This window comes from Bradyrhizobium sp. WYCCWR 13022 (genome assembly GCF_030435535.1).
In the GTDB taxonomy this organism is placed as follows: domain Bacteria; phylum Pseudomonadota; class Alphaproteobacteria; order Rhizobiales; family Xanthobacteraceae; genus Bradyrhizobium.
The window spans coordinates 393,080-506,710 of sequence record NZ_JAUIZJ010000023.1 but is presented as its reverse complement, the minus strand read 5'-3'; the positions used below and the strand labels follow the sequence as shown (position 1 = coordinate 506,710).

Below are 113,631 nucleotides of genomic sequence, written 5' to 3'. Positions count from 1 at the left end.
GCCGAATTGCATGTGAAATGGCTTACAAGTGCAGCGCGAAAAGGTTGTGGTCAAAGGACGCAACGGGACGACGCCTGCGCGATCGCCGCATTGCGGCTCGGGAACCGGCCAGGCGGCCGTCCGTTAGCTACAGACACGGTCCGGCTCGGGAATGCTGCAATGGCCAAGCGTGTCCTCGCGATCGGCATCGAACCCGGCAATGCGGATTACAGCGCGTTCCCGCAGCTCACGCCGGCGCTCGTGCGCAACTACATCGAAGCGCAGCTCCTGCGTCTGCGCGGCCTCGGCTACGAGGTCACGAGCTGCCTGATCGATCTCGACGCGGCAGCTGAAGCTGCGGTGACGGCGGCGCTGCTTGACGAGCGCTTCGATTGCATCGTCATCGGTGCGGGCCTGCGTGAGCCGAAGGAGCGGCTATTGCTGTTCGAGAAGGTGCTCAACCTCGTCCACCGCCTGGCGCCGCAGGCCGCGATCTGCTTCAACACGACGCCCGCGGACACTGCGGAAGCGGTGCAGCGCTGGGCCGAGCCGTAGCCGCCGGCAAGCTCTTCTTTCCAAGATGTGCCCATCATGTTGCCCCCTTTGGCGCAAGCGGGGAGGGCGCCGGATTCAGGAGAATGTTCTGGCCCGGGATCGTCCCAAACGCTATGACTGACCCGATCAGATGGGAGGAATCGGAATGCTTCGACGCCTTGGAATGGCAGCGTGTTTCTCGGTAGCGATGGCCATCCCGGTCCACGACGCGATGGCGCAGGACGCCGTCGGCGGCGCCATCATCGGCGGCGTGGGCGGAGCGATTTTGGGTGGTGCGCTTGGCGGTGGCCGCGGCGCGGCCATTGGTGCGGTCGTCGGCGCGGGAACGGGTGCCGCAATCGCCGCCGAAGGCGAACGCCGCCGCTCCGGCTATTACGCCTATCAGCGCGGCTGCTACATGCAGCGCCGGGACGGCCGCTACGTGCCGGTCGATCCGCGATACTGCTACTGAGCTGTCTTTCGGCGCGGGCGTGGCCCGCGCGGTCAACTGTGTCCGGTCGGCGCTTCCGGCATGATCTGGCGCAGCGGCTCCGGTGAGATCGAGATCTGGCCGGTGAACGGACGGTCGTGCGCCGCGATCAGGAGCACCGAGGTGGCGACGCCGGTCGCGAACAGGCCCATCGCGATCGCCGATCCCAGGCGGTTGTCGCAATGAACGAAGCCGATCACCAGCAGCTCGCACAGGGCCTGGAGATAGAGGCACCACCATTTCACCGAATTCACCGAGGCGAGGCTGACGATGATGCGCTGCCGCCGTGCGTCCAGCGCCTGCTCCAGCGCGGCCACGATCTCGCGCTGCGAGGTCTCCTGCGCCCGCCCTTGCGGCATCATCGTGACGACGAGCTTCAAGGCGTCCGCCAGCGCCGGCGGCGTCGCCTTCAGCGAGGCTTCCTGATGCGCCATCATCGGCCATTCCTCCGCCACGGCCTGACCGACATAGTCTCGCACCAATCCGCGTAATTTTGTCTCCTGCTCCGCCGGCAGGCCGGCGGCGAGCAGCACGGCGCTTCGCAGCGCGCTGGCCTCGCGACTGACAGCGGCGCCGGCGCGGTCGCTGTCGCCCCAGACCTGCGCCGCGGTGAAGGCGACGAACAGGCCAAAGATGATGCCGAGCACCGGCAGCATGCCTGGCGAGATCGCCTTCAGCGATTTTGCGCGCTCCTCGGTCGCGGCCAGCGCGACGGCGACGAACACCAGCGCTGCCAGAAAATAGGTGAAGCCGAAGATCACCAGCGCCATCATCGGCACCGGCAGATTGTGCAGCCAATCGCTCATGTCATCTCTTGATTTGCCAGGAAGGTCTTCAGATCAGCCGCATGCCGCGCAAGCTCGCATGTCCGCTTTTGCCTACAATGATGTGGTCGTGCACGGCAATCCCCAGCGGCTTGGCGATGTCGATGATCGCCTTGGTCATCTGGATGTCGGCCTGCGAGGGCGAGGGATCGCCGGAGGGGTGATTGTGCACGAGGATGAGGGCGGTGGCCGACAACTCCAGCGCGCGCTTGATCACCTCGCGCGGATAGACCGGCGTATGATCGACGGTGCCGGTCTGCTGCACCTCGTCGGCGATGAGTTGGTTGCGCTTGTCGAGGAAGAGCAGGCGAAACTGCTCCTTGTCGGCGAAGGCCATGCTGGTGCGGCAATAGGCGATCACCTCGTTCCAGGACGACAGCGCGTTGCGGCTGTTGACCTCGCCCTTGGCGACGCGGTGCGCCGCCGCCGCGATCAGCTTGAGCTGGTTGATCGCGGCTTCGCCGACGCCCTCGACATCGCGCAAGCGCGCCACCGGGGCGTGGACGACCTCGGCGAACGAGCCGAACGTCTTGATCAGCGTCTTCGCCAGCGGCTTGGTATCGCGCCGCGGCAGCGCCGGAAACAGCGCCATCTCCAGCAACTCATAGTCGCTGAGCGCGTCCGCGCCGGCGCTGTAGAAGCGCTCGCGCAGCCGCTCGCGATGGCCGAGATAGTGCGGCGCGTCTTCTTTCTTGCTGTCGTCGGGGTCGGGCTTGGCGGGCATCGTCCGCCAGCATTGCCGCGGATCACCGCTTTTGCAACCGTCAATTGCGGCGGGCCTAGTGGTCGCGCTTCAACCCCGGCACCAGCGCGGCGAGCCGATCCTTGATCGGACGGCCGAACGTCGGTCCGCCCATGCCGCCGGGCGGTGGACCCGGGGGCGGACCGCCGCGGAGGCCGGGCGGTAGTAGTGGCGGTGGCCCGACGCGCCCCACCGTCGCCTCCGCGCGGCGATCGACGCCGAGCGTCAGCGTCGCGATATAGCGGTCGCGCTCCTCCTTCACTGCGCAGAAGGCACGATGCTCGGGGTCAGAGCGTTCGATGACGTGGTCGTTGGCGTTGATCACCATGCGCTGCCGTGCGCGACTGCCGTAATCGGGGACGTTGGTGTAGATGAACTCGTTGAGCGCATCCGGCAGGAAGGTTTGCCCGGTCAGCACGGTCCGGTCGCGGAGAAAAACCTTGAAATGGATGTGGGTGGTGCGGCCGTCATACCAGCCGGGATAGATGGTGTTGAACGTCACCCAGCCGGCGCCGTCGGTCGTTTGCGTGCCGCGCAGGAAGGTCTTGCCAGTCGCATCGATGGTGTGGTCGTCGCTCTGGCCGGCGAAGGCCGAATAGAGCCCTTTCGCATCACAGTGCCAGATGTCGACCCGCGCATCATGGATCGCCGTGCAAGATCCAGCATCGATCACGCCCAGCCGCAATGTCAGCGGCACGCCCGGTCTGCCCTCGGCGATATCAGAGCGAATGAGCTTTGGATCGGAATAGAACGGCCCTTCCTCTGCCTGCGGCGTCAGGATGCAGGCGGGCTCGGCGTCCGTCGCGACATTTGCGGCGTGCGCGCGGTCCGGCAACAGGCCCGCTGCGCTGGCCGATACAAATCCGAGAAAGCCACGGCGCGTCGATGAGCTCACTCCGTCTCTCCTGTCCATGTGACGAGAGATCGTCATCGGGAAACAGCATGGCAAGATCAGGCTTTGAAGATGGCGACAATCAGCCCCGCGGTTTCTGATCATGTCGCGCGGGCAGCGTGACCATGATCACGCCGGCGAGAACGAGTGCCATTCCGGCCAGAATGGACCAGGTCAACCGTTCGCCGAGCAGGGTGGTGCCGAGCATCACCGCGAAACCTGCCCGCAGATAACTGCCGCTTGCGGTGTCGAGCGGGCCGAGTGTGCGGATCAGCCGGAAATAGATCACCATCGCGAGCGCGGTGCAGACGATGGCGAGCGTGACGACAGAAGCGATCGCCTCTGGCGGCGGTGGCGCCAGCGTCCACGGCCGCTCGAGCATCGCGGCCCCGGGCAGCATCAGGATCGCAGCGCAGCTCATGGCGCCGGCTGCCGTGACGATCGCAGGAAGGTTCTTGAATCGTTGCCCCCAAAGCGGCGCAAGCGCGTAGCTAAGGCTCGCGCCGAGCACGGCTGTCTGCGCCAGTGACGCGGCCGTGCCGATCCCGGATAGCGCGTCGATCCCCACAGTCAGGGCGACGCCGGTAAGGCCGAGCGCGACGCCAACGATCTTGCGGCCGCTGATCGCCTGTCGTCCACGCCCGGTCATCAAGGCGATTGCGAGCACGAACATCGGCGGCGTCGCATTGAGCACACCGGCAAGGCCGCTTGTGATGTGCGCCTCGCCCCAACTGATCAGCGTGAACGGCAGTGCGCTTTGCAGCATCCCCTGCACGAGGAGGGTAGCCCAGACAGGTCCCTGGCGAGGCAGCGCGTGTCCCTGCGCGGTTGCAATGAGCAGCAGCAGGATGGCCGCGAGCGTCACGCGCACCGCGACCATCGTGAACGGCGGGATTGATGGGATCGCCACCTTGATCAGCGTGAACGAGCTGCCCCAGATCAGCGACAGCAGCAGTAGGAGGCCGATCTCGCCGGCGAGGGTGGTTTGCGCGGAAGGTGCCTGCTCGGCCTGCGTGCTCATGCGGTCTGCTCCGGAATTTGCCGGCAGCATGATCAGGAAGCGGCGGCGCCGGCTGGCTGAATTCGGACCTGATCGTCCGATCGAGTCCGATTTCGGCTACTCCATGCGCTGCATCGAACCTATTGTCAGGGTATGACGACGGGATCAATGCAACGGCAAGCTTTGCCACCGCATCTCGACCGGGAGACCTGCGACCGGGCGCGGCTGGCACGCGCGCGCGCCTTCGACGGCCTGTTTTTCTCCGGTGTTCGCTCGACGAAGATTTATTGCCGGCCGGTCTGTCCGGTGCGTCCGGCGCGCTCGGAGAACGTCACCTTCTACCCGACCGCAGCCGCAGCCGCCGCCGAACGCGCCGGCTTTCGTCCATGCCTGCGCTGCCGGCCTGAAACCGCGCCGGGCTCGCCGGCCTGGCTGGGCACGGCCACCACCGTCGCGCGCGGGATGCGGCTGATCGACGACGGCTTTCTCGATCGGGCCTCCATGGCGGAACTTGCCGAGGCTCTTGGCGTCGGGCCGCGCCATCTGCTGCGTCTGTTCCTGCGCCATGCCGGTGCGAGCCCCAGCGACATCGCGGCGACCCGGCGCGTGCAGGAAGCCAAGCGCCTGATCGACCAGACCGACATGACCCTGGCGGAGATCGCCTTCGCCGCCGGTTTTGGCAGCGTTCGTCGCTTCAACGACGCCTTTGCCGCGACCTACAAGCGGCCGCCATCGTCGTTCCGGCGTCGGCGGTAGGGCGCCCCGCCTTACGGACATAATCGGCAGCACGGTTCCAAATGGGCTGTCCCACCCCGCTCAGATGCGCGGCGTGACCAGGCGAAAAAATTTTTGCATCCACCGTTTCCTTTCTACCTCTTGGTTCGTCTCTGCGCTGAGGGCCTCAACGAGCGGCCAGCAGAGTTCAAAGGAGAACCCCGATGTCAGAAATCAAATCCACGCCATCGCGTCGTGCGGTCCTCGCCACCGGCATTGGTGCCGGCGTCACCGCTCAAATCGTCCCGTGCCACAGCCAGACCAGGAGTTCGAACATGGAAGCCACCATTCGCACCGGCAGCGACATCACCACCCTCGTCAACGTCTTCACGGTCGAGCCTGACAACCAGGAAAAGCTGGTTCGGCTCCTGAAGGAGGGCATCGAGACCTTCTTCAGCAAACAGCCGGGCTTCATCTCGTCGAGCGTTCACGCCGGCAAGGACGGCGGACGCGCGATCAACTATTCGCAATGGAAGAGCGCGGGCGACATCGAGAGCTTCCGCAAGGACCCGAAATTCGCGCCTTACGTCCAGCGCCTTGCCGCCATAGCGAAGGCCGAGACGATCCTGTGCGAGGTCGTCGAGGTCAATCATGCCTGACCTTCGGCTGATGGCGTCGCGATCCCGATTGACGTATCACGCCCATCGGTGACGGGAGACCCTGCTTGGCGGATGATATGACGAGCAACGGCGCGGGGGCGGTCCGACAGACCGCCCTTGAGGCTCTCGAGCGTCTTGCCGTGGAGATGCGCCCGCAGCTGCATCGTTACTGCGCGCGCATGACGGGTTCCGTCGTCGACGGCGAGGACGTGCTTCAGGAAGCGCTGCTCAAGGCCTTCGAGGCCGCGCCGCGGACCGAGCCGCTGGACAATCCGGAGGGCTGGCTGTTTCGCATCGCCCACAATGCCGCGCTGGACTTCTTGCGCCGGCGCGCGCGCCACACCGCCGCTCACGCCGACGAAGATCCGGATATGATGGCCGCCCTGACCAGCCCCGTGACTGAACGAGAGATCGTCACCGCGAGCCTGCAGACCTTCATGCGGCTGCCGGTGGCGCAGCGGGGTGCGGTGATCCTGCGCGACGTGCTCGGCTATTCCGTCGACGAGGTCTGCGCGATCATGGGCGGCAGCGTCCCGGCCACCAAGGGCGCGCTGCAGCGCGGCCGCGTACGTCTTCGCGAGCTCGCGGAGGAACCCGGCGACGTCAGGCCTCCCGAGTTGGAGACGGCCGAGCGCGCCCGCCTGATGCACTATGTCGAGCGCTTCAACGCACGCGATTTCGAGTCCCTGCGCGACATGCTGGCCGACGACGTCCGGCTGGAAATGGTCAACCGGACGCGCCGGGCCGGCCGCCGCGACGTCGGGGAGTATTTCGGGCGTTATGCGCAGACCAGCCCCTGGCATTGCGTCCCTGGCTTCGTCGACCGGCGGCCTGCGATCATCATGTTCGATCCGCAGGACCCGTCGGGCCCGCCGCGCTACTTCGTGCTCCTCGATTGGGAGAACGGCAGCATCGTCAACATCAGGGATTTCCTGTTCGCGCACTACGCGATCGAAGGCGCGGAATTGTTTACGCTGGACTGACCTCGCCGAGGTGCAGCGGATCAGCCGATCTGCTTCTCGCCGTGCCGCTCCGACAGCGTGAAGATCTCGACGCCGGTGGCGGTGACGCCGACGGAGTGCTCGAACTGCGCCGACAGCGAGCGGTCGCGCGTCACGGCGGTCCAGCCGTCGGACAGGATCTTCACATGCGGCTTGCCGAGATTGATCATCGGCTCGATGGTGAAGAACATGCCGGGCTTGAGCTGCACGCCCTCGCCGGGCCGGCCGATATGGATGATGTTCGGCTCGTCGTGGAACATGCGGCCGAGACCATGGCCGCAGAAATCGCGCACCACGCTCATGCCCTGCGGCTCGACGAAGCTCTGGATGGCATGGCCGATGTCGCCGGTGGTGGCGCCGGGCTTCACCGCGGCGATGCCGCGCATCATCGCTTCATAGGTCACCTCGATCAGCCGCTCGGCCTTGCGCGCGATCGGGCCGACCGCATACATCCGGCTGGAATCGCCGTACCAGCCGTCGACGATGAAGGTGACGTCGATGTTGACGATGTCGCCTTCCTTGAGCGGACGGTCGCCGGGCATGCCGTGGCAGACCACGTGGTTGAGCGAGGTGCAGGTCGAGTAGCGATAGCCGCGATACATCAGCGTCGCCGGATAGGCGCCATGGCTGAACGCGAATTCGCGGACGAATTCGTCGATGCGATCGGTCGGCACGCCCGGTGCGACGATGTCGGTGAGCTCGTCGAGGCACTTCGCGACCAAAGCCCCTGCCTTGCGCATGCCGGCAAAGGCGCTCGGCCCATGCAGCTTGATCTGTCCGGTCTTGCGCAGGGAGGTATCGGTGGCTTCGACGTAGCTCATGCGGATATTGTCTTCTGGGCGTGGGCCCGGTCTCGGCGGGGCTGAAAGGCTTGATTTCAGGCCCTAATTTAATGATTGCAGGACTTCATGCAAGTCGAGCTTACCCGGCATGCGCTCGAAAGCGGGCTCAATTCGGGACTTCTACGGTGGTTTCGACCGGCAGCGCGCCGCCGCGGACCCGGATTTCGCGGACCGGGTAGGGAACCCGGATGCCCTCGCGCTTGAAGGCCTCCCACAGCGCCAGCATGACGTCGCTCTTGACGTTGTCCATGCCGTCGGGGTCCGCAAGCCAGAAGGTCAGCGAGAACTTCATGCCGGCTTCGGCGAACTCGGTCAGGATGCAGTTCGGCGGCTTGGCCTTCTGGGCGCGCGGATGGGTGGCGGCGGTCTCGATCGCGAGCTTGCAGACGAGCTTCGGATCGGCGTCGTAATTGGTGCCGAAGGGAATCTTCACCAGCGTGTTCTTGTCGGTATAGGTCCAGTTGACGACCTTCTGCGTCACCAGGTCCTCGTTCGGCACCAGGAATTCGCGGCCATCCCCGGCGGCAACGGAAATATAGCGCGTCTTCATCGCGCTGATGCGGCCGGTATTGTCGCCGATGGTGACGAGGTCGCCCGGCTTCACCGACTTGTCGGCGAGCAGGATGATTCCGGAGATGAAGTTGGCGACGATCTTCTGCAGGCCGATACCGATACCGACGCCGACCGCGCCGGAGAACACCGCAAGCGCGGAGAGGTCGATGCCGACGGTGCCGAGTGCGATCACGATCGCGACCGCGAGCAGCCCGATGCGGATGATCTTGATCAGCAGCACCTGGACCGACGGCGTCAGATCGGTCGTCGAGTTGATCTTGCTCTCGGCGAAATTGCTGGCGATGTTGGTGAGCCAGAGCGCGAAGATCAGCAGCGCGCCGGCCTTGAGTACCAGCAGCGGCGTCAACCTGAGACCGCCGAGCACGATGGCGTAGGAGTCCAGCAGATCGACCGTGGTGTCGAGCTGGCCGAGGATGGACAGCGCAGCGACGAACCAGGCCGTAATCGACACCAGCCTGACGAAGAAGGCGTTGCGCAGCACCGAGGTCAGGAGCCGGATCGCGAGCCAGGCGAGCCCGAGCTTGGCGGCGACCATCAGCAGATAGCTGCGGCTGGGCCAGGTCGAATGATACATCACCACGCGCGAGACGATCACGAGCAGGGTGAACACCGCCGTCGAAGCGCTCGCGACCATCACGCGGGCGAAGTGCCGGAGCGGCAGCGGCCAGCGCAATGCCACCGAGGTCATGTCGACACGGTTGCGAATGGCGGCGTCCGCCGCATAGGCGATCCCGGCCGCCGCCAGAATGAGCCCGAATTGCAGGTAGAACCAGGGCGAGGAGATCTCCGCCCCGACGCTGCGCGCGGTGGTCTGCACGAACTCCATGAAGTCTTTGAGGTCCATCGGGCGGGTCTCGTCAGTCTCGTCGGGAAGCAGGCGGGAGGATTTGATTCGAAAGCGCCGCAGAATCCCACAAAGGCTGCGGCCGGGCCATCGATACACCGCGAAGCGAAGCGCGTTAAGGCCGCAAAATACGGGCAGATTGCCGCGAGTGGCCGAAAATGGGTTGGCGCGCCGGTGTGGCGACGATAAGGATGCAATTCCAACGATTTGTACCCGGAAGGTGGATGGCTTCCCTCGACTCCTTCAGCATCGCCATTCTGCTCGGCGCCGTCCTCGTCATGGCCGGCATCCTCTCGAGCCTGCTCGCGCTGCGCTTCGGCGCGCCCCTGCTGCTCGTCTTCCTTGCGATCGGCATGCTCGCCGGCGATTCCGGTCCCGGTCAGCTCCAGTTCAACGACGTCGGCACGACCTATCTGGTCGGCTCGGTGGCGCTGGCCCTGATCCTGTTCGACGGCGGGCTGAAGACGCGCTTTGCCAGCATCCGCACCGTGCTCGCGCCCTCATTGATGCTCGCGACCGTCGGCGTGCTCCTGACCGCATTGATCACGGCGCCGTTCGCGAAATTCGCGCTCGATCTCAACTGGGCGGAGTCGCTGCTGGTCGGCGCGGTGGTCGCCTCGACCGACGCGGCCGCCGTGTTCCTGCTGGTGCACACCCAGGGCCTGCGCCTGCGCCCGCGCGTCGGTGCGACGCTGGAAGCGGAATCCGGCACCAACGATCCCTTCGCGATCTTCCTCACGCTGATGCTGGTCGAGTACATCTCGCTGGGCTCGAGCACGCCCGGCCATGTGGTGATGGAGTTCGTCCAGGAGGCGGTGCTCGGTGCCGTCGTCGGCGTGATCGGCGGGCGTCTCGTCGTCATCGGGCTCAACAAGGTCGCGCTACCGCAGGGGCTGCACGCGCCGTTCGTGACCACGGCCGCGCTCGTGATCTTCGGCGGCTCGCAGATCATGCACGCCTCCGGCTTCCTCGCGGTCTATCTCGCCGGCATCATCATCGGCAACCGGCCGACGCGCGCGCACAATTCGGTGGTGGCGTTCCTGGATGCCGCGACCTGGCTGGCGCAGATCGTGATGTTCGTGCTGCTCGGCCTCCTGGTCTCGCCGAGCCGGCTCGGCTCCAGCGTGCTGCCCGCGGTTGCCGTCTCGCTGGTGCTGATGCTGGTGGCACGGCCGATCGCGGTGTTCGTGTGCCTTGCGCCGTTCCGCTTCAACTGGCGCGAAAAGATCTTCATCGCCTGGACCGGCCTGCGCGGCGCGGTCGCGATCTTCCTGGCTTCGATCCCGATGCTGGTGGGCCTGTCAAAAGCCTATCTCTATTTCGACGTCGCCTTCGTCGTCGTCATCATCTCGCTGCTGCTGCAGGGCTGGACGCTGGCGCCCGCCGCGCGCAAGCTGCACGTCGCGCTGCCGCGCACGGAGCGCGGGCCGCGCCGCATCGAACTGGATCTGCCCGGCCAGCTCGAGCAGCAGCTCGTCGGCTACGCGGTGCGGCCCAAGAGTCTGTATTTCCGCCGCGGGCTGATCCCGTCCTGGTCCAAGCCGACGCTGGTGATCCGCAACGAGCACATCCTGACGCCGACGGAAGCCGACCCGGTCGCGCCCGGCGACTACATCTATCTGCTGGCGCCGCCCGAAAAGGCCGAGGCGCTCGACCGCTTCTTCGTCGACATGCAGCCGAGCTCGGCGCCCGATCCGCATCTGCTCGGCGACTTCATGGTGTCAGGCGAGCACACGCTCGCCGAGCTCGCCGAGATCTACGGCGTGAAGGTCGGCGAGGACGAGAGCAAGCTGACGCTCGCCGACTATTTCGACGTCCATCTCGACCGCGCGCCGAAGGAAGGCGCCGAGCTCGCGCTTGATTCCATCGTGCTGGTCGCGCGCAGCATCTCCGGCGGCCGCGTCAACGTCGTCGGCCTGCGCCTGCCGGAAGAAGACGAGACGCCCGCGCCACTGACGCGGCGGCAGGCGCTGCGGAAGAAGCTCGCGGAGCTATGGACGTCGGTGGCCGGGGTTTAGGGCACGTCTGTTTCCTCAATGTTGTCCTGGCGAAAGCCAGGATCCGCGGCGTCCTTGCGCATGGGAACGGAACACGGATCAACCGTCATCAAATCGCCGCAACCGCCGAAGATTTGCGCGGCTTCGTGACGCCGGGTTCCGGAACGTCTCTCGGCGTTATCCGTTCTAGCCGCGTAACGGTCAACGCACCTGACAGGAGCAATCCATGCGCAAATTCATCTTGCCCGCCATCGTCGCGATCGGTCTGGGATCCGCGGCACCGGCGATGGCCTATGACACGGGCGATCAGATCTCGATGCAGGGCGCGCTCGATGTCGCCACCGACATCGGCGTCATGACCATTTCACACACAGAGTTCGCCGGCGATGAATGGCAGATCGAGGGCCGCGATCGCAGCGGCCGCTGGATGGAGGTCGACATCGACGCGCGAACGGGAGATGTGCGGAACGTCGATCGCGGCTGGTGAGCGAAGAGCGAAGCGGGTCGCCGAAGTGCGATCCGCTTCGCCTCACGTCAGCACCTTCACCCCGCCGAACGACGTCACGCGGCCCTGCCGGAGCATCACGATCTGGGTCGCGAGCTGGCGCAATTCGGCGACGTCGTGGCTGACATAGACCATGGGGACATTGGCCTCGTCGCGCAGCCGCACCAGATAGGGCAGGATCTCGAGCTTGCGGGCCTCGTCGAGCGCACCGAGCGGTTCGTCGAGCAGCAGCAAACGCGGTTTCGACAACAGCGCGCGGCCGAGCGCGACGCGCTGACGTTCGCCCCCCGAAAGCTTTCCGGGGCGGCGATCGAGCAGCGCGCCGATGTCGAGCAGCTCGACGACGCGCGCGTGCTGCGCCGGATCGGCTGCAAGGCGGTTCATCCGCCGTCCATAGTCGAGATTTTGCGCGACGTTGAGATGCGGAAACAGCCGCGCGTCCTGGAAGACGTAGCCGATCCGGCGGCGCCAGGTCGGCACGTGAATGCCGGCCTTGGTGTCGTCGACGGTCTCGCCGTCGATGACGATGGTGCCGCGGTCGGGCCGCAGGAGCCCTGCGATCATGTTGATCAGCGAGGTCTTGCCGGCGCCTGAGGCGCCGAACAGGCCGGTGACGCGGCCTTCGCTCGAGAACGAGGCGTGAAGCGAGAATTCGCCGAGCTGTTTTTCGACATCGACGCGCAGCATGGTCAATTCCCGTGCAGGCGCTGCGTGGCGCGGCGGGCGAACCATTCGGCTGATATCAACGCGCCGATCGCGAGCCCGATTGAGATCATCACCAGCCGCCCCGCGGCGGCGTCGCCATCGGGCGTCTGGATCAGCGAATAGATCGCCGACGAAATCGTCTGGGTCTCGCCGGGAATGTTGGAGACGAAGGTGATGGTGGCGCCGAACTCGCCGATCGCCTTGGCGAAGCCGAGCACCATGCCGGCGAGCACGCCGGGCAGTGCCAGCGGCAGCGTCACCGTGAAGAACACCTTGAAAGGCGCGGCTCCCAGTGTTTCGGCAGCCTGCTCGAGCCGGCGATCGACCGCCTCGATCGAGAGCCGCATCGGGCGCACCAGCAGCGGAAACGACATCACGCCGCAGGCCAGCGCCGCACCGGTCCAGCGGAAGGCGAAGACGATGCCGAGATGATCGGCGAGGAAGCTGCCGACGAGGCCGCGGCGGCCCAAAGTCAGAAGCAGCAGATAGCCGGTAACGACAGGCGGCAGCACCAGCGGCAGATGCACGACGGCATCGAGCACCGACTTGCCCCAAAACTCCTTGCGCGCGAGCAGCCATGCCAAGGCAATGCCGAATGGCGTTGCCACCAGCGTCGCGACGACGGCGACCCTGAGCGAGAGCAGGATCGCCGTCCATTCGGCGGGAGAGATGTCGAGCATCAAGTCGTAGGTATCAGGTCGTGGGGCTGATCAGGAACTTGAAACCGTACTTTTCCAGAATGGTCTTGGCCGTCGTCGAGCGCAGGAAGGCGAGATAGTCGTTGGTCCCGGGCTTTGCCGTCGAGGTCGCCGCCACCGGATAGATGATCGCGGGATGCGAATCCGCTGGGAAGGTGCCGACGATCTTCACGCCGGGCTCGACCTTGGCGTCGGTGGAATAGACGATGCCGAGCGCAGCTTCACCGCGCGCCACCAGCGTCAGCGCGGCACGCACGCTCTCGGCCATGGCGAATTTGGGCTCGGCGGCCTGCCAGGCGCCCAGCTTCTCCAGCGCGGCCTTGGCGTACTTTCCGACCGGCACAGACTTCACGTCGCCGGTCGCGATCTTGCCGTCGCCCGCGAGCTTGGCGAGGTCGAAACCCTGCACGATGGTGACGTTGTCGATCTTGGAATCCTTCGGCGCGATCAGCACGATGCTGTTGCCGAGCAGGTTCACGCGGGTCGATTCATTTATGGTTTTCTTGGAGAGCGCGTAGTCCATCCAGTCGGTATCGGCCGAGACGAACACGTCGGCCGGTGCGCCCTGCTCGATCTGTTTTGCCAATACCGAGCTCGCGGCGTAGCTCACCGAAAACTTGACGCCTGTCCTGGCGGTGTAGGCGGCGTCGACCTCGTCGAGCGCGTTCTTCATCGACGCGGCGGCGAACACCGTGATGGTCCTGTCCTCGGCGTTCGCAGGCGGAAGGCTCGTGCCCGCGAGCATGACGAAGGCGGTGAAAAGTCCGGCAAGTCGATACATGGATGGCGCTCCGTGCGAGCCTGCGCGCGCAAATGCACGCGCAATTCTGGCTTTGGGTGAGTGAGGCGACGGGCGGAAGCGCTGTTCCACGTGGCCCCCGCAACGGCTTACGGCCGGCGGGGATATCGCAGTTCTCGAAGATAGCAGGCTGGGCCCGCAGGTCAAAGGCGACCGTTTGTCTAACCTATTGGGCCGGCAGGATCGAAATCGACAGCGAATTGTTCCTGGCGCCGCTGATCTGGAGCACGACGGGCTTTTCCGAGAGTTCGTATTTCATGGTCTTGCGGATGCCGTCGCAATCGGTGGCGCCGCTGAAGGCCACGGGCCTGAGAAAATGGCCGCCCTGAACCAGGTCGACCCAGGCGCCCGACGACAGGCTGATCGTGTAGAGGCCCGCCTTCGGCACGGCCTTGATGCTGGTGAAGCCGGCAAAAGTGCCGTCCTTCGGCGTCCGCTCCGGCGGCGAAGGCAGTTTTGCCTCGGCCGGCGTGACCAGCCCCAGCGTGATCGCCGATGATGGCACGACGGCCTGCTCGGCTCCCGAGGCGAGCTTGGTGCGGTCCGGAGCGGTCAGCGCGGCACGGTCGCGCTCGATCGGCCATTTGAACTTGTCACAGCCGCTGGGCTCCTCAGCGAAAGCGGAGGTCGCGCTGATCGAGAGCACGGCAAGGAGAGCCAGGATGCGCATGTCAAATCTCGTCGTTGGCCGCGCATGGGCGCGGCCTGCTGTCGGTTTTTGTCGGTGAACGGGATGCGCATCCCGGGATGCCGCGGGCTTACGGCCGGGCGGCGGCGTAATGCTAGCGCATTTGGGAAGTGCGAACCAACCAGTTCGTCGGCCCGGGCTCGCTTCGCGCCCCGGGACTACGGCTGAGTGCGAGGCGGCCGCTTCGATCCCTTACGAGAACTAAGGCTTCGCATTCGGCGCGTGCAGCACGACCTTGCAGGCCGCAGGCATCTGGGCCAGCGTCATCGGCGGCTTTGGCTTCGGCGGCACCGGCGGCGGCTTGGGATGCAGCACGCCCTCGCTGAACCAGAAGGCGAAATCGGAGGGCTTGCAGCCTTCGCCTTCGGACTGCGACGGCTGGCCCTGGCATTCACTGGCGCCGGCCGGGCAGCGCATGCGGATGTGGAAATGATAGTCGTGGCCCCACCACGGCCGGATCTTCGACAGCCAGGAGCGGTCACCCTTGGCCTCGCGGCACAGCGCCTTCTTGATCGCGGGATTGACGAAGATGCGCTGCACCGCCGGCTCCTGCGCGGCATCGCGCAGCACCAGCAGATGCCCCGGCGTGAACACTTTGGGATCGATGTCGAGGCGATCCTCGCGCACCATCATCACCGCCGACATCTCCTCGCGTTCCTCGCGCGAGAGGCGATGGTCCGGCATCGGTGTCAGCCAGATGTCGGCATCGAGCCCGATCTGATGGCTGGCGTGGCCCGACAAGGCCGGCCCGCCGCGCGGCTGGCCGATGTCGCCGACCAGAATGCCCGGCCAGCCCGCGTCCTTGTGCGCCTTGGCAGCCAGGCGCTTGATCAGCGCGATCATGTCGGGATGGCCCCAATTGCGGTTGCGCGACAGCCGCATCACCTGCCAGTTGTCGCCGTTGAGCGGCATCTGCGCCGCGCCGCCGATGCAGCCCTTCACGTAGGAGCCGATGACGCGCGCGGGCCCGGTCGAGGGCAACAGCTTGCGTGCGAACAGTTCCTTGGCGCCGAGCTTGGGATCGTTCGGATTGGCCAGCGGCGGCAGCGGCTTCGGGTTCACGCTGCCCTTGTCCTGGGCCAGCGCGTCGCCGGCGGCCAGGACTTTTATGACGACGAGCGTCATGACAAGCAGGAGAGGGGCGATGCGGCGGGGACTCATGCTGAGAACCTTATAGCCCATCGCGGCGTCAGGGTTAAGAATTAGGCTTGTCACGCGAGCCTCGGCTCACAACGTCTTTACAGCCGCCGCGTGCCAGCCGCATCATGTCCTCGAGGCAGAGGCTTTTCTATCATGACATTTTTTCCGACGCGGCTCGCGCAACGAGTCGCCTTGGCCGCATTTGCGCTGGCGCCCGTCCTGGTTACGCCGGCACGGGCCGACGTCAGGGTCGATATCGACAAATCCACACAGCGCTTGTCGGTGCGGGTCGACGGCGCGCTGCGCTACTCCTGGCCGGTCTCGACGGGGCGCCGCGGCTACGGCACGCCGAGCGGCACTTTCCATCCGCAGGCGATGATGCGCAGCTACTTCTCGCGCAAGTACTACAACGCGCCGATGCCGTACGCGATCTTCTTCTATTACGGCTTTGCCATTCACGGCACGACCGACATTTCCCGCCTGGGCGGTCCGGCCTCGCATGGCTGCGTCCGTCTGCATCCCGCGCATGCGGCGGCCCTGTTCGCGCTGATCAAGCGCGAGGGCGCGGGCAACACCACGATCCATATTTCGGACTAGCGTCGTCGCGCGCAGCGGAGAGACCGGGAAAAAGTCGCAAATTTCTCGCCTGTGCGGCGCGCTTCTTAACGACGCGATAACTCTGTCCTGCATTGACCAAAATTCGTGCGCGGAACGGGACGTGCTCACCGTCCTGCATGCAACCGGCGTGTGTTCCGGAATTGATTCAGGGAGACTGCGTGTTTTTGCGGCTCGGCTCTCGTCGATTGCGACGAGCGAGCAAGTTTAGCGCGCCCGCCGACGTCCTCCGCGCCTCGCAAACAGGCAAACCAACACCTCGCGCGGCCGCCGCATCCACGCCGGCATCGACCAAGATTACTTTTCTTTCAGACACTTGAGGCAAGACTTGCGGCAGCTAGGCGCGGCTAGGGCGTGTGAAGTTGAGTTTGGGGTTCAAAAAAACAGAAAAGCGAAAGCGCAACGTGCTTGCCAAAGGCGGTCGCCAGCCGCGCAAGCCGCGATTTTCGCGCGCGCATCAGGCACCGCTCGAACGCGACCAACTCGTGCAGAGCCGCGCGGAAGCTGAAGCGGCCATCGCGGACGCGCGCAAATCGCACGAGCGTTTGCGCCAGGCCGTCGACCTCCTGCCTCAGGGCATCGTGATCCTCGATCCCGAAGGTCGCTACGTGCTCTGGAACAAGCAGTATTCCGAGATCTACAGCAAGACCGCCGATCTCTTCCAGGAAGGCGCGCGCCTCGAAGACACGCTGCGCGTCGGCGTTGCCCGCGGCGACTATCCGGAAGCCGCCGGCCACGAGGACGAATGGATCGCCGCGCGGCTGAAGAAACTCTACGAGCCCGGCAAGCGCCACGAGCAGACGCTGTCCGACGGCCGGGTCATCCTGATCGAGGAACGCCGCACCGATGACGGCGGCGTCGTGGGCCTGCGCGTCGACATCACCGAATTGAAGCAGCGCGAGGCCTCGTTCCGCCTGCTGTTCGACGGCAATCCCGTCCCCATGATCGTCTGCGCGCTGGACGACGAGCACATTCTCGGCGTCAACGACGCCGCGATCGCGCATTACGGCTATAGCCGCGCCGAGTTCGAGCGGCTGAAGATCCGCTCCTTGCAGGCCTTCGACAGCGAGCCGCCCTGGACCACCGATCGGTCCAGCGAGGAGCAGGCCGCGCGGACCTGGAAGCACGTCAAGGCCGACGGCACGCTGATCGACCTTGCGATCTATTCCCGTGAATTGACCTATGCCGAGCGGCCCGCGGTGCTGCTCGCGCTGATGGACATCACCGAGCGCAAGCGCGCCGAGGCGCGGCTTGCCTTCATGGCCCAGCATGACGCCCTGACCGGCCTGCCCAACCGCAATCTGCTCCGCCAGACCGTGGACGAGATGCTGCTGCATTCGCGGCGCAGCCCCGAGAAGGTCGCGGTGCTGATGCTCGGACTGGACAATTTCAAGGCGGTCAACGACACGCTGGGTCATGCGGTCGGCGACAAGCTCCTGCGCGGCGTCGCCAAGCGCCTGCGTTCGACCTTGCGCGAGGAAGACGCGCTGGCGCGGCTGAACTCGGACGAATTCGTCATTGCCCAGAGCGGCCTGACGCGGCCCGAAGACGCGGTGGGCCTCGCCAAACGCCTGCTCGAGGCGATCGCCGACCCCTATCTGCTCGACGGCCACTCCGTGGTGATCGCCGCCTCCATCGGCATCGCGATGGCACCCGGCGACGGCGACGAGTCCGAAAAGCTGCTCAAAAGCGCCGACATGGCGCTGTCGCGCGCCAAACTGGATGCGCGCGGCAGCTTCGCCTTCTTCGAGGCCGCGCTCGATGCGAAGGCGCAGAGCCGTCGCAAGATCGAGGTCGAGCTGCGCGATGCGATCCAGCACGACGTGCTGCGGCCCTACTACCAGCCGCTGATCGATCTCCAGAGCGGCCGCATCACCGGGTTCGAGGCGCTGGTGCGCTGGCCACATGCCGAGCGCGGCATGGTCTCGCCGGCCGAGTTCATTCCGGTCGCGGAAGAAACCGGCTTGATCAATCCGCTCGGCGGCCTGATGCTGCGCCGCGCCTGCCTCGATGCTGCGACCTGGCCGGACGACGTCCGCGTCGCCGTCAATTTGTCGCCGCTGCAGTTTCGCGGCGGCAATCTGCTCTCGATGGTGACGGACGCGCTGAAGCATTCCGGCCTGCCGCCGCGGCGGCTCGAGCTCGAGATCACCGAGACGCTGCTCTTGGAGAAGAGCGCGCAGGTGCTGGCGACGCTGCATGCGCTGCGCGCGCTCGGCGTGCGGATCTCGATGGACGATTTCGGCACCGGCTATTCCAGCCTCAGCTACTTACGCAGCTTCCCGTTCGACAAGATCAAGATCGACCAGTCCTTCGTGCGCGATCTCGGGGCCAACCGCGAGGCGCAGGCAATCATCCGCTCCATCGTCAGCCTCGGCAAAGGTCTCGGTGTCATCATCACGGCCGAAGGCGTCGAGACCGAAGCCGAGCTGAGCTGCCTCCGCGCCGAGGGGTGCGACGAGGGCCAGGGCTTTCTGTTCAGCAAGGCGCGGCCGAACGTCGAGATCATCAGCCTGCTGGCAGCGCAACGCGGCATCGATGCCGACGACGACGAGGATGCCGCCCTGGTGGCTTAGCCTTCCGCTGATTCGCGACTAATAGCCGGCGTAGGGACCGGAGGGCGCGCAATAGTCGTAGCCATAGCCGCCGCCGTAACCGTAATAGGACGCGGACGGATAGCCGTAGGCGGGATAGCCGCCGCCATAGTCACCGCCGTAATAGCCGCCATAGCCTCCGTAATAGGCGCTCGCGATCCCGGCGCCGACGACGGCGCCTGCGACGCCGTAACCGAGGCCACGATAGCCATAGCCACGATAGCCGTAACCGCGATAGCCGTAGCCGCGGTAACCCAAGCCGCGATAGGCGAGGCCGCCACGATAACCGTAGCCGCCACGATAGCCCAATCCGACGCCGCGATAGCCGTAGCCGCCGCGGTAGCCGTAGCCCCAGCGCACTTCGGTGGTAACGGGATCGACCATCGATTTGATCGTCGCCACAGATGTCGGCATCGGACCAGCCTGGGCACCCGTGGCGAGCAGGGCACCGGCCGCGGCGAGAACGGCAATACGCAGAGCGTTCGAGAACCTCATGACCATCTCCGTGCTGTGCGGCGGCGCTTTGGCGCGGCCATCGACAGCCTATTCGGAGATGGCGCTGCCGCGGCAGGCTTGATTTAAATCAAGCATATCGAGGCAATCGCAACCGGCCGCTTGGCGTGCGGAGCGACCGGTCGCAGGTCATCGCGATGAAAGAAGCAGCGTGGCCCGATCAGCGGCCTTCCGACAGGATCGCCTTGCCGACATCCTCAAAATGCGTGTCGCGCGCCTGGATCTGCTGGGTGATCGCATGCATGTCGCGAAACCGCCGTTCGAACGGATTGCTGCGGAAGACAGCGGTGGCGCCGGCCATGCGATAGGCGGTGTCGACCACTTTTGCCGATTGCTGAATCGTCCAGGTCGCGGCGAGCCTGATAGCGCTGCGATGCGTCAGGCTGAACGTGCCTGATGCCGAAAGGTCGCGCCACATCGCGTTCGCCGTCGCATAGAGATAGGCGCGGGCGGCACGTAAGTCCCCCTCGGTGCGGCCGATCAGGCCCTGTACCGCCTGATTGTCGCGCATCGCGCTGGCCGCAAGCGACTGGTGCTTGCCGCGCGCCAGTGCGATCGCCGCATCCAGTGTCGCGCGCGCGACGCCGAGCGAGACTGCGGCAAAGCCGAGGCTGTAGGTCGAGCCGGTCGGAAGCCGGTAGAGCGGCCCCGGCTCACGCAAGGCGCTCGGCATGTCGCGGAAGACGGCAAAGCGATCGGGGATGAAGAGGTCCTTCACCTCGTAGGAATCGGTGCCGGTGCCGGCGAGGCCGATCGCCTGCCAGACGTCGTGGATCACAGCGCTCGCAAGCGGGAACAGGATGGTGCGCATCTCCGGCGACCCGTCGGCATTTTTTCGCGGCACGCCGTCGGCGCCGATGATGTGGACATGCGCGCCGAGCCAGCTCGCCTGCCGCGAGCCCGAGGCGAAATCCCAGCGCGCGGTGACGCGGTAGCCGCCCTCGACCGCGCGCGCCTCATGCGCCACCGCGCCCCAGGCGAGGATGCCTGATGCGGTGTTGAAGATCTCGTGCGCGGTGTCGTGGTCGAGCGCGGCCGCGATCATCGCGCAGACACTGTTTTGGCCGAGGCACCAGGCCGTGGACGCGTCGGCCTTGGCGATCTCCTCCAGCATTTGCATGAAAATCTCGGGCGGCGCTTCCGATCCGCCGAGGCTCTGCGGCAGCAGCGCGCGGTAGAGCCCGTTTGCGATCAGCGCGTCCACGACCTCAGGCGTCAGCCGCCGCGTCCGCTCGATCTCGTCTGCCTCGTCGGCAACCAGCGGCGCGATGGCCCGCGCCCGCTCGACCAGGCCAAACCCCGGAGTTGCGTTCATGTCAGCGTTTCCTCGCCCATTCTGCCGTGAGCGGTAAGCGACGCGATGGTGGTCTATTTGGTGGGGCGGATCAAGGTGGCGCGGCGGCGAATCCGGAGCGGGATATTTGTCATGTTGGAGAAGCTATGTGCATGATCCCGGGTCGGAACCGCATCAGCAGAGCCCAAGAGGCACGTCATGAAGAAGCCAACCCGCGGCGTCGCGGCGCCGCCCGAGCCGAGGCTTGAAGACGCGCCGATGAGCGACATCGTCGATGCTCTCGCCGGCGGAGAGATCACAGCGACGGCGCTCGCAAAGGTCTATCTCGCGCGCATCGCAGCCTATGACCGGGGCGGGCCGGCGCTGAATTCCGTCCGGGCGCTCAATCCCGATGCACTGGCAATCGCGGCCGAACTCGACGGCAGCAGGCCGTCAGCCAGGCGGCCGCTGGCCGGCGTGCCGATCCTGGTGAAGGACAACATCGCGACCTCTGACGAGCAGCCGACGACGGCGGGCTCGCTGGCGCTGGAAGGCGCGCGGGCGAGGCGCGACGCCACCGTCGTCAAGCTGCTGCGCAAGGCCGGCGCGGTGATCCTGGGCAAGGCGAACCTGACCGAGTTCGCCAACATCCTCGCGATCGATATGCCGGCGGGCTATTCCTCGCTGGGCGGTCAGGTGAAGAATCCCTATGCGCCGGCGCTGATGGGTGAGCACGACATCCCGGTCGTGGCTCCCGGCGGCTCGAGCTCGGGTTCGGCGGTCGCCGTGGCCGCAGGATTTTGCGCGGCTTCGATCGGCACCGAAACGTCGGGCTCGCTGCTGTACCCGGCCAGCCAGAACGGGCTCGTCACGGTCAAGCCGACCGTCGGACTGATCAGCCGCGCCGGCATCATCCCGATCGCGCACAGCCAGGATACCGCAGGACCCATGACGCGCACGGTGCGTGACGCGGCAATGCTCTTGAACGTGCTCGCGGCAAAGGACCCGCGCGATCCGGCGACGGAGCGGCAGCGGCGGCCGGCCGACTATACCGCGGGCCTTTCGCGCGATGCGATCAAGGGCGCGCGTATCGGCGTGCCGAGCGACCCGTCCGATCCCTTGAACGATCGCTATTACGGCAAGCTGCAACCCGGATGGGTCAAGGTCATGACCGAGGCGATCAAGGTGATGGAGGATCTCGGCGCCGTCGTCGTCCGCGCGAACATGCCCACGTCCGGCTGGATCGGCGGTCCGGGCACCGGCATGGCCGTGCTCAACCGCAATCCGCTCAGCAGCAACAAGGGCAATCCGACCGGTTCGCCGATCGTGTTTCTCTACGAGCTCAAATACGGCCTCAATCTCTATCTGAAGGAGTGGGCGACCGATACCGACATCGAGACGATGGCAGACATCATCGCCTTCAACGCGGCCAATGCCGAGAAAGCGCTGCGCTTCGGTCAGGACCTGTTCCTCGCGTCCGACCTCACCCGAGGCGATCTGAGCGAGCGCGAGTACAAGTCCGCACGCGCCATGGACCTGCTCTCGGCGAAGACGCGGGGCATGGACGCCTATATGAACCAGCACAAGCTCGACGCCGTGCTGTTCCCCGGCAGCAGCGGCTGCGTGATCTCGGCGAAGGCGGGCTATCCCAGCGTCATGGTGCCGGGAGGCTTCATCTCCGGTGCCGGCGACAAGGAGACGCCGGATTATCCGCTCGGCATCACCTTCGCGGGCCGCGCCTGGAGCGAGCACAAGCTGCTGCGTCTGGCCCACGCCTATGAGCAGGCCTCGCAGATGCGCAAGCCCCCGCCCGGCCTGCCGGCCCTCCGGGCTCGCGCGCGAGCCTGAACCTTCCCGGCGTCGGGCACGACCAATTTCCATGCCGATCGTCAGAATCCTCCTGATCCTTCTCGCGCTCGCCTCGCCGGCGTTCGCGCAGGACGGGGTGCAGGATCTCGCGGCCGCGCGCGATGCCGCGAAGGCCTTCAAGGTCTATGTCGACGGCGTCGCGAAGAAGGGCGAACGGCCTGATCTGACCCGGCCCGACATCGCGGCCTTGCTCGGCCATGTCTTCGATCTCGACGCTCTCGCCGCGCTGCCACCCGAGCAGGGCAGCGACATGGGCTGGCTGATGGATTGGACCGACGTCGCAAACCAGACCCACAAGCTCTTCATCTTCTACGGCGCGAAGCCGGGGCCGCAGCCGGATCTGCCGGCGCTCGCGCGCAACATGACCGAGTATGGCGACCAGTACGCGACGGCGATCAGCTTCATGATCCGGGGCATGGCACGCGAGGCGGTTGCGAGCCAGATGTTCTGGAAAGGGCTCCCGCCGGAGCAACGCACCCGTATTCGCGAGGAAGGATTTGCGGGCTTCCGCAAGAACAGCGCCCTCTACATCCTGACCACGGTCTGCGCGGCGATCCAGGGCGCCAGCAAGCCGGCCAACGCCCGCCTGGTCGCGGCCTCGCTGCGCGACACGCGCGCGGTCTGGGCGGACTTTCTGCTGCCGCAGGATCGGGCCCGCGTGATCGCAGAGCTCGCCGATCTTCCCCGATGGGCGCCGGACGAGCTGGCCCGCGCCGATCTCGCCACCTTCACCGCCGCGCTTCGGGCGGTGAACTGACCCCGCGCTAGATCCGCGCCTCTGCTTTCACCTCAGGGCTGCCTTGACCGAGGCGGGCGCAGCTCCCGCGAGATAGCCCGTGGGTGTCGCGCCGAGCAGATAGGCGATCGCCAATCCAGCTGTGCCTGCGATCCAGAATGCCATCGTCCTCTTTCCAACGGATGTGTGTCGCGTCGCCGGTATTTTACCGCTGGCTTCACATGATCGCCATGGGCAAGACCTTGGAGCCAGGCGGTCACCATGCCGCTGCCCCATCCGCTTTGAACCTGTCCGGCCTCCCGGCGCACCAAAATCGCGTAAGCCACCGGCAGGAGCGACGAGGAGCGCGCGATGAAGGCCCTGAAAGCATCGATCCGTGTTGCGGTCACCGCGCTCGCGCTGAGCCTGTCGCTGGGCGCGCCGTCCCATGCGGAAGAGGATGAGGCGGGCACACTCACCCGGCAGATGAAACAGCTCTATCAGGCCGGAAAATACACCGAAGCGCTGCCGCTCGCCCAGAAGGCCCTGGCCCTGCGCGAGAAGGAGTTCGGCACCGATGACGCCATGGTCGCGATGCCGCTGAATGATCTCGGCACCATTCACTACAATCTGGGCCAATACCCGGTTGCCGAGCTGCTGTACAAGCGCTCACTGGCGATCAGGGAGAAGACGCTCGGTCCGAATTCCACGGAAGTTGCAACCGTATTGAACAATCTGGGCGAACTCTATCGGGCGGAAGAGCATTACGCCGACGCCGAACCGCTTCTGAAGCGCTCGATCGCCATCCGCGAGAAGGCGCATCGTGCCAACGATCCCTCCATCGTGATGGCGATGAGCAACCTTGCCGCGGTCTACAGCAATCAGGGCCGCTACGACCAGGCCGAGCCTTTGTTCAAGCGCGGGCTCGCCATTCTCCAGAAGGCGAACGGCCCCGACGATCCCGAGGCCACGGTGCTGATGAGCAATCTCGCCGACGCCTACATCCATCGGCATCGCTACGCCGATGCCGAGCGTCTGCTCAAGCGCGCGATCGCGGTCACCGAGAAGGCGTATGGACCCGACCACCCCGACATCGCGCAGGCGCAGAACAATCTGGCGACGCTCTATGCGCGCCAGGGCCGCAATGCCGATGCGGAGCGGCTGTACAAGCAGTCGGTGGCGACCTTCGAGAAGACCCTCGGCCCCGACCATCCGGATCTCGCCGATATCTTGAACAACCTGGCCGCGTTCTACAAGGATCAGGGTCGCTACGCCGATGCGCAGCAACTGTTCAAGCGGTCGGCGGCCATTCGCGGGAAGACCGGGCCGATCTGACGTCGCGCCGGTCGGTCCGTCCTTCGTGTGAGGATCAGCGCGGATCGCGTTGGGAGGTTGCCATGACGACGCCTGCAAGGCTGCTCGGACTTGTCGTCGCCCTGTCGTGGCTCGGATTGTCTGCCGCAACGGCGGCCGGCGTCCCATCGAGGCAGATGTGGAGCGGCGCATGGACCTTCGAGATGGACCGCCAGGACCGGCCATGGCTCGCCTTTTCCGACACGCGGGGCAAGACGGTATTCCGCATCGGCTGCGGTACGCATTTCGAGCTGGATGCGGTCTATCCCGGGGAGGTGCCGAAACAGGAGCACACCGAAGCTTCGATCACGATCGGCAACGGCAGGATGCAGATGGATTTCGCCGGGTTCACATACGCCGGTCCGGAGTCCTTCCCGCCGAACACCTCGATGTTCAACCAGCCGGACCTCGGCCATCCCGAGCTTGCCGGCGAGAAATGGCGCCTGCTGGAAGACCGCGTCCTTGACCTTTTGGGTTCGGGGCAGCCCCTGACGGTCTCGGCCGAGGGCAAAAGCTACGTGCTGCCGCCGGCCAAGCCGTCGCGCTGGCGCGCGCGTTTTCAGAAGATCTGCTGACGCGCCGATCGCGAGCGGGTGACGGCGCGTCTCCCGCCTGAATCTTTTTATCGCATCGACGGCTCGACCATGTCGGCATCGACGGGTCTCGATCGTCCTTGGGTGGACATTTCCCGAACACGCGGTGCATAGACCCCGCGCAGGTGAAGTGATCTCGTCACCTCGAGCCGTCGAAATCGAACTGGAGCAACAATCATGAGGATCACCGTCGAAACCAGCGTCGCCGCCCCCATCGATCGGGTCTGGCGTGCCTACACGACGCCTGCCGACATCGTGAAGTGGAACGCCGCGTCGGACGACTGGCACACGACCAAGGCGACGGTCGACCTGCGCGAGGGCGGCGTGTTCTCGTCGCGCATGGAGGCCAGGGACGGCAGCATGGGTTTCGACTTCGCCGGCACCTACACGAAAATCGTCGAGCACAAGCGGATCGAATATGCGTTCGGCGATCGCAAGGCCGAAGTCGAGTTCGTGCCCGGGGCGAAGGGCGTCACCGTCCGCGTCGTCTTCGATGCGGAAGCGACCCATTCGGTCGAGCAGCAGCAAGGCGGCTGGCAGGCGATCCTCGACAGCTTTGCGCGATACGTCGAAGCGAAGGCGTCGTAAGGGACGGCGGCCGGACGGGCGCCATCACGCACGGGCCGAGCGACACGGATCGCCCGGCCACATCCAGCGTCGTCGCTCTTATGCGGCTTTCACCAGCACGTCGGTCAACCAATCCGGCTCGGCGATCATGACCGAGTGGCCGGACGTGGTGTTCTCGAGGACCGTCCAGGAATTGTCGGCCTTGCACTCCGCTGCCGCCTTGTCGAGAGCGGCCAGCTGGAATTTGGGCAGCCGGATATAGGTCTTCTTCGCGACCTTCTCGCGCGCGCCCGATAGCTTCACCGGTTGCAGCCATGTGCCAACAGGTTGCGGCGTGACCTTTGAGAGAACCCAGGCAACGTCCTTGGGGTCGCTGAACGCCGTCGGCGGCAGCGCCTTGGGAGCCGGGCGGCTGATCGCGCCTTCCTCGACCGGGAAGGGGACCAGGTCCCGGAACGCCTGCCCGTCGGCGGGCTTGATTGCATCCACCCAGACGATCGATGACACCCGGCTTCCGATGCGCTCGAGAGCACCCGACGCGGGACATCCGGCATAGGAATGGGCGACGAGGCAGATGTCTTTCAGGTCTTCCCATTCGACCAGATTGGCGATGTCCGTGATGTGCGTGTCGAGGTTGATGTCCTTGCTGAGGAGATGCGAGCGTTCTGCCAGTCCCGAGAGCGTGAACGCGTAGACCTTGTGGCCCTGCTTTTCGAGCCGCTCGGTGACGCGATGCCAGCACCATGCTCCGTAGAAGGCCCCGCCCACGAGGACAAAGGTCTTTTGTGCGGATTGGGCACGGGCCCTGCGGATGCCTGATGAAACCACCGAGGCCACGCTTACTCCGGCCGCGAGGCCGCCGATCAATCTGCGGCGAGTGACATTTGACGAAGTCATGAAATCCCTCCAGCGCAAAAAAATGAGTTGAATGCGAGCGCGACGATGTAATCGCCAAACTTGAACAGGTGGAAGAGAGGTTCGGCGGGTTGGGAAGGAATATTTTGGCCGGCCGAATGGGGCAGTTGCGCACGAAGTCGCTCGCCGGGCTGTTCGAGCTTCCGGCATTGGCTCTTTCTTCCGCGTCGTGATGGCGAGCCGAGATCTCTTCGTCTACGATCCGGGCAAACCGGATTTCGAAAGGCGAGACGATGCGAACCATTGGCCTGATCGGGGGCATGAGCTGGGAGAGCACCGCGCTCTACTACAAGCTCATCAACGAGCGGGTTCGGGACCGCATGGGCAAGCTGCATTCGGCGCCGCTGCTGATGTATTCCTATGACTTCCAGGAGATCAAGGAGATGCAATACGACGGCCGCTGGGCGGAGGCGGCCGCGAGCCTGGCGGAGGTGGCGCAGCGCCTCGAAAAGGCCGGTGCGCGCGCGATCGTGCTGTGCACGAACACCATGCACAAGCTCGCGCCCGACATCACCTCGAAGCTGACCATTCCCTTCATTCACATCGGCGACGCGACGGCGCAGCGCATTCGATCCGGGGGATACCGGCGGGTCGGGCTGCTCGGCACGAAGTTCACGATGGAGGAGGATTTCTACATCGATCGGCTGCGCGCGCATGATCTCGATGTCCTCGTGCCTCCCGCGGACGAGCGGGCCGACGTGAACCGCATCATCTACGACGAGCTGTGCCTTGGCGTCGTCGCCGATGCCTCGCGCCGCCGCTATCAAGACGTGATGGCAGCGCTGGTCGGGCGCGGTGCGGAATGCATCATCCTCGGCTGCACCGAGATCACGATGCTGGTCGGCGCTGCCGATACGTCGGTGGAGACGTTCGACACCACGGCGATCCACGCGGAGACCGCGGCGGATTTCGCGATCGGGTGACGGCGGTGTCGGTGGCGCCGGAGGTCCGCCGTTCGAGGCGGCGATCTCGGCCGATGTCTCGCATGCTGACACCGTCGACCCGCAATGATAGCATGCCTCTCGTCGCCAGCCTGCGAAGTCGTTTTTCGCGAGCGCGCACGCAAGACCGTGGGAGGAGGCAAGTCCAGTGAGTTGGAAAGCGCTCTGCAGACCGCGCGGTTGCCGCGGGCTTGGCTTGTCCGTCATTCTCGTTTCGGCGGCCTGGGCGTCCCTGGCGTGCGCACAGAACGTCCGCAGCTCCGCCGGCGAGGCGGGGCCGGTCTTTTCGGATAGCGGCCCCGATGCCGATGTCTACGGCGCGGCCGAGGGCTATCCGATCGGCACGCGGGGGACCACCACCCAACTCGACAAGCTCGTCGGGGTCTACAGCCATTTCGGCGAGATCTTCCCCTCGCGCCCGATCGGACACGCGACGACTCCCTGGCAATTCAAGCGCGCACCGGAGCCGTCCATTTCCTACAGTTTCGGCAAGGAACGGTTCAGCATTGCGGACTACCTCAAGCGCAACCCGGTGACGGGACTCTTGATCGCCCGGGACGACACCATCCTGTACGAGCACTATCAATATGCGCGGACCGATCACGACCGCTTCCTGTCGCAATCGATGGCCAAGACGCTGGTGTCCATGCTGATGGGGATTGCGGTCTCGGAGGGACGGATCAAGTCGATCGACGACCCCGTCTCGACCTACGTCCACGGTCTGGCAGGAACGGAATATGGAAACACATCCATCCGGGCCTTGCTGAATATGTCGTCGGGCGTCGAGTTTTCGGAAGTCTATGACGGGCACGACGATATCGCCCGGCTTGGGCGAGCCCTGTTCGTCGAACCGACGAAGGATCCCGCCGCGGTCGTCGCGCAATTCAATACTCGAATCGCACCGCCGGGCACCAAATGGCACTATGCGAGCGTGGAAACCGAGATACTGGGCCTGGTCCTGCGCTCCGCCACGGGCACGCCGGTTGCCGACTATCTCCACGACCGGATCTGGAATGCCATCGGCACCGAGGCGGATGCCTCGTGGGCGATCGACGGCAGCGGGCAGGAGATTGCGTTTTGCTGTTTCAACGCAACCTTGCGCGACTATGCGCGCCTGGGCCGGCTGCTCGCCAACGACGGCGCCTGGGAAGGTCGTCAGTTGATCCCCCGGCAGTGGCTGTTGGATGCGACGACCGTCAGGCCCGTTGACGGTCATCTCGCGCCGGGAGTGGCGACCCCCTATATGGGCTACGGCTATCAGGTCTGGCTCCTCCCTGGCGCGCAGCGCAGATTTGCCCTGCTCGGCATACGCGGTCAGGTCATCCTGGTCGATCCAGCCTCGAAACTCGTCATGGTGCACACGGCCGTTCGCCAGAAGCCGTCCGAGCCGGGAGCGCTCAGGGAGCCGCTTGCGTTGTGGTCCGCCGTGCTTCAGCAGCTCGGGCAATGAGGTCGAGGCGCGGAGGATGCAATGAAGAGGGATATGCCGCGCGTGCCGGGACTGTGAAATGAAAGGGCCGCCGGCAGAGGCGGCCCGTTTTCAGCGACCGGACAATTGATTGAGGATCTGTTGAAACATCTGGGCTGGGTCGCTTTGACCAGGGGTTACTTCGTCTTTGCGGCACACGCCCTCGACGGCCCCCTTGATGCCGCCGCCGCTCACTTTCGTCAATTCCTCGATGCTCAGTTCGCGATCGTTGCTGTTCATGGTCCTGCTCCGTGCTTGGCGCTGCTCGCCGTTGATCTGGAGCATGCCGGGTGGCTGGCGCCATCACCGTGATGGGCGTCACATTCCAAAGCAGCCGCGCATGGGGACAAACGATGATGCCAAGCAGAAATCGAGAACGACCGGCAAGTCCGCTTCGGATCCAACTGCGTCGATCGTCAAACCGACGCAGGCGAACGCGCGCCAAACCTGATGTCGCCTACTTGCTTGCTACGATTCGGACGCCGCCGAGCTGTCGCTTTTGAATGAGGTCGACAAATCGAACATAGGATTCGTGAAACTCATCGTGTCCTGACGGCGTTCCCGACTGTCTCGCTTCCTCGCGGAGCCGTTGGTACATGGCAAGCCGTTCCCTGAGGATCGGCCTCCATTCTTCGGTCAAGTCGGTGACGGAAAGCACGTTCAACCCGACGCCCTCGACCAATTCCCGGTAGTCCGAGATCGAACGGAGCGGCTGAATTGCCATGCCCTCCCACATCAGCTGCGCGTCCGCAGATGCAAGCGGCTGATTGGCGACCCAGTCCGTGAAAGCCAATCGCCCGCCCGGCTTCAGAATGCGTCTGGCCTCCGCCAGGGTCTTTTTCACGTCGGGGACGTGACAGAAGGATTCCTGGCTGACAACGACATCGAAGCTCGCATCGGGAAGTGGGGCATCCATGACGTTGCCCTCGATAATCCGCGCCGACCTCTGCAGCCCGACCAGCCTGGTCAGTTCTTGCGCTCCCGCGGCACGCACAGGCGTGAACTCAACGCCGGTAACGTCGGCTCCGTACTTGTGAGCGAGATAGCGCACCGTCCCGCCAAGACCGGCGCAAAAATCAGCGACCATCGTTCCCGGGCCGATCCGTGCTTGCCTTGCCAACTCGTCCGTGGCGCCGAGGCCACCATAATGGTCCTGATCGTGCGCAAAAAGGTCTTCCGGGCGCAGGTTGTCGAGATCACCGCGACTCACGCGCAGTTTGGCGAGAATGATCTCGCGCGAGATGGGGTGGCGATCATAAAAATGGAACAATTGCGAAGCTGTGTCTTTCATGAAGTCTGCTCCGAAACTCAAACATGATGCCGCATCGCGTCAGTGTCCGCTATCGGGTCTGACGCCGACATTCTGGCGACCTGGACACGGACAGGCCAGGGCCACAAGAGGAAGGCAATGTTCGATGCCTCTCATGGGCAGCGCCGTGTTCCGCCATGCTCGCCACATCCTCGGCCGCCACGATTGCCAAAGGCCGCCGCGTCGCTGTCAAGTCCGGCTTACGACAGGCAGTGCAATCTCGAATGTCGAGCCCTGAGGCCCCGATTTGCCGAGAACCAAACGGCCTTCATATCTCTCGATGATCGTGCGGCAAATCGCCAGTCCCAGCCCCATGCCCGCCGGCTTGGTCGTAAAGAACGCCTCAAATACGCGGTCCCGATCCTGCGGGGACACTCCGGTGCCTGTATCCTGGATGGACAGGAGGACGATTGAAGTTTGCTCGACGCGAGTGCCAATGATCAATCGGCGGCCGTCGCGGGGGGTAGAAGCCATCGCCTCGATGGAATTTTTGAACAGGTTCAGAATTACCTGCTGCAACTGTACCGGATCGGCGTTCACGAAAGGCGCTTCGACCCCAAACTCCGTCACGACCAGAACTTCATTGAACTGCAGCTCATGCTGCAACAGCCGCAATACCTGCCGCGCGACGTCCTCGATGCTGATCATGACCGGTTGATCGGTTGCATCCCTGAACAGCTTACGAACGCTTGTGATTGTCTCGTCTACCCTGAGACTGGCATCCCCGATGTCCTTGAGAATGGCATGGACCTCCTCGAGCCGGGGAGATTGTGCAACCAGTACCTGCCGAGCGGTGTCCGCGTTCAACGTGATTGACCCCAGGGGTGACTTTATTTCATGCGCAATTGCCGCAGTAGCTGCGTCGATACTCACGAAGCGATTGGCGCGCTCGCGCCGCTGCATCACCAGAGCGTTGGCCAGTCGCGAGTAGAGCACGGTCATTTCCGTGACAAGTACGGACAGCAGCATGAAGCTTGCGATGAGGGCAAACCCGCGAGCGGTGTACCAGCCTACGGAGAATCGAGCCGAGCCTGCGTATGTCGCCACCAGAAAATTGGGAACCGCTGCAAACAACGTGACCATCAGCCACAGATCGAGCACCGTGCGCCTGCGGACAAAAAGCACCAGGAGTACGATGCAACCCAACAACGTGAGGCCAATGTTGAATTGATTGCTGAGGGGGGTCTGGAGCATGAGACCTGTCGTGAAGAACCTCGGCAAATGCTCGACTTCGGCTATCACCAGCCACGACAGCAGAGCTATTGTCCCCAGTACACTCATCAGCGTGATTGCGATGCTTCGCGTCGTCGATCCCCGCGATATCTTTCCTTTGTCCTTGAGCAGCGCATAGGAAAGGATGCTCAGGGGAAATGTGGTGTACCAAAGTACGAAAAACCACGCCGGGGTGTTGTAGACGTCACCTATGAGCCCGTTGGGTGCGTAGCTGCCCGGAAAACTCAGAGTCTGCAGAAAGGCAAAGGAGCCTGCGAAGATGTATCCGCTCGCCACGACCAGCAAGGCGCGGTGCGGCTGCACCGAATACTGTGCGAACAAGAGGGTCGCCGTGAGCAGGTCAGCCGCGCTCATGATTGTCTGAACAACCGGGAGAAAGCTGTCCACTCGGCCAATTTGTCGGTTAACGAATGGAGCCAGGAGCGCTGAAACGGCCAGCATGCCGGCCACGATACCGAAGGCCATGGCCCGGTGTCGCGGGGTGTAAGGCATCAAGGCGACCACCATCGGAGGGTCGTTATCCGGCGCAAACTGGCGTGTAACCGCGTTCAACATCGGGGTCCCGTCCGTAGCCAATGTCGCAGCATAACCAACGCTTTGGCGTTTGGCTAAATGTCTACCATGGATCGAAAGCCGGTCTCAGGCGTGAACGCGTCGACGTTTGCTATCGGCCGGGGAGCCGACATGGAGCGTCTTGCGGGCTCGGAGGGACTCGCCCTGGGGCTCGTTCATGCGCCCCTCGTCATGCCGCGGCGCGGCCAAGGCCGAGCGCTTGCCTGCGTTTGGTCGGAAAGCTCAGCGCCACCGCGACTGCGGCGAGACCGATCGCGAACGAGCCGATGTGCAGCCAGGTGTAGTGCTGGAAATTGTCGTACACGAGTCCGCCGGCCCATGGACCGAGCGCCATGCCGAGGCTGGCAAACGCCGAGACCGCACCGAACACGGTGCCCATGATGCGCCCGCCGAAGTATTCGCGGACCAGCACGGCATAGAGCGGCATCACGCCGCCATAGGCGAGGCCGAACGCGACCGACAACGCGTAGAATTCGCCGAGATGCGCGACCGCGAGATAGGTCGCGATGCACATCGCCTGCACCAACAGGCCGCCGACCAGCACCGGCTTTGCGCCGATGCGATCGGCGAGCGTGCCGAGCAGCAGGCGCCCACCGAGGCCCGAGACGCCGGCGACACTGTAGACCGTCACAGCCGTCAGCGGTGCGATGCCGCAGACCATCGCATAGGAGACCATGTGGAAGATCGGGCCGGAATGCGCGGCGCAACAGGCGAAATGCGCCGCCGCGAGCGCGATGAATTGCGGTGTGCGCAGCGCCTGCGCCGCGGTCAGCTCCACGTTCGTTGCCGTGTCCGCGCTTGCGGGGCCGGACGCGACCGGCGCCGGGCGCACCAGGAAGCAGGCGGGGATCAGCAGCGCCCAGGCAGCACAGCCGATCACCAGCATCGCGGTGCGCCAGTCATAGGCCGTGATCAGCCAGCTTGCGCTCGGCGCGATCGTCACCGGCGACACGCCCATGCCGGCGGAGACCAGCGCCACCGCGAGGCTGCGGTTGTTCTCGATCCACGCGCTCGCGAGTGCCATCATCGGTGCGTAAAAGCTGCCGGCGGCGATGCCGATCAGCACGCCGAAGCAGAGCTGGAACTGCCACAGGCTGGCCGCCTGGCTCGCCGTGACGAGACCGAGCCCCAGCAGCAGGCTTCCCGAGAGCACGACGATGCGCGTGCCGAACCGGTCCGACAGCGTGCCCCACAGAAATGCGGCAAATCCCATGCAGAGGAAATCCAGCGTCGCGGCCGCCGACACCCCGGCGCGCGACCAGCCCATCGCTTCGGAGATCGGTTGCAGAAACACCGCCAGCGACAGCATCGTGCCGAACCCGACGCAGGTCATCAACGCACCCGCGGCGACGACGACCCAGCCATAGTCGAAGCTCGACGGCTTGCTCATGCGTTTCCCTTGGCGCTTCTGGTTTTGTCGACGCTGCGCACGGGGATGGTGGCCCATCGCCCGCCGGAGGGCAAGGTGATCGCTATGCGCGATTTGCCGCTCTGCCGTGAGCGCGATCTAGTCCGTCGCGATGATCGAAGGTCTTCACCGGCAATGTGTCACACACCGCGACGATGGCATTCTGCCCCTGTTTTGCCCGACAGAGCAAGCAAAATTCTGAAAATCAAAAACATCGATCCGGCCAAGCCCGGCCTACTGTGCATGGGGTTGTTTTCGGCATTTCCGTTGGTCCGGGCTCGAATCGTTTCAGGTCCGATCGATCCGGTCATGACATCCGGTCCCGCCTTCGCCGTCATGGCCGGGCTCGACCTGGTTTGACGCGGCCATCCACGACTTCGGCGCGGCACCAAAAACGTGGATGCCCGGGACAAGCCCGGGCATGACGTCGGTGAACGTTTCGATGAAAGGACGAGGCTCGACCTCAGCTATCGACCTTCAGCGCGGCAATGAAGGCTTCCTGCGGGATGTCGACCTTGCCGAACTGCCGCATCTTCTTCTTGCCTTCCTTCTGCTTCTCCAGAAGTTTTCGTTTACGCGTGATGTCGCCGCCATAGCACTTCGCGGTGACGTCCTTGCGCAGCGCGCGCACGGTTTCGCGCGCGATCACCTTGCCGCCGATCGCCGCCTGGATCGGGATCTGGAACATGTGCGGCGGGATCAGCTCCTTCATCTTCTCGACCATGGCGCGGCCGCGCCCTTCGGCGCGGGTGCGGTGGACCAGCATGGAGAGCGCGTCGACCGGCTCGGCGTTGACCAGGATCTGCATCTTGACGAGGTCGGCCGGCTTGTAGTCGGTGAGATGATAGTCGAACGAGGCGTAGCCCTTCGAGACCGACTTGAGGCGGTCGTAGAAGTCGAACACGACCTCGTTCAGCGGCAGATCGTATTTCACCATCGCGCGGGAGCCGACGTAGGTGAGCTCCTTCTGCGAGCCGCGCCGGTCCTGGCAGAGCTTGAGCACGCTGCCGAGATATTCGTCCGGCGTCATGATCGTCGCCTCGATCCAGGGCTCCTGGATCTCCTCGATCTTGACGACGTCGGGCATGTCGACGGGATTGTGGATCTCCAGCTCGGTGCCGTCGGTCAGCTTCATCTTGTAGATGACGCTCGGCGCGGTCGCGATCAGATTGAGGTCGAACTCGCGCGACAGCCGCTCCTGGATGATCTCGAGGTGCAACAGGCCGAGGAAGCCGCAGCGGAAGCCGAAGCCGAGCGCGGCCGAGGTTTCCATCTCGAAGGAGAAGCTGGCATCGTTGAGGCGCAGCTTGCCCATCGCGGCGCGCAGCGTCTCGAAGTCGTCGGCATCGACAGGGAACAGGCCGCAGAACACCACGGGGATCGCCGGCTTGAAGCCCGGCAGCATTTCCGTGACCGGCTTCCTGTCGTCGGTGATGGTGTCGCCGACGCGGGTGTCCGCGACTTCCTTGATCGCGGCGGTGATGAAGCCGATCTCGCCGGGGCCGAGCTCGTCCACCTGCTGCATCTTCGGCGTGAAGAAGCCGACGCGCTCGACATCGTAGGCCGCGCCCGTGCCCATCATGCGGACGCGCTGGCCCTTCTTCATGACGCCGTCGACGACGCGGATCAGCACGACGACGCCGAGATAGACGTCGTACCAGCTGTCGACCAGCAACGCCTTCAAGGTCGCATCGCGATCGCCCTTCGGCGGCGGCAGGCGGGTGACGATGGCTTCCAGCACGTCGGGAATGCCAAGGCCCGTCTTCGCCGAGATCATCACCGCATCGGACGCATCGATGCCGATGACGTCCTCGATCTGCTGCTTGACCTTCTCCGGTTCGGCCGCGGGAAGGTCGACCTTGTTCAGGACCGGGACGATCTCGTGATTGTTGTCGAGCGCCTGATAGACGTTGGCGAGCGTCTGCGCCTCGACGCCCTGGCTGGCGTCGACCACCAGCAGGGAACCCTCGCACGCCGCCAGCGACCGCGAGACCTCGTAGGCGAAGTCGACGTGGCCGGGCGTGTCCATCAGGTTGAAGATGTAATCCTTGCCGTCCTTGGCGCGGTAGGCGAGCCGCACCGTCTGCGCCTTGATGGTGATGCCGCGCTCGCGCTCGATGTCCATGGAATCGAGCACCTGCTCCTTGCCCGCCATTTCGCGGTCGGAGAGGCCGCCGGTCATCTGGATCAGGCGGTCGGCCAGCGTCGATTTGCCATGGTCGATATGGGCGACGATGGAGAAATTGCGGATGTTGGAAATGGGGACGGTCGTCATGGGCGCGGGATACCACTCACATCCCCGTGCGGCAACCATATTGCTGTATTTTCAGGGTGTTTCTTCACGCCAAGCTGATTCCACGACGGTCCAAAACGCGCTACGCAAGCGCCCATGTCCAGGCCCATGTCGACGACCTCGATTCCCTCCGCCCGAACACGCGTAAAACCCCGGGTAAGCTTCAGCCGCTTCCGGGCCTGGCTGGTTGCCTGCGCGGTCCGGCCCGAGGCGCGGCTCTGGCTGGTGATCCAGTTCGCCATCCTGCACGCGGTGATCTGGACCGTCATCCTGATCAACCTCAAGGCAGCGCAGGACGTTCACATGGACGTCGCAGAAGCCTGGGGCTGGGGCCAGAAATTCCTGTGGGGCTACGGCAAGCATCCGCCGCTCTCGGGCTGGATCGCGGGGCTCTGGTTCAGGGTTTTTCCGGCGGCGGACTGGGCGACCTATGCGCTGGCGATGGCGACCGTCAGCGTCGGCATGGTGATCTGCTGGCTGGTAGCTCAGCGCGTGGTGGACCCGCGCCGCGCGTTCCTGGTCGTGTTGATGGTCGCGCTCTACCCGATCTTCAATTTCAAGGGGTTCAAGTACAACCCCGATCTGCTTCAGCTCGTCACCCTGCCGCTGGTCGTGCTTGCTTATCTCAACGCGTTCGAGAAGCGGAGCTCGCTATCAGGAATCTGGCTCGGGCTTGCCGGCGCGCTGGCGCTGATGACCAAATACTGGGTGCTGACGATGATCGGCGCCATCGGCCTCGCCGCGCTGATTCATCCAGAACGGATGCGATTCCTGCTGTCGCCGGCGCCCTGGGTGGCGATCGCGACGATGGTGGTGGCGATGATCCCGCACATCATCTGGCTGGCGGATTCGCATTTCGTGCCGCTGACCTATGCCGGCGATACCTACAGCATCGAGGATGGCGGCCTCGTGCATCACTTGGTGGCCGGCTATGCCTTGCATAGCCTTGCGCTGCTGGCGTTGCCGGTGGCGCTCGCCGGGCTGGCGATGGCGCTGGTGCCGCCGTGGCTCACGCTGCTGCTGCGCGCTCCCTCGCGGATCGTCACGCGGGCCTGGGCGCGCGGCGTCAATTCCGGCGTCAATGTTTCCCAGGCGCTGAACATCTGGATCATCCAGATCATCGTCGCGGCCGGTCCGCCGCTCGGCGCGCTCGCCTTCAGCATCTACATAAAGACCGATTGGGGCATCTCGCTGTTCTTCCTGGTACCGCTCGCGCTGGTCGCGATCCCGGCGCTGCGGGTGCAGAGCGCGGTGCTGTTCAACGTCGTGGCGATCTGGCTCGTGCTCAGCGTCGCGACGCTCATTGCCTCGCCATGGATCGCCGCGCGCGAGATGGCGGCGAACGCGGACAACACCGCGACCTACGGTGCGCGCTCGGAGTTGGCGCGCGAGCTGACCCAGGCCTGGCATTCGCGCTTCGCCTCGCGCTGGGCGGTCGTCGCCGGCACCATGGAATCGATCCAGCCGATGGTGTTCTACAGCCCCGATCATCCGGTTGCGTTCATCCCGAACGAGGCCTGGTCCTCCGGACTGACGTCGCTCGATGACGTCAAGAAATACGGCTTCATCGGCGTGTTCGATCCGACCGACGGCCGCCTGCCGGCATTCGAAAAATGGGTGTCGGAGATCGCGCCGAACGCCGAGCGGATGGTGACGACGACGCGCCGCTTCACCCACGGCAAGGCCGGCCCGTCGATGACGTGGAACGTCTACATCGCTCCGCCGGCGAAGTGAGCGAGGCGCCTAGACCCCTTCCTCGTTGAACTTGCTTTCAACGAGCTCGGTGATCGCCGCAAGCGCAGCTTCGGCGTCAGCCCCGGCGGCCGCGACGGTGATCGTCGTTCCCGGTCCTGCAGCCAGCATCATCAGGCCCATGATCGAGGTGCCGCCGACGGTCTCGCCGCCGCGCGTCACCCACACCTGCGCGTTGAAGCGCTCGACCGCCTGGACGAATTTCGCCGAGGCGCGGGCGTGCAGGCCGCGCTTGTTGATGATCAGAAGCTCTCTGGAAATCGCGCCCGCGGGCACGCCTGTCCCCGCTTGTGGCGCGTCGTCACTCATTTGCCGGCGAGCACGCGGCTGGCGATGGTGACGTATTTGCGGCCGGCCTCCTGCGCCATCGCGATCGCGTCCGGCAGCGGACGCTCCTCGCGCACCTTGGCGAGCTTCACCAGCATGGGCAGGTTGATGCCCGCGAGCACTTCGACCTTGGGCCGGCTCATGCAGGAAATCGCAAGATTCGACGGCGTGCCGCCGAACATGTCGGTGAGGATAGCAACGCCATCGCCGGAATCGACGCGGTTAACCGCTTCGATGATGTCGCTTCGGCAGAGATCGGAATCATCTTCGGCGCCGATCGTAATCGCTTCGATTTGCTTTTGTGGGCCCATGACATGTTCAAGCGCTGCCTTGAATTCGTCGGCAAGGCGCCCGTGGGTCACAAGTACTAGACCAATCATCGGAAAACTCCCGCGGGCGCTTTTGGTGCACCGCACGAACGCGCCACTTTGACCATCCAGAGCCCCTGCGCAAGAGGGGATGTTGCGTATCTCCCTGAATCTAGACGGATGGATAAGGGGAGTTGCGCCGGTCTACTCGGTCGCGAGTGTGGGGTTCATATGGTTACCATTTCCCTTCAAACAATCGCCTCGAGGGTTAGCTGAAGGTTAACTCTTGGTAGTGGTCAAGGCTGCGACAACCAAAGGGAGGGGCGAATGGTCGCGGCCGACGGGGATTCGCGGTATTTCGACACCAAAAATGGTGGTTTTCAGCGATTCCAGCTGCGGCAGGCGCTCGGCGTCGTCGGCGTCCAGATCAACCACGAGGCCGACCGTCGCATGCTCCACGAAGTCGCAGCGGCGGATGCCCAGCCCCCTGATCTCGATCAGGCCGGCCAGGATGGGGGCGGGGCGGACCACAATTTCATCGCCGACTGTCGCCAGATGGACACGGTCGTCGCCCACCAGGACGGCGCCTTCGACCACCCCCGAGCGCCCCGCCATGATCAAATCGAAGGCAAGGCGCGACTTGCCGGCACCCGAAGGCCCGCGGATCAGCACAGCCAGCGACCCGACCTTGACCGCGGAGGCATGAATGCTCGGCTCGCCGTCGTTCAAACCGCCTTGGCTCATAGCGCCGGCAGCCTCACCACGAAGCGCGCGCCGGCAACCGTCGGTGCCCCGTCTTCGTCAGTGGGGCCGGCGCGATTCTCCGCCCAGATGCGTCCGCCATGGGCGTCGACGATCTGCTTGGAGATCGAGAGGCCGAGGCCGGAATTCTGGCCGAATCCCTGATGCGGCCGGTCGGTGTAGAAGCGCTCGAAGATGCGCTCCAGCGCGTCGTCGCGGATGCCGGGGCCGTCGTCGTCGACCACGATCTCGATCTCGCCGCGGACACGGCGGCAGGTCAGGCGCACCTTGCTGCCGGCTTCCGAAAACGACTGCGCGTTCGAGAGCAGATTGGCGACGACCTGCCCGAGCCGCGAATCATGGCCGGTGACGGAGAAGGTGTCGGTCGAGCCACGCCCCTCGAAGCGCGCCTCGACGGCGACGTCATGGCCGAGCTTGGTTTCATTGGCGACCGTGACCAGCGTACCGAGGAGCCGTCTGAGATCGACCGGAATCGCATCCTGCCGCTGCAATTCGGCGTCGAGCCGGCTTGCGTCGGAAATGTCTGAGATCAGCCGGTCGAGCCGCTTGACGTCGTGCTCGATCACTTCGAGCAGGCGGGCGCGGCTGTTCTCGTTGCGGGCGAGCGGCATCGTCTCGACCGCGGAGCGCAGCGAGGTCAGCGGATTCTTCAGCTCGTGCGCGACGTCGGCGGCGAACATCTCGATCGCCTCGATCCGCTTGTAGAGCGCGCTGGTCATGTCGCGCAGCGCGCCGGAGAGATGGCCGATCTCGTCGCGGCGGCGGGTGAAGTCGGGAATTTCGACGCGGCTCTTGGTGCGGCGGCGCACCCGCTCGGCGCTGTCGGCGAGCCGGCGCACGGGCCCTGCGATCGTGCTCGCAAGCAGCAGCGACAGCATGATCATGACGGCCGCGGCGACGCCGCCGACCTTGAGGATCGCGAGACGCTCGGCCGTGACCATCTGGTCGATTTCGTCGCCCTGGGTCGACAGCATCAGCGCGCCGTGGATGGCGCGCGCGCGCTGCACGGGGACCGCGACCGAGACGATCACCTCGCCGCGCGAATTGACCCGCACCATCGAGCGCTTCTGGCCCTGGAGCGCATCGGCCACCTCCACATAGCCCTTGCCGTTCTCGCGACCGAGTTCGCGATAGAGCGGCAGGTCGCCGCGATTCAGATAGGTCCGCACCGGGATCATGATGCGTTCGGCCAGGCCCGGCTTTTCCGACAGCGGCGGCAAGGGAAAGCCCCGGACACTATCGAGGTCGCGGCTGTCGAGCAGTACACTCCCGTTGGGATCGAAAATCCGCGCGCGGGTCTTGGTCGGCGAGATCAGCGTGCTCAACACCGGCGCCACGCGCTCGGGATTGATCGGAAAGTCCAGCGAATCATCCATTCCGCCGTAGCTCTCGCCCAGCTTCAGGTCGAGCAGCCGCTCGGGGTCGACGGTGATCGTATTGGTCTGCACCGTCGCCGAGGCGCCGATGGCGCCGGCGATGATCTCGGCCTGCACCAGGAGGCTCTGCGCTCGCGCGTCGATCAGGCCGGCGCGGAACTGCGACAGATAGAGAATGCTCGCGACCAGCGCGACGAGTCCGGCGAGGTTGAGCGAGACGATGCGGCGGGTCAGGCTGGAGAAGGACAGCGCAAAGAAGAACTGCCCGGCGCGCTTGAGCCAGTTCAGCGGCCCCCAGCCCTTCGCAACGGGCTTGTCGTCATGATCCGAGGCGCCGCGGGACGCAATGTCCTCGGCGTTCGAACTTGGATCAGGCTGCGTTCGGTCAAGCAATGCTCAGGCCCGCGTTAGGACAGCTCTTTGCGACGGTCCCCGCATCCTAGAGCTAACCCGGTCCCGATGGAATCAGAACCGGGCTTGAGCTCTGCTCTTTGTGAAGGCGTGAAGGCGCGAACGCCTCAGGCTTCCTTGAAGCGGTAGCCGACGCCGTAGAGCGTCTCGATCATCTCGAAATCGTTGTCGACCACCTTGAACTTCTTGCGTAGCCGCTTGATGTGGCTGTCGATGGTGCGGTCGTCGACATAGACCTGGTCGTCATAGGCGGCGTCCATCAGCGCGTTGCGGCTCTTGACCACGCCGGGCCGGGTCGCCAGCGCCTGCAGGATCAGGAATTCGGTCACGGTCAGCGTCACCGGCTCGTTCTTCCAGGTGCAGGTATGTCGTTCCGGATCCATGCGCAGGAGGCCGCGGTCGAGCGCCTTGGCGTCGTTCTCCTTCGGCGCGACGGTCGGATCCTTCGGCGCCGAGCGGCGCAGCACGGCCTTGACGCGCTCGACCAAAAGGCGCTGCGAGAACGGTTTGCGGATGAAATCGTCCGCACCCATCTTGAGGCCGAACAACTCGTCGATCTCTTCGTCCTTGGAGGTCAGGAAGATCACCGGGAGATCGGACTTTTGACGCAGGCGGCGCAGCGTCTCCATGCCGTCCATGCGCGGCATCTTGATGTCGAGGATGGCAAGGTCGGGCTGGGTGGTGCGGAAACCGTCCAGCGCGGAGGCGCCGTCGGTGTAGGTCATGATGCGGTAGCCTTCGGCTTCCAGCGCGATCGAGACGGATGTGAGAATGTTGCGGTCGTCGTCGACCAAAGCGATTGTGGGCATGAGCCTCTGCTTTCTGCTTTCCGTTTTGGGTCGTGGCTTAAACGGCGAGCAATCCAGTGATGCGCCGCATACATGGGTGCCGAATTTGGCGTTCGAACTTTGTCACCGAGCAATGCAAGCTGGGCTGAAGTGTGACCAAGTTCCACGAAACACGGCGGATTCGCCGCATATCGACCCATAACCGGGTTCGGGTTTACCCGAAAAAAGGCCTGCCTTGCAACCACCTGAGCCGAGAAAGCCGATGCAACCGACCCCCGATTTCGTTCCCCAAAAGCTCGCCAAATCGCTGCTCAGGCGGTCGCGGCAGGGGGCGCTCGCGACGCTCATGCCCGATCGCGGCGATCCCTATTGTTCCCTGGTCAATCTGGCCAGTCACCCCGACGGCTCGCCGATCCTGCTGATCTCCCGCTTGGCCGTTCACACCAAGAATATCCTCAGCGACGACAGGGTCTCCCTGATGCTGGACGAGCGGGTCACAGGCGATCCGCTGGAAGGCGCCCGGATCATGCTCTCCGGCCGGGCCGAACAGGCCAAGGGTGAGGACGATTTGCTTCGGCGGCGGTATCTCAATGCCCATCCGTCGGCGGAAGCCTTTGTCTCGTTTAAGGATTTTTCGTTCTTTCGGATCCGCCCCACGGGAACCCATCTGGTGGCCGGTTTCGGCCGAATCGTCGATCTCAAGCCGGAGCAGTTCCTCACGGATCTCGCTGGCGCCGACGACCTGCTGGCGGCGGAGGAGGGCGCTGTCGAGCATATGAATGCCGACCATCGCGACGCCCTGGGCCTTTATGCAACGAAGCTTCTGGGTGCGGCCGCAGGTGACTGGCGCTGCACGGGCTGCGATCCCGAAGGCCTCGACATGCAGGATGGCCAAACGGCGCTGCGGCTGGATTTTCCGGAGCGAGTTACCAACGGTACGGCGCTGCGCAAGATGCTGGTCCGTCTGGTCGGCGAAGCGCGCGCCAAGAGCGACTAGCTGCGACAGATTGAACGTCGCCTCCCGTCGCTGCGACCCAAGATCGTGATCGTCTGAGGTTGGCAGCGAGGGTTCATGACACGTCGTCGCTTGGCAGTGGTCGCAGGCCTGGCGCTCGCGATCGCCACATTGCTCGCCACGCCCGGCCTCGCCCAGAAGGGCGATCTCGCCGGGCAGAGCGCGCGGATCAATGCGCTCAGAACGGCCGGCAAATATGCCGAAGCTCTGCCTCTGGCGCAGGCCATGGTGGCTTCGCTCGAGAAGACCAGCAACAACCGCGATCTTGCCGCAGCGCTCAACAATCTCGCGCAGATCCATGCCGACCAGGGGCACGACGATCTGGCCGAGCCGATCTACAAGCGCGCCATCGCGCTGATGGAGAAGGGGACCGGCCTCGACAGCGTCGAGATCGCGCCGGTGCTGAACAATCTCGCCGCACTCGATCAGCGGCAGGGCCGCTTCACGGATGCCGAACCGCTGTTCAAGCGGGCGCTCGCCATCCGCGAAAAGGCGCTGTCGCGCGAGCATCCCGATGTCGGCCAGTCCCTCAACAATCTCGCCACGCTCTATGTGAAGCAGGAGCGCTTTGCGGAGGCCGAGCCGCTGTTCCAGCGCGCGCTCGCGATCTTCCAGAAGGTCGGCGGTCCCGAGCACCCAGCGGTCGCGACGCTCCTGAACAATCTCGGCCAGCTCTACCGTGACCTCAACCGCGACGCCGATGCCGAGGCGCCGATCAAGCGGTCGCTTGCGATCCGCGAAAAAGCGCTGGGACCCGATCATCCGGATGTCGCGCGGTCTATCAACAATCTCGCCGGCCTCTACGAGCATCAGCAACGCTATGCCGATGCCGAGCCGCTCTATCGCCGCGCGCTTGCCATCCGTGAGCGTGCGCTCGGGCCGGATCATCCCGATGTCGCGACATCGACCAGCAATCTCGCTTTCTTCCTCCATGTCTCCGGGCGAACAGCGGAGGCCTTGCCGCTCGCGGAAAAGACGCTTGCGAAGGATCGCGCTCAACTGCGCGTCGTGCTTCCGATTCTATTCGCTGCGCGCCAGCAATCCCTGTTGCCTGATGACAGGGCCCTGGACGAGGCGCTCGCTGCGATCCAGCGCGGTACGCAATCGTCGGCTGCATCGGCCGTGAACAAGCTCGCGGTGCGGCTTGCTGCCGGCAGCGACCGGCTCGCCGAGCTGGTGCGCAAGGACCAGGATCTCTCGGCTGAGTCGGAGGCGCTCGACAAGATGATCATCACTGCCGTCTCGAAGCCGTCGGCCCAGCGCGACGTCGGCTCCGAGCAGCGCAGCCGCGCCAGGATCGCGGCCATCGCAAGCGAGCGTGTTGGATTGCAGAAGACGCTCGCCGCCGAATTTCCGGACTACGCCTCGCTGTCTGACCCGTTGCCGCTGACGGTCAAGGATGTTCAGCTGTTGTTGTCGGCTGATGAAGCGATGGTGCTTTACTCCGTGGTCGACAAGCGCAGCTATGCCATCGCCATCACGCGGGAGAGCTCCGACTGGAAGGAGATTCCACTTGGCGCGGACGCGTTGGCGCAGAAAGTCGCTGCTTTCCGTCGAGGCCTCGATGTCGGCAAGGCGCGCGATGTTGCCGGCAAATCGGGTCTGTTCGACCTTGCTCTCGCCAACGAGCTCTATGTGACGCTGCTTGGTCCGGTCGAGGCGCTCACCAGGGACAAGCGCAGCCTGGTCACGGTGCCGTCGGGCGCGCTGACCGCACTGCCGTTTCATCTGCTCGTCACGGAGCCGCCGCAGGCCGCGATCCCCGATACGCTCGAAGGCTATCGCCGCGCCGCCTGGCTGCTGCGGCGTCAGGCCGTCTCGGTGCTGCCGTCGGTGGTCAGCCTGAAATCGCTGCGGGCGTTTGCGCGCAAGGACGAGGGCGTCAAGCCGATGACCGGCTTTGGCGATCCCGTGTTCAATCCTGCGCAGGAAGGGCCGTCCGACCGTCGCGCAGCAGGCACGGTGGCCGCGCGCAGCATTGCGACCCTTGCCTATACCGATTTCTGGCGCGGCGCAGGGGTTGATCACGCGCGCCTGTCGCAGGCGCTGCCGCAGCTCCCGGATACTGCTGACGAGTTGAACGCCGTGGCGAAAGACGTCGGTGCGACTGCGGGCGACGTCCATCTCGGCCGCGATGCGAGCGAAGCGACGCTGAAGCGTGCACCGCTTGCTCAATACAGCATCATCTACTTTGCGACGCACGGCCTCGTCGCCGGTGACGTCAAGGGCGTGGGCGAGCCGTCGCTCGCGCTGTCGATACCCGATCGGCCTTCCGAGCTCGACGACGGTTTGCTCACCGCGAGCGAGGTGGCGCAGCTCAAGCTCAATGCAGATTGGGTCGTGCTGTCGGCCTGCAACACGATCGCCGGCGACAGGCCCGGCGCCGAGGCCTTGTCGGGACTTGCGCGCGCCTTCTTCTATGCCGGCGCACGAGCGTTGTTGGTTTCGCATTGGGCAGTGGATTCGGAGGCTGCCACCCGCTTGACCACTTCGACTTTCGATCTGCTCAAAAACGAACCAGGAATCGGCAGAGCCGAAGCTCTGCGGCGCGCGATGCTAACGTACGTCGACGACTCATCGTCACCTCGCAATGCCTACCCGGCAATGTGGGGCCCGTTCGCACTCATTGGTGAAGGTGCGGTACGATAGGCCGGCAACGGCATTTGTGCGACGCAAAACATTCGGTAACGCTGAAACAGGCATTTGGTTGCGCGATCATCAGCGATTTTTGGTGCGCCTGATCAGGGCTGACATGCGCGACGTTTGGCGCGGTCCTTGAATAAACCAATTCCTGCGGGATCAGCTTGGCAACGCCAGCGTTCATCAGTATTAGGTCGTCCAGCCGAGGCCGGACGGCCTGTAATTCACGGTGACCGCGATGGCGCCAGAGTTTGGTCGCGCTTGATGTCGCGGGTTCTAGGAGGATTTTTCGTGCAAGAGACGGGCGTGCGCAACGGTGCCTTCGGCGCCGACAAATTCGGCTTAAAGAATCTCAAACAGGTTCACTGGAATCTCGGCGCGCCGCAGCTCTATCAGTACTCGCTCGCTGCGGGCGAGGCGGTGCTGTCTGCCGACGGCGCGCTCTGCGCCGACACCGGCGAGTTCACGGGCCGCAGCCCGAAGGACAAGTTCACGGTGCGCGATGCCACCACCGACAAGAAAATGTGGTGGGCCGGCAACCAGTCGATCACATCAGAGCAGTTCGAGACGCTCTACCAGGACTTCCTCAAGCACGCCGAAGGCAAGAGGCTGTTCGCGCAGGATCTCTATGGCGGCGCCGATCCGGCCTACCGGATCAAGACGCGCGTGTTCACCGAACTCGCCTGGCACTCGCTGTTCATCCGCACGCTGCTGATCCGCCCCGAGGCGATCGAGCTGTCGACCTTCGCGCCCGAGCTCACCATCATCGACATGCCGAGCTTCCGCGCCGATCCGAAGCGCCACGGTTGCAAGTCGGAGAACGTCGTTGCGATCGACTTCGCCCGCAAGATCGTGCTGATCGGCGGCTCCTATTACGCCGGCGAAATGAAGAAGTCGGTGTTCACCACGCTCAACTATTACCTGCCCGAGCGCGGCGTGATGCCGATGCATTGCTCGGCCAATGTCGGCGCCAAGGGCGATGCCGCGATCTTCTTCGGCCTGTCGGGCACCGGCAAGACCACGCTGTCGGCCGATCCCAACCGCACGCTGATCGGTGACGACGAGCACGGCTGGGGCCCGAACGGCGTGTTCAATTTCGAAGGCGGCTGTTACGCCAAGTGCATCAAGCTGTCGCAGGAAGCCGAGCCGGAAATCTACGCGGCATCGACGCGCTTCGGCGCGGTGCTCGAGAATTGCGTGCTCGACGAAGATACCCGCGTGGTCGATTTCGACAACGGCTCCAAGACAGAGAACACGCGCTCGGCATATCCGCTCGACTTCATCCCGAACGCTTCGCGCACCGGCCGCGCGCCGCAGCCGAAGAACGTGGTGATGCTCGCCGCCGACGCTTTCGGCGTGCTGCCGCCGATCGCAAAACTGTCGCCGGCGCAGGCGATGTACCACTTCCTGTCCGGCTACACCGCGAAGGTCGCGGGCACCGAGCGCGGTCTCGGCAACGAGCCACAGCCGGAATTCTCGACCTGTTTCGGTTCGCCCTTCCTGCCGCTCGATCCATCCGTGTACGGCAACATGCTCCGCGACCTGATCGCCCAGCACAATGTCGATTGCTGGCTGGTCAACACCGGCTGGACCGGCGGCAAGTATGGCACGGGCTCGCGCATGCCGATCAAGGTGACGCGCGCGCTGCTCACCGCGGCGCTCGACGGAAGCTTGCGCAACGTCGAGTTCCGCACCGACAAATATTTCGGCTTCGCGGTGCCGACGGCGTTGCCGGGCGTGCCGAGCGAGATCCTCAACCCGGTCAACACCTGGAAGGACAAGGACGAGTTCGACAAGACCGCGCGCGCGCTGGTCGGCATGTTCCAGAAGAACTTCGCCAAGTTCGAGGCCCAGGTCGATGCCGAGGTGCGTGCGGCGGCTCCGGACGTGAAACTCGCGGCGGAGTAATTTCCGTTTCGCTTGGAATGAAAGGGGCGGCCGAGAGGTCGCCCTTTTTTGTTGCCCGATCTCTCCACTCGTGGAGGCGTCTCAGGCCTTGAAATACGCGATCTGCGTGCTGGTCGCGAGCAGCCGTCCGTTCGGGGACCACAGCTCGGCGTTCTGGTCGGCGTAGCTCTTGTGCATGATCTTCGAATCGGCCGTCGCCAGCACGCGCGCGATGTCTTCCGCCGCGAGCTCTTCGCTGTCGGTGTGGAAATAGGTCGTCAGCGACACCGTGCCGAACGGCACCAACTCGCGCCGCGCGTGGAAGATGCGGCCGAAGAAGGCGTCCGACATCGACATCAGCGACGGCATGTCGAGCCTGCGCGGCTCGCGGTCGCTGATCCAGAGCTTCGAATAAGTGCTGGCGAATTCCGCCTGGGGCGGGCCGATCCGCATCTCGCCCTCGACGAAGCGGAATTCATACTGGTTGGCCCAGGATGCCTGGATCTTCGGGAATGGCAGCGTCTGTTCGAACGGCTTTGCGTCAGGATATTGCGCCACCCTGTGCTCCCAGGACGGCCTGCGCTCGGCGAACACGGCGGTGGCGAGCGTCGCGACCTCGCCGCCGCCTTGCGACAGTTCGACGCTCCAGTGCTGGCTGGAGCGGTTCGCCTTCACGAGGCGGATGTCGAGGTCGAACGGACCCTTGGCGATCGGCGCGCAATAATTGACGGTCAACGCCAGCGGATCGCCGGCGCGTTGTGGATGTTCGATCAGCGCGCGCAGGATGGTTGCGGCCGTGGCGCCGCCGAACGGTCCGACGAAGGCCCAGTAGTCGTCGCTGGTGTGCCCTTGCCAATGCGAATCGCCGGCGGTGATGCGGGTGGCGTCGTCGAAGGGGTGTGGCAGCTTGGCGTGCATTGTCGTTTCCGTCTGTCATTCCGGGGCGATGCGAAGCATCGAACCCGGAAATCTCGAGATTCCGGGTTCGGCTCTGCGAGCCGCCCCGGAATGACGGTCGTCATACCACAGCCATTGCCTGGCTGTGCAATAACCTCGCGGGTCGTGCGCGATTTCACGCTGCGGAAAATCAGCCCGCGACGTCGCGCAAGTTCGGCAGCAGGGGCGTGGTCGGGTTCACCGGCACGTTCCAGATCTCCTCGGCGTATTCGCGGATGGTGCGGTCGGAGGAGAACCACGCCATGCGGGCGACATTGAGGATGGAGGCGCGCGTCCAGGCGGGCGAGACCAGCCAGCGTGCGTCGACGGCGCGCTGCGCCTCGTAATAGGAATCGAAATCGGCGCTGACCATGTAGTGATCGAGATAGCGCAGCGCATGCGCGATGGATTCGAAACGGCCGGGATCGCCGGGCGAGAACTCGCCGGCGCCGATCGCATTGATGGCGCGCTGCAGCTTCGGCGAATTGCGGATCACGTCGGAGGCATCCAGCCCCTGTTTGCGGCGGATCATCACGTCGCCGGCTTCCATGCCGAAGATCGCGATGTTCTCCACGCCGACCTGGTCGCGGATCTCGATATTGGCGCCGTCGAGCGTGCCGATGGTGATGGCGCCGTTGAGCGCCAGCTTCATGTTGCCGGTGCCGGAGGCTTCCATGCCGGCGGTCGAGATCTGCTCGGACAGGTCGGCCGCGGGAATGATCACTTCGGCGAGGCTGACATTGTAGTCGGGGAGGAAGACGACCTTCAGCTTGCCGTTGATCGTGGGATCGTTGTTGACGACCTCCGCGACGTCGTTGATCAGCTTGATGATCAGCTTGGCGTAGCGATAGCTCGCCGCCGCCTTGCCCGCGAAGATCTTCACCCGCGGCACCCAATTGCCATCAGGATCGTCCTTGATCGACTGGTAGAGCGCGACCGTCTCGATGATGTTGAGGAGCTGACGCTTGTATTCGTGGATGCGCTTGATCTGCACGTCGAACAGCGCGGTCGGATCGACCTTGATGCCGAGGCGCTCGCCGATCAGCCGTGCCAGCGCGGTCTTGTTGTGCAGCTTGACGCTGCGGAATTTCTTCTGGAACTCGACGTCGCTGGCGCGCGCCTCGATCAGCGAGAGCTGGGTCGGGTCGTCGAGAACGGCTTCGCCGCAGGTCTCGCGCAGGAGATCGGTGAGCTTCGGATTCGCCAGCATCAGCCAGCGGCGGAAGGTGATGCCGTTGGTCTTGTTGGTGATGCGGCCGGGGTAGAGATGGTTGAGATCGTGGAATACGGTCTCGCGCATCAGGTCCGAATGCATCGCCGAGACGCCGTTGATGCGGTGCGAGCCGACGAATGCGAGCTGGCCCATGCGGACGCGGCGCCCGCTCCTCTCGTCGATCAGCGAGACCGAGGCACGAAAATCGATGTCGCCGGGCGCACGCGCTTCGGCGAGCGCGAGATGCTGCACGTTGATGCGGTAGATGATCTCGAGATGCCGCGGCAACAGCCGCTCGAACAGCTCGACCGGCCAGGTCTCCAGCGCTTCCGGCAGCAGCGTGTGGTTGGTGTAGGAGAGCGTCGCGACCGTGATCTTCCAGGCCTCGTCCCAGCGGAAATTGTGGAGGTCGACGAGGATGCGCATCAGCTCGGTGACGGCGAGGCTCGGATGGGTGTCGTTGAGCTGCACCGCGACCTTGGACGACAGGCTGCGCAGCTGGCCGTCGGAGGCGAGATGCCGCTTGATCAGATCCTGGAGCGAGGCCGAGACGAAGAAATATTCCTGGCGCAGCCGCAGCTCGCGGCCCGCCGGGCTCTCGTCGTTCGGGTAGAGGAATTTGCAGATCGCTTCGGCGCGCGACTGCTCGGCGCTGGCGCTGACATAGTCGCCCATGTTGAAGGCGTCGAGCTTGAGCGGATCGGGCGAGCGCGCCGACCACAGGCGGAGCGCATTGACGTGCTGGCCACGCCAGCCGACGATCGGCGTGTCATAGGCGATCGCCTGGACCGTCTCGCTCGCGTGCCAGATCGCGCGGTCGCGGCCCCTGTCGTCGACATGCTCGACGCCGCCGCCGAAATTGACGTCGTAGATCACCTCTGGTCGCTGCAATTCCCAGGGATTGCCGAAGCCGAGCCATTCGTCCGGATATTCCTGCTGCCAGCCCTGATTGATGATCTGGCGGAACAGGCCGTAATCGTAACGGATGCCGTAGCCGATCGCGGGGATGGACAGCGTCGCCATGCTCTCCATGAAGCAGGCGGCGAGACGGCCGAGGCCGCCGTTGCCGAGCGCCGCGTCCGGCTCGCATTTGCGCAACTCGGGCAGCGAGACGCCGAGATCGCCGAGCGCGACCTCGAAGATCTTCAACAGCCCCATGTTGTTGAGCGCATCGGTGAAGAGGCGGCCGATCAGGAATTCGAGCGAGAGATAGTAGACGCGCTTGCGGCCCGCATCGTAGCTGCGCTTCTCGGCCGTCAGCCAGCGATGCACGATGCGGTCGCGCAGTGCGAGTGCGGCGGCCTGGTACCAGTCGTGCTTGGTCGCCATGCCCGCGTCCTTGCCGATGGCAAGGCGCAGCTTCGCCAGGATCGCGCCCTTGATCTCCGACAGCGCGAGTTCGTCGATGGGCTGACCGGGGGCGGGGAAATTTGACTGGAACGATTGATCTTGCAAGGCCGTCACTTCCTGGTCGACAGAAACACCACTGAACCTACGCGCCTTGCCTGTGCACCGGAACCATCGCTGGCGCGGCCATGCACTGCGCTGGCGCAAAATTATGCAAGGAACGGGCCGCTTTGGGAACCCGGACCAGCACGGAGGAACGCCGATTTCGTGCTAGATTGAGCACAGATTCAGCCAGCACTGTGGAGGAGAGCCTCATGAGACTGCTGATCGAAATCGCCACCGCAGCTCTGCTCGTCATCTGCATCGCCAGTTCAAGCGCCGCCTTTGCCGCCGGCAAGCGCAGCGCCGATGGTCTCAGCTGCGGTTTCTCGCTTCCGCAGAACGCGACGCCAGCGCAGCGCTGCGCCGCCATCAAGCGCCAATGCGGCGGCAAGTTTTACGCGAGCGCGTGCGGGGACAGGTTGATGTCGGCGGCGAATTGAGGCGAGCTGGCGCAACGAAGATGGTGTGGTCCCGGCGAAGGCCGGGACCCACAACCACCGCTGTCAGAGAAGATGCGAGAGATCGCGCCAATCCGGATTTTCCTGCTCGATCAGACGAATCTTCCAGTCACGGGTGCCATTCCTTCAGCGCCTTCTCGCGAGCAATCGCTTCGGACGGCGAGGTATAGGTCTCGATATAGACCAGCCGAGGCACGCCACATTTCTTGACGAACTTCGAGCCACGTCCCGAACGATGCAATGTAAGTCGGCTGCTGATGTCATTGCAGACGCCGATGTACAGCGTCCATAGCGCCGGCTCGCGAGAATGTAGACGTAGAATGCGGTCGGTGCATTCATTGCTGGCACCCATTTCCGAAAACGTTTGACAGCTGTGGCTATGGGTCCCTGCCTTCGCTGGGACGACGTTTCTCGGTAGTGCATTATTGGCCATCAGAACAAATTAAGAACACTTTAGCAAGTCTTTGATATATCATTGTGATTCGGCGCATCGCCGACACAATATCTAGGGTCTGACAGACGTCGCGAGGACTACATGTCCACCATTGCCTTCGATCAATTTGCGCTCACCCGGATCGCCGATTTCGCGCGGTCGCTGTCGCGGCTGCATCAGGCGGCGCGGCGCCATGCGGTCGACGACGACCAGTTCGACCGCGAGTTCAACGCGGTGTGCCAGTCGATCTGGGGCTACACCATCGATGACATCAGCGACGATCTGTTCGCGGCCGAGGATCACCACTTCCTCGACACGCTGGACGAGGCGCATGCGCGCATCTTCGCAGCCGACCAGGGCTATGACCTCGTCAGCGAGACCGGCATGCTGACCGACTGGTGGGGCTTCTGCTGGATGATTTTGGCCGAGAAGCGCGGCCTGCTGACGGCCGAAAACCGCGCCGCCGCGCGCGCGGCGATCGAGGAGAAATATCTGGCCGCGCCGAATGTGATCGGGGTGATTATCGGGCGGTGAGAGTCTCGTGCCCCGCGGCATGAGATTGAGCTAATCCAATCCCGCCCGTTTCGCCGACTTCGCCGTCGCCCTCGGAACGGCCGTCACGTCAGGCAGCGTCTCGCGCACGATCTCGGCGGACGGTGCATCGGCCGCCACCGTTTCCGCGCGCACCGGGGCCACCTTCATCTCGCCGAGCCGGGCGCGGACCTGCGCGGTGAGGCCGGGATAGGAGGCGACCGGCGTGAACTCCGCGCTCTGCTCCTGGCCGAGGCGGACGCCGGTATAGGCAACGAGGCCATCGGTGGTCGCGATAACGTCGCCGGCCTTCAGCGAGCCGTCGAGGGTCAGATCGACCGGGGCGAGCCCGGCCGGCTCGCGGCCGTTGCAGGTGCAGTCCGCGCGCAGCGCCTTGCGATAGGCGAAGGCGTTCTCGCTGTCGGCGTAACGCTCGCCGGTCTGGCTATAGGCGCCGTCGATCGAGGAGCCGAAGTACACTTTTGTCGCGCTGGCAGGGCAGAAGGCCTGACACATCTGCGCCGGCGAAGCGAGGCCCCGCATCAGCGGAAAATACTTGCCGTCACAACTGCGCACGCAGAACGCGGGCCCGGAGCCGCCGGCCGCAGCCGAGCGGGTCGGCGGCACATATTGTGGCGGGCCGGCCGGGTTCTGCTGACTGGCGAAAGGATCGACGAAGGGGCTCGCCTGCTGCGGCACGTCGCGCTGAGGCCGCTGCTGCATGCCGCCGAAGAAGAAGTCGAAGAGGCCTTCGGCTGAAACCGGGGCCGGGGCTGCAAGCAGCGGGCTTGCGAGAGTGGCGGCCACAAGCATCGCGCGACGCCGCCGGCGCGCATGGGACACGATCGTACGCAACGCTTACTCCACCCGACGCTACTGAACCGGCCGGGACCATGGAGGTCTCAGCACATGATTCACCATAAAGCGGGATGGTAAATGAGGGGTTGAGGGGGCACGAAAGCTGCTAGGCCTTCAGGAATTCCGACGCCTTGTACAGCGAGCGGAACGGCAGGCCGGCCGCGCCAAAGGTGTCGGTGGCGCCTTCCTCGCGGTCGACCATGGTCAGCACCAGCACGACTTCGGCGCCGGTCTCGCGCACGGATTCCACGGCCTTCATTGCCGAGCCGCCAGTCGTGGTGACGTCCTCGACGATCACGACGCGCTTGCCGGCGAGCGTCTCACCCTTCGGCAGACCTTCGATCGCGAGCCTGGCGCCATGCTCCTTCGGCTTCTTGCGCACGAAGAACGCCGCGATCGGATGGCCCTTGATCCAGGAGATCTGTGCCAGCGCGCCGGCGAGCGGAACCGCGCCCATCTCGAGCCCACCGATGAAATCGAGATTGTCGTCCTTCAGCGTCTCATAGGTGAGCTCGGCGAGCAGCGTCGCGCCCTCGGGGTCGAGCATGGTCGGCTTGAGGTTGAAGTAGAAATCGCTCTTGCGGCCCGACGCGAGCGTCACCTCGCCCCGGCCGAAGGAGCGGCGGCGGATGATTTCGAACAGGCGGGCGCGGGAGGCGGATTTCGACACGGCGGTCCCTCGGGAGCGTTTCTAAGAGGTGGCGGAATTTATCCGCGACGGCCACGACATTCCAGAGGGGGCGGGCCCCGCAAAACCACCGTCAACAGGGCATCTTCCGCGCCCGCTGGACAGCCACCATGCCGGAGCGCCGGTTGTAAGGTCGCAACGTCCTGGAGTAGTGGGATGCCGGACCAAGCGGGAAGGAAGCAGGCCAATGACCATCGAGCTCCATACCTGGAACACGCCGAACGGCCGCAAGATTTCGGTCGCGCTGGAGGAAATGGGCCTGCCCTACAAGGTGGTCCCGGTGAACATCGCCAAGGGCGAGCAGATGGCGCCGGAGTTCCTAAAGCTGTCCCCGAACAACAAGATCCCCGCGATCCTCGACCCCGAGGGGCCGGAGGGCAAGCCCGTCGGCATCTTCGAGTCCGGCGCGATCCTGCTCTATCTCGGCGAAAAGACCGGCAAATTCCTGCCGAAATCGCTCGCCGGCCGTATCCCCGTCTATGAATGGCTGATGTGGCAGATGGGCGGCTTCGGTCCGATGCCCGGCCAGGTCCACCATTTCATCGCGCTCGAGAACGAGCAGGACCGCGCCTACGGCCTCAAGCGCTACATGGCCGAGACGCGCCGGCTCTACGGCGTGCTCGACCGCCGCCTGGACGGCCGCGACTTCGTTGCCGGCGATCTCTCGGTCGCCGATTTCGCCATTCTCGGCTGGGCCTGGCGCCATCCTCGCCACAAGGTGGATCTGGCCGACTTCCCCAACGTCAAGCGCTGGTACGATGCCCTGATGGCGCGCCCGGCCGTGAAGCGGGGCATGGACGCAAAGCTGGATTGAGTTCGCTCTCACCTCCCCTGGAGGGTAAGAAAGCTCACACCTTCCGCGCTTCCACGGCCATCCGCACGGCAAGCCCGGCCAGCACGGTGCCCATCAGCCAGCGCTGCACCAGCATCCAGCTCGGCCGGCTCGCCAGGAACAGTGCGATCGACCCGGCGGCGAGTGCGATGATCGCGTTGACGCTGACGCTGATCGCGATCTGGATGGCGCCCAGCGCCACCGACTGCGTCAACACGCTGCCGGCGGTGGGGTCGATGAATTGCGGCAGCAGCGCCAGATACAGCATCGCGATCTTCGGATTGAGCAGGTTGGTGACGAGCCCCATCGCGAACAATTTGGGCGGGCTGTCGATCGCGAGCTGCTTGACCTGAAACGGCGAACGTCCGCCGGGCTTGACCGCCTGCCAGGCGAGCCAGAGCATGTAGCCGGCACCGGCAAAGCGCAGCGCGTCATAGGCAAAGGGGATAGCAAGCAGCAGCGCCGTGATGCCGAACGCCGCGCACAGCATGTAGAACACGAAGCCCAGCGCGACGCCGCCGAGCGAGACGATGCCGGCCGCCGGCCCCTGCGTGATCGAGCGCGAGATCAGATAGATCATGTTCGGACCGGGCGTGAGCACGAGACCAAGACAGACGAGGGCGAAGCCGAGCAAGGCGGAGGTGTGGGGCATGACTGAACCGGCGCGGGAGATGCACCGGTTCTAATAGACGCGGCGCCGTGGGGCCATCGCACAATTGCTCGGAGGACAATTGAGTGGGCGCTGCTTGTTCGGTGCGCTCCCTCGCCCCGCTCTCGCGGGGAGAGATGAAGCTCAGTGCGCCTCGTCCCAATTCTTCGCCGCCCGTGCGTCGACATGCAGCGGCACCGAGAGCAGCACGGCCGGGAACGGCGCGTCCTGCATCACGTGCTGCACGACCGGAAGCGTCCTCTCGACTTCGGCGTCCGGCACCTCGAAGATCAGTTCGTCATGCACCTGGAGCAGCATCTGCGCCGAGAGCTTTTTCTCGGCCAGCGCGTCCTCCACCCGCGTCATGGCGCGGCGGATGATGTCTGCGGCGGTGCCCTGCAGTCGCGCGTTGATCGCGGCGCGCTCGTTGAAGGCACGTACCGAGGCGTTCGAGGCCTTGATGTCCGGGTAGTGGCACTTGCGGCCGAACAGCGTGGTGACGTAACCGTGGCTCCGGCAGAAGTCGCGCGTTTCGTCCATGTAGGCGCGAATGCCGGGGAAGCGCTCGAAGTATTTCTTGATGTAGGCCGATGCCTCTTCGCGGGCGATGCCGAGTTGGTTGGCGAGGCCAAACGCCGAGATGCCGTAGATGATGCCGAAATTGATTGCCTTGGCGCGGCGGCGGATCTCGCTCGGCATGCCCTTGATCGGCACGCCGAACATTTCCGACGCCGTCATCGCGTGAATGTCGAGGCCGTCGCGGAAGGCTTGCTTCAGCACGGGAATGTCGGCGATCTCCGCGAGCAGCCGCAGCTCGATCTGCGAATAGTCGGCGGAGACGAGCTTGTGCCCGGGCGTCGCGATGAAGGCGCGGCGAATTTTTCTGCCGTCCTCGGTGCGCACCGGAATGTTCTGCAGATTCGGTTCGTTCGACGACAGCCGGCCCGTCGTGGTCGCCGCCAGCGCGTAGGTCGTGTGCACGCGGTGCGTCTGCGGATTGACATAGGTCGGCAGTGCGTCGGTGTAGGTCGATTTCAGTTTTGAAACCTGCCGCCACTCCAGGATCTTGCGTGGAAAATCATGACCCTGCTCGGCGAGCTCGTCGAGCACCTGAGCGGTGGTCGACCACGCGCCGGTCTTGGTCTTGGTGCCGCCAGGCAGTCCCATCTTGCCGAACAGGATGTCGCCGATCTGCTTGGGGCTGCCGACATTGATCGGCTCGCCCGCGATCTCCTGGATCTCGGCCTCGACGCGCGCCGCGGTCTGGGCGAAATCGCCCGATAGTCGCGACAGCACCTGCCGATCGATCGAGATGCCGCGCCGCTCCATGCGCGCGAGCACGGAGACCAGCGGCCGCTCCAGCGTCTCGTAGACGGTGGTCATATGCTCGGCGACGAGACGCGGCTTCAGCACGCGCCAGGCGCGCAAGGCGATGTCGGCGCTCTCAGCGGACAGCGGTGCCGCCTTGTCGATCGGCACCTGGTCGAAGGTGATCCTGCCCTTGCCGCTGCCGAGCAGCTCGCTCTCCTTCAGCATGGCGTGTCCGAACCAGCGCTCGGACAGCGAGTCCAGCTCATGCGAGCCGCGGCCGGCGTCGAGCACGTAGGAGATCAGCTTTGCGTCATCGGCGTTGCGCAAGGTGATACCCTGCTGCGCCAGCATCACAGCGGCGAATTTGACGTCGAATCCGATCTTGAGGATGCCCGCCGATTCCAGCACCGGCCGCAGTGCGTCGATGGCCTCGGCATGCTTGACCTGATCGGGCGCGAGGCCGGCGTCGAACAGGCCGGCACCGCCGCCGGACTGCTTGTGCGCCAGCGGCACGTAGCAGGCCTCGTTCGGCGCCAGCGCCAGCGCGACTCCGCAGAGATCGGCCTGCATGGGATCGATGGAGTTGGCCTTGATCTCGATCGCGACATGGCCGGCATCATGAATGCGCGCGACGAAGCCGTTGAGCTCTTTCAGCGTCTTGATGGTCTGGTACTTGGCCCGGTCGACCGGAAGCTTGCGCAGCGCCTCTTCGCGCGCGGCAGCGAGCGAGATCGGCGCACCCTTGAGGCTCGCCGATTTGTCACTCTTGTCGGCGCCCTTTGCAGCTGTCGCGGGAGCGGCGAAGAGATCACCGGAGGTTTCCGACGATTTTGCCTTCGCGCCGTCGCCAGCCCTGGCGGCGCTGCTGTTGTTGGCGTCGGCATCGACATTGGCCGGATCGATCTGCGAATAGTCGGCGACGCGGCGCGTGAGTGTGGTGAATTCCATTGCCTTGAGAAAAGCGATCAGCTTGCGTGCATCGGGCTCGTGGACGGCGAGGTCGTCGAGCGGCACTTCCAGATCGACCTTGTCGTCGAGCAGCACGAGCTGGCGCGAGATTCGCGCCTTCTCGGCGTTCTCGATCAGCGCCTCGCGCCGCTTCGGCTGCTTGATCTCGGTGGCGCGGAACAGGAGTTGCTCGAGGTCGCCATATTCGACGATCAATTGCGCCGCGGTCTTGATGCCGATGCCGGGCACGCCGGGAACGTTGTCGGTGGAATCGCCGGCGAGCGCCTGCACCTCGACCACCTTCTCGGGCGGCACGCCGAACTTCTCGATCACTTCAGGGATGCCGATGCGGCGATCCTTCATGGTGTCGTACATCGTGATCTTGTCGTTCACGAGCTGCATCAGGTCCTTGTCGGAGGACACGATGGTCGTGGTGGCACCGCGCTCGCTCGCCTGCCGCGCATAGGTGGCGATGAGATCGTCGGCCTCGAAGCCGCCTTGCTCCAGACAGGGAAGGTCGAAGGCGCGCACCGCCTCACGGATCAGCGCGAATTGCGGGATCAGATCGTCGGGTGCCGGCGGCCGGTGTGCCTTGTATTCGGGATAGATCTTGTTGCGGAAGGTGACTTCGGACTTGTCGAACACGATGGCAAGATGCGTCGGCCGGTTGTCGGCGGGCATGTCACGCAAGAGCTTCCAAAGCATGTTGCAGAAGCCGAGCACGGCGTTGACCTGCAAGCCGTCGGACTTGCGATTCAGCGGCGGCAGCGCGTGATAGGCACGGAAGATGTAGCCGGAACCGTCGACCAGGAAGATGTGGTCGCCCTTGCCGGCGGCCTTCGCCGCGACCGGTTTGGCAGCAGCTGTCGCAGTGGCCTTGGTGTCGGCGGCTTTGGCGGAGGTCTTCGGGGATGTCTTGGGCATGGGCCGCAATGTATGAATTTTTGCGGGTTTTGACAGCCTTCGGAGGGTGATTTTTGGCTTGCCGATGCCGCTATCCCCATTGTCATTCCCTGCGAAAGCGGGGATTCCGGTACGCCGCGGCTTCTCGGCTCGATCACTGGCGCCTCGGCGTACTGGGTCGCCCGGTCAAGCCGGGCGACGACACCGCGAGTGGGGCTACTCCGCTGCCTGCAACACCGGCCCTGCCTTCTTCGGCGCGATCCAGAATGCGTCGGGCCGCTCGAACAGGAAGTCGGCGTGGAATCGCAACGCGGTCTGCCAGATCGCGAGCGATCCGAGCACGCCGAGAACCGTGACGATCAGCGAGACCGTGCCGATGTCGGCGATAATCCCGGTGCGCAGCAGCAGCGTTCGCGTCGCCGCCATCGGCAGGAAGAAGGCGAGATAGATCACGATCGAATGCTCGCCGCAGAAACGCAGGAAATTGCACCAATGCATGCGCGCGAGCAGCGTGCCTGACGTGATGATCGCACACGCACCGGCGAAGCCGAGCACGAGCGAGACGACCTTCCATTCGCTCGCGCCGAATGCCACGAGGCCGGCATCGACCAGTGCCCAGGTCGCGAGCGCCGCGAGCGCAAGCGCGGGATGGGTGCGCGCGCGGTCTGACAATGCGAACACATAGGGCGCGAACAGGTAGCCCGAGTAGAAATAGACGAAGCGGGCGCAGAACTCGTCGATCGCCGTCCAGCCGGTTGCGATGCGCGCGGTTTCCAGTGCGGCCGCCACGAGCCAGATCGCCGGCGGAGGGATTCGTCGTGTCAGTTTTGTGACGACGAAGAAGATCGGCAGCAGGTAGATGAACCAGAGTGTGCCGAACGGCTCGATGAAGGATTCGAGATACAGAAGGCCGACCTCGCGCCAGCTGGTTTCGGCCGCGAAGGCCGGCGCCTTGAAGCCGAACTGGATCGTCACCCAGACGACATAAAAATAAGCGAAATGCACCACCTTGCGGTCGAGATAGGTTCGCCAGTCCCGATCGATCACCAACGGCAGGAACAAGCCCGAAATCAGGAAGAAGTCCGGCATCCGGAACGGCTTCGCAAAGGCCACCAGGACATGCATGAAACCGGTCTCGCCGGCGGCGAGTTCGACCCCCAGCACCGAATGCATCATCACCACCATGACGATGCAGATGCCCTTGGCGTAATCGACCCAGTCGACACGCGCGGCAGTGGAGGCCTTGGGAAGCCCTGCACGTGCAGCTGATGTGCCTGATGGTGTCATGTGTCTCTTTTCGGGGCGTGTTCCGCCCGGTCCTGTGCGGGCATGGGGCAGTGTGGCGCCCAGTGGTTTCCGACTTCTTTACCGGTACAAATCGCGTGCCGGTTTCTGACCGCAAGCTCTTCCTTCCCGACGGGAAAATGCTAAACCGCCCCGGAGTTGGGGGTTCGTTAACCAAGCCAAACAGGGATTTTCATGCGCATCGCGATGATCGGCACGGGTTATGTGGGACTGGTGTCCGGAGCCTGTTTTGCGGATTTCGGTCACGACGTCACCTGCGTCGACAAGGACGAGAAGAAGATTGCAGCGCTTCATCGCGGTGAGATTCCGATCTACGAACCCGGCCTCGACGAACTGGTCGCCACCAATGTGAAGGCCAAGCGGCTCGACTTCACAACCGATCTGTCCAGGCCGGTCGCAGAGGCCGATGCCGTGTTCATCGCGGTCGGCACGCCGTCCCGTCGCGGCGACGGTCACGCCGATCTCTCCTATGTCTACGCCGCCGCGAAGGAGATCGCGCAGTCGCTGTCCGGCTTCACCGTCGTGGTGACCAAGTCGACCGTGCCGGTCGGCACCGGCGACGAGGTCGAGCGCATCATCCGCGAGACCAATCCGAAGGCCGACGTCGTCGTCGCCTCCAATCCCGAGTTCCTGCGCGAGGGCGCCGCGATCCGCGACTTCAAGTTCCCCGATCGCGTCGTGGTCGGCACCTCCGACGAGCGCGGCCGCAAGGTGATGGGTGATATCTATCGTCCGCTGTCGCTGAACCAGGCGCCGCTGATGTTCACCGCGCGCCGTACCGCCGAGATGATCAAATATGCGGCGAACGCGTTCCTCGCGACCAAGATCACCTTCATCAACGAGATCGCGGACCTCTCCGAGAAGGTCGGCGCCAACGTGCAGGAAGTCGCGCGCGGCATTGGCCTGGACAACCGGATCGGCACCAAATTCCTGCATGCCGGTCCCGGCTTCGGCGGCTCCTGCTTCCCGAAGGACACCAAGGCGCTGATCAAGATCGCGCAGGACTACGACGTGTCCTTGCGCATCGTCGAATCCGTGCTTGCCGTGAACGAGAACCGCAAGCGCGCGATGGCGCGAAAAGTGAGCCAGGCGCTCGGTGGTAGCTTGCGCGGCAAGACCATCGGCGTGCTCGGTCTCACCTTCAAGCCCGACACCGACGACATGCGCGATGCGCCGTCGATCCCGCTCGTCACGGGCCTCATCGACATGGGCGCGAAGGTCAAGGCGTTCGATCCCGTCGGCATGGAGCAGGCCAAGGGTGAACTTCCCAACATCACCTATTGCGAGGACGCCTATTCCTGCGCGCAAGGTGCCGATGCGCTTGTCATCGTCACCGAATGGGTGCAGTTCCGCGCGCTCGATCTCGACCGGTTGAAGGCGACCATGGCCCAGCCCATTGTCGTCGATCTCCGCAACATCTACCGGCCCGAAGAGATGGCTGCCGCCGGCTTCATTTATGAGAGCGTGGGGCGCCCGCCGGCGCAGGGCTGATCGTTGGACACGATTGTCATACCCCGCGCAGGCGGGGTATCCAGTAATCCTGATCTTCGTGATGACTGAGATCTGAGTTTACTGGATCACCCGCCTTCGCGGGTGATGACGGATGCGAGATTTTGCCCCGCACTTTCGACACGCCCCTCCCGATCGATGCCGTGCTCGACGACCTCTCGCGCACGCTGGATCAGCACAATGCCGCCGTGCTGGTGGCCCCGCCGGGCGCCGGCAAGACCACGCGCGTGCCGCTGGCATTGCTCGATGCGCCTTGGGCAAAGGATAAGAAGATCATCGTGCTGGAGCCGCGCCGCATCGCCGCGCGCGCCAGCGCCGACCGCATGGCGAAGTCGCTCGGCGAGCGCACAGGGGAGACCGTCGGCTACCGCGTCCGCTTCGGCTCGAAAATCTCGCGGGCGACACGCATCGAGGTCGTGACCGAAGGCATTTTCACCCGCCAGATCCTCGACGATCCCGAACTCTCGGGCGTCGCGGCCATCCTGTTCGACGAATTCCACGAGCGTTCGCTCGATGCCGACATGGGCCTGGCGCTGGCGCGCGACGCACAACTCGGCTTGCGCGAGGACATCCGCATCCTGGTGATGTCGGCCACGCTCGACGGCGCGCGCGTCGCAAAACTGCTGGGCGAAGCGCCTGTGGTCGAAAGCGAGGGCCGGGCGTTTCCGGTCGAGACGCGCTATCTCGGCCGCAAGGCGGATGCGCCGATCGAGCGGCAGATGGCGGATGCGATCGTATCGGCGCTGCGCGCCGACAGCGGCTCGGTGCTGGCGTTTTTGCCGGGCGCCGCCGAAATCCGCCGCACTCAGAATTTTCTCGGTGAACGCGTGCAGGACGCCAGCATCGAGATCGTGCCGCTGTTCGGCGCGCTCGACGCCGCCGTGCAGGACCGCGCCATTTCTCCCGCGTCCAAGGGCATGCGCAAGGTCGTGCTCGCGACCTCGATCGCGGAGACCTCGCTCACCATCGAAGGCGTCCGCATCGTGGTCGATTCCGGCCTTGCGCGCGTGCCGCGCTACGAGCCCGACATCGGCCTGACGCGGCTCGAGACCGTGCGCGCGGCACGCGCGGCGGTCGACCAGCGCCGTGGCCGTGCCGGCCGCACCGAGCCCGGCGTCTGCTATCGGCTCTGGGACGAGCCGCAGACGGCCTCGCTCGCTCCCTACACCCAGCCGGAAATTCTGAGCGCCGACCTCTCCTCGCTGGTGCTCGACCTCGCGCAATGGGGCGTCGCCGATCCCGCCGCGCTGTCGTTCCTCGATCCGCCGCCGCAGCCCGCCTGGAAGGAGGCAAAAAGCCTGCTCCTGGAGCTCAACGCACTCGACGGCGACGGACGCATCACCGCGGAAGGCAAGAGTCTGCGCGCACTGGCGCTGCCGCCGCGCTTGGCCCGCATGATCGTGGATTCGCACCGCGCAGGTCACGGCGAAGAGGCGGCCGAGATCGCGGCCATCCTGACCGAGCGCGGGCTCGGCGGCGACAGCGCCGATCTCGAGCACCGGCGCGATCAATTCCGCCGCGATCGTTCGCCGCGAGCAGCGAGCGCGCGGGATCTCGCGCGCCGTTGGGCTTCGCAAGTCGCGGCGTCCGAGAGGCCGGGGCCGCGGGAGGATCTCTCGACCGGCCTGATGTTGGCCTATGCCTTCCCGGACCGCGTCGCGCGCAACCGCGGCAATGGCAGTTTCGTGCTCGCCAACGGCCGTGGCGCGGCCGTCGAGCAGACCTCCTCGCTCGCGCGCGCGCCCTATATCGCGATCGGCGAGATGACTGGAACGGCTGCGAGTGGCCGTATCCTGCTCGCCGCGCCGATCACTGAAGATGATATCGAGCGGCACTTCGCCGAGCATATCGAGAGTATCGACGAGATCTCCTTCGACCGTGGTGCGATGGCGCTGCGCGCACGGCGCAAGCGCGTGCTGCACGCGATCACGCTGTCCGAGGCCACGCTCGCGGTGTCGCCCTCGGAGGACACAGCGCGCATTCTTGCCGACGGGCTGATTGCCGCCGGCCTCGACCGGTTGCCCTGGTCGAAAGCCGCAAAACAATGGCGCGACCGCGTGATGTTCTTGCGCAAGGAGGAGGGCGATAGCTGGCCTGATCTGTCCGACGACGGATTGATCGCGCGGCGCGACGATTGGCTGGTGCCCGCGCTCTACGACAAGATTGCGCTGAAGGACATTTCCGCTGGCGATCTCTCCGATGCGCTGATGGCGCTGCTGCCGTGGGAGATGCGCGCGCGGCTCGACCGCGAGGCGCCGACGCATTTCGAGGCGCCGACGGGAAGCGTGCTCGCGATCGACTACGAGGCCGAGCAGGGACCGACGATTGCGGTGCGGCTCCAGGAATTGTTCGGCCTCAACGCCCATCCGTCGATCGCCGCCGGCAAGGTGCCCTTGGTGCTGGAATTGCTGTCGCCGGCGCAGCGCCCGGTGCAGGTGACGCGCGATCTTCCCGGCTTCTGGCGCGGCAGTTACGCCGCGGTCCGCTCCGACCTGCGCGGCCGCTACCCGCGTCATCCCTGGCCGGACGATCCGGCAAGCGCGCTGCCGACCCGCCGGGCGAAGCCGCGCGGGACCTGACAAAGCGGGATGCCGCATTAACCGTCCGCTCATCCTTTTCGTCAAAATAGCACCGGCTCCGCCGCGGCCTCGGTCGCCGACGGGCCTGCCGCGTGGTGAAATCGGGCTTTCCGGCTCGGAAGTGGTGTGATGCGTAACATAGTGATCTTCGCGGCCGTGATGATCGGTCTCGGTACATTCATGGCGGAGATGGCGGACAAGATGAGCTCCGCCTCCGCCACCTCGGTGCCGCGCACGAATGTCGCGGTTGCAACGACGGCGCCGGCCGGCGGTCGCAGCCTCAATATTCCCCGCGACGGCCGTGGCCATTTCCAGACCGAAGGCCGCATCGACGGCCAGCGCATCGGCTTCATGGTCGATACCGGCGCCTCCGTGGTGGCGCTGAACGAGACCTCGGCCGCGCGTTTCGGCCTGCGTCCCTCGCGCAGTGAATACAACGCCACCGTCACCACCGCGAACGGCACCATCAAGGCCGCGCGTGCCCGGATCGCGATGCTGGACGTCGGCGGTCTCGTCGTGCGCGATGTCGATGCCATGGTGCTGCCGGACGCGGCGCTGTCCGAGAACCTGCTCGGCCTCTCCTTCCTGTCCCGCCTGAAGCGTTTCGAGTATGCCAACGGCCAGATGGTGCTGGAGCAGTGAGTTCGGGCGCATAACGCCCCGATGAACGCAGATCGGCCTGATCAGGCCGCCGGCTGGTAACCTTTCATCGTTGCCAAACTGCCGCAATTGGCGGCCATAAGCCTGCATTCCCGCCTTCCGCTGCGGCCCGGCATTCGCTAAGGCTGCGCCAATTCCTGCCCATTTCACGAGACCGTCTCAATGTTTCCCAAGCCGAAATCCGTGTTGCTGCCCAATACCTACGCCTTCGAATCCGAGCCGATGGTGAAGCCGACTGGTTTTCGCGAATACGACGCGCGCTGGCTGTTCCAGAAGGAAATCAACCTCATGGGCGTGCAGGCGCTCGGCATGGGGCTCGGCGCGCTGATCGCGGAACTCGGCGTCCGCCAGGAGATCGTCACCGGCCATGACTTCCGCGGCTATTCGGCCTCGATCAAATATGCGCTGATCTCCGGCCTGATGGCCGCTGGCTGCAAGGTCCACGACATCGGCCTCGCGGTGACGCCGATGGCCTATTTCGCGCAGTTCGATCTCGACGTGCCCGCCGTTGCGATGGTGACGGCGTCGCATAACGACAACGGCTGGACCGGCGTGAAGATGGGTGCCAACCGCCCGCTGACCTTCGGTCCCGACGAGATGACGCGGCTGAAGGAGATCGTGCTCAACGCCGATTTCAAGAACAAGGCTGGCGGCTCCTACCAGTTCCACGAGAGCTACCCGGCGCGCTACATCGCCGATCTCACCAACCGCCCGAAGCTCAAGCGCAAGCTCAAGGTCGTCGCCGCCTGCGGCAACGGCACGGCCGGCGCCTTCGCGCCGCAGGTGCTGGAGGCGATCGGCTGCGAGGTGATCCCGCTCGACACCGAGCTCGACCACACCTTCCCGAAATACAATCCGAACCCTGAGGACATGGAGATGCTGCACGCGATCCGCGACGCGGTGCTGCATCACAAGGCCGATGTCGGCCTCGGCTTCGACGGTGACGGCGACCGCTGCGGCGTCGTCGACGACACCGGCGAGGAGATCTTTGCCGACAAGGTCGGCGTGATGCTGGCGCGCGACATGTCGGCGATCCACAAGGACGCCCAGTTCATCGTCGACGTGAAATCGACCGGCCTGTTCATCACCGACCCGGTGCTTCAGAAACAAGGCGCCAGGACGGCCTATTGGAAGACCGGCCATTCCTACATGAAGCGCCGCACCAACGAGACCGGCGCGCTGGCCGGTTTCGAGAAGTCCGGCCACTTCTTCTTCAACAAGCCCTATGGACGTGGCTATGACGACGGCCTGGTCTCGGCGCTCGCGATCTGCGACATGCTCGATCGCGCTCCCGGCAAGTCGATGGCCGACCTGAAGAACGCGCTGCCCAAGACCTGGTCGTCGCCGACCATGTCGCCGCATTGCGCCGACGAGACCAAGTATGGCGTCATCGACCAGGTGGTGAAGCACTTCGAAGACTTGCAGGCCAAGGGCGCCAGGATCGGCGGCCAGGCGATCCGCGATCTCGTCACTGTCAACGGTGTGCGCGTCACGGTCGAGGACGGCAGCTGGGGCCTGGTGCGGGCGTCCTCGAACAAGCCCGAGCTCGTGGTCGTGGTCGAGAGCCCGGTCTCCGAGCAGCGCATGCACGACATGTTCGAGATGGTGAACAGCGTGCTGCGCACGCATCCGGAAGTCGGCGAGTACAATCAGAAGATCTGAGATGAGCCGAGCGATCGCTCCGGCGTCGGTCTACTCCCTCGCCCCGTTCTTACGGGAGAGGTGAAAAGCTACGCCGCGACCACGGCCGGAATCGGCAGCGCCGTGACCGACTTGATCTTCTCCATCGCGAAGCGCGACGTGACGTTCTTCAACGGCACGGCGGCGATCAGCTTCTTGTAGAAGACATCATAGGCCTGCATGTCCGCGACCACGACGCGCAGCATGTAATCGACATCGCCGGCCATGCGGTAGAACTCCATCACCTCGGGCATGGCGCTGACCGCTTCGGCGAATTTCTTGAGCCAGGCGTCGGAATGGTCCGAGCTCTCCACCGACACGAACACGGAGATGCCGAGCCCGATCTTGTTCTGGTCGACCAGCGCGACCCGCTTCAGGATCACGCCGTCGGCCTCCAGGCGCTGGATGCGCTTCCAGCAGGGGGTCGAGGACAGCCCGACGCGGTCGCCGATTTCGGCGACGGACAGGGAGGCGTCCTCCTGGAGGACCATCAGGATCTTGCGGTCGATGGCGTCGAGGCGGCGGCTGGTCTCGGGGATCTGGACAGCGGCGTCGGTCATTTGAAGAACTTTGTTCCAATATGATGGTTGATTTCCCTATTATAGAGGAAAATCTTCTATCGCAAGCCCGGAATCTCGACCTGCTCTCGGAATGGTTCTAACGCCTGTCGCGTAAAAAACCTTCCACTTCAATGCGTTGAGGCGCCGCCGGACCGCCGCCATGGCGGGTGCATTTCAGGGCTGCGGCGGCCGCGCCGAATCGCAGCGCCTCCCGCACCCCGCCGCCCTCGGCGAGCCGAAGCGTGAAGGCGCCGTGGAAGACGTCGCCGGCTCCGAGCGTATCGACGGCCTCCACCGGAAAGGCCGGCGTTTCTTCCAGCGCGCCCACCTCGCTCAGCCAGATCGTGCCACGCGGGCCGCGCGTGGCGGCGAGGAAGGCGGGCGTCAGCCCGGCCAGTCGTTTCAACGCCTCGCCCTCGTCGGCAATGCCGGTCGTCTCCTGCACCTGCTCGCTGGAAAACAGCAGATGCGAGGCGGCCGTGAGCAGGCCGTCGGTCAGCGCCATCGCACGGTCGACGCCGACGATCACGGGAATGCCGCGCCGGCGCGCCTCAGCGCAGAGATCGATACAGAAGGCGCCGCAGCGGCTCTCGACGAGAACAGCCTGACAATCGGCGAGCAGTTCGTCGGCGTCTGACAGCTTCACGGTCCACAGCGCGGGATCGCGGTAGATCGTCAGCGTGCGTTCGCCTGTTGCGTCGATGATGATCGCGGAGACGGGCGTGGCCGCGCCCGGAAGGCGCACGATATGCGCCGTCTCAATCCCCTCGGCAGCCATCTGGTCGAGAATGAAGCCGCTCGACGTCTCCCGCGCGTCGCCCATCGGCCCAGCAAACGCAATGCGTCCGCCGAGCCGCGCCATCGCGATCGCGGCATTGAGCGCATTGCCGCCGCAGATCTCCGCGAGATGCGTGGCGTTCGCCTTGCTGCCGCGCTCCGGCACGGAATCGACGCGAAAGGTGAGGTCGCGGACGGGAATGCCGATGCAGACGATGCGCGGCGCGATCTCGGATGGCGCCATCACTCTCAGCTCTTGTCGTGCACCCAGCGGCCGAGCAGGTGATGCGCGATGGCGAAGGGATGCGGCCCGGCAAGCCCGTCAGGATGAGTCCGCTTCAGCATCAGCGCCGCCTCCTCGCGCGTGAACCAGCGGGCGTCCTCGAGCTCGGAGTGATCGACGACGACGTCCTCGTTCAGCGCCCGCGCGCTGCAACCGATCATCAGCGACGAAGGGTAGGGCCAGGGCTGCGTCATGTAGTACTGCACGTCGGTGCAGCGAATGCCCGACTCTTCGAGGATCTCGCGGCGCACCGCGTCCTCGATGGTCTCGGCGGCCTCGACGAAGCCGGCGAGGCAGGAATACATGCCCGGCGGAAACTGCTTCTGGCGGCCGAGCAGGCACTTGTCGCCTGATGCCACCAGCATGATCACGACGGGGTCGGTGCGCGGAAAATGTTCTGCCTTGCAGGCCGGGCAGTCGCGCTTCCAGCCACCTTCCTTCATCGCGCTGCGTGTGCCGCAATTGGCGCAATAGCCGTGGCGCTGGTGCCAGCCGACCATCGACTTTGCCATCGCGATGGCCGACAGCTCCTCGGGCGGGATCGCGCCCTGCATTGCCATGCCGCGCAGCTCGGTGACGGTGTAGTCCTCGCGGCCAACAAGCTTTTCGGCCGCCGCCTGGGCGAGGCCCATGCCGAAGATTGCCGCGCCGTCGCGCAGGCCCAGAAAGATCGTGCCGGGATTGGCGCCGCATTTCAGCGCTTCGTCGATCGAGAGCAGGGCACGCGTCTTGTCGCCCTCGCGCTTCACCAGCAGCGAGTCGCGGTAGACGACATAGGCGCGCGAGGAGGACTTCTGCTCCAGCGCGAACAGTTTTTCGTCGTCGCGGCGCAGATGCGCGGCGCGATCGAGGACGTTGGTAACGAAGGCCGGCTGCCCCAGCGGAAACGAGTCGAATGCTGACATTTCTTGTTCTTTCAACCCAACCAGATTTTTCGGCGAAGCGCGCTGAGGAAATTCTGCACCTCGGCGGCGTCGTGCGGCAAGGGCGGCATCACGCCCCAAACCGGCCGCGGCCAGGCGGCGTCACTGGTGCGGCGCGCGATGATGTGAACGTGAAGCTGCGGCACGAGGTTGCCGAGCGCCGCGACATTGAGCTTGTCGCATCTGGTGATCTCCTTCAGCGCGCGCGAGACGCGGGAGATCTCCGTCATCAATTGTGCCTGCTGGACCTCGTCGAGGTCGATGATCTCGACCGCATCGGCGCGCCGCGGCACCAGCAGCAGCCAGGGATAATGCGCGTCCTTGATGACCAGCACCTTCGACAGCGGCAGATCGCCGATGTCGATGGTGTCTTCTTTCAGGCGGGAGTGCAGCGACCAGGCGGGCTCGGGCATATGCGTTTCCGGATTGCCCGGTGGTGGCGGGCTCGTTTGGTCGGACCATACGATACGGAGTTGGCCAGGGGAAGGTTAGGGCTCCGCTCCAGCTGCATACACGGTCGTCGTTCTGGACAAACGCAGCGAAGCGGAGCGCAGTGGATTCCGGACTCGCGCTGCGCGCGCCCCGGAATGACAGGAATTACCCCTCCGCCAGCACCCGCGCATTGGTGCGGACCGAGGCCTCGCTGACGCGAATGCCGAGGCCGGGGCCGTCGGGCACGACAACGTGACCATCGTGGTTGCGAACGCGCTCCTCGAGCACGTCCTCGGTCAGCACGTGATGCGGCATATAGAACTCGCAGCCGAGCGAGATGCCTGGCGTTGCCGCAATCAGCTGTGTGCCGGCGGCCAGCCCAATGCCGCCCTCCCACAGCGTGCCGCCGTAGCCGGGCAGGCCGGCGGTGTCGGCGATCGACATGATCGCCTGCGCCTCGAACAGGCCGCCGGCCTTCATCAGCTTGATCGAGACGGCGTCGGCCGCCTCGCGCCGCACCACCTCCATCATGTCGCGACGGTCGAAACAGCTTTCGTCGGCGAGCACGGGCGTTTCCAGCGCAGTGGCAAGCTGCGCCATCACGTCGAGAAATTTCCGCGGCACGGGCTGCTCGATGAAGGTCGGCGCAAACGCCTCGACATCACGCAGGATCCTGATGGCGCCGAACGGCGCCAGCGCCTGGTTGTAGTCGACCCGCAGATCGACCTTGTCGCCGAATTCCTTGCGGATCGCTGCGAGATGGTCGAGATCCTCGCGATGTGGCTTCACGCCGGTCTTGACCTTGTAGATGAGATTGCCTTCGGGAACCATTTTTCGCATGCGCTCGAGATCGGCTGCGAAATCGGGATCGGCGATCGAGAACGACAGCGGGATCGTGTCCCGCACGCGGCCGCCCAGCAGGTCGGCGACCGACAAGCCGGACGCCTTGCCGACGATGTCGAGCAGCGCCATTTCGATTGCAACCTTCGCTTCCGCGTGGCCGACCAGCGCGCGGTCGAGCTCGGCCATCAGCGCGCGGATGCGGCGCACGGATTTGCCGAGCAGGATCGGCCGCAGATAAATATCGAGCGCGGAGAACGCGGCTTCAGCCGTTCCCGTGAACACCTCCCACGGCGCCGCTTCGCCCCAACCGATCACGCCGTCGCTCGACGTCAGCTCGATCAGCACGCGCTTGACCGTGCCCTTGACGTTGCCGACGCCCTGCAGGCGCGCCATCTTGATCGGGCTCTCGATCAGGAACAGGCGAAGACGTTCGATGGTCGCTTCGGTCATGTCAGGCCTCCATTGACGTGCCAGACCTGGCCGGTGACGTAGGATGTTTTCGGGGACGCCAGGAAGGCGATGATCTCGGCGACTTCCTCCGGCCGACCGCGGCGGCGCATCGGGATCAGCGCTTCGGTCGCGGCGATCTGCTCGGGCGACAGCCGGCTCTCGCTGGGCTTGTCCTTGATGATCAGGCCGGGCGCAACCGCGTTGACGGTGATGCCGTCCCTGGCGAGTTCGACGGCGGTCAACCGTACCAGCGCTTCGAGCGCGGCACGGCTGGCGGCGGTGGCGGCGAAGGGCGCGAATTCCGGCCGGATCGCATGCGCGACAAAGGACGATACCGCGACGATCCGCGCGTCCTGCCCAGCGCGCAGCAGCGGCAGTGCGGCCTCGACCATCCGCGTGAAGGCCAGCGCCGATTCATCCATCGCCCGGCGGAATTGATCCGCCGGCGTACCGATCGCGCTGCCGCGTCGGGCGTGGCCGCCGACCAAAATCAATCCGTCGAGCCGACCGAAGGCGCGTTGGGTCGCGGCGATGGCCTCGGAGACAGCGACTTCCTCGGCGAGATCGCCGAGGCATTTGACGACGACGGCGCCTTTGGCTTCGGCCTCGGTCGCGGTGGCATCGAGACCTTCTGCGTTCGAGCGCGTGTGGAGCAGAAGCGCGACGCCAGGCGACGCGAGCAGTTTTGCGGTGGCGCGGCCGATGCCGCTGGCGGCACCGGTGACGAGATAGACGCGGTTGATCTCGGGCATCACGGTGTTGCGTTCGCCGGGGGCAGTGCGCCGGTGCGGTGGAAATGGCTGAGGAAGGCGCGCGTCGCGGCTTCCTGCGGGTTGTCGATCACCTGCCGCGCCGGGCCCTCCTCGACGACGACACCGTCGCGCATGAAGATGAGGCGGTCGGCGACCTCGCGGGCAAAGGCGATCTCGTGGGTCACGATCACCATGGTCATGCCCTCGGAGGCCAGTTGCTGGATCACGTTCAGCACCTCGCCGACGAGCTCGGGATCGAGTGCCGAGGTCGCCTCGTCAAACAGCATGACATCCGGCTCCATCGCCAGCGCGCGTGCGATCGCGACGCGCTGCTTCTGGCCGCCGGAGAGCGTCGCCGGATATTGGTCGGCCTTCTCGGCGAGCCCGACCTTGGCGAGCTGAGCCCGTGCGAGCTTTTCAGCGTCGGCCTTGGCCATGCGTCGCACCGTGACCGGCCCCTCCATCACGTTCTGCAGCGTCGTCATGTGCGGGAACAGATTGAAGTGCTGGAACACCATGCCGGTGGTGGCGCGGAATTTTGCCAGTGTCTTCACGTCCGGGAGCTTTGAGCCTTCGCCGAATGCAAAGCGTGTGTCGCCGACGCGGACGCTGCCGCCGTCCGGGACGACCAGCAGATTGATGCAGCGAAGCAAGGTCGATTTGCCGGAGCCGGATGGCCCGATCAGCGCGACAACGCCGCCCTTGGCGACGTCGAGATTGATGTTCTTCAAAACCTCGTTGCTGCCAAAGCTCTTGCGCAGGCCACGGATCTCGATTTTTGAAATGGTCTTGGATAGGTCGCTCATTCGCCAACCGCCAGTCGCTTCTCGCCGCGGCGGACGATGATGGTGAGCGGGATCAGGATCGCCGCATAGGCGACCGCAACCGCAGTGTAGGTTTCCAGCGGCCGGTAGCTGTCGTGGGCTGCGACCTGGCTCTGATAGACCAGATCAGGCACTGCCAGAACCGAGACCAGCGAGGTGTTCTTGAACTGGATGATCGACTGGTTCATCAGCGCCGGGATCATGCGCTTGATCGCCTGTGGCAGGACGATCCGTCGCATGCTCTGGCCCGGCGTCATGCCGAGCGCCGCGCCGGCTTCCGACTGGCCCTTGTCGATCGAGATGATGCCGCCACGGATGATCTCGGAATAGAACGAGCCGCCATAGAGCGAGAGCGCCAGCGCGGACGCCGTAATCGGCGTCATCTCGACGCCGGCCAGGATCGGCAGCGCGTAGTAGAACCAGATCAGCTGCACCAGGATCGGCGTGCAGCGGAACGCCTCGATGAAGGTGAGTGCGAGGAGCCGCACCGGCTTGAAGCGCGACAGGCTGCCGAAGGCGCCGAACAGGCCGAACACGAGCCCGAGCGCGACGATGACCACGGTGAAGCCGACGGTGACGCCGAGGCCGTCGAGAAAGAGCCAGCGATAGCCCCAGAGAATGCCGAAGTCCCACTGATACATGCGTTTTTTCTTCCTTCACCTCTCCCACTTGCGGGAGAGGTCGCATCGCATCGAAGATGCGATGCGGGTGAGGGCTCTTTCCTCTGGGGGAGTCTCTCTGCAGGAGACACCCGCTCCACTCCCTCTCCCGCAAGCGGGAGAGGGAGTGGAGCGGCGTACGCAGATTTAGACTGCCCCAAGTTCGATGCCTTACAACGAAACGCCCGGCGGAATGTCCGCTTCGGTCACGCCCACCAGCTCCATGTTGGTGATGATGGCGTTGCGGATGAAGCCGAGGCCCTTGTTGAAGTCGATCCAGGTGTTGACGTAGTCGCGCCAGGTCTTGTCGTTCTCGCGGCGGAAGCCGGCATTCGACGTCGTCGCGAAGATCGGCGTCGGCAGCACGAACTGGCCGAGCGAGGGGTTCTTCTTCAGCACGGTCAGCGACAGCATGGTGATCAGGCACTGCGCGTCGACGCGGCCGGTCTGCAGCGCGGCGGTGGCATCGTCCGCGGTCTTCAGCCGCGAGATCTGCGCCTTCGGCGTCAGGCGGCTGACGACCTGGTCGTGCGAGGAGCCCTGGTCGACCGCGATCTTGATGTCGGGCGAGTTCAGCTCGGCCCAGCTCTTCGGCTTGAAGTCCTTCTTGCAGAGGATGCCGAAGGCGTTGTTGAAGACAGGCACGGAGAAGTCGATCACTAGCGCGCGCTTCGGGGTCGGGTTCAGGCCGAAGAAGATATCGATCTTGTTGGACTGGAGATCGAGCACCGAATTGCCCCAGGTGGTCTCGGTGATCTCGAGTTCGGCTTCCATGTCGTCGGCAAGGGCCTTGGCGATGTCGATGTAGAAGCCCTTCCACTGGCCGCTGGAGAGATCCTTCATGTAGTAGGGCGCGCCTCCGCCGACTGCGCCGATCCGCATCTTCTTGGTGCGGCGGATGCGGGCGAAGGTCGATTCGTTGGGATCGGCGGCCTGGGCCACGGCCGGCGAGGCCAGCGCGCCTGCGGTCACGGCGCCGATGGCGCCAAGTCCGACAATCGATGCAACATCACGACGTGTAACCATTGGGATCAATCGCTCTTCTGGTTGGACGGAGTTCCGGCAGCGTTCTTAGCAAGGTGGTCCCAGCAGCGAAAGCACAGCCTATCGGCTGGGCAGACCCGAAATTGCCTGGATGCTGGGCAAGATCGAGCAGTTCGCGCCGATACCCGCTTGCTTTCCCGTTTCTTTGGCCCCAAATAGGGACCGGGAGATTGGCGGTGGACGAGCCACTCGCCAACCGGGTCAGGTCCGGAAGGAAGCAGCCCTAACGAGGTCCGGATCGGGTCGCTCGTCAGTCTCCTACCTGTTTTTTCGAGCGAATTGCGCCGGCGGGGCTCCCGCCAGCGCGCTCCTTTCCGCAAAAGCCGGCCGAGAGACATTTCATTGCGGATCGACCGATGACCGACGCTGGCGCCCCTCCGAACCCCGATAGCGCCGGCCAGGCTGGCAACGCGCCCTACCGGGTGCTGGCACGCAAATACCGCCCTTCAAGCTTTGACGACCTGATCGGCCAGGAGGCCGTGGTCCGCACCGTTTCCAATGCGTTCGAGACCGGGCGGATTCCGCAGGCCTGGATCCTCACCGGCGTCCGCGGCGTCGGCAAGACCACCACCGCGCGCATCCTGGCCCGTGCGCTCAACTACGAGATGCCGGACGGCTCGGTGAAGGGCCCGACCATCCACATGCCGACGCTGGGCGTGCATTGCCAGGCGATCATGGAAAGCCGGCACATGGACGTGCTGGAGATGGACGCGGCCTCGCACACCGGCGTCGACGACGTCCGCCAGATCAACGACAGCGTGCGCTACGCGCCTGCCAGCGCCCGCTACAAGGTCTACATCATCGACGAAGTCCACATGCTGTCGACGGCGGCGTTCAACGCCTTCCTGAAGACGCTGGAGGAACCGCCGGAGCATGCCAAATTCGTGTTCGCGACGACCGAGATCCGCAAGGTTCCGGTGACGGTGCTGTCGCGCTGCCAGCGCTTCGACCTGCGCCGTGTCGAGGCCGACGTGCTGATGCAGCACCTCGCCAACATCGCCGCGAAGGAAAGCGTCGAGATCGAGCCCGAGGCGCTCGGCATCATCGCGCGCGCCGCGGAAGGCTCGGTACGCGACTCGCTGTCGCTGCTCGACCAGGCCATCGCGCATGCGGCAGGTCAGGTGAAGGCCGACGCCGTCAGGCAAATGCTGGGCCTTGCCGACCGTACTCGCGTCATCGACCTGTTCGACTCGCTCGCGCGCGGCGACATCGCGAGCGCCTTCAAGGAATTCCGCGACCAGTACGATGTCGGCGCCGATCCGATCGTCGTGCTCTCCGATCTCGCCGAGTTCGTCAATTTCGTTACCCGCGTGAAGATCGTGCCGGCCACCGCCGACAACGTCGCCTATGGCGAGACCGAGCGCGTCCGCGCCAAGGATTTCGCCTCGAAGATCTCGATGCGCGTGCTGTCGCGGATGTGGCAGATGCTGCTCAAGGGCATCACCGAGGTGCAGGCCGCGACGCGTCCTGCCGCTGCCGCCGAGATGGTGCTGGTGCGCATCGCCTATGTCGCCGACCTGCCGACGCCGGACGAAGCGATCCGGATGCTGGAGCAGAACGGCGGCGGCTCGACGGTCGTGGGTAGCGGCGGGAGTGCTGCGCGCAGTGGCGCGCCGGCAGCGCCGACGGCCTCCGCGGCGCCGGTCGTGTCTGCTGCGCCGGTTCGCATGCCGACCCCATCGCCATCGGCGTTCGGCGGCGGAGTCCGGCCGCAGATGGCTGCGCCCGCGCCGGATCCGCAAGGCGCCGCACCCCAGCTGCGCATCACCAGCTTCACCCAGCTCGTTGCGCTTGCCAGCCAGAAGCGCGACGTCATGACCAAGGCCGCGCTGGAAGGGGACATGCGCCTCGTCCGTTTCGAGGAGGGCCGTCTCGAAATCGCGCTCGAGCCGAACGCCTCGAAGACGATGATCACCGAGCTCGCGCGAAAATTCGAGATGTGGACCGGCCGGCGCTGGACCGTGATCGTCTCGAACGAGACGGGCCAGCCGACGCTGCGCTCGATGAACCAGGCGGCGAAGCAGGAACATGCACGTTCGGCGGAAGCCGATCCGCGCGTGCAGGAAGTGCTGTCGCGCTTCCCCGGTGCGAAGGTCGTCGAGGTCCGCAGGCTTGCCCCCGAGACGCCGGAATCCAATATTAACGCCGACTATGGCTCTGACGATCCGCCCGATGGTTCCGACGCCGACGACGATCTCTGAGCCACTTTCCAAGGACGAGCACCCATGGCTGATTTTCTCGGCATGATGAAGCAGGCGGCGCAGCTGCAATCCAAGATGCAGGAGATGCAGGAGCAGCTCGGCAACGTGGAGGTCGAGGGCATTTCCGGCGGCGGTCTCGTCGCCGTGCGCATGACCGCGAAGATGGACGTCAAGGGCATCAAGATCGACCCCTCGCTGATGAAGGCTGAAGAGCGCGAGGTGCTGGAAGATCTGCTCGTCACCGCGCTCAGCGATGCCCGCCGCAAGGCGGAGACCGCGATGCAGGAGAAGATGCAGTCGCTCACCGGCGGGCTCGGCCTGCCGCCGGGGCTGTTCGGCCAGTAAGATGGGTGCGGTTGCAGGTCCCGAAATCGAGCGGCTTGTCCAGCTTCTCGCGCGGCTGCCGGGCCTCGGCCCGCGCTCTGCGCGGCGCGCGGCGCTACACCTGATCAAGAAGCGCGAAGCGCTGATGATGCCGCTGTCATCAGCCTTGCAGGTCGCGCTGGACAAGGTCCAGGTCTGCAAGACCTGCGGCAACATCGACACGCAAAATCCCTGCACCGTCTGCACCGACCCGAAGCGCGATCCCGCGATCATCGTCGTCGTCGCCGACGTCGCCGATCTCTGGGCGCTGGAGCGGGCCAATGCGACGCAAGGCCGCTACCATGTGCTGGGCGCGACCCTGTCGCCGCTCGACGGCGTCGGCCCGCAGGACCTCACCATCGACGCACTGGTGGCGCGGGCGCATGCGGCCGAGGTGCACGAGATCATTCTTGCGCTGAATGCGACGGTCGACGGCCAGACTACGGCGCATTACATCACCGACCTGCTTCAGGACGCCAACGTGAAAGTAACCCGGCTGGCCCATGGTGTGCCCGTCGGCGGCGAGCTTGATTATCTCGACGAGGGCACGTTATCGGCCGCCATGCGGCAGCGGACCCTGTTCTAGCCATCCAGAGTTACGGAACGGACGACATGACGAAACTTTTCGCCACACGCTTCGCCTTGGTCGCGACGATGCTGCTGTTGGCGGCACCGGCCATTGCCGCACAGCAGGAAGACGACGGGGCTCCGCCGCCGTCGAAGCCCGGCAAGCCGATCAGCGCCGGCGAGGTGCTCTCGGGCGAGCTGAACGCCATGAAGGTTCGCGACGTCAAGAACGCGGGCAAGCGGATCGCGATGTACCAGATCACCTCCGAGCCGCGCCGCCTGCCGGCACCGAACGGGCTGTGCGATCTCGAGACCGGGCCTGAGACCTTCCAGCTCGTCACCTCCAGCAACGCGCAGGCTTCGCAGCTGAAATCCTTCGTCGGCAAGGAAATCTCGGTCAAGGTGGACGAGGTCGCCTGCGCCAGCGACCCCGGCCAGATGAGCGAGGCCGTGGTCACGAAGTGGAGTTTGGTGAAGAAGCAGTAGGGGCGGCCCTAAACCCTCACCGGCCCCAACGCCTCGAAATGCCCGCGCTTCTGCAGCCAGGTCAGCAGCACCAGGCTCGGAATCGCCACCAGCACGCAGATCACGAAGAACAGCGGCCAGCCGGTGCTGTCAGCGACGAAGCCGGCGCCCGACGACAGATACGTCCGCCCCACCGCCGCGAGCGCGGTGAGCAGCGCGTATTGCGTCGCCGTGTGCAGCGGGTTCTGGCACAGAGCCGAGAGATAGGCGACGAAGATCACGGTGCCGATGGCGCTGGTGAAATTCTCCGCGGAGATGGCGAGCGCCAGCGCCCATTGATTGGTGCCGAGCACGGCAAGCCAGGAGAAGGTGAGGTTGGCCAGCGCCTGCACCACGCCGCCGATCCAGAGCGAATTTGCCAGCGAATAACGCCGCGCAACGAAGCCGCCGGCAAAGCCGCCGATCAGCGTCGCAGCGAGGCCGACGCCCTTGACGATCGCCGCATAATCGTTGCGGGTGAAGCCGAGGTCGATCACGAACGGCGCGGTCATGGTGCCGGAGAACGCGTCGGTGAACTTGAACAGCACGACGAAGGCGAGGGCTGCGATCGCGTCCTTGCGCGACAGGAATTCGGAGAACGCGCCGATCGCCGCGTGCAGCACGCGCGTGAACGCGGTCTCTTCATGCGTTGCCGCTTCGGCCCGTACCGATTGCTCGGGCTCGGTCGCAAGCAGCGCCGTGATCGTTCCGATCAGCACCATCGCCGCCATCACCACATAGCCCCACATCCAGGCCGATGAGCGCGTGATGCCGGTGCTCTCGAAGCCGGAGACGATGAACAACGCACCCGCGGTCGAGACCAGCATGCCGATGCGATAGGCCGCGACGTAAGCTGCCATGCCGGCGGCCTGCTCGCTCTCGGGCAGGCTCTCGACGCGGAAGGCGTCGACCACGATGTCCTGGGTCGAGGATGTCGTCGCCACCAGCAGTGCGCCGAGCGCGACGTAGAACGGCGAACTCGCGGGATCTGTCATCGCCAGCAGCAGGATCGAAACGATCAGCAGCAGCTGCGAGAACAGCAGCCAGCCCCGCCGGCGGCCGAAGGCATGGGTGAACAGCGGCACATGCAGCGCATCCACCAGCGGCGCCCACAGGAACTTCAGCGTGTAGGGCGTGCCGACCAGCGCAAACAGCCCGATGGTCTTGAGATCGACGCCTGCCTCGCGCATCCACACCAGCAGCGTCGAGCCCGACAGCGCCAGCGGCAGTCCCGAGGAGAAGCCGAGGAACAGCACGATCAGCACCCGCGGCTGCAGGTACACGGCCAGGCTGTCGCGCCATGAGGTCGCAGGAGTGTCGGAGCCGGCGGGGGAGGTGGCGTCGGGTGCGGTCATGGGGAGGTGTTAGCAGATTCTGGGGGAAAAGACTCTGGTGACGCCAGTGAGACGGAAAGTCGTTGACGCATCCTCAATGTCATCGTCCGCGAAGGCGGACGATCCAGTAATCACCAGCGTCTCGATTCAATCACAATTGCCGCAGCGTACTGGATACCCCGCCTTCGCGGGGTATGACAGCGTCATGGTGGCCCGGCTATCGCGGGATAAAGGTCGTCCCAATTCGGGTTGTCTTTCTCGATCAATCGGACCTTCCAGGCCCTATTCCACTTCTTCAGCCGCTTCTCGCGTTTGATCGCATTCTCGGGATCGTCGAACTGTTCGAAATAGACAAGCATTGCCACGTCATATTTCTCTGTGAAGCTCTCAATTAGTTTGGATTTGTGTTGCGCCACTCGGCGGATCAGATCGTTCGTCACGCCAATATAGAGCGTGCCGCCGATCTTACTGGCGAGAATGTAAACGTAATAATGGCGTCCGCCCATCTGCTTTCTCTGGGATACTGGGTCGCCCGGTCAAGCCGGGCGACGACACCGAGAGTGAGGCGGTAGCGTACCGGATCGGTAAAAAGAATCACTCCCCCGCCTGCAGCTTCCTTGGAAACAGCTCCGGCGCTCCCGACACCAGCCGCGGGCCCTCAGCCGGCGCGTCCGTCTTGCTGAAATCCAGCTCCTCGATTCGGCCCGCCCGCTTCTCGATCTTGTCGGCGGAGATCAGGATCTGGCGGACATCCTCGTTCGCGTCGGCGAAATGTTTCTGCAGCTTCAGCACGCGGTCGCGCAGGCGGCCGAGGTCGTCGCCGAGCTTGATAACCTCGGTCTGGATCTGGTCGGCGGCATCGCGCATGCGCGCGTCCTTCATGATCTGCTGCATCACCTGGATCGCGAGCATCAGCAGCGAGGGCGACACCAGCACGACGCGGGCGCGGTAGGCCTTCTGGATCACGTCGTCGAAACCGTCATGGATCTCGGCGTAGACCGATTCCGACGGCACGAACATCAGCGCCATCTCCTGGGTCTCGCCGGTGACGAGGTATTTTTCGGCGATGTCGCTGACATGCTTCATCACGTCGCCGCGCAGCCGCTGCGTGGCGAGGCGCTTCTCCTCGTCGGTGCGGGCATCGTGCAGCGCGGTCATCGCCTCCAGCGGAAATTTCGCGTCGATGCAGAGCGGGCGCTGGTCGGGCAGGAACACGACGCAATCGGGGCGCTTGCCGGTCGAGAGTGTGAACTGGAATTCGTAAGAGCCCTTCGGCAGGCCGTCCTGGACGATCGCCTCCATCCGCGCCTGGCCGAAGGCGCCGCGCGACTGCTTGTTGGCAAGCACGTCGCGCAAGGTCGTGACCTGCGTGGTGAGGTCGGTGAGGTTCTTGTGCGCGCTGTCGATGATGCCGAGCCGCTCGTGCAGGGCGCGCAGGCTCTCCATGGTGTTGCGGGTCGAGTGCTCCATGGACTGGCCGACCCGATGGGTCACCGAATCCAGCCGCTCGTTGACAGCACGGGCCATCTCGGCCTGGCGGCCGGCCAGAGTCTGGGTCATGGCGTCAACCCGGCCGGAGGCCTCAGCTTGAGCGTGCAGCACCTGGGCGAGTCGCTCTTCGAGCTCGTCGGCCCGGATGGCGTGCGCCATCGCCAGTTCCGCGCCGCGTCGCCCGGACCTGGCGATCACGACCGCAATCACCACCAGCAGGATGAGGACGAGGGCGCCGAAGCCGATCAGCCCATCGATGGTGCGCACCGGCCAGTCGCTGAGCATGAAAATGATCTCGTTCATGCCAGCCCTTCTAGCCGATTCGCGCCCCCAAGCGAACGAAGAGGGAACGATGGGGCTAACGGCCCCCTCATTTTTATGGTTAACCAAGGGTGAAGTTTTATGGTTAGCGGAGGGTTAACGCGTTCCCCGCCGCATTGACCGCCTGTCGCGCGCGGCTTAAATCGCCCGCCATGGCCCTCAGAGAAATCATCATCCTGCCCGACAAGCAGCTGCGTCTGGTCTCCAAGCCGATCGAGAAGGTCACGCCGGAGATCCGCAAGCTTGCCGACGACATGTTCGAGACCATGTACGACGCGCCCGGCATTGGCCTTGCTGCGATCCAGATCGCGCAGCCGCTGCGGCTGATCACCATGGATCTCGCCAAGCCCAACCCGGACGGCGAGACCAAGCCGGAGCCGCGCGTCTTCATCAATCCGGAGATCGTCGCGTCTTCCGAGGAGCTGTCGGTCTACGAGGAAGGCTGCCTGTCGATCCCCGAATATTACGAGGAGGTCGAGCGGCCTGCGAAGGTGCGCGTGCGCTTCACCGATCTCGACGGCAAGCTGCACGAAGAGGACGCCGAAGGCCTCTACGCCACCTGCATCCAACACGAGATCGACCATCTCAACGGCGTGCTGTTCGTCGACTATCTGTCGAAGCTGAAGCGCGACCGCGTGATCAAGAAGTTCGAGAAAGCCGCCAAGCGCGCGGAGTGAGTCTTTGTAAGCACCGGCGTTGCCGCACGCTCCCCCTGCGCTCCCTCCCCCCTTGTGGGGGAGGGCCGGGGAGAGAGGGGTAGCCCCGGCGGTAGTCCCAACGGTGCGAAGAACTAATCGGCGCTTGAATCGAAAGACCGCGCCGTGTGGCACCCCCCTCCCTAACCCTCCCCCACAAGGGGGGAGGGAACGCATCGAGTTCTTGTCATGCCCCTCCGTCTGATCTTCATGGGCACGCCCGATTTCTCCGTGCCGACGCTGCTCGAACTCGTCGCGCATGGGCACGAGATCGTGGCTGTCTATACGCGTGCGCCGAAGCCCGGGGGACGGCGTGGGCTGCAGATGCAGCCGACCCCGGTCGAGGAAGCCGCGCGAAAGCTCGGCGTGCCCGTGCTGACGCCGAAGACGTTGAAGACACCGGAAGCGCTCGACGAGTTCAGCGCCTTTGAGGCCGATGCCGCCGTCGTCGTTGCCTACGGAATGATCCTGCCGCAGGCGATCCTCGATGCGCCAAAGCTCGGCTGCTACAATTTGCACGCCTCGCTGCTGCCGCGCTGGCGCGGTGCGGCGCCCATCAACCGCGCGATCATGGCCGGCGATGCCGAGAGCGGCGTCATGGTGATGAAGATGGACGTCGGCCTGGACACTGGCGACGTGGCCATGGCCGAGCGTCTGGCCATCACCGACAACATGACCGCGGTCGATCTGCACGATCGTCTCTCCCGCCTCGGCGCCGATCTGATGGTGCGTGCGATGGCGGCACTCGATCGCGGCGGGCTGCAGCTGAAGAAGCAGAGCGAGGACGGCGTCACCTATGCTGCCAAGATCGACAAGGCCGAGGCGCGGATCGACTGGAGCAAGCCCGCGCACGCGGTGCTGCGCCACATCCACGGCCTGTCGCCGTTTCCCGGCGCCTGGACCGAGCTCTCGGGCGTCAGCGAAAACGCGCGCATAAAAATCTTGCGCTGCGAGCTCGCCAAGGGCTCCGGTGCACCGGGCGCGGTGCTCGACGCCAAGCTCACCATCGCTTGTGGCGAGGGCGCGATCCGTATTCTCGAGCTGCAGCGCGAGGGCAAGGCGCGAATGCTGGCCAAGGATTTCTTGCGCGGCGTGAAGCTCGAGCCGCCGATGCGGCTCGCCTGATGCCCCGCTACAAGCTCACCATCGAATATGACGGTGCGCCGTTCTTCGGCTGGCAGGTGCAGGACACGCTGCCGTCGGTGCAGGGCGCGCTGCAAGCAGCCGTGAAGTCGATGACCGGCGTCGATCTGCGGGTGCATGGTGCTGGCCGCACCGATGCCGGCGTGCATGCGCGCGGCCAGGTCGCGCATGTCGATGTCGAGAAGCAGTTTCCGCCGGGGCGCTTTCGCGACGGCCTCAACGCGCATCTGCGCCCGCATCCGGTGGCGGTGCTCGAAGCGGAGATCGTCCCTGATACGTTCGAGGCGCGCTTCTCGGCCGTGAAGCGCCACTATCGCTACCGCGTCGTCAACACCCGCGCCAATCTCGCGCTCGACGTCGGCCACGCCTGGCGCGTGCCGCGTCGGCTCGATGCCGATGCAATGCATGCGGCAGCCCAACGCCTGCTCGGCAAGCACGATTTCACCACCTTCCGCGACACCGAGTGCCAGGCGAAATCGCCGGAGAAGACGCTCGACCAGCTCGACGTGCTGCGCGACGGCCGCGAGATCATGATCGTAACCTCAGCGCGCTCGTTCCTGCACAGCCAGGTGCGCTCGATGGTGGGCTCGCTGGTCTGGGTCGGCGAAGGCCGCTGGACCGCCGACGATCTCTCCGCGGCGCTGGAGGCGCGCAATCGCGCAGCCTGCGGAATCGTCGCGCCGCCGGAGGGGCTGTATCTGATGAGGGTGGATTATTGAAGCGGGCGTGAGGCGCGCCGTTGCCTCATCATCGGTGTCATGCCCCGGCTTGTCCGGGGCATCCAGTACGCCGCGGCCCATCCGTGAATCACGACTGCCTCGGAGTACTGGATCGCCCGGTCAAGCCGGGCGATGACAGCGGAGCACGGAGCGAGAGCAGCACCTACCCGAAATACCGCGTCAGTATCCCGCGATAGACCTTCGTCAGCTTCTCCAGGTCCACCACCGGCACGCGCTCGTCGACCTGGTGCATGGTCTGGCCGACCAGGCCGAACTCGATCACCGGGCAGTAGCTCGAGATGAAGCGCGCGTCCGACGTGCCGCCCGAGGTCGACAGCTCCGGCTTGCGGCCCGTTACCTCTTCGATCGCGGACACCGCGAGGTCGGTGAACGGACCGGGCTTGGTCACGAACACGTTGGAGTTCGAGGGTTCCCAGACGATGCGGGCCTTGATGCGGTTGCCGCAGGCTTTTGCGAGGCGCGTCTCGACCAACTCGCGCAGAGATGCCTGCGTATGGTTGTCGTTGTAGCGGATGTTGAACCTGGCGCGGGCCTCGCCGGGGATGACGTTGAAGGCCTTGTTGCCGACGTCGACGGAGACGAATTCGAGATTCGAGGCCTGGAACTGCGCGCTGCCATGGTCGAGCGGCTCGTCGGAGATGGCAACGATCAACCGCGAGATATCCGGCACCGGGTTGGCGGCGCGATGCGGATAGGCGACGTGGCCCTGCACGCCGTCGACATGGAGCGTGCCCGATTGCGACCCGCGCCGGCCGACCTTGATGGTGTCGCCGAGCGTCTCGACATTGGAGGGCTCGCCCAGCACGCAATGATCGAACTTTTCGCCGCGCTCGGCGGCCCATTTCAGCAGCTTGATGGTGCCGTTGATCGACACGTCTTCCTCATCGCCGGTGATCAGGAACGAGATCGAACCTTTGCCGTCGGCGCGCGGCTTACCGTCATTGGTGGCGAGATGCTCGAGCACTGCGGCGACCGAGCAGGCGATGCCGCCCTTCATGTCGACTGCGCCGCGGCCATGCAGGAAGCCGTCCTTCACCTCGCCGGAGAACGCGCCGACGCTCCAGGCGCTCTCGTCGCCGGGCGGCACCACGTCGGTATGACCGGCAAAGGTGATGTGCGGGCCTTCGGTGCCGATCCGCGCATAGAGATTGTCGACGTCGGCGGTGCCGTCCTCGCTGAAGGTCACGCGGTGGCAGGTGAAGCCGGCTGCGTTCAGGGCTTTTTCAAGAACGCCCAGCGCACCGGCGTCTTCAGGAGTTACCGAGGGGCAGCGGATGAGGTCGCGGGCAATGGAGAGAGCATCGGTCATGCTTCCGGCTTAACACGCCATTGCGGCGGCGGGCCAGCCTTCTGCGCGGACATTTCGAGCTCACGCTGCTGATCCCAACCCGGCTTACCTGCGGGCGAGACGTAGAGCGGGTCGGCGCCGAAGCGGTTGGTCTTTCTCGAGCCGCGGAAGAACAGCAGCTCAATCCCGCCCCAGGTCGCAAGCACGAATGAGATCAGGGCCAGCATGAAGCCGGCGTAGTCGTTGCCGATCCGGTCCACGAACTGGTTGATGAGCCCGGGGAGGACGAAAAAGGGCAGCGCCCACCAGGCGCTCTTGTCGCGGTCATGCAACCGCTTGATGGACGTTGCGGCGAACACCCACGCGAACAGAGGTGTGCCGATCAGCTTGGCCAGGGCCAGCGGAAGGTCGGCGCGCGACAGCCTGCGATAGGTGTCCGGATCGACGGCCTTGAAGATGTCGTTGACCGAAAAACCGAACGAGCGGGCGCCGAATGCCAGCACGATCGCGGCCATGAAGATCATCCAGCAGACGATGATGAGCCCGGCCAGCCAATATTTGGCGCGGTTGATGCGGCCGTCGAAGCGGAAGAGATACCAGGTCCAGTCCATGCGAAAGGCTCCGGGCGGTGATGCCGTCCAGAGATTGGTCGCGATGGAGGGGGAGGGGGTTCGATGAGGCTATCCGTCCCGTCACTCCCGCGCAAAGACTTCGCCGTTGCGCGGGAATTGACGGTGAGGGATCGAGCTCAATCCCGCAGCAGCTCGTTGATGCTGGTCTTCGAGCGCGTGCGCTCGTCGACGCGCTTGACGATCACGGCGCAGGCGGTGCTCGGGCCGATCTGGCCGTTCTTCATCGGCTTGCCGGGCAGCGCGCCGGGCACCACCACCGAATACTCGGGCACCTCGCCCATGAAGACTTCGCCGGTCTCGCGGTCGACGATCTTGGTCGAGGCGCCCAGGAACACGCCCATCGCCAGCACCGCGCCCTTGCGCACGATGACGCCCTCGGCGACCTCGCTGCGCGCCCCGATGAAGCAATCGTCCTCGATGATCACGGGCTCGGCCTGCAGCGGCTCGAGCACGCCGCCGATGCCGGCGCCACCGGAGATGTGCACGCGCTTGCCGATCTGGGCGCAGGAGCCGACGGTGGCCCAGGTGTCGACCATGGTGCTCTCATCGACGTAAGCACCGAGATTGACGAAGGACGGCATCAGCACGACGTTCCTGGCGATGAAGGCCGAGCGGCGCACAACCGCGCCCGGCACGGCGCGGAAACCGGCGTCGCGAAAACGGTTTGGGCCCCAGCCCTCGAACTTCGAGGGCACCTTGTCCCACCAGTTCGCCTGGCCCGGGCCGCCGGGAATGACGTCCATGTCGTTGAGGCGGAAGGACAGCAGCACGGCCTTCTTCAGCCACTGGTTGACCTTCCACTTGCCGTCGGCCCCGCGCTCGGCAACGCGCGCCTCGCCCTTGTCCAGGATCTCCAGCGACCGGTTCACGGCGTCGCGGACCTCGCCCTTGGTCGAGGTCGAGATGCCGTCGCGCGCGTCGAAGGCGCTGTTGATGGTGGATTCAAGGGCGGACAGGGACATCGGGTTTTCCTCTTTAAATCGGGGTATTTTGATGGATTCGGGCGCTTTTTCGGGATTTGGGCCTGGAGAGTCAAGCTTGGTTCGCCGTCATCACCCGCCTTGCGCGCTATTACGCGCTGGAGCGGGTGATCCGCTACGCCGCCGCGGTCGTGATGAAATCGAGATGACGATGATTACTCGATAGCCGCCTTCGCGGCGTACGACGGCTATTTGGGGTGGGACAGCCCGGCCAAGAACCCCGCCAGATCATCCGTGACGTGGTCGACATGGGCCGCATCGCGGCCCTCGAGTTCCCAATCCTCGCGCACCACTTCCTTGGTGCCGTCAGGCACCACCAGCACGGTGGTCATGCCGAGTTCATGCGGGACTGTGAGGTTGCGGGCGAGGTCTTCGAACATGGCTGATCTGGTCGGGTCCACCGCATGCAGTCCGAGAAATTTCTGATAGGTCTGCGCCGCCGGCTTGGGCTCGAACTCGGCGGCGATGATGTCGAACACGCCGTCGAAATGCGAGCCGAGGCCGAGCCGCGCCAGCACCGCATCAACATGGTCGACCGAGCCGTTGGTCAGGATCAGCTTGCGCCCCGGGAGTTTTGCAATGGCCGCACCGAGCGCCGGATTCGGCTCCAGCGGCGAATGGTCGATCTTGTGCACGTAAGCGAGATAGTCGTCGGCACGCACGCCATGCAAGGTCATCATCCCGCGCATGGTGGTGCCGAAGCGCTGGTAATAGTCCTTCTGGATCCTGCGCGCTTCTTCCGGGCCAACCTGCAGCCAGTTGCACACGAACTCGCCGATCCGGGCATCGACTTGCTGCCACAGATTGACGTGATGCGGATAGAGCGTGTTGTCGAGGTCGAATACCCAGGTGTCGATATGGCCGAAGGCGCGGGGGGATTTCATCACAACTCTCTCAATCACGGCATCGCAAACCGCAGCGTCTTGCCGCCGCTCGACATATCCACCGCGCCAAAACCCGTCGCCGAGAATCCGCGCGCGCCGCAATCGGCTTGCTCGTTCGTCTCGAACTTGGTTTCGCGGGTGCAGAGCTGCCTGTCGCCGCCCCAATTGAGCGGCTTGTCCTTCAGCTTGATGGCGCGGTTGTCGCTATCTACGGCTTCCGCGAAGCTGAAGATCTGCTTCGGCTGGCCGGCGACGTCGGGATGCAGGCACGTCTTGGGATCGATGCGGTACCAGCCGCGGCTGGTGACGGACTTGCCGTCGTCGGTCGCGACCGCCGCCATCACCTTGTGCGGCGTATCGTTGCACCAGGTCAGTCCGCTGGGGGACGGCGTCTGCGCCGCTTCGACCATGGTCTTGAAGAAGTTTGGCGAGCCGACCACGTCGGACGACAGCCCGCGGCTCTTCAGGAAGGCGGCGAGCGCACCTTGCGTCTTCGGTCCGTCGACGCCGTCGATCGCACCGATGTCGTAGCCTGCGATCACCAGCAGCCGCTGGATTCCGGCGAGCCGCGCCTGCTCGTCGTCATATTCGGAGTCCTCGGCGAGATAGGCGACGAGATTGCCGTCGTCGCCCTGCGTCGGCGTGATCTGGGTGAAGGGGGCCTGGGTCTGGCCGCTGCGGCATTGGCGTGCGGCGGCGATGACGAAATTGTCCTGCGCCACGCACAGCATGTCGCTGCCGTTCTGAGGGATCGGGGAAGCGCCATAGACGCCGAGCGCGCGCGCGTTGAGCAGGATGCGGTCGGCGCTCAGCGTGCCCTGAACCACCACGCGGCAGGTGGCGGGATCGATCCTGAACCAGCCGCGCGTCGCGGTCGCCGCCTTGTCGTCGATGCCGATCGCGGCCTCGACCACGTAGGACATGCGGTTGCAGATCTTCAGGTCGGCGAAGGCCGGCGCGGAGGAAAAGAACAACGAGACGGCGGCGGCCGGCAGCGTCATCAGGAAGCGGGTGAGTGTGGAGCGGTGCGGTCGCTGAACTCTCTGCTCGTCATGGCCGGGCTTGACCCGGGCATCCACGCCTGTGCCGCGCGAAAGATCGTGGATGGCCGGGTCAAGCCCGGCCATGACGGCGTCTCTCGTCTTCTCGTCTCTCACTTGTGGATCAGCGTTCCCGTGCCCTGGTTGGTGAAGAGCTCGAGCAGCACCGCGTGCTGCATCTTGCCGTCGATGATGACGACGCCCTCGACGCCCTGTTCGAGTGCGTAGATGCAGGTCTCGACCTTCGGGATCATGCCGCCGGAAATGGTGCCGTCGGCAATCAGCTTGCGCGCGTCCTTCACCGAGATCTGCGGGATCAGCTTCTTCGACTTGTCGAGCACGCCGGGCACGTCGGTGAGCAGCAACAGGCGCTTGGCCTTCAGCGCGCCGGCAACCGCACCTGCAAATGTGTCGGCGTTGACGTTCAGCGTCTGGCCGTCCTTCGAGGTCGCCAGCGGCGCCAGCACCGGAATGAGCTCGTAGCCGATCAGCTGGTTGAGTAGCGTGAGGTCGACCTTTTCGGGGTCGCCGACGAAGCCGAGATCGATTGCCTTCTCGATGTTCGAATCCGGATCGATGATGGTGCGCGTCGTCTTCGACGCCTTCACCATGTTGCCGTCCTTGCCGGAGAGGCCGACGGCCTTGCCGCCGGCTTCGTTGATGTAACCGACGATCTGCTTGTTGACCGAGCCGGCCAGCACCATCTCGACGATCTCGATGGTCGCGGCATCCGTGATGCGCAGGCCGGCTGCGAATTCCGAGACGATGCCGAGGCGCTTGAGCATGGTCGCGATCTGCGGCCCGCCGCCGTGCACGACCACCGGGTTGATCGCGGTCTGCTCGAGCAGCACGATGTCGCGGGCAAAATTCTTCGCGGTCTCCTCGTCGCCCATGGCATGGCCGCCATATTTGATGACGATGGTTTCTTCGTCGTACTGCTGCATGTGCGGCAGCGCTTCGGACAGGATGCGGGCCTGGTCGAGCGGGGAGATTTCGGTCATGAGGCGGATCTCGCTGGCGGGACTAACGCGGCCAGCGTTCTATCTGATTGGCGGGCGAGGCGCAAAGTGTGGCTGGCATGCCGCCGCTACGGATCAGCGCGCAGGCACCACGGCCGCCAGCGTCACCGCGAGCCAGCTCAGGATCATCGTCGTCCCGCCTGACGGCGCGGCAAACGGAAACAGCGAATGGCCGGCATATTGCCGCAAGGTGAGGTCGCCCGCGAACAGCGCGGCGCCGATCACGAAGCCGAATGCCGCAATGAGGCCAATTCCGCCGTGCAGAAGGCCGCGCGCGAGCAACGCGACCACCGCCAATATGGCGGTTGCGTGAAACAGCAGCATGGAGCTGGCGGAGGCAAGCCGGCTGGCATCGGTGCCGTGGGCTGCAGCTGCGGCCAGCGCGACGCCGGTGGCGCCCATCAAGCCGGCCAGCGCAATCAGCAGGCGCGCCATCACGTGCTCCGCTCTTCCAGCAGCCTGGCCATGGCCGCGCGCAGCTCGGCCATGCCGGTCGACGAGCGCGAGGAGGTCGCGATCACGTTCGGGAACGCGGCCGGATGCTTGGCGAGCGCGGCTTCCGTGTCGGTGATGCAGGACTGCAGCTCGGAGGCCTTCACCTGGTCGGCCTTGGTCAGCACGATCTGGTAGCTGACGGCGGAGCGGTCGAGCGTCTTGAGCACTTCGAGATCGACGTCCTTGAGGCCATGCCGCGCGTCGATCAGCACATAGACGCGCGCGAGCGAGGCGCGGCCCAGCAGGAATGTGTGAATCAGCTCGGTCCACGACGCGACCTGGCTCTTCGGCGCCTTGGCGTAGCCGTAGCCGGGCATGTCGACGAGGCGGAGGTCGGTCTTGCCCGGCACCTCGAAGAAGATCAGTTCCTGCGTGCGTCCCGGCGTGTGCGAGGTGCGCGCCAGCGCGTTGCGGCCGGTCAGGGCGTTGATCAGGCTCGACTTGCCGACATTGGAGCGTCCGGCAAAGGCGATCTCCAGCCCCGCCATCGGCGGCAGCGTCTGGATCGAGGGCGAAGCCCAGATGAACTGCCAGTCGCGCGCGAACAGCTTTCGCCCGGCTTCGATCAGCTTGTCGTCTGACTTATCGGTCATCTGAGAAGTCTATCCTCACGTCATGGCCGGGCCTGGTCCCGGCCATCCACGTCTTCACGGAAGTGGCCTCCAAAACGTGGATGCCCGGGACAAGCCCGGGCATGACGATGTGGAGGCAGTTTTGCCTGGCAGTACCGGACGGCGACTACGTCGCCTTCCTCGCGAACGTCGCCTTGAGATTGTCGAACAACTCCACCTTCACGCCGTTGCGGCGCATGATGAAGCTCTGCTGGAGCACGGAGAGCGTGTTGTTCCAGGCCCAGTAGATCACGAGACCCGCCGGGAAGCCCGCCAGCATGAAGGTGAAGATCAGCGGCATCCAGTTGAAGATGATCTGCTGGGTCGGATCCGGCGGCGTCGGGTTCAGCTTCATCTGGAACCACATCGTGATGCCCATGATGATCGGCCAGATGCCGAGATGCAGATAATGCCCGAACACCGGCAGCGCGGTCGGATCGTAGTTCAACAGCCCGAACAGCGTGAACAGATTGGTCGGATCCGGCGCCGAGAGGTCCTTGATCCAGCCGAAGAACGGCGCGTGCCGCATCTCGATGGTGACGAACAGCACCTTGTACAGCGAGAAGAACACCGGGATCTGGATCACCACGGGAAGACAGCCGGCGACCGGATTGATCTTCTCCTTGCGGTAGATCTCCATCATCTCCTGCTGCTGCTTCACCTTGTCGTCGGGATGGCGCTCCTTCAGCGCCTGAAGCTGCGGCTGGACCGACTTCATCTTCGCCATCGAGGCGTAGGACTTGTTCGCCAGCGGGAAGAACAGCAGCTTCACGATCACGGTCACGAGCAGGATCGAGATGCCGAAATTGCCGAAGAAGCGGTAGAAGAAGTCGAGGCCGAGGAACATCGGCTTGGTGATGAAGTAGAACCAGCCCCAGTCGATCAAGAGATCGAAATGGTTGAGGCCGAGCGCCTTGTTGTAGCCGCCGAGGCCTGCGAACGGGAACACGCCGACGACGCCGGCTTCCTTGGCGCCCGCGAACAGCCGCGCATTTGCGGTCGCGCTGCCGCCGATCGCGACGGTGACGGGGTCGAGCAGATAGTCGGTCTGGTAGGTGTGGACGTTGCCGGTGAGGTTCGAGGAGAACCGCGCCTGAAGCGGCGCATTGGTGTCGGGCAGCAGCGCCGAGGCCCAGTATTTGTCGGTCATGCCGAGCCAGCCATTGGTGGCCTTGAAGCTGACCGACTTGGCTTCGTCGATTTTCTTGTAGGCGTATTCCTGCAAGCCATCGAGATAGCCGATCAGGCCTTCATGCAGGATGTAGTAGCCGGAGACCTGCGGCGTGCCGTGGCGCGAGATCAGCGCGAACGGATAGAGCGTCACCGGCGCGTTGCCGACATTGCTCACGTCGTCCTTGATGCTGAAGAGATAGTGGTCGTCGACCGAGATGGTGCGGCGGAAGGTCAGGCCTTCGCCATTGTCCCACTTCAGCACGACGGGCGTGGTCGGAGTGAGGCTGCCGCTGCCGTCCTGCTGCCAGACGGTCTGGGCATCGGGCATCTTCGACGACACGCCCGTCGCAGCCACCCAGCCGAACTCGGCGTAATAGGGCTCTGCCGTGCCCGACGGCGAATAGAGGATGATCGGCGGCGATTTCGGGTCGACGGTCTCGCGGAATTGCAGCAAAGCTAGGTCGTCGATGCGGCCGCCCTTCAGCGAGATGCTGCCGGCGAGGCGCGGCGTATCGATCTTCACGCGGGGGCCGGCCGCGATCGCGGTGTCGCGGGCAACGACCGGCTGGGCCTGCTGGTTCGCGCCCGGCGCAGTGGTGGGCGTCGTCGTGCCGGCCTGCGGCGTCGTGCCCGGTGTCGCGGTCGCCGTCGGCTGCGGATTGGCCTTCTGGAGCTCGGCCTGCGCCTGCTGCTGGGCCCGCTGCTTCTCCATCGCCGGCACGTTGTAGAAGTACTGCCAGGCGATCAGCACCAGGCCGGACAGAATGACGGCGAGGATGGTATTGCGATTGTCGGTCATCACTGGGGTCTCGTCATCAATCCGGTTTGCGGCTGGCGGTTGGGGCGGGCTTTGGCCCGCGTCCTCCGGCCTGTCCTTGCCGCACGGGCTTCGTGAACGCTATGCGCAGATCGTCGAGCATGGCGGCGAAGTCGCGCGAAAGCGCGTCCCTGCGTCCGACCAGCACGTAATCATGATGGGGTTGCATCGACACCGGATCGAGCCGCTTCACCAATTCGCGAAGCCGGCGCCGGATGCGATTGCGTTCGGGGGCGTTGCCGTTCTTTTTGGTAACGGTGAAGCCGATTCTGACAGGGCCAAAGTCGTCGCGGCGACGGCTTTGCAGGACGAACGCGGGACTGTTGGCCCGCGCGCCATTGGCAACGGCGAGGAAATCCGCTCGCTGCCTCAGCCGATCCATGATGAAATCCCGGGAAAGGGGGTCCGGCTCAGGCGCTCAGACGCTTGCGGCCGCGGGCGCGGCGGGCGGCGAGGACCTTGCGGCCGCCGGCAGTGGCGAGACGAGCACGGAAACCGTGACGGCGCTTGCGCACCAGTTTGCTGGGTTGATAAGTCCGCTTCACGGGTTTTTCTCCGCTGACCGGGCAATTTGCCTGTAGAATTGATGGTAAAGTCCGGAAGATGCGGCCCAAACGAGCCGTTTCCGGCCCCAGAAGAGCCGCTCCCGGTATCGCACCGGGTCATCGCGGACAATTTGCGCGGCTTATAAGCGAGCGTCTTGTTTTCGTCAACGGCGCAGGACCGCACAGTTTCGGTGAATATCGCTGTTTCTTTGGGGTTTTTAACCCTTGAGGTGGCGGATGGCGATATCAGCGCCTACATCCCACCTCGGCAGATTAGCGATCCGTAATTTGACCACCCCCGGGCCGGGTCGCATCCTCCATCCGTCGAGCTCCATCAGAAGGCCAGCAGGGGCGAATTTCGTGGCAGCGACAGACCTCCAGCAGCCGACCCAGGATCCGGATCGAGATCTGGATCAGGATCCTGATCGGCCAGCGGACCAGCCGGCGACGCGATCCCGCGGGCCGGGTGGGCTCGGCCTGTCCGGCAAGCTGTTGCTGCTGACCCTCCCCCTGGTGATGATCGCGGCCGTCCTGCTCTACGTGCCCGCGATCGCCAACTTCTGGGTCAACCGGCTCAACGACCGCGTCGCCGCAGCCAATACGGCGGCGCTGGTGCTCGATGCGGCGCCGCTCGGCATGGTGCCGGATTCGCTGTCGCGCCAGATCCTGAAAAGCATCAATGCGCGCGCGGTCGCGATCAAGATGGGCCAGCAGCGCCGGCTGCTTGCCAGCGACAATCTGCCCTCCGCGATCGAGCACGACGTCGACCTGCGCGACATGACCGTGTGGGAGGCGATCACCGGCTCGTTCCAGATGATGCTGGAGACCGGCAACCAGCCGATCCGTATCGTCGGTCCCGGCGTCGGCAACGCCCAGTTCGTCGAGATCGTCACCGACGAATTGCCGCTGCGGCAGGCGATGTACCGCTTTTCCCGCAACGTCGTGGTGGTGGCGCTGATCATCGGCATTTTGACCGCCGGCCTCGTCTACCTCGCGCTTCATTATCTGTTCGTGCGGCCGATGCGGCGGCTGACCGCGAGCCTCGTCGGCTTCCACGAGAACCCCGAAAGCTCGGCGCGGATCATCGTGCCGAGCCAGCGCAGCGACGAAATCGGCGTTGCCGAGCGCGAATTGTCGGACATGCAGCGCGACCTGATGTCGATGCTGAATCAGAAGAGCCGGCTCGCGGCGCTCGGTCTTGCCGTTTCCAAGATCAACCACGATTTGCGCAATCTGCTGGCCTCGGCGCAGTTGCTGTCGGACCAGCTTGCCAGCGTGCCCGATCCGCGGGTGCAGCGCTTTGCGCCGAAGCTCGTGCGCTCGCTCGAGCGCGCCATCGCCTTCTGCCAGTCGACGCTGTCCTACGGCCGCGCCCAGGAGGCCGCGCCCGACCGTCGCATGATGCTGATCGAGCCTGTCGTGCTCGAGGTGCGCGAGACGGCGGGTCTTGCCAATGATGCGACGATTGCCTGGGTCGCCGCGATCGAGCGCGGGCTCGCGGTCGATGCCGATCCCGACCAGCTGTTCCGCGTGCTGCTCAACCTCGTGCGCAATGCCGCCCAGGCGCTGGAGAGCCATGCCTCCGGCGACGGCGGCCCGCAGCAGATCCGGATCACGGGAAAGCGCGAGGGCGCGGTCGCCATCCTGGAGGTCTCCGACACCGGCCCCGGCGTACCCCAGAAGACCCGGGAGCACCTGTTCGAGGCGTTCCAGACCTCCGGCCGCCCCGGCGGCAGCGGGCTGGGCCTTGCCATCGCCGCCGAGCTGATCCGCGCCCATGGCGGCGACATCCATCTGGTCGAAGGCACCATCGGCGCCACCTTCCGGATCGTCATCCCCGACCGCCCCGTGGAACTCCTCTCCATCCGCAACGAACGGCAGCGGGCGTAAGTCGGCCGGCGGCCGACGTCTGGCGGCCGTGCCTACCTGCTATCCGTCATTCCGGGCCTGGCCCCGCGGGCCATCCCGGAAGGACGACAGCGTGTGAAAATACGCGAAAATCTCCCCATTCCGGACCTTGCCAACCGGGGCAAGAGCGGTTAGTCAAAGCGCTCTTTCGCACCCCTCCGGCGCTGCCCGGAGGCTGCGTGTGGGCCTCGCCCGCACCATCAGCGAAAAACGCGCCCGTAGCTCAGCTGGATAGAGCATCAGACTACGAATCTGAGGGTCGGACGTTCGAATCGTTCCGGGCGCGCCATTTATCTTGCTGAAACAGCTTGAGATTTTGCGCCGCAAGGCAGCTGGTCAATTTTCTAGTTTGCAGGCAGTTTGCAGAAGTAACGCTTCTGCGGTCGGCAGGCCGCTGTGAACTGGCGGTTCTCTTTCGCGCATGAGAATGGTTGAGAGTCCCACTCTCTCCGCCACCGTCAACCGGCGTCGGAAAAGCCCTTCAAATTCAAGCGGTTCGAGAACGGCCGCTTTTCGATAGGGTAGCACCTCGGTGTAGCACCCGCCACTGGTTAAGAAGTGGTTAATGCTGATTACGCGCGGTCACTACCGAAGCCACGTTACAGGAGCTTTGACGGTGCCGTCAAAGCGAAGGCATGACATCTCACGTGGTGCGGATGTCGAGCTTCTCGCCGTCGATGACACGACGGTAAATCTCGGCGTTTGCTGCCGCTTCCTTCGCGAAGCGTCGCGTCGGCAGGGAGCAGGCCGGGAGGGCGGGATCGTTCCCCGATTGCGCGTTGAAAGGGATTTCCCGCAACTCGATCTGGTGGAAGCCCAGAAGCAGGGGTTCGATCAGCTTTCCAACGTCGACTCGTCCGATGCGGGCGGTGGATTCCGCGTCCCGTACTTTCGCCGATAGGAATCGAGAAAATCCCGATCGCAACAGATGCAGCGACCGCTCGAATCCTTCGCCCGCGGATCGCCCAAGACCGGCGCGAGGGGACGCAGCAGATTAATCCGCGTCGTCGTGGTGGACGCGGCCGGCATGCCAGCCGCGTGCTTCACGAGATCGGCCGCGAGCATGATCCCGGCGAGCGCCGACTGAAAGGCCATGGGCACGACGGCCGTGCCTGCGTTGGTGCCGCCGGTCAGGCCGACCATCAGGCCACCGCAGATGGCGTTCCGATAGAACGTCCGCACCGGCTGACCGACGAATTTCTCCAAGGCCTCGAACGGGACGTCGAAGGCGGCGGCGACGCGCCGGACGAACGGCTCGGACACCGGTTGATGCGTCTGCAGCAGCACCCGGATTTCCTGGCGCGCGTTGGGGATCCTCAATTCTTCCGCCACCCGTTCGTCTTCGTTCTTGACCGCGCCGGTCGGCAGGTACAGGCAAGCGAGGCATGCTCCGGCGGCCGCGAAGTCGTGCCGGGAGACGCCGAGGTCGACGTCCTGGGTCCAGGCGTTCACGATCCATTTGGGCAGCGACGCCTGCAGCGCGATGCGATCCTCGGCGGTGTCCAGCGCCACCGCGACCCGTTCGAAGGCGCGCTTGCGACGACCGTCGACGTAGTCGCTCCATCGTCGGGGATGCGTTCTGACCTTCAGCGTGTCCTGGGTGAAGAACGCGCGGGCCAGCCGGACCTTCCGGCGACCGACGTCGTCCTGCGTGGCCATGACGTAGCGCTGCAGGTTCGAAAGGTCGGCGTTCTCGTGATCGACCAGGTTGAGAACGCCGGCGAGGCTTGGAACGCGTGACAATGCCCAGACGGCGCCGTTGCCGATCGCGCCGAGTCCCACGAGATAGGCGTCTCCCAGGTCGCAGCGCTCCGGCAGCGGCGATCCGGCCGCCGGACCCCGAAGATAGGTTGACAGCGACAGGTCGATCCGGTCGTCGAGATCGCCACGGGGGAGCTGATCGGCGAAGATCCTTCTGAAGACGTTGGCGGCTCCGAAGCATGCGGCAGCACCGGCGCCGAAAGGATTCGTGGTCGGGCCGAATCCCACGGGCCCATCCCGCGACAGCAGCGCGCGCCACCCGTTCGAGCCGATGTTGATGACGTCGAGCCCGGCCGCCGCCGTCTTGCCGACGTTGACGACGGTGCAGGCGCCAGCGACCTCGTCCGGCAGTTCGATCTGGTCGTTGATGCTGCGCGCGAGCTGTCGCAGACCGGCTGCGTATTCGCCGGCCGCGGACCCGACCGGATGGATGGCCAGCATCGGATAGAGTCGGGCGAGGAGGCGCACCGACAGGTCGAGAGTGGCGCGACCTTCCGGCGAGTTGACGGCGGCATCGTCGAAGGACAATGCGACGGCGTGCGCCGACAGGCGATCCTTGAAATCCTCTAGTCGGAAGTTCGCTAGAACCTGCGAGGCGGCTGTGGCGCTTCTGTCAAAGAAATTGGCGAAGGCCATCGCTACTCCACGATCGTGATTATGCGGGCGGCCTGCGACGCGGGGATACCGCGCCACGCGCCGGAAGCATCCAGCCGGTACGAGGCGAGCCGGTCGATCGCGAAAGGGCCGGTCGCGAAGTCGGGCATCACCAGCGAGAAGCAGCCTACCGTGGTCGCGACGGCGTATCGGTCGTCGGTGCCGGAATGGTAAGCCCGGCCCGGATGACTGTGGATCTGGGCGATCAGCGAGAGCTTCTTGCGGTAGAGCCAGACGTTCAACCGATGCAGTTCCTCGGGCCCGGTGATTACGCAGACGCCGTCCTCGGTGCGCATGTGTTTCTGGGCGGGAATGACCGCTTCCTCGACCGTGAACGTGTCGCCGGTCTGCCGGCCGGCCCATAGACCGAGACCTTCAAAGCCGTCGCGTCCGACTTTACGCATGTGGGCGTGGACCGCGTCGGCGCAGCTCCGCGGCACCCGGACCGAGCGGACGTCGGCGAGCCGCATCATTCCCGAAACGCCTCCGGATTGGCTCCCAGCGCGAGCGTGGTGGCCTGTACCTGGATCTGGAACGTCGACAGCGGCTCGACGCCGTAGGTCCAGATCTTGTCCAGGATGAAGGCCAAGGAGCCTTCGCCAGAAGCGCGATGCAGAAGCCATGAATCACCGGTATGGGCGGGGTTCTCGTGATATTCGCGGATCCCAGGCAGGCAGATGAAGGGATGGTCGTCGGGGCCGTTGAACTGCACGATGTTGGTGACGGGGACGGTGCCTTGCTGGAGCATCGCCGCGAACATTTCGGGCGGCATGCTCTGACGCCGCAGCATGGAGAAGTTGAGGTTGCGCGCGACCAACGGCTCGCGCGTGAACGGGTCCACGAAGCGGACCGACGGCGGCCGCAAGTCGTAGTCGGTGAAGTCGATCACGACCGCCGCGACGATGGGGAAGGGGCGCAGCTTCGGCACCGCGAAGGCGATACAGACCTCGGGGAACTCGGCGTCGAGAAGCAGCCACCCCCGCTTGCGGTAGGCGGCCTCCATCTTCCGGTACGCTGCGATCTCGCGGTCGAACTTGGCTCGCGAGACCGCGGGATCAACGACCTGCGGCGTCCGCACCTGCAACTCCCGCCTTAAGGCTGAGGAAGAGCGTGACCTCCTTGCCGAAGTGATACTCGCCGACGCGCTTGTCGGGATCGAGCACCGCACCGGCCTCGTCCTTGATCTCCCAGTTCTCCGGCGGCTGAGCCAGGTTCTGGGTTTCGGTCAAGGCACGCTGGCGGACCTCGGAGAGCTTCTCTTGCTGGGTTGCCTCGATCGTGACGGGCTGGCCGTTGACCACCATGGTGATCTTGACGACGTCGCCGTGGTGATGACCGTGATCGTCGCCACCATGGTCATGGCCGCCGTCGTGGTCGCGCTCGCGGCGGGCTTCTTCCTCGAGCTCGTGCGCCCGGCGCTCGAGGTCATGGGCGCGCTCCTCGGTCGAGTGGGCGGTCTCTTCCAGTCGCTCGGCCTCCTGTTCGAGTTCTTTCGCCTCGAGGTCCAGCCGGTCGGCATCCTTCTTTTCGTGATCGTGCATGATCGATTCCTCGTTCGGGCACCGGAATCGGCCACCCACTAGGCCATTAGCCTAGCTGGATTTTCGTGAGAGAGTCGTTACATGGAACATTAATTTTTAGTAATGTTTCTATTAAGCACAAATATGTTTGTGTGATTGACGCGCGAATCAAAAAGCGATTCTCTCCTACAATGACTGATTTGGAGATCTACAGAATTGTTGGTGCCGGACTTGCGGCGCGGAGGAAAAAGCTGCGCCTGAAGCAGTCAGAGGTCGCCGACCGGATCGGTCTCAAGAGGGCCTCGTTGGCGAACATCGAGCGGGGGCGCCAGAAGCTCATGCTCCATCAAATCTACAAACTAGCCGCGGCACTTGAGGTCGAGTCGATCACCGACCTCGTGCCGAGCAATTTCTCGTTTGAGCAGGCGAGCGGCCCGCTGATGATCGAGGGCAGCGACGTGAGCGAGGCACAGCGGGCGCAGATTGAGCAATACATTAGACGGACGGGCGGGAGCCGGACATGAACGAGCTGGAAGAGGCGAGAGCGAGTGCGCGCGCCCTAGTAAACAAACTCGGACTGAAGGCGCCTCCGGTCCCGGTGGAGAAGCTCGCGAAGGCGGTGGGAGCTCGTGTGGAGTACGCGCCTTTCGACGAAGAACTGTCGGGAATGGCGTTCGTCCGCGACGGCAAACCCGTCATAGGAGTCAATTCAAACCATCATCCGAATCGACAGCGCTTTACCATCGCGCACGAACTGGCCCACGTGGTGTTGCATCGATCAAAGTTGGACGCAACGGTGCTGATCGACAAGGGCCAGAATTTCCTCCCGCGCGACTCCGTCTCCGCCGAGGGTATCGATCCGTTCGAAAAGCAGGCCAACGCGTTCGCTTCCGAACTATTGATGCCGGAGCGGCTCGTACGACAAGTTCTGTCGGAGTCGTCTCGCGACATACAGGATGATGAGTACCTTATCAGCATTGCAAAGCGCTTCCGCGTCAGCCTTGCCGCGCTGCAGTTCAGGCTTGGAAGACTCTAAGGCGACATCGTCGTGGCCTTCATCCTATACGACCTCGAAACTTCGGGTCTTAACAAGCGATTCGACCAGATCCTCCAGTTCGCCGCTGTCAGGACCGACCCCGATCTCGTCGAGACCCACAGGTTCGAGACGAAGTCGCGCCTTATGCCGCACGTCGTCCCCTCGCCACAGGCCTTGCTCGTCACCGGTCATACCCTCGACGACGCGAACAGCCTTTCGAGGCAGTCGCACTATTCAATGGTGTGCGAGGTCGCGAATACCCTTGCTTCCTGGTGCACCGCGACGTTCCTCGGATACAACTCCATCCGCTTCGACGAGGAATTCCTGCGTCAAGCGTTCTATCAATGCCTGCACCCAATCTTCCTCACCAACACGAACGGGAATGCCCGCGCAGATGTCCTCAACCTAATGCGAGCCGCAACCACGCTGCACCCTTCTGTGGTGCGTGCCGGCCTTGAGCCGGATGGGCGTCCTACTCATCGTCTCGGTGCCATCGCTGCGGCGAACGGCATCTTGTCGTACAAGGTCCATGACGCTGCGGCCGACGTCGATACGACGCTCGGGCTGTGCAGGCTGGTGCGAGCCGGCGCGCCCGATCTATGGTCGACGTTCCTGCGCTTCTCGTCGAAAGCGGCAGTAGTAGATTTCGTCCGGGACGAGGACGCATTCGCTTATTTCGATTATTTCGGGCGCCCGCAGGTGATGCATTTCCTGACAAGGTTCGGCATCAGCCCCCGCGACGCCAATGCGCATTATTGCCTCGACCTGACAAGCGATATCGACGCTTTGCGCAAACTCGACGACGGCGAGCTCGCGGCCCGCATGACAGTGGAACCCCGTCCCATCCGGCGGCTGAAGGTTAATGCCTCGCCACTACTATACCCGTTGTGGGACATCGATGCTGAACGTTTTCACGATCTGACGGAAGACGAGTGTGCGCGGCGAGCATCTTCAGTTCGTAGCGACCCCGAATTCATGGCCGCGCTCACCCGTGCAGCCGCGACCCTCGATCTCGCTTATCCGCCTTCCGATCATGTCGAAGAGCAGATTTACGGCGGTACCTTCATTTCCGACGCGGATGCCGAGTTGTGCCGTCAATTTCATGGCGTTCCATGGGAGGCGAGGCCTGACATAGTCCATCGTTTCCAAGATGTGCGCCTGAAGCGACTGGGGCGCCGGCTTATCTATTTCGAGAGCCCGCATCTGCTCGACGAAGCGCAGCGACTCGTGATTGCGGACGATATCGCTGCAAGGCGGCGTGGAGACGGGAAGTATGCCTCCCCACCCTGGATGACCATTGCGGCCGCCCTGTCAGAGCTCGAGTCGATCCAAGGCGGGGTGACCGATGCTTTCAAGAGACCATTTTATTTGCTTCGATAGGCCGTCGCCGTGTGCCCTTCCCCGCCAAATAGTTGGTTGACCATAGGGCGCTCGAATCTATTGCCGGCTAAGGTGTCGTGTCCGAGCAAGGTCAGCATCCGCCGGATGGGCAAGGTCCGCAACCACCTTGATAGGATATTGCCCAACCGGACGGGCGCTTTCGATGGAAACGTTTCCTCCTGCTCGCGCGACTAGTGACTGCAAGCGTTCGAATTCGCCGCACCAGATCGTTTCCATGTCCTTATCTCTGCCGGCGTCACGCGGATCGGCAGGATTTCCAAGACCGACCGCTCTCACCTGCATAAGGTCAGTTTGCGATCCGCCTGATAGCTCAACCCCATATCCGGGATTAGCCGGCTTTCTGAGAACGACCCGACCGCCCGAGACCCAAGCTGTCATCATCCCCTCAGAGACCTCATAACCGAGGCTTGCGAGCCCCTCCAAGACGGCGCGTCGCCGCTCCTCCGCAGCCATGGAGCGGACTTCGGCCTCGATCAGGAAATCGGCGCGTTTGACCAGTTCCTCGTCATTGCTGCCAGCCTTCGCAATGGCCCGCTCGATCTCGACGCGCAGAGCGGCCGCTTCAGCCGATTTCATCTCCGACAGTTCGGCATGCCGCTCAGCAAGATCCCGTTCGAGGCGCGCGCTCGCGCGTCTGGTCTTGATCGCGGAGGTAAGATCGAGGAGCAGGCTGTCGGCAACAAGAGCCTGCCGGGCGCGCGGCTCGGCCTCGAGAGCCGCGATCCGAGCGGAAAAAGGACTGGGATCGATCCCAAGGCCAGCAAGTTCGCCGAGGAGCTTGTCCACCTTCAAAAGCGCTTGGTCGTCGCTTGCGCCGGTTTGCTGAGAAGTCCACTCGTCGAGCGTGATACGACGGTCGCCGGCACCGAGCCGGTCGGCGAGCGCCCGCTGACGCTCGGTGACGCCTCCGGAGCGGTCGGTTGGCTGAAGCAGCATCAGCCCCTTGCTTACAGCCTTGTTGAGCATCTCAACGGACGCCGCGGCGGTCGTAAGCTCTCGTCGAAGATCGATCGGGATCTCGATGTGGGAAGCTTCGAACTTCGCGAGCAGTGCCTGGGCGGCGGACTTGGCACGCCTCTGATCGCCCTTGCGCTTCGCCTCAGATTCTGCGGCCTTTTCCGCGCGTCGCTCGGCATCGGCGCTCAAATATGAGATTTCGGCTATGACGTGCTTTTGAAGGTCCGTGAACCTGTCCGCGTCGAGCATCCGGCGAATCTCGTCGCGTCGAGCGACAACCCGGTCGATATCAGACTGATCGACCGTCCCGTTGCGCTTACAGGTCGAAGTCCAAAATTCGACGGCAGCGTCCAGGCGCGCCAAGCTACGCCGGCAAATCGAGATGATTTCCGCGCGGGTGACTATCCGGAAGGCTTTCGGACCACTCATTGGTATCCTCCTCCGTTGTGTAGGGCGTTTTCGACGGCTTCCTTGAGGCGTTGACGCTCTTCATCCCCGGAATGGGTCCACGCGTAGGACGAGACCCGGTGAATGAACGGGACCGCTCCATTCAGAACTTTCGGTCGCCAGACCTCGCGTGCTCGGGCTCTTTTGAGCAATTGGTGCCGGGGAGCGTCGCACTCTATGCCTAGCGCATATAGACCCGTGTGAGGATCGGTGATCGCGAAATCAAGACTGAATGCGCCACCGTCGCGCGCCTTGGCCGGCTTCCATCCGCTGGTCTCCAGGAATTTCTCGACGGATTTCGTGAAGCCATCGTCTACGTGGCTTTCATATTCGTGATCCGCGCTCTTTTCCGTCACAAGGCGTTCGAGCAAGGTTCTGCCGGATTCCGCCGATCCATCCGAAACGGTACGGGCGTATTCGAGGTAACCCTGCAGATAGTCCCGCGGTACACGCGGTCCGCTGCGCCGGGTCAGGAGGTCGGAAATCTCCGATACTGGCATGGACGTGACGATGACGATCTTTTCCCTCGCCCTAGTCACGGCCACGTTCAAGCGCCGCTCGCCGCCGGCATGACCGAGTGCACCAAAACTCTTGCGGAAGACGCCATGCTCGTTACGTCCGAAAGTGGTCGAGAACACGATAATGTCGCGCTCGTCGCCCTGAACGTTTTCCACGTTCTTCACGAAGAAACCCATATCCTCGCCGCCTTCGACCCGCTCACGCTCCCGCATCAAGGCATCACGAAACGCTTCGTCGTTTTCGGCGCGGTCTTCCAGCGCGTCCTCGATTGCGTCCGCCTGTTTGCGATTGAACGTCACGACACCGACTGATGGCGGAGAAGCGTCTTCCCAGAGGCCGTTGAGATACTCCACTACATCGGAGGCTTCCTTGGAATTGGTCTGGCTCTTGTAGATGCCGTCGGAACGGAGAACCTCGATAGGCTTGATCCTCCGGATTGTTTCGTCGGGATGACGAACCGGCACGCTGAGACCGTTCGCGTAGAACGAAGCGTTCGAAAACGAGATGAGCTCGCGGTATTTCGAACGATAGTGGACCTGCAGGGTTCGGCATTGGAGAGCTGAGCGGGCAAGCTGGAGCAGGTCGGGACAATCCTTAATTTCCCGCCTATTCCACGTTTCCGCGAAGGCTTCACGCTCCTCTTCGGTCGCTTCCTCTTCTGGCTCCTCGCCATCGAAGATCGCCGCTTCGTCGTTCTCGACCTTGCTCGCGAAGAATGTCGTGGGCGGCATCTGCTTCTCGTCCCCGCTCACGATCACGATCTTGCTCCGGAATAGCGATGGCAATGCGTATTCCACCGGCATCTGGGAGGCTTCGTCGAAAATGACGGTATCGAACGTGCCCGGACGCGCCTGCAGCACCCGGCTCGCGATGTCGGGAGTCATCAGCCAAACCGGTCGTAGCGCGAAAAGGCCAAGCGGAGCGGCCTTCTCGATGAACTCTCGAAGCCGCAACGCCCTCGGTCCTCGAAGTCGAGTGATCGGTTCCCACTCTCGTGTCGGGTGGACGCGGCTGACATCGATGCCGTGGATCAGGAGCTCCCTGTTGCAATCCCTGATCTGCGCGTCGGCTTGGGCAAGCGACGTCACCTTTGCTTCGACCGATCCGCTATCCAGAAGTACCTCCGGATTGGCGGCTTCCATCGCGCTCTTCCAGGCCAGCCGCGCCTCCCGCCCTATGGTTGCCCGGATGCAAGAATCAAGATCGTCCGTACCGATCAGCGAGAGTTCGGCTTCCTTGGAGCGAAGAGTGCGGAAGATAGCGCGTTCCTTGTCGCCGAGACGAACTGAGCGGAGCCGAAATTCCTGGTATGGCGCAAGCGTGGGTAACGCTTGGAGTATTTCGGCTAGGGCGGCCTCGTTGGACCGGCCGCCGTCGATCGTCGCGCGTCGCGATTCGATCCAAGCCGCGTCAACATATCGGGCGAGATCATCCAGCGCCGCATGGCTTTGCTGCCGGACATCCTGCCTTCGGAGGGCGCGATCCGCTCGCCCGAAGAAACCGTCGATCTCTTCGACCTTGCCGGTCATGGCTGCCCGGTCGAGCTCAGCCAGGTTGGGGCAATCGTCGATGACGGTCACGAGGTTGTGGACGACCGCAAGTATCGAATGCAGGTTCCTGGAAAATTCGGCGAGTTTGCCCGGAGCAACGTCGTGATCGGGAGCCTTGCCGAAAAGTGCGGTCAGATATCCCGCCAACTGCATTCTCAGCGGCCTGAGCACCAACTCCAGTTCGGCCCCGCGATGGAAAGATGAGATGGCTCGGTCGTCGTTGGCAAAACTCATGGTCGTCAGCAGAGCGCGAAGACGACGTTTTCGAAGCCAACGCATGGGATTGATTGTTGCCAATCCCTTCGCCGGCTGGAGTACCGCTGCCGCCAACTCCGAAGCGGATCTCAGCTCGTCGTCGTGGACTCCCACCAGCTTCCGGACCTGATCTGGCTGGTGAGCCGATGGGTCCAGCGAAGCGAGGCGTTCCTCAAGCCAAACGAGGCCGGCGAGCATGTTCGTGCCCTTGGACCCGCTTCCCTCGGGACTTCTAAACATGGGAAGCCAGCGTCCGAGGTTTGCGCAAAGGCCCTCGCTGATCGAGCGAAGCTGCTCGGCCGTTCGAAGCCATTGTCGGAAGGAGTCGAAATCTGAAATCCTCAACGAGTCTGCGGTCTCCACTTCCGCCTTCCCGCGTCCTGCTTCCAAGTCCGAGAAGGCACGAAGGGATGTACCGAACTCCTCCGCCGCTCCGCGGTCCGGATTGAAGACCTTGAGAGAGGATAGGGGATTGCCCTCGAACTTGGCCGGAAGCCAATATCTCGCAAGCGGTCCACAATTCTCCTCGACCGTCGCGATGTCTGACGGATGCAAATCCGATAGTAGCGTGCGAAGCGAAGGCGCATCGATCGGCTTCGGCTCGTTTTCCTCGATGGCCAGGAGTTCGCCGAGCAATGACCGATAGGTCAATCCCGTCCGATTTTCGACTTCGTGCAAGGCGGCCTGTTGACGATCGAGTTCCGCTTCGAGCACGTCGATGCGAGCCGCCAATCGTTCGCGATCGCGTTTCCAGGCGGGCGAGCCGCCCACGGGACGACTATGCAGGGCTTCGACCTGGGAACGGATCGAGCCGACGATGGCCTCGCGGTCTCGCGTCGCATCCGTGATCATGACGAACCGGTCAGCAAGTCGCTCTCTTTCGAGGCGCTTCCTGACGACGTCAATTGCCGGTTGCTTCTGGCAAATCACAAGCAGCGATTTGCCTCTGCCGATCGCGTCCGCCACCATGTTGACGATGGTCTGGCTTTTGCCCGTCCCCGGTGGCCCCTCAATGACAAGGCCTGGTGCCTGTCGAGCTTCGATCACCGCCGCCTCCTGGGAGGGATCGCTGTCGGCCGTGAAGTAGCGATCGATCTCCCGCACCGGGGCCGGCGTCGGCGGCGCCGACCTCTGATCCGTGAGACGGAGTGCTGCCTCGAGCGCAGTCGCCGTGGGCGGCATTCCTCTCAAGAGCTGGAGATCCTTCATGACCGCCTGCCCCATAAAAGCGAGATGGAACAGCACGGCTGCCGGCACGATTTGTCGTTCGTGCGAGCCGACTTTCACGTCCTTACCGGGTAGCGGTGCCAACTCGCTTCCCGTAGGCGTGGCGAGCTGGCTGAACGCGTCCATCACATCCAGAGTCGTAAGACTGCCGCGGGTGAGCAGCTCGTCCGCCGCTTCTTGCCATCGTCTTGTTTCGGGAATTCCCACCATGCCTTCGAGGGCTGGGTTGACGACGACGGGTTCCGCTTCCGTCTCGGCGTTCTTTTCGCGCCCGTACCCGATCGTGACGTGACCGCGGTTTCCGACCTCGGGCGACACGCTGACCGGCCAGAGCAGGACGGGCGCGATCCTCGGCTTCGTGTTCGGCTTCCCGTCCCGCATGAGGAGGAACGGAAATCCCATATATAGACCGTCGATCCCGGTATCTCGCTTGTAGAGCAGTGCATGGGAATGGAGAGATCGCAGTCTGCGTTCCAGGCCTTCGTTCTCGGAAAACGCGGCAGGATCGATGTTCACTGCTCGGCCGGCCCTTGCCAAAAGAAGGCTGAGGATCTCCGATCCCGGCAGTCGCGCCGTATTCAACTCGGTCAGATCTATCCGCGCGGTCTTGCCAATGAGCATCCGCGTAAGCGGTCCGCGCAGTACGCCGCCTGATATTCTTTTCGCGAAGAAATCAAGAATGGTCGAAACGTAGCCTTGCTTGGGAAGCGGCTTCCACGTGTCCTTCGGAACCGAGAGAAGTGCGAGAGCCCGACCGATCGGCATGCGTCGGTCAAGACGAAATTCGTCGGCCCATTCATCGACCGTCGAAATCCCGCACCTGGCGAAATTCTGTATACGCTCGTCGACGACCTGGTAGATTTCACGACGACGGCGCGCGAGTCTCGCCGCAGCCTCCTCCTTCGAAAAGGCGCTCAAGCCTGCTGATGAAGCCTGCTTGGCCGCTTCCTCGATCACCTCCTCCACCGAGCGGAATTGGCTCGGCGATGCGCTGAGAAGAATTATCAGGTCCTCTTCGGCCGACTGTCGCCGCTCCACCAGCGAAAGGACGCCTGCATGGTCGGTGTCGGGAAGCAGCCTCCGCTTTTCCTCCCAAAGAGCCGACAAACGGGCCATCGACGTCGAGAGGAGGTGCACGCGAAGCAGGTCTTCGTCGACTTCGATATCGAGTTGTTCGAGGCGCTTTCGCACGGTCTCGGCGCGCAGTTTCAGCCGCCAAAGCATATCGTCCGCATCGACCTTTCGAAGAAGATCTGGAGCCGGGCCCGTGATAAGGCGGAAGCCGTCGTCGGGATGGTCGAGTAGCCAGCCGGGGGTAACGATGTTTCCCCGGACGATCAAAGGCATCGACGGGTTCAGCGTCTTCAACGAGATCGATAGCTTCAGATCTTCGTTCAGTTCCTCGACCCTTGCGAACTGTCGCAGCGCCGCGGGCACTTTGGCGTCGAAGCCCGCCTCCGTAGCCCAGGTCGCCACCGCTCCTCGCAGAAGAAGGCCTCTTGCCTCATCCCAGTTGGATGCTTCGGCAGCGGCAAGTGCGAACGAGCCGGCCGACCTGTACTGCTTGCCGCCGAGCGTGATGGACGCCCGCCCCTCTGCCTCGCCTGCCTTCTGGCCTGCAGGCGCCGACACTGCTTCGCCCGCCAACCAGGCCTGAACTTCCTTCCATTGCCACCGGTGACGGCGATCACTTGCGAGAAGCCCCCGAAGAAGCAGGTCCACGGAAGGATCCAGATTCTCAGGCAGCGGCACGCCGGTGGTCAGCACGTGGATCAGGAAGGCCTGCTCGTTGATGCCTTCGAAGCAGGCTCCTGCGGTGACCCGCTCGAGCAGGATCATTCCCAGGCTCCACCAGTCCGAAGCCGCCGCTACGCCGCCCGCAATCGCTTCAGGCGCCATGTAGCGGGTCGTTTCAAGCGGAGAGGCGATGTCGAGATCGAATTCCGAAAGACGTGCAGAGCCGAAGCTGCCGATAGCGAGGTCGAGCGGATCCCGGGAGCGGACGAAAATGGTGGAGGGACGGAGGTCCCTGTGGCGTAGGCCTGCCTCGGTCAACGAATGTACGGCTCGGGCAAGTTCGCTGATGAACCTCTCCAGCGCCGTCCGATGGCCGATGTCCAGGGATAGATCCGCGATGGTGCCGCCCGGGAATTCCTCTACGACCTCATAAGCGCGCTCGCACCATCGACCGGTCGCGATTATCTCGGCGACGTGATCGCGCGGAAGTTTTCGCAGCAGATCGTAGATCGCTCCGTCGGGTTCGGACGCGGTCGCATATAGCGTAAGTACACCGCGACGTCCGCTGGTATCCTGCAGGGCAGTGTAATGTTCGCGAACGGTACTCGACGACTTGATCCTGTCGAGAAGACGCCAGCCGTCGATGATAGTCTCGGCTGGCGATGGCTCGGGATCCCGTTGGGGTCCTGGTTCGGGCAGCGGTACGGGTGGCGCAGATTCGTCGAGAATTTCTCCACAGGTGCTGCAGATGAGGTCGCCCGGCGAGTTGGCGTGCCCGTTGCGGCAAGTCGGATTGGATGGCGTCGGTGCCGGAGGGACAGGTTGCGGCTGGCCAGGGGGCGTGGGATCGATCGATGACAGGTCCCATCCGCAATTGTGACCATCGACCGTGCCTTCGCAAAAAAACTCGGTGACGGGACGCTCAGTATCGCAATTCGGGCAAAATCTAATCATGCCGGGCGAGCCAGCTTGGAGGAAATTCGCTTGTCTTCGGAGGTGTCGAGTGTCGATCCATTGCTTTCGAGTAATTCCTGCAGTCTGCGAAAATCATTGCGCGCGGGTATACCGGCAAACCAGACGTTGCCGTTTTCATCGAACATGACATCGACGGACCGATCCCGCTCATCGGCCAGGCGCTCGAAGCTGGCGAATCGGGCGCGGCCTTTTTCCGTGATGAAGTGAAGTTCCTGATTGTCGCTTCCTCGCAGGGCAAGTGTCTGCTTTTCCTCGAAGTCGAAAGGCCCCGTAACGAGGGCATCGATCGTACCAGGGGACGTGCCAGCCATGTCGCGGATATGCGCCCACGGATATCCCGTGAAGACGAGTATGTCGGCCTCGGTCTTAGACCTAATTCGTGCCGCTAGTTCCAACAGAGCGTCGGGTTGGTCGAAAGGCTCGCCTCCTGAGATGGTGATGCCGTCGGCCTTAGATATCCACGGAATGATGGAATTGACGACTTCTTCGACCGTCGTGTTTCCCTGTCCTTCCACCCAGGTGTCCATGGAAATGCAGCCCGGACAACGGATGGAGCAACCCTGAAACCAAATGCCGAGCCTTCGTCCGGGTCCTAAAGTCGTCACCGGAAAATGGATACGCGATACGGAGATGCGAACCGTCATCTCTAGGGCTCGCTTTCGAGCCGAAGCGTCGACGATGCCCCGGTTTCAACTTCCAAGACCCGAAATCGGCTTCCTGCTGCTGCGCCACTATCGAACAGACCGCGCGAAAGCGGGTTGATGAGATGGGCTTCGACCTGATTGCGTATGCCGCGTCCGCCGTTCGAAAGATCCGCCAAGCATAGACCTCGCAGCGTCGCGCGGGCCTGCTGCGACAGTGTCACCTCGTAGCCTAGCGATTTGATGTCGTTCAGCAGGTTGTCCACCATCTGGTCGAAGATCTCGTTGGCGACATCGCCGCGAATGAAATCGAAGACGATCACGTTCTCGCCGATGCGATTCAGGATTTCCGGACGGTTGAGCACTTGCTTGAAGTGCTTTTCGATCTCGGCGCGCACCTTCCGCTTGACCGCATCGAACGTCTCCTCGGGCGTCACGTTCGCGATCCGCTCGCCCGCGGGGCCGGGGGTGTAGATACCGAGATTGGAGGTGAAGACGATGAAAGCTTCGGAGAAGTAGACGCGATCCCCTCGTCCTGAGGTGAGAACGCCGTCGTCCAGGATCTGAAGGAATTTATCGAGGATTCTCGGGTGTGCCTTCTCGATCTCGTCGAAAAGGACGACACTGAATGGCTTTTCCCGGATCGCGTTGGTGAGTTCGCCGCCGACGTCGTAGCCGACGTAGCCGGGTGGGGCACCGATCAAGCGCTGATCGGAATGCTCGGCGCTGAACTCGGACATGTCGAAGCGGATGTATGCGCTGTCGTCGCCGAAGAGCAGGCTAGTAATGGTCTTCGCGAGTTCCGTCTTCCCGACCCCGGTGGGGCCGGCGAGGAAAGCGACGCCCCTCGGTCGGCCTCCCCTCGGCGATTGCCCTATGCCGGTGACGGCGCGCTTCACGATGTCGAGCATGTGAGTGACGGCGTGCGCCTGCCCCTTCACGCGGCGCCTTACGAACTCGTCCGCCGAGCTGATCTTGTTGTGGCTTATTTTGCGCCACGGGTCTTCGGTGACGCCGACCTTGAACCGCCGAACCGCATCGGAAATGCGATCGAACGAGACGTTTTCGCTTCGGGAGAGCTGTGCGATCGCGCTGAGGTCGAGAAGCAGGAGTCCTTCGGTCTCGTCGACGAATCCATTGGTCGATTTCTCCAGGTCGGCCGGCTCGGCATTTTGAGCGCCAGGAAGTCCCCGCATCAACGAACTGATCATGGTCCGCCTAGCCAGGTGGTCGGGCCGACCGATCGGTATGTGCCGAATACGTGGATTGCCGATCAGGAACCAGTCGGGAAGGTCTCCCTCCTTGTCCACGATCCAGATCACCGTGTTGAAAAATGGCTGGCGACGATCGCCGGCCGGGCGCGCGCGCGCAGAGTGGGAAAGGATCAATGCGCGCGAAAATAGCTGATGTTCGGCGGGAGAGAGGGCCTCGCTGCGAGTGATTAAGCGCGACGCGTAGTCGATAATGAGGGCAGAGGGCGGGCCGTCGGATGGAATATGCCGTTCAAGGGTCGAGGCCAACAGATCGATACCGCCGGCAGCGGTTCCGTTAGCGGGCGACAGCCCAAGATGCGTCAGAAAGCTATCGTCGGACGGTTCGAGAGCTCTAAAGCCGTTCAAAAGATCGAAGCTCGCGATCCGGCCATAGCCGGTGTCCCTCAGTGCGTCCGGCAGCGCTCTGGTCAGGGATACAGATGTGATCTGGCCGGGCGCGGCCTCATGGATCTGGAGATCCTTGGTATTGCCCGACAGAACGAACTGGCTTCGCAAGGGCAGAAACCGGAGCAAATCGCGCAGCCATCTCGCCTTCTCGACCGTACCAGCCCCCACCAGCTCAACCCCCGTCCACACTCTTTGCGCGACTATAGTAGATTATTCGCCTCTTTCGAGCCCGATCGCCTAGGAAAATGGCATAATGGGCGCACGCTAGACGGCCGAGTAGGGTCGCCGGCGAACGGCATTGTGGTGGGGAATGCAGAACGTCGGTGGGAATTTGTACCTTAGTTCGACCGATCTGGTCGGGCACCTGAACTGCACGTATTTGACTGAACTCGACCTCAAGGTGGTCAAGGGCGAGCTTCAGAAGCCCAAGGTCTGGGACCCGGTTCTCGAAACCCTTGCCGAGCGCGGTGCCGCGCACGAACAAGCCTTCATCGATCACCTGAAGACGCTCGGCATCACCGTGACGGTGATCGATGGAGTAGGGCTGGATCCCAAGTCCATTTCGGCGACTTTGGAGGCCATGACCCGCGGCGATGCGGTCATCGTTCAAGGAGCATTGCAATCGGGGACGTGGAACGGCCGGGCCGACGTGCTCCGCCGCGTGGAAACGCCAAGTCGGTTCGGCGCCTGGTCGTACGAAGTTACCGATACGAAGCTCTCGCGCGAAACGAAGGGGAATACGGTTCTGCAGATATCGCTCTATTCGGACATGCTTTCCGCGATGCAGGGTGTCGAGCCGACTGCGGCCCACGTCGTAACCCCGGGTACGAATTTTGAGCCGGAAACCTACCGAATCGCCGACTACTCAGCCTACTACCGGCACGTAAGATCTAGCCTCGAAACGGCGATCACCAAGGGCGCCGGCGCCGCCTATCCCGAACCGATCGAACATTGCGACATTTGCCGCTGGCGCCGCGATTGCGACGATCGAAGGCGGCGGGACGACCACCTGTCGCTGGTCGCCGGTATCAGCAAGTCGCAGATCGGAGAATTGACCAGACGCGGAGTCGACAGCACGGCCGCGCTCGCCGCCATGCCCGTCCCCTTGGAATGGAGGCCGGAACGCGGAGCTGCCAAAAGCTACGAAAAGGTACGCGAGCAGGCGAGAATTCAGGTCGAAGGCAGAACGAGCGGCTCGATGAAGTACGAGGCGCTACCGCCGATCGCTGGCTTCGGCCTGTCACGGCTTCCCGCGCCGTCTCAAGGCGACATCTTCTTCGATTTCGAGGGTGATCCTTTTGTTGGGGAAGGTGGCTTGGAATTCCTGTTCGGCTACTCCTTCCTCGATCATGAAGAGAAGCCGAAGTACGTAGGTGACTGGGCCTCGGACCGGCGGGACGAGAGGGCCGCGTTCGAGCGCTTCGTTGACTTCGTGACCGAGCGCCTCAAGTCCTACCCTGATCTGCATATCTACCATTTCGCGCCGTACGAGCCGGCTGCCATGAAGCGCCTTATGGGCCGTTATGCCTCGCGCGAGAATGAGGTCGACAACCTTCTGCGGGCCGAGATCTTCGTCGATCTGTTCGCCGTCGTGCGTCACGGGATTCGCGCCAGCGTGGAGAGCTATTCGATCAAGAAGCTGGAGCCCCTGTACTCCTTTACCCGCAGCGTTCCGCTGGAGGACGTCGGGGCGGTCATGGCCAGGATTCAGGCGCGCCTTGAAATGGCGGATGCCGCCGGCGTTCCCGATGCGGATAAGGACACGATCCGCGGCTACAATAAGGATGACTGCGACTCGACGGCCGCTTTGCGGGAATGGCTCGAAGCGCTGCGCGCCAGTCTCATTGCCAGCGGCGAAGTGATCGAACGGCCCGTTCCAAAGCCCGCGGAGATCAGCGAAAAACTGGGTGATTGGCAGAGGAGGGTGGCAGTACTCGTCGGAAGGCTTACGGATGGTATCCCCGACGACGTCGCCGAGCGGACGACAGAGCAGCAGGCCCGCTGGCTATTGGCATTTATGCTGGACTTCCACGGCCGGGAGAAAAAGGCCGTTTGGTGGGAATATTTCCGACTACGCGATCTTTCCGCCGAGGACCTCCTCCACGAACGCGCCGGTCTCTCCGGGCTTACGTTCAAGGAAGCAGTAGGCGGCACCCCAAAGGCGCCTGTTCATAGGTACAGCTTTGTCCTTCAAGATACCGATCTTCGGCCCGACAGCGAGCTCAGGAGCATCGGCGGTCAGAAGTTCGGTAGCGTCGTCGCCATCTCGCATGACGATCGGACCATCGACATCAAGAAGCGAGGAGACACCGCGGAATTCCATCCGGAAGCCGTCTTCGGCCACAAATCGGTGGATCGCGACGAACGTCCCGAGGCTCTCTTCCGGCTGGGACAGTACGTGGCGGAAAACGGAATTGAAGGAGCCGGCGAGCACCGCGCCGCGCGCGATCTTCTCCTATCGACGGCGCCGCGGCTGCAGGGAGCGAGCCTGCAGGGCGTTGGCGAGGATAGTTTGAAGACCGCAACCCGGGTTGCGCTTGCGTTGGACCAGAGCGTCTATCCGGTTCAAGGGCCGCCGGGCGCCGGGAAGACATTCACGGGCGCCCGCATGATCTGCGCTCTTGTGCGCGCAGGAAAACGAGTTGGGATAACCGCCAATAGCCACAAGGTCATTCGGAATCTTCTCGACGAGGTCGTCGAAGCTGCCGGTGAAGAAGGTCTTCCGATCCGCTGCGTTCAGAAGGTCGATGAGAAGCATCAAGAAGACGATCTCGACAGCTTAAGGTTCGTCAAGAAGAACGAGCATGCCCTCGACGCGTTGCGGACAAACTGTTCGGTCGGCGGGGGGACATCGTATTTCTGGGCCCGGCCGGACGCACGCCTAAGCGTCGATGTGCTGTTCATCGATGAAGCCGCGCAGATGGCT

General features: G+C 64.3%; 102 protein-coding genes, 1 tRNA gene, 1 other RNA gene and 3 pseudogenes (1 of these 107 running past the window's edge). 42 read left to right on the top strand and 65 right to left on the bottom strand.

Annotated elements, in window-relative coordinates; translation table 11 throughout:
• The first annotated feature begins 159 nt into the window (after positions 1-159).
• Together QY049_RS29430 and QY049_RS29425 are read left to right on the top strand one after the other, a co-directional pair.
• Positions 160-534: a hypothetical protein gene (locus QY049_RS29430; RefSeq protein ID WP_194479205.1), complete on the top strand. Its 375-nt coding sequence runs from the start codon at positions 160-162 to the stop codon at positions 532-534.
• 145 nt (positions 535-679) lie between these two features.
• Positions 680-985, top strand: coding sequence for a hypothetical protein (locus QY049_RS29425; protein WP_194479206.1), 306 nt, complete (start codon positions 680-682; stop codon positions 983-985).
• Positions 986-1,017: 32 nt separating this feature from the next.
• Here the strand turns inward: QY049_RS29425 and QY049_RS29420 are convergent, their stop codons facing one another.
• From QY049_RS29420 to QY049_RS29405, 4 genes are all read right to left on the bottom strand, one after another.
• On the bottom strand, positions 1,018-1,809 hold the full coding sequence (locus QY049_RS29420; protein WP_194479207.1) for a DUF4239 domain-containing protein: 792 nt from the start codon (positions 1,807-1,809) through the stop codon (positions 1,018-1,020).
• Between the two features lie 28 nt (positions 1,810-1,837).
• Complete coding sequence (gene radC, locus QY049_RS29415) at positions 1,838-2,551, bottom strand: DNA repair protein RadC (protein WP_258764785.1); 714 nt, start codon at positions 2,549-2,551, stop codon at positions 1,838-1,840.
• 55 nt (positions 2,552-2,606) lie between these two features.
• Complete coding sequence (locus tag QY049_RS29410; RefSeq protein WP_258764786.1) at positions 2,607-3,464, bottom strand: intradiol ring-cleavage dioxygenase; 858 nt, start codon at positions 3,462-3,464, stop codon at positions 2,607-2,609.
• A 79-nt stretch (positions 3,465-3,543) separates the two neighbouring features.
• Positions 3,544-4,482: a DMT family transporter gene (locus QY049_RS29405; RefSeq protein WP_258764787.1), complete on the bottom strand. Its 939-nt coding sequence runs from the start codon at positions 4,480-4,482 to the stop codon at positions 3,544-3,546.
• Between the two features lie 132 nt (positions 4,483-4,614).
• On the opposite strand from QY049_RS29405, the gene QY049_RS29400 reads away from it, so the two are divergent.
• From QY049_RS29400 to QY049_RS29390, 3 genes are all read left to right on the top strand, one after another.
• Positions 4,615-5,217: a bifunctional transcriptional activator/DNA repair enzyme AdaA gene (locus QY049_RS29400; protein ID WP_258764788.1), complete on the top strand. Its 603-nt coding sequence runs from the start codon at positions 4,615-4,617 to the stop codon at positions 5,215-5,217.
• Between the two features lie 182 nt (positions 5,218-5,399).
• A complete protein-coding gene (locus QY049_RS29395; protein WP_258764789.1) occupies positions 5,400-5,834 on the top strand; it encodes an antibiotic biosynthesis monooxygenase in 435 nt (144 codons plus the stop codon).
• A 77-nt stretch (positions 5,835-5,911) separates the two neighbouring features.
• Positions 5,912-6,817, top strand: coding sequence for a sigma-70 family RNA polymerase sigma factor (locus QY049_RS29390; RefSeq protein WP_301270358.1), 906 nt, complete (start codon positions 5,912-5,914; stop codon positions 6,815-6,817).
• A gap of 20 nt (positions 6,818-6,837) precedes the next feature.
• On the opposite strand, the gene map is transcribed toward QY049_RS29390, so the two are convergent.
• Both map and QY049_RS29380 read right to left on the bottom strand, forming a co-directional pair.
• Entirely contained in the window at positions 6,838-7,656 is an 819-nt protein-coding gene (gene map / locus QY049_RS29385; protein WP_194479236.1) for a type I methionyl aminopeptidase, read from the bottom strand.
• Between the two features lie 127 nt (positions 7,657-7,783).
• Positions 7,784-9,094: a mechanosensitive ion channel family protein gene (locus QY049_RS29380; protein ID WP_194479237.1), complete on the bottom strand. Its 1,311-nt coding sequence runs from the start codon at positions 9,092-9,094 to the stop codon at positions 7,784-7,786.
• A 224-nt stretch (positions 9,095-9,318) separates the two neighbouring features.
• Between QY049_RS29380 and QY049_RS29375 the strand changes: the two genes are divergently transcribed.
• Positions 9,319-11,112 (top strand): potassium/proton antiporter, encoded by a 1,794-nt coding sequence (locus QY049_RS29375; RefSeq protein WP_194479238.1) that lies wholly within the window; start codon positions 9,319-9,321, stop codon positions 11,110-11,112.
• A gap of 205 nt (positions 11,113-11,317) precedes the next feature.
• Positions 11,318-11,578 (top strand): PepSY domain-containing protein, encoded by a 261-nt coding sequence (locus QY049_RS29370; protein ID WP_258764794.1) that lies wholly within the window; start codon positions 11,318-11,320, stop codon positions 11,576-11,578.
• A 42-nt stretch (positions 11,579-11,620) separates the two neighbouring features.
• On the opposite strand, the gene modC is transcribed toward QY049_RS29370, so the two are convergent.
• The 5 genes from modC to mepA form a co-directional block, all read right to left on the bottom strand.
• The gene (gene modC, locus QY049_RS29365; protein ID WP_194479240.1) at positions 11,621-12,283 is read right to left on the bottom strand and encodes a molybdenum ABC transporter ATP-binding protein; all 663 of its coding nucleotides are present in this window, start codon (positions 12,281-12,283) and stop codon (positions 11,621-11,623) included.
• Between the two features lie 2 nt (positions 12,284-12,285).
• Positions 12,286-12,981 carry a molybdate ABC transporter permease subunit gene (gene modB, locus QY049_RS29360; protein ID WP_258764795.1) on the bottom strand — a complete coding sequence of 232 codons (696 nt, stop codon included), beginning with the start codon at positions 12,979-12,981 and terminating at the stop codon, positions 12,286-12,288.
• Between the two features lie 13 nt (positions 12,982-12,994).
• Positions 12,995-13,780, bottom strand: coding sequence for a molybdate ABC transporter substrate-binding protein (gene modA / locus QY049_RS29355; RefSeq protein WP_258764796.1), 786 nt, complete (start codon positions 13,778-13,780; stop codon positions 12,995-12,997).
• Positions 13,781-13,964: 184 nt separating this feature from the next.
• Complete coding sequence (locus QY049_RS29350) at positions 13,965-14,468, bottom strand: hypothetical protein (protein ID WP_258764798.1); 504 nt, start codon at positions 14,466-14,468, stop codon at positions 13,965-13,967.
• A gap of 219 nt (positions 14,469-14,687) precedes the next feature.
• Positions 14,688-15,647, bottom strand: coding sequence for a penicillin-insensitive murein endopeptidase (gene mepA / locus QY049_RS29345; protein ID WP_258764802.1), 960 nt, complete (start codon positions 15,645-15,647; stop codon positions 14,688-14,690).
• Between the two features lie 132 nt (positions 15,648-15,779).
• On the opposite strand from mepA, the gene QY049_RS29340 reads away from it, so the two are divergent.
• Together QY049_RS29340 and QY049_RS29335 are read left to right on the top strand one after the other, a co-directional pair.
• On the top strand, positions 15,780-16,223 hold the full coding sequence (locus tag QY049_RS29340; RefSeq protein WP_258764803.1) for a L,D-transpeptidase: 444 nt from the start codon (positions 15,780-15,782) through the stop codon (positions 16,221-16,223).
• Positions 16,224-16,645: 422 nt separating this feature from the next.
• Positions 16,646-18,817: a bifunctional diguanylate cyclase/phosphodiesterase gene (locus QY049_RS29335; RefSeq protein WP_258764804.1), complete on the top strand. Its 2,172-nt coding sequence runs from the start codon at positions 16,646-16,648 to the stop codon at positions 18,815-18,817.
• 18 nt (positions 18,818-18,835) lie between these two features.
• On the opposite strand, the gene QY049_RS29330 is transcribed toward QY049_RS29335, so the two are convergent.
• The gene (locus QY049_RS29330; protein ID WP_258764805.1) at positions 18,836-19,330 is read right to left on the bottom strand and encodes a hypothetical protein; all 495 of its coding nucleotides are present in this window, start codon (positions 19,328-19,330) and stop codon (positions 18,836-18,838) included.
• A gap of 178 nt (positions 19,331-19,508) precedes the next feature.
• Positions 19,509-20,663, bottom strand: coding sequence for an acyl-CoA dehydrogenase family protein (locus tag QY049_RS29325; protein WP_258764806.1), 1,155 nt, complete (start codon positions 20,661-20,663; stop codon positions 19,509-19,511).
• Between the two features lie 177 nt (positions 20,664-20,840).
• On the opposite strand from QY049_RS29325, the gene QY049_RS29320 reads away from it, so the two are divergent.
• Entirely contained in the window at positions 20,841-22,469 is a 1,629-nt protein-coding gene (locus QY049_RS29320) for an amidase family protein (protein ID WP_258764807.1), read from the top strand.
• A gap of 31 nt (positions 22,470-22,500) precedes the next feature.
• Complete coding sequence (locus tag QY049_RS29315; RefSeq protein ID WP_258764808.1) at positions 22,501-23,247, top strand: hypothetical protein; 747 nt, start codon at positions 22,501-22,503, stop codon at positions 23,245-23,247.
• Between the two features lie 63 nt (positions 23,248-23,310).
• Here the strand turns inward: QY049_RS29315 and QY049_RS29310 are convergent.
• Positions 23,311-23,391 (bottom strand): annotated as a pseudogene (locus tag QY049_RS29310) (acyl-phosphate--glycerol-3-phosphate O-acyltransferase); the annotation flags it as partial.
• A gap of 186 nt (positions 23,392-23,577) precedes the next feature.
• On the opposite strand from QY049_RS29310, the gene QY049_RS29305 reads away from it, so the two are divergent.
• From QY049_RS29305 to QY049_RS29295, 3 genes are all read left to right on the top strand, one after another.
• Positions 23,578-24,540 (top strand): tetratricopeptide repeat protein, encoded by a 963-nt coding sequence (locus QY049_RS29305; protein WP_258764809.1) that lies wholly within the window; start codon positions 23,578-23,580, stop codon positions 24,538-24,540.
• Positions 24,541-24,602: 62 nt separating this feature from the next.
• The gene (locus tag QY049_RS29300) at positions 24,603-25,133 is read left to right on the top strand and encodes a hypothetical protein (protein WP_258764811.1); all 531 of its coding nucleotides are present in this window, start codon (positions 24,603-24,605) and stop codon (positions 25,131-25,133) included.
• 195 nt (positions 25,134-25,328) lie between these two features.
• Positions 25,329-25,739, top strand: a complete 411-nt coding sequence (locus tag QY049_RS29295; protein WP_258764812.1) for an SRPBCC family protein — start codon at positions 25,329-25,331, stop codon at positions 25,737-25,739.
• 78 nt (positions 25,740-25,817) lie between these two features.
• Here the strand turns inward: QY049_RS29295 and QY049_RS29290 are convergent, their stop codons facing one another.
• Complete coding sequence (locus QY049_RS29290) at positions 25,818-26,585, bottom strand: alpha/beta fold hydrolase (protein ID WP_258764813.1); 768 nt, start codon at positions 26,583-26,585, stop codon at positions 25,818-25,820.
• Between the two features lie 281 nt (positions 26,586-26,866).
• Between QY049_RS29290 and QY049_RS29285 the strand changes: the two genes are divergently transcribed.
• Together QY049_RS29285 and QY049_RS29280 are read left to right on the top strand one after the other, a co-directional pair.
• The gene (locus tag QY049_RS29285; protein ID WP_258764814.1) at positions 26,867-27,556 is read left to right on the top strand and encodes an aspartate/glutamate racemase family protein; all 690 of its coding nucleotides are present in this window, start codon (positions 26,867-26,869) and stop codon (positions 27,554-27,556) included.
• Between the two features lie 214 nt (positions 27,557-27,770).
• Positions 27,771-29,024 (top strand): serine hydrolase, encoded by a 1,254-nt coding sequence (locus QY049_RS29280; RefSeq protein WP_258764815.1) that lies wholly within the window; start codon positions 27,771-27,773, stop codon positions 29,022-29,024.
• 90 nt (positions 29,025-29,114) lie between these two features.
• Here QY049_RS29280 and QY049_RS29275 read toward each other — a convergent pair whose 3' ends face one another.
• From QY049_RS29275 to QY049_RS29260, 4 genes are all read right to left on the bottom strand, one after another.
• Positions 29,115-29,282: a hypothetical protein gene (locus QY049_RS29275; RefSeq protein WP_258764816.1), complete on the bottom strand. Its 168-nt coding sequence runs from the start codon at positions 29,280-29,282 to the stop codon at positions 29,115-29,117.
• Between the two features lie 217 nt (positions 29,283-29,499).
• Positions 29,500-30,333 (bottom strand): class I SAM-dependent methyltransferase, encoded by an 834-nt coding sequence (locus QY049_RS29270; RefSeq protein ID WP_258764817.1) that lies wholly within the window; start codon positions 30,331-30,333, stop codon positions 29,500-29,502.
• A 207-nt stretch (positions 30,334-30,540) separates the two neighbouring features.
• The gene (locus QY049_RS29265; protein ID WP_301270357.1) at positions 30,541-32,049 is read right to left on the bottom strand and encodes an MASE4 domain-containing protein; all 1,509 of its coding nucleotides are present in this window, start codon (positions 32,047-32,049) and stop codon (positions 30,541-30,543) included.
• Between the two features lie 277 nt (positions 32,050-32,326).
• Positions 32,327-33,547, bottom strand: a complete 1,221-nt coding sequence (locus QY049_RS29260) for an MFS transporter (protein WP_258764819.1) — start codon at positions 33,545-33,547, stop codon at positions 32,327-32,329.
• 9 nt (positions 33,548-33,556) lie between these two features.
• Between QY049_RS29260 and QY049_RS29255 the strand changes: the two genes are divergently transcribed.
• Positions 33,557-33,925, top strand: coding sequence for a hypothetical protein (locus QY049_RS29255; RefSeq protein WP_258764820.1), 369 nt, complete (start codon positions 33,557-33,559; stop codon positions 33,923-33,925).
• Between the two features lie 103 nt (positions 33,926-34,028).
• On the opposite strand, the gene lepA is transcribed toward QY049_RS29255, so the two are convergent.
• Positions 34,029-35,840: a translation elongation factor 4 gene (gene lepA, locus QY049_RS29250; protein WP_194479261.1), complete on the bottom strand. Its 1,812-nt coding sequence runs from the start codon at positions 35,838-35,840 to the stop codon at positions 34,029-34,031.
• Between the two features lie 126 nt (positions 35,841-35,966).
• Between lepA and QY049_RS29245 the strand changes: the two genes are divergently transcribed.
• The gene (locus tag QY049_RS29245; protein ID WP_301270370.1) at positions 35,967-37,592 is read left to right on the top strand and encodes a glycosyltransferase family 39 protein; all 1,626 of its coding nucleotides are present in this window, start codon (positions 35,967-35,969) and stop codon (positions 37,590-37,592) included.
• A gap of 9 nt (positions 37,593-37,601) precedes the next feature.
• On the opposite strand, the gene QY049_RS29240 is transcribed toward QY049_RS29245, so the two are convergent.
• From QY049_RS29240 to QY049_RS29220, 5 genes and pseudogenes are all read right to left on the bottom strand, one after another.
• Complete coding sequence (locus tag QY049_RS29240) at positions 37,602-37,919, bottom strand: HPr family phosphocarrier protein (RefSeq protein WP_194479262.1); 318 nt, start codon at positions 37,917-37,919, stop codon at positions 37,602-37,604.
• Positions 37,916-38,317, bottom strand: coding sequence for a PTS sugar transporter subunit IIA (locus tag QY049_RS29235; protein WP_007597752.1), 402 nt, complete (start codon positions 38,315-38,317; stop codon positions 37,916-37,918). The genes QY049_RS29240 and QY049_RS29235 overlap by 4 nt, the downstream gene beginning before the upstream one ends.
• Before the next feature lie 132 nt (positions 38,318-38,449).
• A pseudogene (locus QY049_RS29230) lies at positions 38,450-38,974 on the bottom strand (HPr kinase/phosphorylase).
• Positions 38,975-38,985: 11 nt separating this feature from the next.
• A complete protein-coding gene (locus QY049_RS29225) occupies positions 38,986-40,776 on the bottom strand; it encodes a sensor histidine kinase (protein WP_194479263.1) in 1,791 nt (596 codons plus the stop codon).
• Between the two features lie 125 nt (positions 40,777-40,901).
• Positions 40,902-41,603, bottom strand: a complete 702-nt coding sequence (locus QY049_RS29220) for a response regulator transcription factor (RefSeq protein ID WP_027535781.1) — start codon at positions 41,601-41,603, stop codon at positions 40,902-40,904.
• Positions 41,604-41,844: 241 nt separating this feature from the next.
• On the opposite strand from QY049_RS29220, the gene QY049_RS29215 reads away from it, so the two are divergent.
• The 3 genes from QY049_RS29215 to QY049_RS29205 all read left to right on the top strand — a co-directional run bounded on the left by QY049_RS29215 (position 41,845) and on the right by QY049_RS29205 (position 47,145).
• Positions 41,845-42,579: a HugZ family protein gene (locus tag QY049_RS29215; RefSeq protein WP_258764826.1), complete on the top strand. Its 735-nt coding sequence runs from the start codon at positions 41,845-41,847 to the stop codon at positions 42,577-42,579.
• A 75-nt stretch (positions 42,580-42,654) separates the two neighbouring features.
• Positions 42,655-45,246 (top strand): CHAT domain-containing protein, encoded by a 2,592-nt coding sequence (locus QY049_RS29210; RefSeq protein ID WP_258764827.1) that lies wholly within the window; start codon positions 42,655-42,657, stop codon positions 45,244-45,246.
• Between the two features lie 282 nt (positions 45,247-45,528).
• Complete coding sequence (locus QY049_RS29205; RefSeq protein ID WP_194479266.1) at positions 45,529-47,145, top strand: phosphoenolpyruvate carboxykinase; 1,617 nt, start codon at positions 45,529-45,531, stop codon at positions 47,143-47,145.
• A gap of 81 nt (positions 47,146-47,226) precedes the next feature.
• Here QY049_RS29205 and QY049_RS29200 read toward each other — a convergent pair whose 3' ends face one another.
• Together QY049_RS29200 and QY049_RS29195 are read right to left on the bottom strand one after the other, a co-directional pair.
• Positions 47,227-48,042, bottom strand: a complete 816-nt coding sequence (locus QY049_RS29200) for an acyl-CoA thioesterase II (protein ID WP_258764828.1) — start codon at positions 48,040-48,042, stop codon at positions 47,227-47,229.
• A 169-nt stretch (positions 48,043-48,211) separates the two neighbouring features.
• Positions 48,212-50,728 (bottom strand): glycogen/starch/alpha-glucan phosphorylase, encoded by a 2,517-nt coding sequence (locus QY049_RS29195; RefSeq protein ID WP_194479268.1) that lies wholly within the window; start codon positions 50,726-50,728, stop codon positions 48,212-48,214.
• A 206-nt stretch (positions 50,729-50,934) separates the two neighbouring features.
• On the opposite strand from QY049_RS29195, the gene QY049_RS29190 reads away from it, so the two are divergent.
• Positions 50,935-51,162: a hypothetical protein gene (locus QY049_RS29190; protein ID WP_194479269.1), complete on the top strand. Its 228-nt coding sequence runs from the start codon at positions 50,935-50,937 to the stop codon at positions 51,160-51,162.
• Positions 51,163-51,225: 63 nt separating this feature from the next.
• Here the strand turns inward: QY049_RS29190 and QY049_RS29185 are convergent.
• A pseudogene (locus QY049_RS29185) lies at positions 51,226-51,519 on the bottom strand (GIY-YIG nuclease family protein).
• A 196-nt stretch (positions 51,520-51,715) separates the two neighbouring features.
• Between QY049_RS29185 and QY049_RS29180 the strand changes: the two are divergent.
• A complete protein-coding gene (locus tag QY049_RS29180; protein WP_194479270.1) occupies positions 51,716-52,147 on the top strand; it encodes a hypothetical protein in 432 nt (143 codons plus the stop codon).
• A 30-nt stretch (positions 52,148-52,177) separates the two neighbouring features.
• Here QY049_RS29180 and QY049_RS29175 read toward each other — a convergent pair whose 3' ends face one another.
• Positions 52,178-52,957 carry a DUF2865 domain-containing protein gene (locus QY049_RS29175; protein WP_194482582.1) on the bottom strand — a complete coding sequence of 260 codons (780 nt, stop codon included), beginning with the start codon at positions 52,955-52,957 and terminating at the stop codon, positions 52,178-52,180.
• A gap of 151 nt (positions 52,958-53,108) precedes the next feature.
• Positions 53,109-53,672: an orotate phosphoribosyltransferase gene (pyrE, locus tag QY049_RS29170; protein WP_057744523.1), complete on the bottom strand. Its 564-nt coding sequence runs from the start codon at positions 53,670-53,672 to the stop codon at positions 53,109-53,111.
• A 205-nt stretch (positions 53,673-53,877) separates the two neighbouring features.
• On the opposite strand from pyrE, the gene QY049_RS29165 reads away from it, so the two are divergent.
• A complete protein-coding gene (locus QY049_RS29165; protein WP_194479271.1) occupies positions 53,878-54,504 on the top strand; it encodes a glutathione S-transferase family protein in 627 nt (208 codons plus the stop codon).
• 34 nt (positions 54,505-54,538) lie between these two features.
• Here the strand turns inward: QY049_RS29165 and QY049_RS29160 are convergent, their stop codons facing one another.
• From QY049_RS29160 to QY049_RS29150, 3 genes are all read right to left on the bottom strand, one after another.
• The gene (locus QY049_RS29160; RefSeq protein ID WP_258764829.1) at positions 54,539-55,174 is read right to left on the bottom strand and encodes a LysE family translocator; all 636 of its coding nucleotides are present in this window, start codon (positions 55,172-55,174) and stop codon (positions 54,539-54,541) included.
• 141 nt (positions 55,175-55,315) lie between these two features.
• Positions 55,316-58,354, bottom strand: coding sequence for a DNA polymerase I (gene polA, locus QY049_RS29155; RefSeq protein ID WP_258764830.1), 3,039 nt, complete (start codon positions 58,352-58,354; stop codon positions 55,316-55,318).
• Between the two features lie 195 nt (positions 58,355-58,549).
• The gene (locus tag QY049_RS29150; protein ID WP_258764831.1) at positions 58,550-59,620 is read right to left on the bottom strand and encodes an acyltransferase family protein; all 1,071 of its coding nucleotides are present in this window, start codon (positions 59,618-59,620) and stop codon (positions 58,550-58,552) included.
• Between the two features lie 192 nt (positions 59,621-59,812).
• On the opposite strand from QY049_RS29150, the gene QY049_RS29145 reads away from it, so the two are divergent.
• The 4 genes from QY049_RS29145 to QY049_RS29130 all read left to right on the top strand — a co-directional run bounded on the left by QY049_RS29145 (position 59,813) and on the right by QY049_RS29130 (position 66,048).
• On the top strand, positions 59,813-61,129 hold the full coding sequence (locus QY049_RS29145) for a UDP-glucose/GDP-mannose dehydrogenase family protein (protein WP_194479275.1): 1,317 nt from the start codon (positions 59,813-59,815) through the stop codon (positions 61,127-61,129).
• 122 nt (positions 61,130-61,251) lie between these two features.
• Positions 61,252-63,726, top strand: a complete 2,475-nt coding sequence (gene hrpB / locus QY049_RS29140; protein WP_258764834.1) for an ATP-dependent helicase HrpB — start codon at positions 61,252-61,254, stop codon at positions 63,724-63,726.
• 129 nt (positions 63,727-63,855) lie between these two features.
• The gene (locus tag QY049_RS29135; protein ID WP_194479277.1) at positions 63,856-64,368 is read left to right on the top strand and encodes a TIGR02281 family clan AA aspartic protease; all 513 of its coding nucleotides are present in this window, start codon (positions 63,856-63,858) and stop codon (positions 64,366-64,368) included.
• Positions 64,369-64,548: 180 nt separating this feature from the next.
• Positions 64,549-66,048, top strand: coding sequence for a phosphomannomutase/phosphoglucomutase (locus QY049_RS29130; RefSeq protein WP_194479278.1), 1,500 nt, complete (start codon positions 64,549-64,551; stop codon positions 66,046-66,048).
• A 68-nt stretch (positions 66,049-66,116) separates the two neighbouring features.
• Here the strand turns inward: QY049_RS29130 and QY049_RS29125 are convergent, their stop codons facing one another.
• The 9 genes from QY049_RS29125 to QY049_RS29085 all read right to left on the bottom strand — a co-directional run bounded on the left by QY049_RS29125 (position 66,117) and on the right by QY049_RS29085 (position 73,595).
• A complete protein-coding gene (locus QY049_RS29125; RefSeq protein ID WP_194465827.1) occupies positions 66,117-66,626 on the bottom strand; it encodes an Lrp/AsnC family transcriptional regulator in 510 nt (169 codons plus the stop codon).
• A gap of 97 nt (positions 66,627-66,723) precedes the next feature.
• Complete coding sequence (locus QY049_RS29120) at positions 66,724-67,647, bottom strand: sugar kinase (RefSeq protein WP_258767115.1); 924 nt, start codon at positions 67,645-67,647, stop codon at positions 66,724-66,726.
• A 5-nt stretch (positions 67,648-67,652) separates the two neighbouring features.
• On the bottom strand, positions 67,653-68,591 hold the full coding sequence (nudC, locus tag QY049_RS29115) for an NAD(+) diphosphatase (protein WP_194479280.1): 939 nt from the start codon (positions 68,589-68,591) through the stop codon (positions 67,653-67,655).
• Positions 68,592-68,602: 11 nt separating this feature from the next.
• The gene (locus QY049_RS29110) at positions 68,603-69,022 is read right to left on the bottom strand and encodes an HIT domain-containing protein (RefSeq protein WP_301270356.1); all 420 of its coding nucleotides are present in this window, start codon (positions 69,020-69,022) and stop codon (positions 68,603-68,605) included.
• A 184-nt stretch (positions 69,023-69,206) separates the two neighbouring features.
• Positions 69,207-70,334 carry a muconate cycloisomerase family protein gene (locus tag QY049_RS29105; protein ID WP_258764836.1) on the bottom strand — a complete coding sequence of 376 codons (1,128 nt, stop codon included), beginning with the start codon at positions 70,332-70,334 and terminating at the stop codon, positions 69,207-69,209.
• Entirely contained in the window at positions 70,331-71,086 is a 756-nt protein-coding gene (locus QY049_RS29100; protein WP_258764837.1) for an SDR family NAD(P)-dependent oxidoreductase, read from the bottom strand. The genes QY049_RS29105 and QY049_RS29100 overlap by 4 nt, the downstream gene beginning before the upstream one ends.
• A complete protein-coding gene (locus tag QY049_RS29095; protein WP_258764838.1) occupies positions 71,086-71,892 on the bottom strand; it encodes an amino acid ABC transporter ATP-binding protein in 807 nt (268 codons plus the stop codon). The genes QY049_RS29100 and QY049_RS29095 overlap by 1 nt, the downstream gene beginning before the upstream one ends.
• Complete coding sequence (locus QY049_RS29090) at positions 71,889-72,551, bottom strand: amino acid ABC transporter permease (RefSeq protein ID WP_194479285.1); 663 nt, start codon at positions 72,549-72,551, stop codon at positions 71,889-71,891. Before QY049_RS29090 ends, QY049_RS29095 begins: the two co-directional genes overlap by 4 nt.
• 189 nt (positions 72,552-72,740) lie before the next feature.
• Positions 72,741-73,595 carry a transporter substrate-binding domain-containing protein gene (locus tag QY049_RS29085; RefSeq protein ID WP_194479286.1) on the bottom strand — a complete coding sequence of 285 codons (855 nt, stop codon included), beginning with the start codon at positions 73,593-73,595 and terminating at the stop codon, positions 72,741-72,743.
• Positions 73,596-73,778: 183 nt separating this feature from the next.
• Between QY049_RS29085 and ffs the strand changes: the two genes are divergently transcribed.
• The 5 genes from ffs to QY049_RS29060 all read left to right on the top strand — a co-directional run bounded on the left by ffs (position 73,779) and on the right by QY049_RS29060 (position 77,230).
• Positions 73,779-73,875, top strand: an RNA gene (gene ffs, locus QY049_RS29080) — signal recognition particle sRNA small type.
• A 94-nt stretch (positions 73,876-73,969) separates the two neighbouring features.
• The gene (locus QY049_RS29075; protein WP_258764839.1) at positions 73,970-75,814 is read left to right on the top strand and encodes a DNA polymerase III subunit gamma/tau; all 1,845 of its coding nucleotides are present in this window, start codon (positions 73,970-73,972) and stop codon (positions 75,812-75,814) included.
• Between the two features lie 24 nt (positions 75,815-75,838).
• Positions 75,839-76,159 (top strand): YbaB/EbfC family nucleoid-associated protein, encoded by a 321-nt coding sequence (locus tag QY049_RS29070; RefSeq protein WP_194479288.1) that lies wholly within the window; start codon positions 75,839-75,841, stop codon positions 76,157-76,159.
• Between the two features lies 1 nt (position 76,160).
• On the top strand, positions 76,161-76,763 hold the full coding sequence (gene recR, locus QY049_RS29065) for a recombination mediator RecR (protein WP_027561562.1): 603 nt from the start codon (positions 76,161-76,163) through the stop codon (positions 76,761-76,763).
• 26 nt (positions 76,764-76,789) lie between these two features.
• Positions 76,790-77,230, top strand: a complete 441-nt coding sequence (locus QY049_RS29060) for a hypothetical protein (RefSeq protein WP_258764844.1) — start codon at positions 76,790-76,792, stop codon at positions 77,228-77,230.
• Between the two features lie 8 nt (positions 77,231-77,238).
• On the opposite strand, the gene QY049_RS29055 is transcribed toward QY049_RS29060, so the two are convergent.
• From QY049_RS29055 to QY049_RS29045, 3 genes are all read right to left on the bottom strand, one after another.
• Positions 77,239-78,603 (bottom strand): MFS transporter, encoded by a 1,365-nt coding sequence (locus tag QY049_RS29055; protein WP_258764845.1) that lies wholly within the window; start codon positions 78,601-78,603, stop codon positions 77,239-77,241.
• Positions 78,604-78,785: 182 nt separating this feature from the next.
• A complete protein-coding gene (locus tag QY049_RS29050; protein WP_258764846.1) occupies positions 78,786-79,088 on the bottom strand; it encodes a GIY-YIG nuclease family protein in 303 nt (100 codons plus the stop codon).
• Positions 79,089-79,176: 88 nt separating this feature from the next.
• Positions 79,177-80,376, bottom strand: coding sequence for a DNA recombination protein RmuC (locus tag QY049_RS29045; protein WP_258764847.1), 1,200 nt, complete (start codon positions 80,374-80,376; stop codon positions 79,177-79,179).
• 170 nt (positions 80,377-80,546) lie between these two features.
• On the opposite strand from QY049_RS29045, the gene def reads away from it, so the two are divergent.
• From def to truA, 3 genes are all read left to right on the top strand, one after another.
• A complete protein-coding gene (def, locus tag QY049_RS29040) occupies positions 80,547-81,071 on the top strand; it encodes a peptide deformylase (RefSeq protein WP_258764849.1) in 525 nt (174 codons plus the stop codon).
• Between the two features lie 207 nt (positions 81,072-81,278).
• Complete coding sequence (fmt, locus tag QY049_RS29035) at positions 81,279-82,214, top strand: methionyl-tRNA formyltransferase (RefSeq protein WP_258764850.1); 936 nt, start codon at positions 81,279-81,281, stop codon at positions 82,212-82,214.
• Positions 82,214-82,951: a tRNA pseudouridine(38-40) synthase TruA gene (truA, locus tag QY049_RS29030; protein ID WP_258764852.1), complete on the top strand. Its 738-nt coding sequence runs from the start codon at positions 82,214-82,216 to the stop codon at positions 82,949-82,951. Before fmt ends, truA begins: the two co-directional genes overlap by 1 nt.
• Positions 82,952-83,114: 163 nt before the next feature.
• Here the strand turns inward: truA and dapE are convergent, their stop codons facing one another.
• The 11 genes from dapE to rpmH all read right to left on the bottom strand — a co-directional run bounded on the left by dapE (position 83,115) and on the right by rpmH (position 92,456).
• Entirely contained in the window at positions 83,115-84,281 is a 1,167-nt protein-coding gene (dapE, locus tag QY049_RS29025) for a succinyl-diaminopimelate desuccinylase (RefSeq protein WP_258764853.1), read from the bottom strand.
• Positions 84,278-84,871 carry a DUF805 domain-containing protein gene (locus QY049_RS29020; RefSeq protein WP_258764854.1) on the bottom strand — a complete coding sequence of 198 codons (594 nt, stop codon included), beginning with the start codon at positions 84,869-84,871 and terminating at the stop codon, positions 84,278-84,280. Before QY049_RS29020 ends, dapE begins: the two co-directional genes overlap by 4 nt.
• Positions 84,872-85,008: 137 nt before the next feature.
• Positions 85,009-85,854, bottom strand: coding sequence for a 2,3,4,5-tetrahydropyridine-2,6-dicarboxylate N-succinyltransferase (gene dapD, locus QY049_RS29015; protein ID WP_258764855.1), 846 nt, complete (start codon positions 85,852-85,854; stop codon positions 85,009-85,011).
• Positions 85,855-86,060: 206 nt separating this feature from the next.
• Positions 86,061-86,756 (bottom strand): pyrimidine 5'-nucleotidase, encoded by a 696-nt coding sequence (locus QY049_RS29010; protein ID WP_194479299.1) that lies wholly within the window; start codon positions 86,754-86,756, stop codon positions 86,061-86,063.
• A 14-nt stretch (positions 86,757-86,770) separates the two neighbouring features.
• Positions 86,771-87,757, bottom strand: coding sequence for a DUF1036 domain-containing protein (locus tag QY049_RS29005; RefSeq protein WP_194482583.1), 987 nt, complete (start codon positions 87,755-87,757; stop codon positions 86,771-86,773).
• A gap of 152 nt (positions 87,758-87,909) precedes the next feature.
• Positions 87,910-88,797, bottom strand: coding sequence for an acetylglutamate kinase (argB, locus tag QY049_RS29000; RefSeq protein ID WP_258764856.1), 888 nt, complete (start codon positions 88,795-88,797; stop codon positions 87,910-87,912).
• Between the two features lie 93 nt (positions 88,798-88,890).
• Positions 88,891-89,250 carry a DUF423 domain-containing protein gene (locus QY049_RS28995; RefSeq protein WP_258764857.1) on the bottom strand — a complete coding sequence of 120 codons (360 nt, stop codon included), beginning with the start codon at positions 89,248-89,250 and terminating at the stop codon, positions 88,891-88,893.
• Entirely contained in the window at positions 89,250-89,903 is a 654-nt protein-coding gene (yihA, locus tag QY049_RS28990; protein WP_258764858.1) for a ribosome biogenesis GTP-binding protein YihA/YsxC, read from the bottom strand. Before yihA ends, QY049_RS28995 begins: the two co-directional genes overlap by 1 nt.
• 145 nt (positions 89,904-90,048) lie before the next feature.
• Positions 90,049-91,893, bottom strand: coding sequence for a membrane protein insertase YidC (gene yidC, locus QY049_RS28985; protein WP_194479303.1), 1,845 nt, complete (start codon positions 91,891-91,893; stop codon positions 90,049-90,051).
• A 16-nt stretch (positions 91,894-91,909) separates the two neighbouring features.
• Positions 91,910-92,293, bottom strand: a complete 384-nt coding sequence (rnpA, locus tag QY049_RS28980; protein WP_194479304.1) for a ribonuclease P protein component — start codon at positions 92,291-92,293, stop codon at positions 91,910-91,912.
• A 28-nt stretch (positions 92,294-92,321) separates the two neighbouring features.
• On the bottom strand, positions 92,322-92,456 hold the full coding sequence (gene rpmH, locus QY049_RS28975) for a 50S ribosomal protein L34 (protein ID WP_008542748.1): 135 nt from the start codon (positions 92,454-92,456) through the stop codon (positions 92,322-92,324).
• A 360-nt stretch (positions 92,457-92,816) separates the two neighbouring features.
• On the opposite strand from rpmH, the gene QY049_RS28970 reads away from it, so the two are divergent.
• Together QY049_RS28970 and QY049_RS28965 are read left to right on the top strand one after the other, a co-directional pair.
• The gene (locus QY049_RS28970) at positions 92,817-94,346 is read left to right on the top strand and encodes a sensor histidine kinase (protein ID WP_258764864.1); all 1,530 of its coding nucleotides are present in this window, start codon (positions 92,817-92,819) and stop codon (positions 94,344-94,346) included.
• 230 nt (positions 94,347-94,576) lie between these two features.
• Positions 94,577-94,653, top strand: a tRNA-Arg gene (locus QY049_RS28965).
• Positions 94,654-95,007: 354 nt separating this feature from the next.
• Here QY049_RS28965 and QY049_RS28960 read toward each other — a convergent pair.
• From QY049_RS28960 to QY049_RS28940, 5 genes are read right to left on the bottom strand one after another with little or no spacing between them, the layout of a single operon-like run.
• Positions 95,008-95,163, bottom strand: coding sequence for a hypothetical protein (locus QY049_RS28960; RefSeq protein ID WP_301270355.1), 156 nt, complete (start codon positions 95,161-95,163; stop codon positions 95,008-95,010).
• A 35-nt stretch (positions 95,164-95,198) separates the two neighbouring features.
• Entirely contained in the window at positions 95,199-96,761 is a 1,563-nt protein-coding gene (locus QY049_RS28955) for an E2 ligase fold family C protein (protein WP_301270354.1), read from the bottom strand.
• 2 nt (positions 96,762-96,763) lie between these two features.
• The gene (locus QY049_RS28950; RefSeq protein WP_301270353.1) at positions 96,764-97,252 is read right to left on the bottom strand and encodes a Mov34/MPN/PAD-1 family protein; all 489 of its coding nucleotides are present in this window, start codon (positions 97,250-97,252) and stop codon (positions 96,764-96,766) included.
• Entirely contained in the window at positions 97,249-97,857 is a 609-nt protein-coding gene (locus tag QY049_RS28945; RefSeq protein WP_301270352.1) for a putative metal-binding protein, read from the bottom strand. Before QY049_RS28945 ends, QY049_RS28950 begins: the two co-directional genes overlap by 4 nt.
• Positions 97,835-98,320, bottom strand: a complete 486-nt coding sequence (locus QY049_RS28940) for a DUF2604 domain-containing protein (protein ID WP_301270351.1) — start codon at positions 98,318-98,320, stop codon at positions 97,835-97,837. The genes QY049_RS28945 and QY049_RS28940 overlap by 23 nt, the downstream gene beginning before the upstream one ends.
• Positions 98,321-98,490: 170 nt before the next feature.
• On the opposite strand from QY049_RS28940, the gene QY049_RS28935 reads away from it, so the two are divergent.
• The 3 genes from QY049_RS28935 to QY049_RS28925 are packed head-to-tail and all read left to right on the top strand — an operon-like array spanning position 98,491 to position 100,715.
• Positions 98,491-98,823 carry a helix-turn-helix domain-containing protein gene (locus QY049_RS28935; protein WP_301270350.1) on the top strand — a complete coding sequence of 111 codons (333 nt, stop codon included), beginning with the start codon at positions 98,491-98,493 and terminating at the stop codon, positions 98,821-98,823.
• Positions 98,820-99,335 (top strand): ImmA/IrrE family metallo-endopeptidase, encoded by a 516-nt coding sequence (locus tag QY049_RS28930; protein ID WP_301270349.1) that lies wholly within the window; start codon positions 98,820-98,822, stop codon positions 99,333-99,335. The genes QY049_RS28935 and QY049_RS28930 overlap by 4 nt, the downstream gene beginning before the upstream one ends.
• Positions 99,336-99,347: 12 nt before the next feature.
• Positions 99,348-100,715, top strand: coding sequence for an exonuclease domain-containing protein (locus QY049_RS28925; RefSeq protein ID WP_301270348.1), 1,368 nt, complete (start codon positions 99,348-99,350; stop codon positions 100,713-100,715).
• 57 nt (positions 100,716-100,772) lie between these two features.
• Here QY049_RS28925 and QY049_RS28920 read toward each other — a convergent pair whose 3' ends face one another.
• Genes QY049_RS28920 through QY049_RS28905 form a run of 4 tightly spaced genes read right to left on the bottom strand, consistent with a single transcriptional unit; the run spans position 100,773 to position 110,873 of the window.
• A complete protein-coding gene (locus tag QY049_RS28920; protein ID WP_301270347.1) occupies positions 100,773-102,122 on the bottom strand; it encodes a hypothetical protein in 1,350 nt (449 codons plus the stop codon).
• The gene (locus QY049_RS28915) at positions 102,119-108,382 is read right to left on the bottom strand and encodes an AAA domain-containing protein (RefSeq protein ID WP_301270346.1); all 6,264 of its coding nucleotides are present in this window, start codon (positions 108,380-108,382) and stop codon (positions 102,119-102,121) included. Before QY049_RS28915 ends, QY049_RS28920 begins: the two co-directional genes overlap by 4 nt.
• A complete protein-coding gene (locus tag QY049_RS28910) occupies positions 108,379-109,047 on the bottom strand; it encodes a 4Fe-4S single cluster domain-containing protein (protein WP_301270345.1) in 669 nt (222 codons plus the stop codon). The genes QY049_RS28915 and QY049_RS28910 overlap by 4 nt, the downstream gene beginning before the upstream one ends.
• Before the next feature lie 2 nt (positions 109,048-109,049).
• Positions 109,050-110,873, bottom strand: a complete 1,824-nt coding sequence (locus QY049_RS28905; RefSeq protein ID WP_301270344.1) for an AAA family ATPase — start codon at positions 110,871-110,873, stop codon at positions 109,050-109,052.
• A 142-nt stretch (positions 110,874-111,015) separates the two neighbouring features.
• Here QY049_RS28905 and QY049_RS28900 point away from each other — a divergent pair, with 142 nt between their 5' ends.
• Positions 111,016-113,631 carry the 5' portion of a TM0106 family RecB-like putative nuclease gene (locus QY049_RS28900; RefSeq protein ID WP_301270343.1) on the top strand. It continues 783 nt past the right edge of the window, so the window shows 2,616 of its 3,399 coding nt (coding positions 1-2,616); the start codon lies at positions 111,016-111,018; the stop codon falls past the right edge of the window.

Excerpts from the sequence above, each read along its gene's own strand:
- QY049_RS29420 (WP_194479207.1), bottom strand. The coding sequence starts at position 1,809 with ATGAGCGATTGGCTGCACAATCTGCCGGTGCCGATGATGGCGCTGGTG.
- QY049_RS29055 (WP_258764845.1), bottom strand. The coding sequence starts at position 78,603 with ATGACCGCACCCGACGCCACCTCCCCCGCCGGCTCCGACACTCCTGCG.
- rnpA (WP_194479304.1), bottom strand. The coding sequence starts at position 92,293 with ATGGATCGGCTGAGGCAGCGAGCGGATTTCCTCGCCGTTGCCAATGGC.
- QY049_RS29070 (WP_194479288.1), top strand. The coding sequence starts at position 75,839 with ATGGCTGATTTTCTCGGCATGATGAAGCAGGCGGCGCAGCTGCAATCC.
- QY049_RS29350 (WP_258764798.1), bottom strand. The coding sequence starts at position 14,468 with ATGCGCATCCTGGCTCTCCTTGCCGTGCTCTCGATCAGCGCGACCTCC.
- QY049_RS29260 (WP_258764819.1), bottom strand. The coding sequence starts at position 33,547 with ATGAGCAAGCCGTCGAGCTTCGACTATGGCTGGGTCGTCGTCGCCGCG.
- QY049_RS29295 (WP_258764812.1), top strand. The coding sequence starts at position 25,329 with ATGAGGATCACCGTCGAAACCAGCGTCGCCGCCCCCATCGATCGGGTC.
- lepA (WP_194479261.1), bottom strand. The coding sequence starts at position 35,840 with ATGACGACCGTCCCCATTTCCAACATCCGCAATTTCTCCATCGTCGCC.
- QY049_RS29020 (WP_258764854.1), bottom strand. The coding sequence starts at position 84,871 with ATGGACTGGACCTGGTATCTCTTCCGCTTCGACGGCCGCATCAACCGC.
- QY049_RS28995 (WP_258764857.1), bottom strand. The coding sequence starts at position 89,250 with ATGGCGCGCCTGCTGATTGCGCTGGCCGGCTTGATGGGCGCCACCGGC.
- QY049_RS29240 (WP_194479262.1), bottom strand. The coding sequence starts at position 37,919 with ATGAGTGACGACGCGCCACAAGCGGGGACAGGCGTGCCCGCGGGCGCG.
- QY049_RS28930 (WP_301270349.1), top strand. The coding sequence starts at position 98,820 with ATGAACGAGCTGGAAGAGGCGAGAGCGAGTGCGCGCGCCCTAGTAAAC.
- QY049_RS29165 (WP_194479271.1), top strand. The coding sequence starts at position 53,878 with ATGACCATCGAGCTCCATACCTGGAACACGCCGAACGGCCGCAAGATT.
- QY049_RS29340 (WP_258764803.1), top strand. The coding sequence starts at position 15,780 with ATGACATTTTTTCCGACGCGGCTCGCGCAACGAGTCGCCTTGGCCGCA.
- fmt (WP_258764850.1), top strand. The coding sequence starts at position 81,279 with ATGCCCCTCCGTCTGATCTTCATGGGCACGCCCGATTTCTCCGTGCCG.
- QY049_RS29105 (WP_258764836.1), bottom strand. The coding sequence starts at position 70,334 with ATGACCGAAGCGACCATCGAACGTCTTCGCCTGTTCCTGATCGAGAGC.
- modC (WP_194479240.1), bottom strand. The coding sequence starts at position 12,283 with ATGCTGCGCGTCGATGTCGAAAAACAGCTCGGCGAATTCTCGCTTCAC.
- yihA (WP_258764858.1), bottom strand. The coding sequence starts at position 89,903 with ATGACCGATAAGTCAGACGACAAGCTGATCGAAGCCGGGCGAAAGCTG.
- QY049_RS28940 (WP_301270351.1), bottom strand. The coding sequence starts at position 98,320 with ATGCACGATCACGAAAAGAAGGATGCCGACCGGCTGGACCTCGAGGCG.
- QY049_RS29285 (WP_258764814.1), top strand. The coding sequence starts at position 26,867 with ATGCGAACCATTGGCCTGATCGGGGGCATGAGCTGGGAGAGCACCGCG.
- QY049_RS29370 (WP_258764794.1), top strand. The coding sequence starts at position 11,318 with ATGCGCAAATTCATCTTGCCCGCCATCGTCGCGATCGGTCTGGGATCC.
- QY049_RS29425 (WP_194479206.1), top strand. The coding sequence starts at position 680 with ATGCTTCGACGCCTTGGAATGGCAGCGTGTTTCTCGGTAGCGATGGCC.
- QY049_RS29315 (WP_258764808.1), top strand. The coding sequence starts at position 22,501 with ATGCCGATCGTCAGAATCCTCCTGATCCTTCTCGCGCTCGCCTCGCCG.
- QY049_RS29245 (WP_301270370.1), top strand. The coding sequence starts at position 35,967 with ATGTCGACGACCTCGATTCCCTCCGCCCGAACACGCGTAAAACCCCGG.
- QY049_RS29045 (WP_258764847.1), bottom strand. The coding sequence starts at position 80,376 with ATGAACGAGATCATTTTCATGCTCAGCGACTGGCCGGTGCGCACCATC.
- dapE (WP_258764853.1), bottom strand. The coding sequence starts at position 84,281 with ATGACCGATGCTCTCTCCATTGCCCGCGACCTCATCCGCTGCCCCTCG.
- QY049_RS29150 (WP_258764831.1), bottom strand. The coding sequence starts at position 59,620 with ATGACACCATCAGGCACATCAGCTGCACGTGCAGGGCTTCCCAAGGCC.
- QY049_RS29305 (WP_258764809.1), top strand. The coding sequence starts at position 23,578 with ATGAAGGCCCTGAAAGCATCGATCCGTGTTGCGGTCACCGCGCTCGCG.
- def (WP_258764849.1), top strand. The coding sequence starts at position 80,547 with ATGGCCCTCAGAGAAATCATCATCCTGCCCGACAAGCAGCTGCGTCTG.
- QY049_RS29005 (WP_194482583.1), bottom strand. The coding sequence starts at position 87,757 with ATGACGCTGCCGGCCGCCGCCGTCTCGTTGTTCTTTTCCTCCGCGCCG.
- dapD (WP_258764855.1), bottom strand. The coding sequence starts at position 85,854 with ATGTCCCTGTCCGCCCTTGAATCCACCATCAACAGCGCCTTCGACGCG.
- QY049_RS29200 (WP_258764828.1), bottom strand. The coding sequence starts at position 48,042 with ATGCACGCCAAGCTGCCACACCCCTTCGACGACGCCACCCGCATCACC.
- polA (WP_258764830.1), bottom strand. The coding sequence starts at position 58,354 with ATGCCCAAGACATCCCCGAAGACCTCCGCCAAAGCCGCCGACACCAAG.
- QY049_RS29215 (WP_258764826.1), top strand. The coding sequence starts at position 41,845 with ATGCAACCGACCCCCGATTTCGTTCCCCAAAAGCTCGCCAAATCGCTG.
- QY049_RS29145 (WP_194479275.1), top strand. The coding sequence starts at position 59,813 with ATGCGCATCGCGATGATCGGCACGGGTTATGTGGGACTGGTGTCCGGA.
- QY049_RS29320 (WP_258764807.1), top strand. The coding sequence starts at position 20,841 with ATGAAGAAGCCAACCCGCGGCGTCGCGGCGCCGCCCGAGCCGAGGCTT.
- QY049_RS29160 (WP_258764829.1), bottom strand. The coding sequence starts at position 55,174 with ATGCCCCACACCTCCGCCTTGCTCGGCTTCGCCCTCGTCTGTCTTGGT.
- QY049_RS29180 (WP_194479270.1), top strand. The coding sequence starts at position 51,716 with ATGTCCACCATTGCCTTCGATCAATTTGCGCTCACCCGGATCGCCGAT.
- QY049_RS29120 (WP_258767115.1), bottom strand. The coding sequence starts at position 67,647 with ATGGCGCCATCCGAGATCGCGCCGCGCATCGTCTGCATCGGCATTCCC.
- QY049_RS29050 (WP_258764846.1), bottom strand. The coding sequence starts at position 79,088 with ATGGGCGGACGCCATTATTACGTTTACATTCTCGCCAGTAAGATCGGC.
- QY049_RS28955 (WP_301270354.1), bottom strand. The coding sequence starts at position 96,761 with ATGGCCTTCGCCAATTTCTTTGACAGAAGCGCCACAGCCGCCTCGCAG.
- QY049_RS28915 (WP_301270346.1), bottom strand. The coding sequence starts at position 108,382 with ATGATTAGATTTTGCCCGAATTGCGATACTGAGCGTCCCGTCACCGAG.
- QY049_RS29100 (WP_258764837.1), bottom strand. The coding sequence starts at position 71,086 with ATGCCCGAGATCAACCGCGTCTATCTCGTCACCGGTGCCGCCAGCGGC.
- QY049_RS28950 (WP_301270353.1), bottom strand. The coding sequence starts at position 97,252 with ATGATGCGGCTCGCCGACGTCCGCTCGGTCCGGGTGCCGCGGAGCTGC.
- QY049_RS28910 (WP_301270345.1), bottom strand. The coding sequence starts at position 109,047 with ATGACGGTTCGCATCTCCGTATCGCGTATCCATTTTCCGGTGACGACT.
- modA (WP_258764796.1), bottom strand. The coding sequence starts at position 13,780 with ATGTATCGACTTGCCGGACTTTTCACCGCCTTCGTCATGCTCGCGGGC.
- argB (WP_258764856.1), bottom strand. The coding sequence starts at position 88,797 with ATGACCGAAATCTCCCCGCTCGACCAGGCCCGCATCCTGTCCGAAGCG.
- QY049_RS29060 (WP_258764844.1), top strand. The coding sequence starts at position 76,790 with ATGACGAAACTTTTCGCCACACGCTTCGCCTTGGTCGCGACGATGCTG.
- QY049_RS29175 (WP_194482582.1), bottom strand. The coding sequence starts at position 52,957 with ATGCTTGTGGCCGCCACTCTCGCAAGCCCGCTGCTTGCAGCCCCGGCC.
- mepA (WP_258764802.1), bottom strand. The coding sequence starts at position 15,647 with ATGAGTCCCCGCCGCATCGCCCCTCTCCTGCTTGTCATGACGCTCGTC.
- QY049_RS28920 (WP_301270347.1), bottom strand. The coding sequence starts at position 102,122 with ATGAGTGGTCCGAAAGCCTTCCGGATAGTCACCCGCGCGGAAATCATC.
- QY049_RS29275 (WP_258764816.1), bottom strand. The coding sequence starts at position 29,282 with ATGAACAGCAACGATCGCGAACTGAGCATCGAGGAATTGACGAAAGTG.
- QY049_RS29395 (WP_258764789.1), top strand. The coding sequence starts at position 5,400 with ATGTCAGAAATCAAATCCACGCCATCGCGTCGTGCGGTCCTCGCCACC.
- QY049_RS29325 (WP_258764806.1), bottom strand. The coding sequence starts at position 20,663 with ATGAACGCAACTCCGGGGTTTGGCCTGGTCGAGCGGGCGCGGGCCATC.
- QY049_RS29300 (WP_258764811.1), top strand. The coding sequence starts at position 24,603 with ATGACGACGCCTGCAAGGCTGCTCGGACTTGTCGTCGCCCTGTCGTGG.
- recR (WP_027561562.1), top strand. The coding sequence starts at position 76,161 with ATGGGTGCGGTTGCAGGTCCCGAAATCGAGCGGCTTGTCCAGCTTCTC.
- QY049_RS28935 (WP_301270350.1), top strand. The coding sequence starts at position 98,491 with ATGACTGATTTGGAGATCTACAGAATTGTTGGTGCCGGACTTGCGGCG.
- QY049_RS29135 (WP_194479277.1), top strand. The coding sequence starts at position 63,856 with ATGCGTAACATAGTGATCTTCGCGGCCGTGATGATCGGTCTCGGTACA.
- QY049_RS29330 (WP_258764805.1), bottom strand. The coding sequence starts at position 19,330 with ATGAGGTTCTCGAACGCTCTGCGTATTGCCGTTCTCGCCGCGGCCGGT.
- QY049_RS29130 (WP_194479278.1), top strand. The coding sequence starts at position 64,549 with ATGTTTCCCAAGCCGAAATCCGTGTTGCTGCCCAATACCTACGCCTTC.
- QY049_RS29125 (WP_194465827.1), bottom strand. The coding sequence starts at position 66,626 with ATGACCGACGCCGCTGTCCAGATCCCCGAGACCAGCCGCCGCCTCGAC.
- QY049_RS29405 (WP_258764787.1), bottom strand. The coding sequence starts at position 4,482 with ATGAGCACGCAGGCCGAGCAGGCACCTTCCGCGCAAACCACCCTCGCC.
- QY049_RS29220 (WP_027535781.1), bottom strand. The coding sequence starts at position 41,603 with ATGCCCACAATCGCTTTGGTCGACGACGACCGCAACATTCTCACATCC.
- QY049_RS29095 (WP_258764838.1), bottom strand. The coding sequence starts at position 71,892 with ATGAGCGACCTATCCAAGACCATTTCAAAAATCGAGATCCGTGGCCTG.
- QY049_RS29270 (WP_258764817.1), bottom strand. The coding sequence starts at position 30,333 with ATGAAAGACACAGCTTCGCAATTGTTCCATTTTTATGATCGCCACCCC.
- QY049_RS29075 (WP_258764839.1), top strand. The coding sequence starts at position 73,970 with ATGACCGACGCTGGCGCCCCTCCGAACCCCGATAGCGCCGGCCAGGCT.
- QY049_RS29085 (WP_194479286.1), bottom strand. The coding sequence starts at position 73,595 with ATGGTTACACGTCGTGATGTTGCATCGATTGTCGGACTTGGCGCCATC.
- QY049_RS29235 (WP_007597752.1), bottom strand. The coding sequence starts at position 38,317 with ATGATTGGTCTAGTACTTGTGACCCACGGGCGCCTTGCCGACGAATTC.
- yidC (WP_194479303.1), bottom strand. The coding sequence starts at position 91,893 with ATGACCGACAATCGCAATACCATCCTCGCCGTCATTCTGTCCGGCCTG.
- map (WP_194479236.1), bottom strand. The coding sequence starts at position 7,656 with ATGAGCTACGTCGAAGCCACCGATACCTCCCTGCGCAAGACCGGACAG.
- nudC (WP_194479280.1), bottom strand. The coding sequence starts at position 68,591 with ATGTCAGCATTCGACTCGTTTCCGCTGGGGCAGCCGGCCTTCGTTACC.
- QY049_RS29265 (WP_301270357.1), bottom strand. The coding sequence starts at position 32,049 with ATGGCCTTCGGTATCGTGGCCGGCATGCTGGCCGTTTCAGCGCTCCTG.
- QY049_RS29110 (WP_301270356.1), bottom strand. The coding sequence starts at position 69,022 with ATGCCCGAGCCCGCCTGGTCGCTGCACTCCCGCCTGAAAGAAGACACC.
- QY049_RS29210 (WP_258764827.1), top strand. The coding sequence starts at position 42,655 with ATGACACGTCGTCGCTTGGCAGTGGTCGCAGGCCTGGCGCTCGCGATC.
- QY049_RS29375 (WP_194479238.1), top strand. The coding sequence starts at position 9,319 with ATGGCTTCCCTCGACTCCTTCAGCATCGCCATTCTGCTCGGCGCCGTC.
- QY049_RS29190 (WP_194479269.1), top strand. The coding sequence starts at position 50,935 with ATGAGACTGCTGATCGAAATCGCCACCGCAGCTCTGCTCGTCATCTGC.
- QY049_RS29430 (WP_194479205.1), top strand. The coding sequence starts at position 160 with ATGGCCAAGCGTGTCCTCGCGATCGGCATCGAACCCGGCAATGCGGAT.
- modB (WP_258764795.1), bottom strand. The coding sequence starts at position 12,981 with ATGCTCGACATCTCTCCCGCCGAATGGACGGCGATCCTGCTCTCGCTC.
- QY049_RS29090 (WP_194479285.1), bottom strand. The coding sequence starts at position 72,551 with ATGTATCAGTGGGACTTCGGCATTCTCTGGGGCTATCGCTGGCTCTTT.
- radC (WP_258764785.1), bottom strand. The coding sequence starts at position 2,551 with ATGCCCGCCAAGCCCGACCCCGACGACAGCAAGAAAGAAGACGCGCCG.
- QY049_RS29390 (WP_301270358.1), top strand. The coding sequence starts at position 5,912 with ATGACGAGCAACGGCGCGGGGGCGGTCCGACAGACCGCCCTTGAGGCT.
- QY049_RS29010 (WP_194479299.1), bottom strand. The coding sequence starts at position 86,756 with ATGAAATCCCCCCGCGCCTTCGGCCATATCGACACCTGGGTATTCGAC.
- QY049_RS29380 (WP_194479237.1), bottom strand. The coding sequence starts at position 9,094 with ATGGACCTCAAAGACTTCATGGAGTTCGTGCAGACCACCGCGCGCAGC.
- truA (WP_258764852.1), top strand. The coding sequence starts at position 82,214 with ATGCCCCGCTACAAGCTCACCATCGAATATGACGGTGCGCCGTTCTTC.
- QY049_RS29400 (WP_258764788.1), top strand. The coding sequence starts at position 4,615 with ATGACGACGGGATCAATGCAACGGCAAGCTTTGCCACCGCATCTCGAC.